General features: G+C 71.2%; 97 protein-coding genes, 3 tRNA genes and 1 pseudogene (1 of these 101 only partly in view). 42 read left to right on the forward strand and 59 right to left on the reverse strand.

Annotation, left to right across the window (positions count from 1 at the left end):
• Positions 1-193: pseudogene (locus ACFZB3_RS13290) on the forward strand (hypothetical protein); the annotation flags it as partial.
• Between the two features lie 155 nt (positions 194-348).
• Here ACFZB3_RS13290 and ACFZB3_RS13295 read toward each other — a convergent pair.
• The 3 genes from ACFZB3_RS13295 to ACFZB3_RS13305 form a co-directional block, all read right to left on the reverse strand.
• Positions 349-1,392: a major capsid protein gene (locus ACFZB3_RS13295; RefSeq protein WP_391374216.1), complete on the reverse strand. Its 1,044-nt coding sequence runs from the start codon at positions 1,390-1,392 to the stop codon at positions 349-351.
• 12 nt (positions 1,393-1,404) lie between these two features.
• The gene (locus ACFZB3_RS13300; RefSeq protein ID WP_391374219.1) at positions 1,405-1,818 is read right to left on the reverse strand and encodes a head decoration protein; all 414 of its coding nucleotides are present in this window, start codon (positions 1,816-1,818) and stop codon (positions 1,405-1,407) included.
• A 186-nt stretch (positions 1,819-2,004) separates the two neighbouring features.
• Positions 2,005-2,691: a hypothetical protein gene (locus ACFZB3_RS13305; RefSeq protein WP_391374221.1), complete on the reverse strand. Its 687-nt coding sequence runs from the start codon at positions 2,689-2,691 to the stop codon at positions 2,005-2,007.
• Between the two features lie 155 nt (positions 2,692-2,846).
• Here ACFZB3_RS13305 and ACFZB3_RS13310 point away from each other — a divergent pair, with 155 nt between their 5' ends.
• On the forward strand, positions 2,847-3,842 hold the full coding sequence (locus ACFZB3_RS13310) for a DUF4365 domain-containing protein (RefSeq protein WP_391374224.1): 996 nt from the start codon (positions 2,847-2,849) through the stop codon (positions 3,840-3,842).
• 17 nt (positions 3,843-3,859) lie between these two features.
• Here the strand turns inward: ACFZB3_RS13310 and ACFZB3_RS13315 are convergent, their stop codons facing one another.
• The 12 genes from ACFZB3_RS13315 to ACFZB3_RS13370 all read right to left on the reverse strand — a co-directional run bounded on the left by ACFZB3_RS13315 (position 3,860) and on the right by ACFZB3_RS13370 (position 16,014).
• The gene (locus tag ACFZB3_RS13315; protein WP_391374226.1) at positions 3,860-5,707 is read right to left on the reverse strand and encodes a hypothetical protein; all 1,848 of its coding nucleotides are present in this window, start codon (positions 5,705-5,707) and stop codon (positions 3,860-3,862) included.
• Positions 5,708-5,747: 40 nt separating this feature from the next.
• Positions 5,748-6,899, reverse strand: coding sequence for a TIGR02391 family protein (locus tag ACFZB3_RS13320; protein WP_391374229.1), 1,152 nt, complete (start codon positions 6,897-6,899; stop codon positions 5,748-5,750).
• Positions 6,900-7,015: 116 nt separating this feature from the next.
• Positions 7,016-8,554 (reverse strand): terminase large subunit domain-containing protein, encoded by a 1,539-nt coding sequence (locus tag ACFZB3_RS13325; protein ID WP_391374233.1) that lies wholly within the window; start codon positions 8,552-8,554, stop codon positions 7,016-7,018.
• Positions 8,551-9,087 (reverse strand): hypothetical protein, encoded by a 537-nt coding sequence (locus tag ACFZB3_RS13330; protein ID WP_391374236.1) that lies wholly within the window; start codon positions 9,085-9,087, stop codon positions 8,551-8,553. The genes ACFZB3_RS13325 and ACFZB3_RS13330 overlap by 4 nt, the downstream gene beginning before the upstream one ends.
• 616 nt (positions 9,088-9,703) lie before the next feature.
• Positions 9,704-10,150: a hypothetical protein gene (locus tag ACFZB3_RS13335; protein ID WP_391374239.1), complete on the reverse strand. Its 447-nt coding sequence runs from the start codon at positions 10,148-10,150 to the stop codon at positions 9,704-9,706.
• An 86-nt stretch (positions 10,151-10,236) separates the two neighbouring features.
• Positions 10,237-11,682, reverse strand: coding sequence for a ParB N-terminal domain-containing protein (locus ACFZB3_RS13340; RefSeq protein ID WP_391374241.1), 1,446 nt, complete (start codon positions 11,680-11,682; stop codon positions 10,237-10,239).
• Entirely contained in the window at positions 11,679-12,341 is a 663-nt protein-coding gene (locus ACFZB3_RS13345) for a ParB N-terminal domain-containing protein (RefSeq protein WP_220648937.1), read from the reverse strand. The genes ACFZB3_RS13340 and ACFZB3_RS13345 overlap by 4 nt, the downstream gene beginning before the upstream one ends.
• Before the next feature lie 49 nt (positions 12,342-12,390).
• Positions 12,391-12,702, reverse strand: coding sequence for a hypothetical protein (locus ACFZB3_RS13350; RefSeq protein WP_391374245.1), 312 nt, complete (start codon positions 12,700-12,702; stop codon positions 12,391-12,393).
• Positions 12,703-13,209: 507 nt separating this feature from the next.
• Entirely contained in the window at positions 13,210-14,127 is a 918-nt protein-coding gene (locus tag ACFZB3_RS13355; RefSeq protein ID WP_391374248.1) for a class I SAM-dependent methyltransferase, read from the reverse strand.
• 10 nt (positions 14,128-14,137) lie between these two features.
• Positions 14,138-14,455: a hypothetical protein gene (locus ACFZB3_RS13360; protein WP_391374251.1), complete on the reverse strand. Its 318-nt coding sequence runs from the start codon at positions 14,453-14,455 to the stop codon at positions 14,138-14,140.
• 59 nt (positions 14,456-14,514) lie between these two features.
• Complete coding sequence (locus ACFZB3_RS13365; protein WP_391374253.1) at positions 14,515-15,681, reverse strand: ParB/RepB/Spo0J family partition protein; 1,167 nt, start codon at positions 15,679-15,681, stop codon at positions 14,515-14,517.
• Positions 15,682-15,831: 150 nt separating this feature from the next.
• Complete coding sequence (locus ACFZB3_RS13370; RefSeq protein WP_391374256.1) at positions 15,832-16,014, reverse strand: hypothetical protein; 183 nt, start codon at positions 16,012-16,014, stop codon at positions 15,832-15,834.
• Positions 16,015-16,355: 341 nt separating this feature from the next.
• Between ACFZB3_RS13370 and ACFZB3_RS13375 the strand changes: the two genes are divergently transcribed.
• Positions 16,356-16,883, forward strand: coding sequence for a hypothetical protein (locus tag ACFZB3_RS13375; protein ID WP_391374257.1), 528 nt, complete (start codon positions 16,356-16,358; stop codon positions 16,881-16,883).
• A gap of 128 nt (positions 16,884-17,011) precedes the next feature.
• Positions 17,012-17,659 carry a hypothetical protein gene (locus ACFZB3_RS13380; RefSeq protein ID WP_391374260.1) on the forward strand — a complete coding sequence of 216 codons (648 nt, stop codon included), beginning with the start codon at positions 17,012-17,014 and terminating at the stop codon, positions 17,657-17,659.
• On the opposite strand, the gene ACFZB3_RS13385 is transcribed toward ACFZB3_RS13380, so the two are convergent.
• Both ACFZB3_RS13385 and ACFZB3_RS13390 read right to left on the reverse strand, forming a co-directional pair.
• Positions 17,648-18,607 (reverse strand): recombinase family protein, encoded by a 960-nt coding sequence (locus tag ACFZB3_RS13385; RefSeq protein ID WP_391374262.1) that lies wholly within the window; start codon positions 18,605-18,607, stop codon positions 17,648-17,650. The two genes, ACFZB3_RS13380 and ACFZB3_RS13385, sit on opposite strands and share 12 nt — an antisense overlap.
• Positions 18,608-18,712: 105 nt before the next feature.
• Complete coding sequence (locus ACFZB3_RS13390) at positions 18,713-18,916, reverse strand: DNA-binding protein (RefSeq protein ID WP_391374265.1); 204 nt, start codon at positions 18,914-18,916, stop codon at positions 18,713-18,715.
• A 184-nt stretch (positions 18,917-19,100) separates the two neighbouring features.
• Between ACFZB3_RS13390 and ACFZB3_RS13395 the strand changes: the two genes are divergently transcribed.
• The gene (locus tag ACFZB3_RS13395) at positions 19,101-20,984 is read left to right on the forward strand and encodes a tyrosine-type recombinase/integrase (protein ID WP_391374267.1); all 1,884 of its coding nucleotides are present in this window, start codon (positions 19,101-19,103) and stop codon (positions 20,982-20,984) included.
• A 123-nt stretch (positions 20,985-21,107) separates the two neighbouring features.
• Here the strand turns inward: ACFZB3_RS13395 and ACFZB3_RS13400 are convergent.
• The 3 genes from ACFZB3_RS13400 to ACFZB3_RS13410 form a co-directional block, all read right to left on the reverse strand.
• A tRNA-Ile gene (locus tag ACFZB3_RS13400) sits at positions 21,108-21,184 on the reverse strand.
• Between the two features lie 189 nt (positions 21,185-21,373).
• Positions 21,374-21,446 (reverse strand) — tRNA-Asn (locus ACFZB3_RS13405).
• Between the two features lie 5 nt (positions 21,447-21,451).
• A tRNA-Asn gene (locus ACFZB3_RS13410) sits at positions 21,452-21,524 on the reverse strand.
• A 134-nt stretch (positions 21,525-21,658) separates the two neighbouring features.
• On the opposite strand from ACFZB3_RS13410, the gene ACFZB3_RS13415 reads away from it, so the two are divergent.
• The 4 genes from ACFZB3_RS13415 (at position 21,659) to ACFZB3_RS13430 (ending at position 27,412) form a co-directional block, all read left to right on the forward strand.
• Positions 21,659-21,961 carry a YtxH domain-containing protein gene (locus ACFZB3_RS13415; protein WP_391374269.1) on the forward strand — a complete coding sequence of 101 codons (303 nt, stop codon included), beginning with the start codon at positions 21,659-21,661 and terminating at the stop codon, positions 21,959-21,961.
• A gap of 169 nt (positions 21,962-22,130) precedes the next feature.
• Positions 22,131-23,585, forward strand: coding sequence for an FGGY family carbohydrate kinase (locus ACFZB3_RS13420; RefSeq protein WP_391374272.1), 1,455 nt, complete (start codon positions 22,131-22,133; stop codon positions 23,583-23,585).
• Positions 23,586-23,750: 165 nt separating this feature from the next.
• The gene (locus ACFZB3_RS13425; protein ID WP_391374275.1) at positions 23,751-25,484 is read left to right on the forward strand and encodes an ABC transporter transmembrane domain-containing protein; all 1,734 of its coding nucleotides are present in this window, start codon (positions 23,751-23,753) and stop codon (positions 25,482-25,484) included.
• Positions 25,484-27,412 carry an ABC transporter transmembrane domain-containing protein gene (locus ACFZB3_RS13430; protein WP_391374277.1) on the forward strand — a complete coding sequence of 643 codons (1,929 nt, stop codon included), beginning with the start codon at positions 25,484-25,486 and terminating at the stop codon, positions 27,410-27,412. The genes ACFZB3_RS13425 and ACFZB3_RS13430 overlap by 1 nt, the downstream gene beginning before the upstream one ends.
• A gap of 153 nt (positions 27,413-27,565) precedes the next feature.
• Here the strand turns inward: ACFZB3_RS13430 and ACFZB3_RS13435 are convergent, their stop codons facing one another.
• From ACFZB3_RS13435 to ACFZB3_RS13455, 5 genes are all read right to left on the reverse strand, one after another.
• A complete protein-coding gene (locus ACFZB3_RS13435; RefSeq protein ID WP_391374280.1) occupies positions 27,566-28,867 on the reverse strand; it encodes a sigma-70 family RNA polymerase sigma factor in 1,302 nt (433 codons plus the stop codon).
• A gap of 103 nt (positions 28,868-28,970) precedes the next feature.
• Positions 28,971-30,887: a DNA primase gene (gene dnaG, locus ACFZB3_RS13440; protein ID WP_391374283.1), complete on the reverse strand. Its 1,917-nt coding sequence runs from the start codon at positions 30,885-30,887 to the stop codon at positions 28,971-28,973.
• A gap of 126 nt (positions 30,888-31,013) precedes the next feature.
• A complete protein-coding gene (locus ACFZB3_RS13445) occupies positions 31,014-32,276 on the reverse strand; it encodes an FAD-dependent oxidoreductase (protein WP_391374285.1) in 1,263 nt (420 codons plus the stop codon).
• 158 nt (positions 32,277-32,434) lie between these two features.
• Positions 32,435-33,715, reverse strand: a complete 1,281-nt coding sequence (locus ACFZB3_RS13450; protein ID WP_391374288.1) for a deoxyguanosinetriphosphate triphosphohydrolase — start codon at positions 33,713-33,715, stop codon at positions 32,435-32,437.
• A 211-nt stretch (positions 33,716-33,926) separates the two neighbouring features.
• Complete coding sequence (locus ACFZB3_RS13455) at positions 33,927-34,661, reverse strand: CbiX/SirB N-terminal domain-containing protein (protein ID WP_391374290.1); 735 nt, start codon at positions 34,659-34,661, stop codon at positions 33,927-33,929.
• A 154-nt stretch (positions 34,662-34,815) separates the two neighbouring features.
• On the opposite strand from ACFZB3_RS13455, the gene ACFZB3_RS13460 reads away from it, so the two are divergent.
• The gene (locus ACFZB3_RS13460; protein WP_391374292.1) at positions 34,816-35,496 is read left to right on the forward strand and encodes an ElyC/SanA/YdcF family protein; all 681 of its coding nucleotides are present in this window, start codon (positions 34,816-34,818) and stop codon (positions 35,494-35,496) included.
• A 110-nt stretch (positions 35,497-35,606) separates the two neighbouring features.
• On the opposite strand, the gene ACFZB3_RS13465 is transcribed toward ACFZB3_RS13460, so the two are convergent.
• On the reverse strand, positions 35,607-36,902 hold the full coding sequence (locus ACFZB3_RS13465; protein ID WP_391374295.1) for an AMP-binding protein: 1,296 nt from the start codon (positions 36,900-36,902) through the stop codon (positions 35,607-35,609).
• Between the two features lie 722 nt (positions 36,903-37,624).
• A complete protein-coding gene (locus ACFZB3_RS13470) occupies positions 37,625-38,059 on the reverse strand; it encodes a gamma-glutamylcyclotransferase (RefSeq protein ID WP_391374297.1) in 435 nt (144 codons plus the stop codon).
• 138 nt (positions 38,060-38,197) lie between these two features.
• Here ACFZB3_RS13470 and ACFZB3_RS13475 point away from each other — a divergent pair, with 138 nt between their 5' ends.
• Positions 38,198-39,841 carry a M4 family metallopeptidase gene (locus ACFZB3_RS13475; RefSeq protein ID WP_391374300.1) on the forward strand — a complete coding sequence of 548 codons (1,644 nt, stop codon included), beginning with the start codon at positions 38,198-38,200 and terminating at the stop codon, positions 39,839-39,841.
• A gap of 285 nt (positions 39,842-40,126) precedes the next feature.
• On the forward strand, positions 40,127-40,801 hold the full coding sequence (locus tag ACFZB3_RS13480; RefSeq protein ID WP_391374303.1) for a YceI family protein: 675 nt from the start codon (positions 40,127-40,129) through the stop codon (positions 40,799-40,801).
• 191 nt (positions 40,802-40,992) lie between these two features.
• On the opposite strand, the gene ACFZB3_RS13485 is transcribed toward ACFZB3_RS13480, so the two are convergent.
• Positions 40,993-41,979, reverse strand: a complete 987-nt coding sequence (locus ACFZB3_RS13485; protein WP_391374306.1) for an NAD-dependent epimerase/dehydratase family protein — start codon at positions 41,977-41,979, stop codon at positions 40,993-40,995.
• A 405-nt stretch (positions 41,980-42,384) separates the two neighbouring features.
• Here ACFZB3_RS13485 and ACFZB3_RS13490 point away from each other — a divergent pair, with 405 nt between their 5' ends.
• From ACFZB3_RS13490 to ACFZB3_RS13515, 6 genes are all read left to right on the forward strand, one after another.
• Positions 42,385-42,909, forward strand: coding sequence for a hypothetical protein (locus ACFZB3_RS13490; RefSeq protein ID WP_391374309.1), 525 nt, complete (start codon positions 42,385-42,387; stop codon positions 42,907-42,909).
• A 166-nt stretch (positions 42,910-43,075) separates the two neighbouring features.
• Positions 43,076-43,699 (forward strand): class F sortase, encoded by a 624-nt coding sequence (locus tag ACFZB3_RS13495; protein WP_391374312.1) that lies wholly within the window; start codon positions 43,076-43,078, stop codon positions 43,697-43,699.
• Positions 43,700-43,958: 259 nt separating this feature from the next.
• Positions 43,959-44,180: a hypothetical protein gene (locus ACFZB3_RS13500; protein WP_391374315.1), complete on the forward strand. Its 222-nt coding sequence runs from the start codon at positions 43,959-43,961 to the stop codon at positions 44,178-44,180.
• Positions 44,180-46,798 (forward strand): nitrite reductase large subunit NirB, encoded by a 2,619-nt coding sequence (gene nirB / locus ACFZB3_RS13505; RefSeq protein WP_391374318.1) that lies wholly within the window; start codon positions 44,180-44,182, stop codon positions 46,796-46,798. Before ACFZB3_RS13500 ends, nirB begins: the two co-directional genes overlap by 1 nt.
• Positions 46,795-47,145, forward strand: a complete 351-nt coding sequence (gene nirD / locus ACFZB3_RS13510) for a nitrite reductase small subunit NirD (RefSeq protein WP_391374321.1) — start codon at positions 46,795-46,797, stop codon at positions 47,143-47,145. The genes nirB and nirD overlap by 4 nt, the downstream gene beginning before the upstream one ends.
• 148 nt (positions 47,146-47,293) lie before the next feature.
• On the forward strand, positions 47,294-48,226 hold the full coding sequence (locus ACFZB3_RS13515) for an aminoglycoside phosphotransferase family protein (RefSeq protein ID WP_391374323.1): 933 nt from the start codon (positions 47,294-47,296) through the stop codon (positions 48,224-48,226).
• 1 nt (position 48,227) lies between these two features.
• Here the strand turns inward: ACFZB3_RS13515 and ACFZB3_RS13520 are convergent, their stop codons facing one another.
• Positions 48,228-48,839: a YciI family protein gene (locus ACFZB3_RS13520; RefSeq protein WP_391374326.1), complete on the reverse strand. Its 612-nt coding sequence runs from the start codon at positions 48,837-48,839 to the stop codon at positions 48,228-48,230.
• A gap of 86 nt (positions 48,840-48,925) precedes the next feature.
• Complete coding sequence (locus tag ACFZB3_RS13525) at positions 48,926-49,510, reverse strand: TetR family transcriptional regulator (protein WP_391374328.1); 585 nt, start codon at positions 49,508-49,510, stop codon at positions 48,926-48,928.
• Positions 49,511-49,696: 186 nt separating this feature from the next.
• Here ACFZB3_RS13525 and ACFZB3_RS13530 point away from each other — a divergent pair, with 186 nt between their 5' ends.
• Positions 49,697-50,695 carry an SDR family NAD(P)-dependent oxidoreductase gene (locus ACFZB3_RS13530; RefSeq protein WP_391374331.1) on the forward strand — a complete coding sequence of 333 codons (999 nt, stop codon included), beginning with the start codon at positions 49,697-49,699 and terminating at the stop codon, positions 50,693-50,695.
• A gap of 59 nt (positions 50,696-50,754) precedes the next feature.
• On the opposite strand, the gene ACFZB3_RS13535 is transcribed toward ACFZB3_RS13530, so the two are convergent.
• Positions 50,755-51,318: a TetR family transcriptional regulator gene (locus ACFZB3_RS13535; protein WP_391374334.1), complete on the reverse strand. Its 564-nt coding sequence runs from the start codon at positions 51,316-51,318 to the stop codon at positions 50,755-50,757.
• 119 nt (positions 51,319-51,437) lie between these two features.
• On the opposite strand from ACFZB3_RS13535, the gene ACFZB3_RS13540 reads away from it, so the two are divergent.
• Positions 51,438-52,247 carry an SDR family NAD(P)-dependent oxidoreductase gene (locus ACFZB3_RS13540; RefSeq protein ID WP_391374337.1) on the forward strand — a complete coding sequence of 270 codons (810 nt, stop codon included), beginning with the start codon at positions 51,438-51,440 and terminating at the stop codon, positions 52,245-52,247.
• Between the two features lie 17 nt (positions 52,248-52,264).
• Here the strand turns inward: ACFZB3_RS13540 and ACFZB3_RS13545 are convergent, their stop codons facing one another.
• The gene (locus ACFZB3_RS13545; protein WP_391374340.1) at positions 52,265-53,425 is read right to left on the reverse strand and encodes an alpha-hydroxy-acid oxidizing protein; all 1,161 of its coding nucleotides are present in this window, start codon (positions 53,423-53,425) and stop codon (positions 52,265-52,267) included.
• Between the two features lie 64 nt (positions 53,426-53,489).
• On the opposite strand from ACFZB3_RS13545, the gene ACFZB3_RS13550 reads away from it, so the two are divergent.
• From ACFZB3_RS13550 to ACFZB3_RS13560, 3 genes are all read left to right on the forward strand, one after another.
• Complete coding sequence (locus ACFZB3_RS13550) at positions 53,490-54,620, forward strand: AsnC family transcriptional regulator (RefSeq protein WP_391374343.1); 1,131 nt, start codon at positions 53,490-53,492, stop codon at positions 54,618-54,620.
• 80 nt (positions 54,621-54,700) lie between these two features.
• Entirely contained in the window at positions 54,701-55,462 is a 762-nt protein-coding gene (locus tag ACFZB3_RS13555) for a rhomboid family intramembrane serine protease (protein ID WP_391374345.1), read from the forward strand.
• Positions 55,463-55,490: 28 nt separating this feature from the next.
• Positions 55,491-55,934 (forward strand): nuclear transport factor 2 family protein, encoded by a 444-nt coding sequence (locus ACFZB3_RS13560; RefSeq protein WP_391374351.1) that lies wholly within the window; start codon positions 55,491-55,493, stop codon positions 55,932-55,934.
• Here the strand turns inward: ACFZB3_RS13560 and ACFZB3_RS13565 are convergent.
• The 3 genes from ACFZB3_RS13565 to ACFZB3_RS13575 form a co-directional block, all read right to left on the reverse strand.
• Positions 55,911-56,462, reverse strand: coding sequence for a GNAT family N-acetyltransferase (locus ACFZB3_RS13565; RefSeq protein ID WP_391374354.1), 552 nt, complete (start codon positions 56,460-56,462; stop codon positions 55,911-55,913). The genes ACFZB3_RS13560 and ACFZB3_RS13565 overlap by 24 nt on opposite strands.
• 167 nt (positions 56,463-56,629) lie before the next feature.
• Positions 56,630-59,350, reverse strand: a complete 2,721-nt coding sequence (ppdK, locus tag ACFZB3_RS13570; protein ID WP_391374357.1) for a pyruvate, phosphate dikinase — start codon at positions 59,348-59,350, stop codon at positions 56,630-56,632.
• A 450-nt stretch (positions 59,351-59,800) separates the two neighbouring features.
• Positions 59,801-61,021, reverse strand: coding sequence for an ROK family protein (locus tag ACFZB3_RS13575; protein ID WP_391374360.1), 1,221 nt, complete (start codon positions 61,019-61,021; stop codon positions 59,801-59,803).
• A 120-nt stretch (positions 61,022-61,141) separates the two neighbouring features.
• Between ACFZB3_RS13575 and ACFZB3_RS13580 the strand changes: the two genes are divergently transcribed.
• The 3 genes from ACFZB3_RS13580 (at position 61,142) to ACFZB3_RS13590 (ending at position 67,160) form a co-directional block, all read left to right on the forward strand.
• The gene (locus ACFZB3_RS13580; protein WP_391374363.1) at positions 61,142-62,650 is read left to right on the forward strand and encodes a hypothetical protein; all 1,509 of its coding nucleotides are present in this window, start codon (positions 61,142-61,144) and stop codon (positions 62,648-62,650) included.
• A 64-nt stretch (positions 62,651-62,714) separates the two neighbouring features.
• Positions 62,715-64,652, forward strand: coding sequence for a glycogen debranching N-terminal domain-containing protein (locus ACFZB3_RS13585; protein WP_391374366.1), 1,938 nt, complete (start codon positions 62,715-62,717; stop codon positions 64,650-64,652).
• 375 nt (positions 64,653-65,027) lie between these two features.
• Positions 65,028-67,160: a sulfatase-like hydrolase/transferase gene (locus ACFZB3_RS13590; protein WP_391374369.1), complete on the forward strand. Its 2,133-nt coding sequence runs from the start codon at positions 65,028-65,030 to the stop codon at positions 67,158-67,160.
• 42 nt (positions 67,161-67,202) lie between these two features.
• Here ACFZB3_RS13590 and dusB read toward each other — a convergent pair whose 3' ends face one another.
• Positions 67,203-68,345: a tRNA dihydrouridine synthase DusB gene (gene dusB / locus ACFZB3_RS13595; protein WP_391374372.1), complete on the reverse strand. Its 1,143-nt coding sequence runs from the start codon at positions 68,343-68,345 to the stop codon at positions 67,203-67,205.
• Between the two features lie 143 nt (positions 68,346-68,488).
• On the opposite strand from dusB, the gene ACFZB3_RS13600 reads away from it, so the two are divergent.
• Positions 68,489-69,940 (forward strand): DHA2 family efflux MFS transporter permease subunit, encoded by a 1,452-nt coding sequence (locus ACFZB3_RS13600; RefSeq protein ID WP_391374375.1) that lies wholly within the window; start codon positions 68,489-68,491, stop codon positions 69,938-69,940.
• Positions 69,941-69,956: 16 nt separating this feature from the next.
• Here the strand turns inward: ACFZB3_RS13600 and ACFZB3_RS13605 are convergent, their stop codons facing one another.
• A complete protein-coding gene (locus ACFZB3_RS13605) occupies positions 69,957-70,319 on the reverse strand; it encodes an SCO4225 family membrane protein (RefSeq protein WP_391374378.1) in 363 nt (120 codons plus the stop codon).
• Between the two features lie 118 nt (positions 70,320-70,437).
• Positions 70,438-71,352: a helix-turn-helix domain-containing protein gene (locus ACFZB3_RS13610; protein ID WP_391374381.1), complete on the reverse strand. Its 915-nt coding sequence runs from the start codon at positions 71,350-71,352 to the stop codon at positions 70,438-70,440.
• A gap of 101 nt (positions 71,353-71,453) precedes the next feature.
• Here ACFZB3_RS13610 and ACFZB3_RS13615 point away from each other — a divergent pair, with 101 nt between their 5' ends.
• Positions 71,454-72,881 carry an MFS transporter gene (locus tag ACFZB3_RS13615; RefSeq protein ID WP_391374384.1) on the forward strand — a complete coding sequence of 476 codons (1,428 nt, stop codon included), beginning with the start codon at positions 71,454-71,456 and terminating at the stop codon, positions 72,879-72,881.
• 93 nt (positions 72,882-72,974) lie between these two features.
• Here ACFZB3_RS13615 and ACFZB3_RS13620 read toward each other — a convergent pair whose 3' ends face one another.
• A complete protein-coding gene (locus ACFZB3_RS13620) occupies positions 72,975-75,230 on the reverse strand; it encodes a SpoIIE family protein phosphatase (protein WP_391374386.1) in 2,256 nt (751 codons plus the stop codon).
• A 331-nt stretch (positions 75,231-75,561) separates the two neighbouring features.
• On the opposite strand from ACFZB3_RS13620, the gene ACFZB3_RS13625 reads away from it, so the two are divergent.
• The 3 genes from ACFZB3_RS13625 (at position 75,562) to ACFZB3_RS13635 (ending at position 77,633) form a co-directional block, all read left to right on the forward strand.
• On the forward strand, positions 75,562-75,780 hold the full coding sequence (locus ACFZB3_RS13625) for a hypothetical protein (protein ID WP_351490475.1): 219 nt from the start codon (positions 75,562-75,564) through the stop codon (positions 75,778-75,780).
• A gap of 58 nt (positions 75,781-75,838) precedes the next feature.
• Positions 75,839-76,987 (forward strand): serine hydrolase, encoded by a 1,149-nt coding sequence (locus tag ACFZB3_RS13630; RefSeq protein WP_391374390.1) that lies wholly within the window; start codon positions 75,839-75,841, stop codon positions 76,985-76,987.
• A 187-nt stretch (positions 76,988-77,174) separates the two neighbouring features.
• The gene (locus ACFZB3_RS13635; protein ID WP_391374392.1) at positions 77,175-77,633 is read left to right on the forward strand and encodes a hypothetical protein; all 459 of its coding nucleotides are present in this window, start codon (positions 77,175-77,177) and stop codon (positions 77,631-77,633) included.
• Here the strand turns inward: ACFZB3_RS13635 and ACFZB3_RS13640 are convergent.
• A complete protein-coding gene (locus ACFZB3_RS13640; protein ID WP_391374395.1) occupies positions 77,620-78,222 on the reverse strand; it encodes a TetR family transcriptional regulator in 603 nt (200 codons plus the stop codon). The genes ACFZB3_RS13635 and ACFZB3_RS13640 overlap by 14 nt on opposite strands.
• A 26-nt stretch (positions 78,223-78,248) precedes the next feature.
• Positions 78,249-79,271 (reverse strand): aldo/keto reductase, encoded by a 1,023-nt coding sequence (locus ACFZB3_RS13645; protein WP_391374398.1) that lies wholly within the window; start codon positions 79,269-79,271, stop codon positions 78,249-78,251.
• Positions 79,272-79,438: 167 nt separating this feature from the next.
• Between ACFZB3_RS13645 and ACFZB3_RS13650 the strand changes: the two genes are divergently transcribed.
• Positions 79,439-80,485 carry a glycosyl hydrolase family 18 protein gene (locus tag ACFZB3_RS13650; protein WP_391374401.1) on the forward strand — a complete coding sequence of 349 codons (1,047 nt, stop codon included), beginning with the start codon at positions 79,439-79,441 and terminating at the stop codon, positions 80,483-80,485.
• 526 nt (positions 80,486-81,011) lie between these two features.
• On the opposite strand, the gene ACFZB3_RS13655 is transcribed toward ACFZB3_RS13650, so the two are convergent.
• Positions 81,012-82,394 carry a glycine--tRNA ligase gene (locus ACFZB3_RS13655; RefSeq protein ID WP_391374404.1) on the reverse strand — a complete coding sequence of 461 codons (1,383 nt, stop codon included), beginning with the start codon at positions 82,392-82,394 and terminating at the stop codon, positions 81,012-81,014.
• 163 nt (positions 82,395-82,557) lie between these two features.
• On the opposite strand from ACFZB3_RS13655, the gene ACFZB3_RS13660 reads away from it, so the two are divergent.
• The 4 genes from ACFZB3_RS13660 (at position 82,558) to ACFZB3_RS13675 (ending at position 85,706) form a co-directional block, all read left to right on the forward strand.
• Complete coding sequence (locus ACFZB3_RS13660) at positions 82,558-83,514, forward strand: metal ABC transporter solute-binding protein, Zn/Mn family (RefSeq protein WP_391374407.1); 957 nt, start codon at positions 82,558-82,560, stop codon at positions 83,512-83,514.
• 50 nt (positions 83,515-83,564) lie between these two features.
• Positions 83,565-84,329 carry an ATP-binding cassette domain-containing protein gene (locus tag ACFZB3_RS13665; RefSeq protein ID WP_391374409.1) on the forward strand — a complete coding sequence of 255 codons (765 nt, stop codon included), beginning with the start codon at positions 83,565-83,567 and terminating at the stop codon, positions 84,327-84,329.
• On the forward strand, positions 84,329-85,231 hold the full coding sequence (locus ACFZB3_RS13670; RefSeq protein WP_391374412.1) for an iron chelate uptake ABC transporter family permease subunit: 903 nt from the start codon (positions 84,329-84,331) through the stop codon (positions 85,229-85,231). The genes ACFZB3_RS13665 and ACFZB3_RS13670 overlap by 1 nt, the downstream gene beginning before the upstream one ends.
• 61 nt (positions 85,232-85,292) lie before the next feature.
• The gene (locus tag ACFZB3_RS13675) at positions 85,293-85,706 is read left to right on the forward strand and encodes a transcriptional repressor (protein ID WP_391374415.1); all 414 of its coding nucleotides are present in this window, start codon (positions 85,293-85,295) and stop codon (positions 85,704-85,706) included.
• A gap of 1 nt (position 85,707) precedes the next feature.
• Here ACFZB3_RS13675 and ACFZB3_RS13680 read toward each other — a convergent pair whose 3' ends face one another.
• The 11 genes from ACFZB3_RS13680 to ACFZB3_RS13730 form a co-directional block, all read right to left on the reverse strand.
• Entirely contained in the window at positions 85,708-86,247 is a 540-nt protein-coding gene (locus ACFZB3_RS13680; RefSeq protein WP_391374418.1) for a YcxB family protein, read from the reverse strand.
• Between the two features lie 23 nt (positions 86,248-86,270).
• Positions 86,271-87,623, reverse strand: coding sequence for a histidine-type phosphatase (locus ACFZB3_RS13685; protein ID WP_391374420.1), 1,353 nt, complete (start codon positions 87,621-87,623; stop codon positions 86,271-86,273).
• Positions 87,624-87,714: 91 nt separating this feature from the next.
• On the reverse strand, positions 87,715-88,566 hold the full coding sequence (locus tag ACFZB3_RS13690) for an isoprenyl transferase (RefSeq protein WP_391374422.1): 852 nt from the start codon (positions 88,564-88,566) through the stop codon (positions 87,715-87,717).
• A 42-nt stretch (positions 88,567-88,608) separates the two neighbouring features.
• Positions 88,609-89,358 carry a DNA repair protein RecO gene (recO, locus tag ACFZB3_RS13695; RefSeq protein ID WP_391374426.1) on the reverse strand — a complete coding sequence of 250 codons (750 nt, stop codon included), beginning with the start codon at positions 89,356-89,358 and terminating at the stop codon, positions 88,609-88,611.
• 164 nt (positions 89,359-89,522) lie between these two features.
• A complete protein-coding gene (locus ACFZB3_RS13700) occupies positions 89,523-89,738 on the reverse strand; it encodes a hypothetical protein (RefSeq protein ID WP_351954944.1) in 216 nt (71 codons plus the stop codon).
• A 113-nt stretch (positions 89,739-89,851) separates the two neighbouring features.
• Positions 89,852-90,778, reverse strand: a complete 927-nt coding sequence (locus tag ACFZB3_RS13705; RefSeq protein WP_391374430.1) for a dihydrodipicolinate synthase family protein — start codon at positions 90,776-90,778, stop codon at positions 89,852-89,854.
• Complete coding sequence (locus ACFZB3_RS13710) at positions 90,778-91,785, reverse strand: oligopeptide/dipeptide ABC transporter ATP-binding protein (protein ID WP_391374433.1); 1,008 nt, start codon at positions 91,783-91,785, stop codon at positions 90,778-90,780. The genes ACFZB3_RS13705 and ACFZB3_RS13710 overlap by 1 nt, the downstream gene beginning before the upstream one ends.
• Positions 91,782-93,797 carry an oligopeptide/dipeptide ABC transporter ATP-binding protein gene (locus ACFZB3_RS13715; RefSeq protein WP_391374436.1) on the reverse strand — a complete coding sequence of 672 codons (2,016 nt, stop codon included), beginning with the start codon at positions 93,795-93,797 and terminating at the stop codon, positions 91,782-91,784. The genes ACFZB3_RS13710 and ACFZB3_RS13715 overlap by 4 nt, the downstream gene beginning before the upstream one ends.
• Positions 93,794-94,753, reverse strand: a complete 960-nt coding sequence (locus tag ACFZB3_RS13720; RefSeq protein WP_391374438.1) for an ABC transporter permease subunit — start codon at positions 94,751-94,753, stop codon at positions 93,794-93,796. The genes ACFZB3_RS13715 and ACFZB3_RS13720 overlap by 4 nt, the downstream gene beginning before the upstream one ends.
• Before the next feature lie 4 nt (positions 94,754-94,757).
• Positions 94,758-96,365, reverse strand: a complete 1,608-nt coding sequence (locus ACFZB3_RS13725; protein WP_391374441.1) for an ABC transporter substrate-binding protein — start codon at positions 96,363-96,365, stop codon at positions 94,758-94,760.
• Between the two features lie 329 nt (positions 96,366-96,694).
• On the reverse strand, positions 96,695-97,111 hold the full coding sequence (locus ACFZB3_RS13730; RefSeq protein ID WP_391374444.1) for an ester cyclase: 417 nt from the start codon (positions 97,109-97,111) through the stop codon (positions 96,695-96,697).
• Positions 97,112-97,237: 126 nt separating this feature from the next.
• On the opposite strand from ACFZB3_RS13730, the gene ACFZB3_RS13735 reads away from it, so the two are divergent.
• Entirely contained in the window at positions 97,238-97,882 is a 645-nt protein-coding gene (locus tag ACFZB3_RS13735; protein ID WP_391374447.1) for a TetR family transcriptional regulator, read from the forward strand.
• A 216-nt stretch (positions 97,883-98,098) separates the two neighbouring features.
• Positions 98,099-98,707 carry a TetR/AcrR family transcriptional regulator C-terminal ligand-binding domain-containing protein gene (locus ACFZB3_RS13740; RefSeq protein ID WP_391374449.1) on the forward strand — a complete coding sequence of 203 codons (609 nt, stop codon included), beginning with the start codon at positions 98,099-98,101 and terminating at the stop codon, positions 98,705-98,707.
• A gap of 12 nt (positions 98,708-98,719) precedes the next feature.
• Here ACFZB3_RS13740 and ACFZB3_RS13745 read toward each other — a convergent pair whose 3' ends face one another.
• The 5 genes from ACFZB3_RS13745 to leuA all read right to left on the reverse strand — a co-directional run bounded on the left by ACFZB3_RS13745 (position 98,720) and on the right by leuA (position 104,371).
• Complete coding sequence (locus tag ACFZB3_RS13745; protein ID WP_391374452.1) at positions 98,720-99,727, reverse strand: hypothetical protein; 1,008 nt, start codon at positions 99,725-99,727, stop codon at positions 98,720-98,722.
• On the reverse strand, positions 99,724-100,257 hold the full coding sequence (locus tag ACFZB3_RS13750) for a SigE family RNA polymerase sigma factor (RefSeq protein WP_391374455.1): 534 nt from the start codon (positions 100,255-100,257) through the stop codon (positions 99,724-99,726). The genes ACFZB3_RS13745 and ACFZB3_RS13750 overlap by 4 nt, the downstream gene beginning before the upstream one ends.
• Positions 100,258-100,348: 91 nt before the next feature.
• Entirely contained in the window at positions 100,349-101,524 is a 1,176-nt protein-coding gene (locus tag ACFZB3_RS13755; RefSeq protein WP_391375756.1) for an exo-alpha-sialidase, read from the reverse strand.
• Positions 101,525-101,768: 244 nt separating this feature from the next.
• Positions 101,769-102,464, reverse strand: coding sequence for a TerB family tellurite resistance protein (locus ACFZB3_RS13760; protein ID WP_391374457.1), 696 nt, complete (start codon positions 102,462-102,464; stop codon positions 101,769-101,771).
• A gap of 185 nt (positions 102,465-102,649) precedes the next feature.
• Complete coding sequence (leuA, locus tag ACFZB3_RS13765; RefSeq protein WP_391374460.1) at positions 102,650-104,371, reverse strand: 2-isopropylmalate synthase; 1,722 nt, start codon at positions 104,369-104,371, stop codon at positions 102,650-102,652.
• A 320-nt stretch (positions 104,372-104,691) separates the two neighbouring features.
• On the opposite strand from leuA, the gene ACFZB3_RS13770 reads away from it, so the two are divergent.
• The 4 genes from ACFZB3_RS13770 (at position 104,692) to ACFZB3_RS13785 (ending at position 108,779) form a co-directional block, all read left to right on the forward strand.
• Entirely contained in the window at positions 104,692-105,780 is a 1,089-nt protein-coding gene (locus ACFZB3_RS13770; RefSeq protein ID WP_391374462.1) for a M4 family metallopeptidase, read from the forward strand.
• Between the two features lie 64 nt (positions 105,781-105,844).
• Positions 105,845-106,111 carry a protealysin inhibitor emfourin gene (locus ACFZB3_RS13775; RefSeq protein ID WP_391374465.1) on the forward strand — a complete coding sequence of 89 codons (267 nt, stop codon included), beginning with the start codon at positions 105,845-105,847 and terminating at the stop codon, positions 106,109-106,111.
• A 59-nt stretch (positions 106,112-106,170) separates the two neighbouring features.
• A complete protein-coding gene (locus ACFZB3_RS13780) occupies positions 106,171-107,517 on the forward strand; it encodes a GH1 family beta-glucosidase (RefSeq protein WP_391374468.1) in 1,347 nt (448 codons plus the stop codon).
• Positions 107,514-108,779: an MFS transporter gene (locus tag ACFZB3_RS13785; protein ID WP_391374471.1), complete on the forward strand. Its 1,266-nt coding sequence runs from the start codon at positions 107,514-107,516 to the stop codon at positions 108,777-108,779. The genes ACFZB3_RS13780 and ACFZB3_RS13785 overlap by 4 nt, the downstream gene beginning before the upstream one ends.
• Before the next feature lie 44 nt (positions 108,780-108,823).
• On the opposite strand, the gene ACFZB3_RS13790 is transcribed toward ACFZB3_RS13785, so the two are convergent.
• Positions 108,824-113,568, reverse strand: the 3' portion of a protein-coding gene (locus ACFZB3_RS13790; protein ID WP_391374474.1) for a hypothetical protein. 148 nt of this gene lie beyond the right edge of the window; 4,745 of the gene's 4,893 nt are visible here — the last part of the coding sequence; its start codon lies off the right edge, out of view; its stop codon occupies positions 108,824-108,826.

Here is a 113,568-nt window from a genome sequence, read left to right on the forward strand (position 1 = left end):
CGGCTCCGGCTCCGGCTCCGGCTCCGGCTCCGGCTCCGGCTCCGGCTCCGGCTCCGGCTCCGGCTCCGGCTCCGGCTCCGGCTCCGGCTCCGGCTCCGGCTCCGAGGCAGGATCCGGTCCCGCGGCCGCGTCCGCCACGGTCTGTATCTCTCCCGCATCGCCGTCCGCTCCGACCGGATTCGAGGTGGCCTGATCCGGAGCGGGAGCCTCCCCCGACCACGCGGCCGGATTCGGGATAAGTGGAACGAGCCTCTCGGGAACCTCCTCCTCCGCTTCCAGCCGGATCGGGCCTTGCTCGGGGTCTCGCAGGAATACCGTGCGCGCCAACTTCGCCATGACCAGCTCCCGTTAGAAGATCGTCGCGGCGATGTGGATGTCCGGCACGTACAACACGGGCATCGCAGCAGCGGCAGAGATCGTGGACAGCTGGACGGGGGTACGTGTCTGCACGTGGGTGGTGATCACGATGCCGGGGGCCTCCTCGACAGTGATCACACCCTTGCCGCGCAGCTCGATCGCCTCAGCCGTCAGACCGTACTGGGTCTCGCCCCACTGCTCGCGGCGCGGAGGGATCATCGCCCACAGCGACTCCGGAGTCGTGCGCACCAGGTTGTCGCCGCTGTCGTACGCCTGCACGTCGTAAGTGGTCACGGGCGGCAGGTTGTACTTGGCGCGGACCCGGTTGACCTCCTCCGGAGCGAGCATCCCGCTCGGGATCTGCTCGGTGGACGGCGAGTTGTGGAACGCGGCCCGGTACTCCGCCGTAGACCCGAGCAGCGACAGCGCCTTCTCCGAGCTGATGACCCTCTCGGGGCGCGGCGCGCCGATGCTCTTCAGGTACTGAATCCACGCCAGCTCGTCGGTGATCGGGGTAGCCGCATCCGACTGGGACCACGGCACCGCGACCGTCGGCCGGTTGGCGGCCGGCACCTTCCAGTCGACGTCGAGGGCGACCCCGGGCAGGGACACCACACCGGCGGACAGCATCTGTCCGGCGGCGATCTCCATGGCAGCCTTCGTGGCCTCCACGTGCTGTTCGAGGTCGTCGTAGAGCAGGTCGAGGAACTCGCTGGTGTCCTGGCCGCGGTCGACGGCGGCCAGGATGATCTGGAGTTCAGAGAAGGGCAGTTCCTGGCCGACCCAGGGCAGCATTCCTTCGTTGATGACCTGCTCGGCACGCCGCCTGGCGAGGGTCGGCGCGGCTTCCCACGCGCGGAACTTCGCCGCGTTGACGCGTCGCTTGCTGCTCTTGGTACGGAACTTGACGTTGTCGATGTTGCGTTCGGCGAAGACCTCGCGGGTGAGGAGGTAGTCCTCCGGCGTGGTGATCGCTCGGATGAACGCCTGGATGTCTTCGGGGACGATCGCTTCAAGAAGCTTCTCAAGTGCCATGGGGATGCCTCCTTACCGGTAGTGGATGAATGCGGTCGTGTTCGCGGCGGCGGGAGGCGCGAAGGTGACGGGCAGCTTGGACGCCTGCACCTCGCCCCGCCACAGCAGTGCGCCCGCGGACTTCGTCGAGCCGGGGGTGAAGGCGGTCTCGGCAACGAGGAATCCGGCGAGGACTTGAGTGCCGTCACTGGCTGCGGAGTTGTAGGGCGCGTACAAGCCGGACGCGCTGATCTTCCCCAGTGGGATGCCGGACTTGATGATGTGGCGGGGCTGGTTCTGCGTGCCCGGCGTGTAGTGGGTCCCTGCCGTCAGCTTGCTGGTGTCGACGGTGATCGTCTGGGCTTCATGGACGCCGTCCAGTGAAGCGAGCCATGTCCGGTCGTCGGTGACCGTCGTGGCAGTGGTGAGGACCTGGTAGTCGCTCACGATGTCTCCCTCGTGGGTGCGGATCGGATTTCTCCCGCACCCGGCGCTAACTGCGAGGGGCGGTGTCCACGAAGTGCCGACGGTCGAGCCGCGCCAGGGCGTGGTCCCTGATCAGCCCGACCGGGTTCCGGAAGGGCGTCCACGGTTGGAAGGGCGTGGTCCCACAGCCATGTCTCGTTGACGTGGTCAGTCGCTGATAAGCCCTCGCCGCCGAGCCATTTCGAGCCCCGCCGCTCCGCGCCGGGGTGGAATGCCTCCGTGCCTCGGCGGTCCGCCGGCGGGAGATCCGCCCGGAGCGGGCGGCACGGTCTCCCGGGCGGGTCCGAACAACTCGGGTCGTCGCTCCTTGAGTTGTTCAGCGGCAGCGGCGACAGCCGTCTCGTCGGCGTCGGGCTGGTCGTGGAGGGCACGGTCGATCAGGAGCACTGCGTCGTCAAGGTCGTCTCCGGCCGCGCCGAGTCCCCCGAGAGCGGCGCGCCGGATGGCGGCGCGCTCCCTGGTGAGGGCCTGCGCCTCGCGTGCCTCGGCTGCCTTCAGCTTCTCTTCGGCGGCCTGCTCGCGGCGCTCGACCTCGGTCATCGCAGCCTGGTCGGCGTCACGCTTCGTGGTGATGAACTCGGTCAGTGCCTCGGAAGTGTCGAAGCCGAGGTCGCCTAGCAGCTTCTTCACAGCAGCCCGGCCGCCCTGGGTCTTCTCTCGGGCCAGCAGCCGCGACAGGTCGTCCTGGGTGACGCCCCCGCTCTGGGGGCTGCCCTCGTCACCGGGCTTGTTGGAGTCGTCCTCCGGCGAGGCGCCGAGGATCGGATAGATCGGCCGCCCATCACGGCGGTACCCGACCGGTTCGAGCGGGTTGGGGAGCGAAGGGCGCGTCATGCGTGAACCATCCACAGGTCTCCAGCGCCCCCGCGCCATTGATCAGTGTAGCGAGCGCGAGCATCTGTCCAGCTCAGCCTTCACGTATCCCGCCGAGGCAAGATCACTGTCAGTGCCATCCCGTATTCTGACGGTCGTCGACCGAAGGGGGACCGGTGTCAACTGTGCGCTCTAGCCGCCGCATTGAGAGGGCAGGCGTCAACGCTCTTCGCGCACTCCTTGAGGAAAATGACCACATCGTTCAGGAGATCGACGGAGGTAACGATCACGGCGAGGACATGATCGTGAACTTCACGCGCGGCGGGAAGCGGACAGGCTGCTGGATCGCCATCCAGGTAAAGAGCGGCAAGACATACAAGCGCGCAAACGGGTACGCGATCCCTATCGAAGATCACTTCGATGATTGGCGCCAGAGTCGAATCCCGATCATCGGAGTCGTCTATGACATGAAGAAAAGGGAGCTCTTCTGGGTCAATCTGACCGAAAAGCTCAGGGCTACTGACCAACACCCCGGCTGGGTGCAAATACCGAATACGTCACTACTGTCAGAAGAAACAGTTCATCAGTTCCACACGGATGTCGCAACCTACGTCGGGGACACTAGGATGCAGATTCGCGCGGCGACTCAAGAAGATGCACTAACCGAAGCGGTTCGCGCCAGGCAGGGACTGGACCCCCTGACAGCACCCAACCCCCTGTTCGAAGGCTTGGCCAGCTTCACCCTCCGCCACGAGGAGCGCCTTGACGTCATCGCAAAAGACGTGCGCCGCGCTCTCCCACTACTGATCTTGATCACGATTATGACGTGGGAGTGGCCTCGCCAAATCCGCTTCGCCGAGGGATCTGCGGCCGCAAGTCCGGCCCTATGGGTACTCAATCTCTACGCCTTTATGTTTTTCATGGCACTAACCATGTACTTTGAATTCCGAGCCGGGCGCTTCCCCAAAGAGACATGGAGATGGCTTTCAGTCATCGCCAGCAATTTTCTTTGGATTCCGTTCGTGGATCCCGATGGGGATCACGGCTGGTGGGGCACGACCTGGATCATAGCCGGAAGCCTCACGCCCGTAATCGGAATGGGACTCTTGTTTATCGCCTTCATTCATTTCGCTCGCGACCGAATGAAACTTCGACACACACAAGGCAATTAAGGGGCGCCAAGCCCCTTTCAAATATCTTTCACCTCCGAGGATTCGGGGACAAAGCTATTCGACGAGATCCTCGGCAGCTCCGGTCCAGCTTTTGGAAGGCCGAGGTATTCACGCACCGCGGCGTTGTCTCCGGTTGCATCCGCGAGGCGGGCAGCAGCCTCAAAGGCTCTCGACTGGATGCGCTCGATCTCCTCTTGGGCGTCGTCGATGGGATATCCGGCGTCGATCAGCATCCGCACGCCGGTCTCGACGGACAGGACCCCGGCGCCGACGCCCTTGACCACCTCGTCGAGAACGGCGGCACGGTCGGTCGGGGTGTGCGGGCCCCACATCAGACGCGCGGGCAGCGACTCCCCCGTGGGCCAGCCCTCGGCCTGTCCTGCCTGGTGAAGTCGCTGCACCATGCGCAGCAGGACGACGTACTTGTGGGTTCGGGCCAGGCGCATGGCGGCGACAAGCGAGTCGAGCGGGCCGAGTGCGAGCTGTAGCGCGTACCCGGAGGGCAAGGCGGTCGGATCGAGGGTGCCGAGGCCGGCGGCGGTGAGGCGGCTGTTCGCTGCGATCCGGTCGAGGATGTGATCGACGCGAGCGCGGAGTTCGGCGAGTTGAGCCGACGTGTCGAGGACGTCCATGCGCCCGTTGTCGTTGAGCTGCCACACCGTCCCGGCCCGGACCTTCACCGGCAGCGGCTGCCCGGTGGCGCGGTCGATGGGTAGCCGGGCCCCGGCCAGGCCGATGATCGGAGAGCCTGTGGTGGCAGATGCGCCGGAGCCGTCGGTGTCGGTCGCGGACAGTTCATCGAGGGCCTGGAGGACGGTGGCTACGGTCGGCTTCCCCCAGTGCTCTCCGCTGGTGGGGATGCTGTTGGTGATGTGGACGACGGGTATGAAGTCGGCCATCAGGTCGAGCCGGTCGAGGACTTCGCCGTCCGAGCGGACTCGGTACCGGGCCTTGTGCATCGGCAGGTCGTACAGCAGGTCGGCGTACGTGAGGTCGTCCAGGTCCCATTCCGCGTCGGTGAGGAAGCACGTCCATGGGGAGGACCGGTTGGGTGCCCAAGGGTACGTGCGGGTGATGACGTCCGTGTCGGCGTTCCGCACGTCGCCGCTCACCAGGATCGGGTCGCCGCCGTCGGTGTACAGGTACTCGCGCGCCGGGCTGCCGTCCTTCGCTGCGCCGCGCCGACTGGCCGGACCAATCGGGCCGAGTTCGTAGGTGACCCGCCGAAGCCTGGCCTGGAGCCCACGCCGCCTGTCCTCGGGCAGCTCCCACGCGAGGTGGACACGCAACGGGAACTCGGCACCGTCCTGTTCGCCGTCCTCCGGCCACTCCGGGAAGTAGAGGCCCGGGTCCCAAGTCCGCAGCAGGACCCGGCCCTTGCCCGGGTCCCACGCCAGGGTGTACACGGCGTCGCCCAGCAGGATCGCGGTTCGCTCGGCCTGCTGAAGGCGCAGCGGCAGCATCTCCTTCTCCGCCCACGTCCTCAGCTTGTCCTGCGCGGCCAGCGCAGCAGCCGCACCGGCGGTCGGCTCGTCGTCAGTGTGCTCCGCGCCCGCGATGCTGATGACCTGCTGGGACCCGAGGAGGTAGCCGAGCGCGGTGTCGACCAGCTTGGAGGCGTCGCCGAGTTCCCTCCGCTCGATGCCCGCCTCGTCGTCGCCCGTCACGGCGGCGAGCTGGCCGGCCTGGTTGGAGTCGTACGCTGCCAGGAGCCGGTAGGCGGCCAACCGTCGGAGGTCCTCGTCCGGCACCCAGGAGCGGGTCAGTTCTGCCCAGGCGTTACGGCCCGGTCGGCGCGGGTCGGCCATGGCTGGCTTGTAGTCCAGCCAGCTCCAGACGTCGGTGATCAGCTCGCGCAGGCCCACAGTGCCCCTCCGGCAGTCGGCCCCGCGCCGTATCCCCAGTTTACGGAGCGTTCGCGCCCGGCTGCTCCGGAAGAGCTGCTGTAGCCACCGCGGCACTCCTCTTGTGCTCAGCTACGTCCAGTCGCCGTGACAGGAAACTGAGGAAGGCCAAAGCTTCGTAGGCCTCCTCTTCGCTGTAGTTCGGGGACTGACCATGGCCTCCCGGGTTTCGCAGCGCACCCATCATGCCCATGAAGAGGAACCTGAAGCCCTCCTGCTCACTCGCCTGCGTGAACTCGTCCTCCGCCAACGTGACGTCCAACAGTGCAGGAGAACCCTTCAATGCTTTTGCCATCAAGGTCTGTCCACTCTCACTCGGATCAGTGAGTTGCTGAACGCGATGCTCGATGGCCTTACACATCTCGAAGACCGCTTGCTTTACAAAACCCGCGCGAAACAGGGCTCCGGCGTGCTTTTCCACATCGGGATGCAAAGCTCCCAGCATTCCCGAAGCAGTTCCCACCAGCTCTGCGGCTAGAGACTGTTCCAGAATGACGGAAGCGTGCTGCGTAGGCAGCTCGGGAGCAAGGACGCTCGTCCTCACCTTCCAGTATTCACCCAAGCTGGTCACCGCCGCGAAGGGGCGAATACGGCGGTCGAAGGAAACGCGCCAGTACAAGTCCTCAGGCCGGTACCCAATGCCCGATCTGAAGGGTTCGAACTGGGTCAGTTGGGCAGCACGATAGAGAACTTCCGCCGGCGGGAAGACACTTGGGTCGAAGTTCGGGTGCGAACGGAGCACCTCGGGATCGATGAACGGGTGGCTGGGGGCAGACGAGTCATCGGCGTCAGGTTCCCATTCCCGCTCAATAACGGCTCCGAGGCGAACGAGACCAACGAAGGCTTTGATCTCGGCCGCGCTGTCGTCACAGTGCACCGCACCTGCGAGAGAGAGGTAGATCGTCTGATCAGACGAAGGCGGTCGGTGCTTCAGATCGGGATCGACTCCCATCAGCAGCCCCTTGGGAAGCTGCGCCATCGCGCCTTCGAACTGAACCTCGTCTCGATAGAGGATCCTGTCGATCTGCTCGAAGGTGGGCCACTTGCCCGTCTGTGCAAAGTAGCGCCAGACGGAATTGAGGAGCTTGTACCCCTCGTCGCCCGAGGGATGCGGCATCCCCTTGGGCGCAATGGCACGCAGATGCATATTCATGGACAACCCCGCACACTCTGTAACCGTACAGGTCAGAAAGGTTATCGGACTGCCCGGTTGTTCTGCGACTGCGTTTGGGCAGTTTCCTCATGGGGCCGTTTCTTCCAGGCGCGGGTTCAACGGCGGCCGTCGAAGCGATCATCGTCAGCGTCGGTCGGCAGGGTGTCGAGCTGGTCGGGGTCAGCCAGCTCAGTCAGCCCATGGACGGCGGCGTCCATACGGTCAGGACTGTCCATCCCCTCGACCCAGGTGACCATCTGGCCCTCCAAGTCGGGGTACTCCCCGACGTGGTGTACGAGCTGCTGTTCGTACAGCTGGGCCACGGGGGCGGCCCGCAGGCGTTTGCCGACCTTCGCGGTGACCTCCAGGATCATGGGCATCAGGAGGCCCCTGGTGACACCCTCGCGGCGCAGCTGCTCCCATGCCTGGGTGACGATCTGCCGCGCCATGTCTCCGCCGTAGTTCTTCTCGACCACGATCGCGTCGGCCTTTAGTTCGAGAGCGAGACGGCATGCGGCCAGGCCCCAGTCGTTGGCGCCCATCGATCCGGATCGGTCGGCCAGGACGTATAACTGTCGGTCGAAGTCGCGGCCGACGCCGATGACGCCCGTCTCGTCGCCGACCGTGGACTCTCCGCCGGCGGGGTCGACGGCGACGACGATGCGCGCCATATCGAGGCCGGAGAACTGGACGGCGTTGATACGGGCAGTCTCGACCCACTCCCGCCTCCAGACACCCCCCTCCGTCGGCCGGGGCTTCTGCAAGTAGAGGGCGGCCCACACGCGTTCACCGACTCGTTTGCGGGTCTTGGCGTGGTGGGTGACGTCGAAGCGTTCGGGCCAGAGCGCCTCGCCCGGAGCCCGGCCGAGCGGGTCGTCGGGACTGTCGGCAATGGCAGGCAAGTCGATCACCCGCCAGGCGTCCCGCTCGGTGGCGAGGATGCGCCCGGCGAGGTCGTCTTCGTGCCACCGGGTCTGGATGAGGCAGATGGCGCCGACCGGTTCGAGTCGGGTCTGCAGTACCGAAGTCCACCAGTCCCAGGCGCGCTTGCGCATGGTGGTGCTGTCGGCGTCGGCCATATCCTTGACCGGGTCGTCGACGATGGCGATGTGCGCGCCGCGTCCGGTGAGGCCGCCGCCGATGCCGGCCGCGAGGAGGCCGCCTTCGCCACCGACGATGTCGAAGCGGTTGGCGGCCTGGCTGCCTGCCTTGAGCTGGATACCGAGGTCGTCGCCCCAGGTGTTGATGGCGTCCCTGATCCACCGGCCGTGGTCGTCGGCCAGGTCGGCGGAGTAGCTGGCGATCATCATGCGGTGGCCGGGGTTGCGCCGCAGGTACCAGAGGGGTGCCCATCGGGAGGCACGTCGGCTCTTGCCGTGCCGCGGGGGCATGGTCAACATCACGCGGTCGCATCGGCCGGCGGCCATGTCGATGAACGCCTGGTCGATGAGATCCAGGTGCGGGGCCTGCATCTCACGTCCGCCGGTGAGGACGGCGGCGAGTGCACCTGGCGAACGGTCCATGGCGAGTTGGCGTTCGGCGCGCCCCAACTCGGCGCGCAACGTGGGCGATGCGGCCCGTGCGATGGCACGCCGCTGCGCCGGTGGAAGGGTCTTGTAGTGGGCTATGACGCCTTCGTGGTCCCGCGGGGTCATTCGCCGTCCGGATCGGTGAGCGCGATCAGGGCGTCGAGTTCGTCGACGGTCACGTTCTCGACCTGGACCGGTCCACCGTCCGGGCCCGACAGTTCCGTGCGGACGGGCATGTCGAGGCCGAGCAGCCGTGCGCGACGCTCCATGATCCGCAGGGTGCGGTCGATGGCGGCGAGGTCCTGGTCCCGAACGGCCTTCTTGTAGGCGACGAAGAACAGCCGGTCGAGTCGGTCAGCCTCCAGCGCGCGCAACTCGTCCACTTCGTCGCTGAGTTCGGCGCGGCGGTCGGCGAGAGCGGTACGGACATCCCGGCAAGCGGCGTGAATCAGGGCCTCGTTGGTGGGCGGGTCCTGGTTCTTGCGGTACCGCTCGACTCCGTAGCCCTGCGGGTAGGCGATCCCGTCAGAGTTGACGGTCGGGTCGGCAGCGAGCTTGCGGGCGATCGTCAACCAGTCCACGCCGGCGAGGCGTAGATCGATGGCATCCGAGCGGCGGCGCGCGATGGCCGCACGCGCGGCTTTGTCGGGGCGTCCCACGGCGGGGGTCCTTCACAGCTCGGGTGCGCCCCCGCGCCCGAGTCCATGATCGCACCGTCGGCGGGAGCCAGTGCTCCGCCTCTTCGCCTGATCCCCAGACAGCGACCCTGCGGCCTACTACTCTGTCGGCTGGAAGTCCGGGAAGCGCCCCCACAGTTGAAGGGCGTGCACTCCCGGGTGCTCCGAGAAGTCCGGGCGGATCCAGCGGCCTGCCTGACTCGTCACGGTGCACGGACGAGCGACCACTTTCGCGACGCCAAGAGAAGCCAGAAGAGTCTGAACGTCCTGAGTTTCTATCGCTGGTACGGAACTCAGTTCAGCCACGAGTTGTGGCCGAGCTGAGTATGCGTGCCCGCGTTCAGTTCGGCCCTGTACAGAAAGGGACCGAACGGTGGACTCGACCGTCATCCTGTGGGTCTTCGCCTGGGCCGGAGTGCTCTCCGTCGTCATCTTCGTGACCAAAGGGCTCCTCGACCAGCTACCGCCTCTCGTCGACTCATGGCGGGCACTGGTTCGTACCGTGCGCGGCGAGGAAACGACCAGGGCGGCAGATGAGGCCAGGCGGCTCCAGGAGACGGCGGTGGGGCCAGACGACGTTCGCCCGGCCCCACCAGCATCACATCAGTGACATCTGCTCGCCCTCACTGGGCCGCTTGGGCGGCACGTACTCGGGTGGCGCGTCGGGCGCGTTGCGCTCAGTGCGCAGCCACCAGGCGAACTGATAGTTGCGGCAGGTCCGGAAACGCACCGCCTTCCGGCGCGGCTCATCTACGGGGATGTTGTGCTCGCCCCATCCGATGATGGGGCGAGCGTTCTCCAGATGCACATACAGGCCCGGCACCAGGGCGGACCCTTCCCACTGCTCTCCGGGTGCGCCCTCGAAGGCGAGGTGCGCGTTGTCGCTCCACTTCCATGGGTTCGGCAGCGCGCACAGATACCAGGCCAGGGGCGGGTTGCTCTCGGGGAGTTCGATTGTCTGGTGCCGGCGGCGGACATCCAGCCGAGGGCGGTCGGGCTGCCCGAAGCTGCGCAGGCAGTGCTGGTCGAGGGCTACGTGCCGCACTCCCGCCAGCCACATGATGTGGTACCGAGTTCGTGATTCAATTCGCATCCTTATTCGCTGTGACATCCGCTCCCCATTTACCCGTTTCAATTGGCGAGAGATGTATTTCTCTCTACTACCAATTTTATCAAATTTCCCACCAATTCCAGATGCCTGTCATGCCGGAAGCCATTCGGGTAAGGCATGTTGAATTCCTCTTCGAATGCCCTCTCGTACTCCTCCTTCGGGAGCGCGATGGGGCGGCGGCACGTGGCCTTGATATTGGAGCCGCTGAGGTCGGTGACCTGCACGTCCTCGAAGTAGCGGGACAGCAGCGGCTCCAGGGTCGCGGGCGTATGGAAACGCAGCTTCTGCCACTTCCCCTTGACGAAGTTCATCTCGACGTTGTCCTCGTCGAGGAAGCTCATCTTGGTCGTGGCGGTCTGGGAGGTGACCCGCTTGGCCTGCTCGTCCCGGAGTTCGCGGGCGAGGTTCCGCGTTCCGAGGCACACAACCCCGTCCGCCGAGCAGAGGGCGTTGACGGTGGTCATCACCCAGTGCTGGTAGTCGAGGGTGGTGGTGGCGTTGATGACGGAGTCGAGGACCACCACGTCGTACAGGCCGTTGGTCTGGATGTCCTTGTCGATGTCGCGGATCATGCCGACGACGGCGCGGATGTCGACGGCGTACGAGCCGTCCCGGCAGCGGTAGGGCTCGTAGTCGTGGATGTTGAAGCCCTTGGCGCGCAGGTGCTTGGCGTAGTCGCCGTACCCGGCGCCGAAGTCCACGACCCGGTGGGTGGGCTTGAGCCAGGGCGTGACCAACTGGTCCCAGGTTTCGGAACCGTAGGCGAGCTTTCCGGCCTTGGCCTTGGAGGAGAACTTACGGAGCCTCTTGGGCTGCACGATGTGCTGGTTCCACACCGGGGCCTTGCTCTCGATGGCCGTCCAGTCGTAGACGCCGTACTCGCCCGTGAGGTCGGCGTGGAGTTGGGCGGCGTCGGCGGATGTGACGGTCCAGGCGAGGAGGTCGAAGCGGTTGATGGAGGCGACGACGGCGTATTCGGCGTTGAGGACGATGCGGCCCTGGTCGTCGATGACGACGCTTCCCCACGGGCCGTGGCCGGTGGTCATGTGTCCGATGGCGTTGATGAAGGAGAGGTTCCTTCGTTCCGCGACCCGGATGGACTGCCATGGAATCCACGACCATGCGCCGATGACGCCGGGCTCGGCGTAGACGACGCTGGCCTCCGTCTCGACTCGGTTGTGCAGCAGGTTGAACTGGATCTCGTCCTGCAACCTGACCTTCGTGCCCAGCATGACCGCGGGCGTGTGCGTCAGGCCGATGGCCTGGAGGCCCTTGGTTCTCTGGTGGCCTGCGACCAGTGTGCCGTCGGCGTTGAGGATGACGGGCTTCACGACCCCGTGGCGGCGCAGTGACGCCTGAAGCCGGACGAACGCCTCCTCGCTCAGGCGGCGCGGGTTGTAGTCGGCGGGGCGAAGTCGGTCGAGCGGGTACGCCTCGTAGAACGTCGTGGTGGGGGCGCTGCTCATGCCGCCTCGCCCTCCTCGTGGGCCTGCTGCAAGACATGCCAGCCGAAGCCGAGGTCGCTGTTGGTGTCGTCCACGAACTTCGTGTAGATGGCGTTGAGGGCTTCGACCTCTTCGGAGGTGATCCGGACCCGCTTGGACTCCCACTGGAGGTAGCCCCACTGGAGGTAGTCGACGGTGGCTGCCGCGCCGGTGCCCGCGCCGTCGGAGGTGAGTTCCAGCGTCTCGGGCAGGGAGGTGTCGTCGAGGAGCCGGTCTACGCTCTCGCGGTCGTAGCCGGTGCCGGCCAGGTCCGGGATGTCGGAGAGGATCTCGGCCAGGAGCACGCTGTCGTATCCGGCGAGGTCGTTGGTCCGGTTGTCGACGATGACGATGCGGGCCGCCGCGTCGTCGTCGACGTCGACCCAGGTGACAGCAATCTGGTCCCAGCCGAGTTGCTGGGCAGCCGCGTACGTGTGGTTGCCCGCCAGGATCTCGTTGTGGCGACCCGTGTGGGTGCCCTTGTTGACGACGATCGCGCGGTACTGGCCGTTGACGGTCAGCGATTCGGCGATCGAGGGGAGGTCACCGTTGCGGGGGTTCCGGTAGTACGGAACGAGGTCCTCGGTGGGGACGGCGAGCGGCAGGAGCAGTTCGGGGATGTTGGCGGGCGTCGGGGTCACAGGGCGTCCCTTGTGTAGGCCGTTCCCCGCGCCCTACATCTAGTTCAGACTAGACGATCACGCTGGGCCGCCGCGGTCGCTGGGGCGAGGGTTCAGTTGGCGCCTCAGCCGCGCCGCCCGCCCATCGCTGAACGCGGTGGATGGCGGCGGCTACCAGCCCGACGGCGGGGAAGGCCAGGAGGGTGGCAAGAAGGACACCGCCGCCGCCGAGTTGTACAACGACCCAGGCGACAACGGCGATAACCGCTATGAGCAGGATGGTCATCGCGTCGGCGACAAAGCGCAGAAGGGTGTACATCACCGGTTGTTGCAGCCGCAGATGCCGGTCGGCAGGCACCAGGAGTCGCAGGATCGGCACCACACCGCACCGGGCACGGGAGGTGTCCGGCGCTCCGACTCTTCGGGCGGTGTCTGTTTGGCGGTCATGCTTCAAGTCGCTTTCGTCGTCCGGTAGTTGTGGCTGCATCGAGTGCCGTGAGGTGCTGGGCCGCGCCTGGATCGGGGTCTGTCGGTACTTCGAGGCCGGGGTCCCGTTCCGCGAGGGCCCTGGTCGGGGTCCCGTCCCGCTCGACGAGGAGACGTTCGTACAGCTCGCGATCTTCTGGGTGCCCGGCGAAGTCCTCTGCGTTCATGGCTCTCCTGAGTGCACGGGGACCCGCCCCCGGCGTGAGGCGGGGACGGGTCCGGTCGTGATCGTGGATCTTGGTGGCGCTCCGGTGGCTCCGCTCAGGCGCGGGGCCGGTGCCTGGCGGGTAGGGCGCGGGGGATTGGCCACCCGCCAGGCACCGAAGGGGAGTGCCGCATGCCACGGCACGCTGGTGAGCCGGTTCCTCGGTTGAGGCCGCCCCCACCAACGAGGTAGAACGTATCACGCATCAATGTTGGGATCTATCTCTAGCCATGGTGCAGCCCCGTACTCGAACCCATCGAGGGGTGCTGTGCCGTGGGCTGTCGGCGCGTCCGTGAAGAACAGCCCCTGCTGGGCCGCCGCGGGCCTCGCGGTGAAGTCCTCGGGCCTGGGCGCCTGGGGGTTGAACCGAGAGGGCGGCGCGGGCTCTCGAACCGGGATGACAGCCACCACCGTGGACACGCCGACCGGAAACGCGTCGTCGGGCAGCTCCGTGATCGTCCCTCGCGCCTCCCGAACCCGCGCCCGGAAGTCCTTGGCCTTACGGTCACTCCGGTACGGGAGGCTGCCGTACATGACCGCCACGACCAGGCCGCCCGGCTGCACGAAACGCAACGCCCGCTGAACATGCCGGATGTCCTGCCGGTCAGCGAACGGCGGGTTCATGATGACCCGGTGGTAGCGGCGCTGCACCTTCACGCTGAAGAAGTCGGCAGCCGTGACCTCGCGGGCGTAGCCGCCGGCGCGGATGTGCTCGGCACGAGCGGTGTCGAGTTCGATGCAGTCGACAACGGCACCGCGGGCGGCTGCGGCCTCAGCAATGGCACCGCGTCCGGCCGACGGCTCCAACACCTCACAACCGGCTTCGAGTTCGGCCAGGTCCAGGAGCTGTTCGACAAGGGGCTCCGGCGTGGGGAAGTACCCACGGTCGATGTCGGTGATCACCTCGCCGGTGGCGAGCAGTCCCGCGATGGCGTCGGCAGCAGCGAAGGGGAAGATGTGGGCGCGCTGGTAGCGGTTCCAGGTGCCGCCGACCGCTTGAAGGGCCAGGTTGACCCGGTCGTACAGTTTGCGGTCCAGCGTGCCGTTGAGACGGAGCGTCAGGCCGTCGACCGTAGCGGAGCGGATGACCTTGAGAACGTCGGCATCTATCTTCACGGTCGGTTCCTCACTCACCGGCAGTCTTGGCCTCGGCGGCGAGCAGCGCCGCTTCGAGCTCGACCAGGCGGGTCGTGACCATGATGTGGGTCCGCACGTACACCGAACCACCGGCGCCCGTCATGAGGTCGGAGGCGGCAATCAGAGTGAGGTTGTATGCCTCATTCAGGGCGGCCCCGTCGTTGTCACGGCGCGCCGTGAACAGGTGCGCCGCAGCCTCACGGACGAGTTCGGCCACGTCGGAGTCGTACTCCTCAAGGGCGTTGGCCGAGGCCGGCACGTCGAACAAGTTGTGGTTGATGTTCCGCATGGCCTGGATGTCGTTCATCACTGTGTTGCTCCATAGAGAAGGGGGCGGCCCCCAGGGGCCGCCCCGGGACGGACGGGTCAGGCCGCGACGGCGACCGGCTCAGCCGCCGCCTCGACCTCGGCGCCGTCCTCCTCCGGCTCGGCCGGGCTCTCGGTCTCCGCGTCGGCGGCCGCGGTGGCCTCGGTCTCCGTGTCGGCATCGGCGGCCGGGGCAGCCGGCTCCGGGGCGGGCTCGGCCTGGGTCTCCGGCCCGGCGTCACCGGCAGCCGGGTCCGCCTGGGCGAGGACGGCCTCGGCCTCGCCCACCAGGTCGGGCGCAGCGGCGTCGGGGTTGACCATGATCTCGCTGGCGTCGGCATGCGCCTTCGCCTGACGGAGCTGGAACCGGGCCTTCTGCACGACGTCCGCGACCCGGTCCATCTGCTCAAGCCGCTTGCCGACCTCCCCAGCCAGGGTGCGGGCCAGCTCCATAGGGTCCGCCTTGCCGATGCTGTCCAGCAGCTCCCACATCCCCTCGATCGCGTCGAGGTCGCTCTTGGTCTTGGCCTGCGCGCGACTCCGCTCGGCCTTCTCCTCAGGGGTCATCTCTTCGACGTCGACCATGGAGTCCTGCTTGGCCGCCTTCTCCTGCTTGCGCATGGCGTAGGCGATGTGGACGAGCTGGTTGTCGCTCTTGTCGCCCTTCTTCCAATCCTGGAAGACCGCCTTCTGGTTGTCCGTCGAGAGCGCGGCGATCTGGACGGCGGCCTGGGTCCCGATGTGCCCGAGGTCGACGGCCGCCTGGATCTCCGGCCGCAGGGCGAGCAGGGCCAGGCGCTGGTTAACGAACTGGACCGACTTGGAGAACGTCTTCGCGACACTGGCGGGCGTGGCTCCCTCCTTCTCGTCCAAGACCTTCTTGAAGCCGCGCGCCTCCTCCAGCGGGAGCATGTCCTCGCGGTTCAGGTTCTCGGCCATGGCCTTCTCGAAGGAGTCCATGTCGCTGATCTCGGACTCACCGTCGGACAGCAGGATCTTCGCCTCGATGGTGATGTTGTCCGCGAGTTCGTTGGCGCGGAAGCGCCGCTCGCCGGCCACGAGCTCATAGCCCTCCACCACCTTCCGGACGACGATCGGCTGGAGCAGGCCGTGCTGCTTGATCGACTCGGCCAGCTCGTTCAGCGCGCCTTCGTCGAAGGCCTTGCGGGGCTGGTTCGGGTTGCGGTGGATCTGGCGCATCTTGAGGGTGGCGAACTTGTGCGACATTTCGATCTCCAAGAGGTCAGCGGGGGGTTTCTTCTTCCCCCCTCCTTCTGGTTCTATTCTATATGCATTCAGGATAGGGGTCCACAATTTTCGAGAAGTTTTTGCAGGTCAGAGACGCACTGGCGGACCCCTCGCGGGGCCCGCCAGTCACTACTCGCGTAGATCAACTTTGGACAGCGCCCCCACAGACTCCACGCCGTAGCCGACCCGCTTCGGGTCGACGATCGCAAGAGCCCCTAACGCGGCGAGCGCGACCTCGTCGTCCAGGACAACGTTTTCCGTGCCGCCCGACTCCTCCAGTCGGGCCAGCACCCGGTCCAACTCGATCCCCACCCGTACCCTCCCCGCATTACAGCGTTCCCCCTCCGCATCGAACTGCCGACCACTTAGATCCCCACACAGGCGAGTTAGCGGCACACATCGGGACCCGTTTGGATGCCCGTCGCGATCTTGCACCCAAGGAGGCGGTAGAGGGGTGGCGGCCCCGCATGCCGAGCATGCGCTTACTGCGCCCAAGGTTATAGATCTTGCTGTGGGCGTTACCTATTGTCAACCAACATAGACATTGCGCTGCCTCACCAGCCACTTGCGCCTCATGGCGATACTGAGTGCGCACCACATCCACCGTCCACCGCCAGGTCGGGCCTACCGCGTCACAAGGAGTAGCCAGCACCATGCCGCTCGGCCCGGACACCCCTCTCGCCAGCAAACTCGCCGTCTTGATCGGCAGGAAGCTCAGGGCAGATGGGAAAACCCTGAGCACGCGCGACATCGCTGCCGCCACAGCCAAGACTCCCGGCGACAAGCCCGCGATGACGCACCAGGTCGTGAACGACCTCGTGAACGGGGCCAAGGCGAACCCGACAGTCTCTCAACTGGCGGGCCTGGCAAGGGCGTTGGGCTCTCCGGTAGCTTATCTACTCCCCGGTTACAACGGATTGACGTCTCTGTCGGTCTACGAGGAGTACCAAGACGCGCGCGAGGCGCTTCGGCTCATCCATGACCTGGGCGAAGCCGGAGCTGCCGAACTTCTGGAGGCCGCACGTGAGATCCGTCAGCGACACGGACACAGTGATCTCGCCGTCCCGGAGGTGCCTGAGCCTCTTCCGCCCGCCCCGGAACCACCGCGGCCAGGCCGGCGGAGGCGTCTCAGCTTCACTGAAGCGGCTGAGCGTGCCGTCTCCGATCTGGAAGGAACCTGAACCAAATGGACGGCTTAGTCTTCGGCCTGTGCGCTCTGATCGGCCTGGCGGGCACCGTGCTCTCCGCTCGGGAAGCCTGGCGTCAGCGTGACCGAAGCGACTACCGCGTAGCCCGTTTCACCCGAGCCGTGGCCATCGGCATCTGCACAGTGGGCGTCACTCTCGCCGTGCCGGCCATAGAGGACGCGATCGAGGCTGCGACCGGCATGAACAACGCCGCCAAGATCGGGGCGCACATCTGCGCAGTCATATGGTGCGGCAGCCTTCAGCTGATGCTCGTGGACTGGTCCTACAACCACGAGGTGTTGAAGGCCAGCCTGTACGCACGGGTCGCCTTCGCTGTGTGCGTCCTAGCGGCGATGCTGCCACTGTTCGTCGCCACCACCGACGAGACAGTGGAGTTCACGACCGAGTTCGCCACGGTGCCAGGCGTCACCGTCTACCTCATGGTCTACCTGGCCTACGTGGCCGTCACCTGTGGCGAGATCGCGTTCCTGTGCACTGGGATGACTCTCGTTGCCCGACGCGCAGGACACGCCTGGACCGCTCGCGGCCTCGCGCTGTCATCGCTCTCCGCGCTCCTCGGAGTGGCGTACGCCGCCAGCAAGGGGTCGTACCTGGTGACCCACTACCTGGGCCACCCATGGCCGCTGCGGTACGAGGAGGTCGTCTCCCCACTCCTGGCCGGGCTCGCCGTGATCTCACTGATCACGGGGCTGACCATGGCGATGGTAGGTCGGCGGCTCGCATCGCGGGTGACGGCGTCAGCCGCCTGACACGTCGGACAGCTTGCGCCAGTGAAGGACGACTCGTCCCGGCTCGATTGTCCGGACCCCCCGGGCGCTCGCGGGGAACACCTCGATCTTCTCCAGGAGGAGCAGCGCGATGGCCCTTTTCGATGCGGTGGGCGCAGCGTTCCACCACTTCACGAGGTCCTTGGCATGGCCGAGCGAGACGTTAGCCATCTGCTCCGCGTAGCGAAGGCGCGGACGGATGTCCTTGAGGTTGGCCGCAATCTCGCGTTCTCCGGCTACCAGTGCCTCGCTGCTGATCTCGCGGTTGCCGTAGAGCCTCCCGAGCTCCGCCTGGCGGCCCTCCAGGTCCTTGATGTCCTGCTTGAGGTTCTCAACCTGTTGGCGCACCGCGGCCTGGGCCTTGGCGATCTGGGCTCGGATGCCGGGCTTGAGGAGTTCCGCCACGACGTACTCTCCGACGTGGTTTTCCAGCAGCTCGGCATCAATCCGGACCTCGCCGCAACCGCCGTTCCCGTGCTTGTCTTTCGGACGACAGCGGTAGCCGGGTGTACCCGAATTGGTACGGGCGCCCGTGAGAAATTGGGTGCACTTTCCGCAGGTGCAGCCTCCTCCGACCAGGAGATAGTCGTACGCAGGCTCTGCATCCTTCGTACTGCGAGCCTTCTCCCGCTCTAGGAGGGCCTCGAACTCCTCGCGCGTGATGGCTCCAGGATGACCCGCGTCAACGAGTTCACCGTCATCGTCGTAGCGCAGTCCAGCGATCGCGGGATTGCGGAACAGGCGTCCCACCGACGCGTCCTTCCACTCCCCTCCGAGCGTTCCCCGGTATCCCTCACCGTTCGCCCACACCGCAACGTCCTGGTTGGACTGATCGCTGAGCGCCCGGCTGACCATCAGGCGGGTCGCGTCCACTTCATCGTCACGTAGCCGACGACGTGAGGCGTCCTCGAAACCGTAGAGCCGTGGCATGCAGTGGTCCGTTCTCGTTTCGTGCGCCCGTAGCCGCCTGATCCTAGGCCACGGCACATGTCCCAGCTATGGCCGAGCGAGACAGACAGACTCAGGGCTACACGATCACTGCACCAGTGGCGTCACCCCGAGCACTTGCCACAGTGCAGCAGTAGGGACTCTCACCGTGCCGCCCAGAGGGAGCGTCTGCACGGGGAAAGACCCGTCCTTGATCAAGTTGTAAGCCTTGTGCGTGCCGATCCCGAGTGCTCGCGCAGCCGTCACGACGTTCACGGTCGGTGGCAGCGCGAGTAGTTCCTCCAGGGTCATCGAACCGACCCCGGCGTCCGTAGCTACAGATGCGTCCTTCGTTGTCATTCCCGTTGTCGCGTTCTCCCCCACGCCAACGTGCCATAAGGATACTCCAACACTGGAGTGTTGGGGCAAGATAGGGCATCGGTCGACATAGACCGGCACAGAAGTTCCACAAGTGAAGGCCACGAAGGGGATATTCGTGTTCGACCCCAGTTACACGCGGCGTTGCGCCTGCCAGGAGCCTGTCATAGGCGAGGACGGCAGACCGGAGACGGACGCCAAGGGCAAGCCAAAGATGCGCAAGATCGGCGCGAGCTGCCCGAAGCTCGCGGAGAAGGACCACGGCACCTGGCACCTGTATTTCGAGCTGGAGCCCGGCGAGGGCGGCGAGCGTCAGCGCGTCCGGCGCGGCGGGTTCGCCAAGAAGACGGACGCCCAGCGGAAGGCGAAGGAACTGTACGACGCCGCCACCGCCGGCACCGACGTACTGTCCGACGAGACGTGCGGCGACTTCTTCCTCCGCTGGATCAAGGCGAAGAAGTCCCTCGCACGCACCACTCGCCACGGTTATCAGGAGCACCTCGACAACTACCTCGTCCCCCACCTGGGGCACATCAAGCGACGCGATCTCAAGGTCCGCCACCTCGACCTCATGTACGACGCGATCGAGAGGGAGAACGCGGAGCGCATCCTCCACCGGCTCCGTGTGACGGAGCTCCAGGAGGCTCGGGATGAGGTCCACCGGGCCTGGGTGAAGACCGCTGGCTACGCCAAGAGGGAAGAACGCCGTCCGTACCGGCAAGCCTTCCTGGAGGCCACCAGGGCTCTACGCGAGGGCCGCAGAGGCCTGCGAAAGGTCACCTCTCCCGCAACCATGCACCGCATCAACGACACCCTCAGCTCGGCGCTCACCTGGGGGATCAAGCGCGAGCAGGCATTCGCCAAGAACTGGTCGCAGCTCGTCGAGCTCCCGTCGGTCACACGGCCGAAGCCGATCGTCTGGACCCCAGAGCGCGTCGGGCACTGGAAGCGCACCGGACAGAAGCCCGGCCCGGTCATGGTCTGGACACCCAAGCTGACCGGGCAGTTCCTCGACTTCGTCAAGGACGACTGGCTCTACGAGCTGTGGCACTCGTTCATCTTCCTCGGCCCCCGCCGCGGCGAGATGGCCGCGGTGCCGTGGACGGAGGTCAGCATCGACGCCCTCTGGCTCCGGATCTCCCAGCAGATCGTGGAAGTCGCCTACCAGCTGTACGGCGAGGCTCCGAAGGCCGAGAGCGTCCGTACCGTGTCGCTGAGCCTGGAGTCCGCCGACAACCTGGTGAGCTTCCGCACGAAGCAGGAACAGAAGCGCCAGGAGTGGGGAGCTGCCTACGTCGAGACCGGTCGCGTATGGACCCACGAGAACGGCGAGGCACTGCACCCTGACTGGATCTCCCGACGGTTCACCCGTCTCGTGGAGCTGTCCGGCCTGCCGCCGGTCCGTCTCCACGACCTACGCCACCTGGCGGCCACGCTCTCCCTGCTCGCCGGGAACGACATCAAGGTGGTCCAGGAGAAGCTGGGGCACTCCTCACGCCAGATCACCTCCGACACCTACACCAGCGTCCTGCCCGAGATGATGCGGGCCGAGGCCGAGTCGGTCATCTCCGTCGTCCCCCGTGAAGTCCCCTACAAGGTGCACACGCCGTTGGAGATCCCCGAGACAGCCTGGCAGGGCGACCTCGCCGTCTTCTTCGCCCACGGCGCGCGCCAGGCGGGTGAGGACTGGTCCGTGGGCGCACAGGCCCGGCCCGACTCCGATCTCCTCGGTCTGGTCACTCTCGCCGGCCGGGGCCAGGACGACGCCGCCAATGCCGCCGTGAAGTGGATGCGCGATCACTGCACGAGCAATGACCTAGAGCTGGTCCGGATCGAGAACTTCAACGACCAGTACCAGGGTGAGCAGCGCCAGGAGTTCGCTCTCCTCCGCTTCACGCTCGCCCGAACGGAGACGCCGAGCATCGCGGGGTGGGACGCCTCGCGCCCCTCGCCTCTCGGCCGCAACAACAGGCAGAAGAGGGCTCGTTCACGCGCCGCGTGACCTGCGTCCAGAATTTGTCCAGACGATCATGAAATCATGATCGCGCCAGGGTCGCCAGGACCCTCATACTCTCGCCCGGACCAGGAAAGTGCCTGGTCAGAACGGTTCTTCTCGCGTAGCGAGTGGTGGGGCGGGTGGGACTCGAACCCACGGCCGACGGATTATGAGTCCGCTGCTCTAACCGGCTGAGCTACCGCCCCATAGCGGCGTGTCGCGTACAAGTGTGCGCGCCGTCTGCCGCAGCATAGCCGCTCATACGATCTCCTGCTTCGGCTGGTCGGCTTCTGCGGACAGTCACGACCTTCAGGACATCGGTGCAGGCCCGGCGGTTCCCGCGGACGCGCAGCGCACATGAAAAAGGACCCCCACGGGGGTCCTCGTTCAGCATGCTCCCCCGACTGGACTCGAACCAGTAACCTGCCGGTTAACAGCCGGCTGCTCTGCCAATTGAGCTACGGAGGACCGAGCTCCCCCGACTGGACTCGAACCAGTAACCTGCCGGTTAACAGCCGGCTGCTCTGCCAATTGAGCTACGGAGGAATGCCTCGTTGCATCGAACGTACCTACCTGGGTATTCGCCAGGGGGCGCTCGCTCGCTGCGACACATACATTAGCGCAAGCAGGGGGGTGCTCCGCCAATCGGTACTCCCCCACGTCGGAAGGGTGGCACCGCCATGCGCTACAAGCTCACGTTCGTCGTCGGGCTGGCTCTCGGTTACGTGCTCGGCACGCGGGCCGGACGAGAGCGCTACGAGCAGCTGAAGAAGTCGGCCCGGCAGGTCGCCCAGAACCCGGCCGTCCGCAACACCGCGGAGACCGCCGCCCAGCAGGGCCGCGTCTACGCCGGCAAGGCATTCCACTCGGTCGGCGCAAAGGTCGGCGACCACATGCCCGACTCCGTCGCCGCCCGGGTCCGCTCCCTGCGCGAACGCAGCCAGGCCGACGGCAGCGACGACTGGGGCACCAGCAACACCTGACGTTTCCACGCCGGGCGAGCTGTCTCGCCCAGGGGCACGGGCCGTATCGATTTGCGGCTCCGCCGCGCGGGCGCGACCAGCCACGGCGCGCCCCGCACCCACAAGTCCACGCGAACCCCTACGGCGCCCTCGGCCGAACCACAGCGGAGCGTGCGGCAGAATTTCGGTCATGGGGATAGTCGCCGGGTTGGACAGCTCACCCGATTTCACTCGCATCGTGGTCTGCGACGCGGACACCGGTGCGGTGCTCCGCCAGGGATACGCACCGCACCCGGTCGACACGCCGGACGGCGCGGCGCGCCCCAGTGACGTCGACCCGCAGGCCTGGCTGCTCTCCCTCGGCGAGGCCGCCGGCGGCGGGCTCCTGGAGGGCGTGCAGGCCATCGGCGTGTCCGCGCAGCAGAACGCGCTGGTTCCGCTGGACGCCCAGGGCAACACCGTCCGCCCCGCGATGGTCGGCGGCGACAAACGCGCCCAGGTCGCGGCCGCCGATCTCATCGACGCGCTGGGCGGGCGGGAGGCCTGGGCACAGGCGGTGGGGTGCGTGCCGCAGGCCGCGCAGCCCGTCACCAAGCTGCGCTGGCTGGCGAAGACCGAGCCGGAGAACGCCCGGCGGACCGCCGTACTGCTGCAGGCCCACGACTGGCTGGTGTGGCAGCTGCTCGGGCGGCCGGTCAGGAGGACCACCGACCGGGGCGGGGCGTCCGGGACCGGGTACTGGTCCGCGGCCACCGGCGGCTACCGGCCCGACCTCGTCGAACTCGCCCTGGGCCATCAGGCGATGCTGCCCGACGTGATCGGCCCGTCCGACGCGGCCGGTACCACCCCGGAGGGGCTGCTGATCTCCGCGGGGACCGGCGAGACCATGGCCGCCGCCTTCGGTCTCGGGCTCGGGTTCGGGGACGCCGTGGTGTCGCTCGGCGCCTCGGGGTCGGTGATGGCCGTGCACACCGAGGCGCTCGCCGACACCTCCGGGATGATCACCTCGCTCGCCGACGCCACCGGCATGCACCTGCCGGTCGTCACCACGCTCAACGCGGTACGGGCCCTGCGCGGCACCGCCGAGCTGCTCGGGCTTGCCGATCTGGAGGCCCTCTCCGACCTGGCGATGAAGTCCACGCCCGGGTCGCACGGGCTGGTCATGCTGCCGTACCTGGAGGGCGAGCGGACGCCGAACCTGCCGCACACCGCCGGGACGCTGGCCGGGCTGCGCCGGGAGTCGATGAAGGCCGAGCATCTCGCGCGGGCCGCCTTCGAGGGCATGCTGTGCGGGCTCGCCGACGCGCTGGACGTGCTGCGCAACCGGGGTGTCGAGGTGCGGCGGATCTTCCTGCTGGGGCAGGCCGCCGAGCTGCCGGCCGTGCAGGCGGCGGCGCCGATGCTGTTCGGCGCGCAGGTCGTCGTACCGCAGCCGGCGGACTACGCGGCGATCGGGGCGGCCCGGCAGGCGGCCTGGGCGCTCGGGGTCTCGCAGGGGACGCTGGACCCGCGTACGCCGCCCGTGTGGCAGGGCGCGGCGGCACAGGTGCTGGAGCCCGGGGACGAGCTGGCCGTCGGGCAGGCGGTGCGGCAGCAGTTCGTCTCGGTGCGGGAGCAGACCCATCCGGGGGCGTTCCGGGTCTAAACCCCGCGAAGCGTACGGCCGCGCGCGTCCGGGGACGGCGGCTGTCGGGTTAATCGGTTGAGGTAACGCGGGTGGAGTGTCGGACGATAGGGGCCTAGGGCAAACACCCCGCCCTTCGGGCAGGCGACCTCGCCCACCCCCACCGCCGACTCCGAGAGACGTAGCGTGCTCATACGACTTCTGCGGACCTATCTCAGGCCCTACAGGAAACCCATCTCCATCCTGGTGCTGCTGCAGTTCCTGCAGACCTGCGCCACTCTCTACCTGCCCACGCTCAACGCGCACATCATCGACAACGGCGTCGTGAAGGGTGACACGGATTACATCCTGTCCTTCGGCGCCCTGATGATCGGCATCTCGCTCGCTCAGGTGGTGTGCAACGTCGGTGCCGTCTACTACGGCGCCAGGACCGCGTCCGCGCTCGGCCGGGACGTGCGTGCCGCCGTCTTCGACCGGGTGCAGTCCTTCTCCGCACGTGAGGTGGGTCACTTCGGGGCGCCCTCGCTCATCACCCGTACGACCAACGACGTACAGCAGGTCCAGATGCTGGTCCTGATGGCGTTCACCCTGATGGCGTCGGCGCCCATCATGTGTGTCGGCGGCATCGTGCTCGCCCTCGGCCTGGACGTTCCGCTGTCCGGGGTGCTGGTCGCCGTCGTACCCGTGCTGGGGATCAGCGTGACGCTGATCGTGCGGCGGCTGCGGCCGCTGTTCCGGGCCATGCAGGTGCGGCTCGACACCGTGAACCGGGTGCTGCGCGAGCAGATCACCGGCAACCGGGTGATCCGCGCGTTCGTCCGCGACGAGTACGAGCAGGGCCGGTTCGGGAAGTCCAACGCCGACCTGACCGAGATGCAGCTGGCCACCGGCAACATGCTGGCGCTGATGTTCCCGATCGTCATGACGACGGTGAACGTGTCGTCGATCGCGGTGGTGTGGTTCGGCGCCCACCGCATCGACAGCGGCCAGATGGCCATCGGCGACCTGACCGCCTTCCTCGCCTACCTCATGCAGATCGTGATGTCCGTGATGATGGCCACCTTCATGTTCATGATGGTGCCGCGCGCGGAGGTCTGCGCCGAGCGCATCGAGGAGGTCCTGGACACCGAGTCCAGCGTCGTCCCGCCGCTCGCGCCGGTCACCGAGCTGCGCCGGCACGGCCACCTGGAGATCAGGGCCGCCGGGTTCCGCTATCCGGGGGCCGAGGAGCCGGTGCTCAAGGCCGTCGACCTGGTCGCCCGGCCCGGCGAGGTGACCGCCGTGATCGGCTCCACCGGCAGCGGCAAGTCCACCCTGCTCGGGCTGGTCGCGCGGCTCTTCGACGCCACCGACGGCGAGGTCCTCGTGGACGGCGAGGACGTCTCGGGCCTCGACCCGAAGCTGCTCGCGCAGACGGTCGGCATGGTCCCGCAGAAGCCGTACCTGTTCGCGGGCACCGTGGCGACCAACCTCCGCTACGGCAACCCGGACGCCACCGACGAGGAGCTGTGGCACGCGCTGGGGGTGGCGCAGGCCAAGGGCTTCGTGGAGAAGCTGGAGGGCGGGCTGAACGCGCCCATCGCCCAGGGCGGTACGAACGTCTCCGGCGGCCAGCGGCAGCGCCTCGCCATCGCCCGCACGCTCGTGCAGCGCCCGGAGATCTACCTCTTCGACGACTCCTTCTCCGCCCTCGACTACGCGACCGACGCCGCCCTGCGCGCCGCGCTCGCCCGGGAGACGGCCGAGGCGACCGTCGTCATCGTCGCCCAGCGGGTGGCGACCATCAGGGACGCCGACCGGATCGTCGTCCTCGACGAGGGCCGTGTCGTCGGCACCGGCCGCCACCACGAGCTCATGGCCGGCAACGAGACCTACCGGGAGATCGTGCTCTCCCAGCTGACGGAAGCGGAGGCCGCCTGATGGCCGGGCCCATGGGACGCATGATGGCCGGGGGCGGCCCCGACCAGCGGTCGATGGACTTCAAGAACTCGGGCAAACGGCTCCTCGCCCGGTTCAAACCCGAACAGCTCACGATCTACCTGCTGCTGTTCTGCGTGGTCGCGAGCGTCACCCTCAACGTGATCGGCCCCAAGATCCTCGGCCGGGCCACCGACCTGGTCTTCGCCGGCGTCATCGGCAAGCAGATGCCCGCCGGCTCCACCAAGGAGCAGGTCCTGGCGGGCATGCACGAGCGCGGCCAGGACACGGTCGCCGACATGCTCAGGAGCACCGACTTCACCCCCGGCAAGGGCATCGACTTCGGCCAGGTCGGCGACGTCCTGCTGTTCGCGCTCTGCACGTACCTCGTCGCCGGCCTGCTGATGGCGGTGGCGACCCGGCTCGTCAACCGGTCCGTCAACCGCACGATGTACCGGCTCCGCGAGGACGTCCAGGCGAAGCTGTCCCGGCTGCCGCTCTCCTACTTCGACAAGCGGCAGCGCGGCGAGGTGCTCTCCCGCGCCACCAACGACATCGACAACATCGGCCAGACGCTCCAGCAGTCGATGGGCCAGCTCATCAACTCGCTGCTCACCATCATCGGCGTGCTCGCGGTGATGTTCTGGGTCTCCTGGCTCCTGGCCCTGGTGGCCCTGGTCACCGTGCCGCTGTCCTTCCTGGTCGCCACCCGCATCGGCAAGCGCTCGCAGCCGCACTTCGTGCAGCAGTGGCGCTCCACCGGCAAGCTGAACGCCCACGTCGAGGAGATGTACACCGGGCACACCCTGGTGAAGGTGTTCGGCCGGCAGGAGGAGTCGGCGCAGCAGTTCGCCGAGCAGAACGACGCGCTGTACGAGGCCGGGTTCAAGGCGCAGTTCAACAGCGGTGTGATGCAGCCGCTGATGATGTTCGTGTCGAACCTGAACTACGTGCTGGTCGCGGTGGTGGGCGGCCTGCGGGTCGCGTCCGGCGCCCTGTCCATCGGTGACGTGCAGGCCTTCATCCAGTACTCCCGGCAGTTCTCGATGCCGCTGACCCAGGTCGCCTCCATGGCCAACCTGGTGCAGTCCGGTGTCGCCTCCGCCGAGCGGATCTTCGAACTCCTCGACGCGGAGGAGCAGGAGGCGGACCCGGTCCCGGGCGAGCGGCCTGCCGAACTGCGCGGGCGGGTGGCCCTGGAGCACGTCTCCTTCCGGTACGACCCGGAGAAGCCGCTCATCGAGGACCTCTCCCTCACGGTGGAACCGGGCCACACGGTCGCGATCGTCGGCCCGACCGGCGCGGGCAAGACGACACTCGTGAACCTCCTCATGCGGTTCTACGACGTGTCCGGCGGCCGGATCACCCTCGACGGCGTCGACATCAGTCACATGTCCCGGGACGAACTCCGCTCCGGGATCGGCATGGTGCTCCAGGACACCTGGCTGTTCGGCGGCTCCATCGCGGACAACATCGCGTACGGCGCCTCGCGGGAGGTCACCCGCGGCGAGATCGAGGAGGCGGCGCGGGCGGCCCACGCGGACCGGTTCGTGCGCACCCTCCCCGACGGCTACGACACCGTCATCGACGACGAGGGCACGGGCGTCAGCGCCGGTGAGAAGCAGCTCATCACCATCGCGCGCGCCTTCCTGTCCGACCCGACGATCCTCGTCCTCGACGAGGCGACGTCGTCGGTCGACACCCGTACGGAAGTCCTGATCCAGAAGGCGATGGCCAAACTGGCGGACGGCCGGACGTCGTTCGTGATCGCCCACCGGCTGTCGACGATCCGGGACGCGGACACCATCCTGGTGATGGAGAACGGCTCGATCGTCGAACAGGGCGCGCACGCCGAGCTGCTGGCGGCGGACGGGGCGTACGCCCGGCTGTACAAGGCGCAGTTCGCGCAGGCGGTGGCGGAGGTGGACTGAGCGGGTGCGGCACGGGTGGGGACGCTTACCGGCGCTTGCACCCGTGCCGCCCTGCGGCACGACTGCCCGCAGCTATGTAGGACACGGTGGGGCAGCGCCCCGTAAGGGGCGCGGGGAACTGCGCGGCCAGCCCCCGCGCGCCCGCACCCGGCGTCAGTCCAGATAGCCCCTCAGCTGGTCCGCGAAGGCGTGATCCCGCAGCTTGTTCAGAGTCTTCGACTCGATCTGCCGGATCCGCTCCCGCGTCACACCGAAAATCCGCCCTATCTCCTCCAGTGTCCGAGGGCGGCCGTCGGCCAGGCCGTACCGGAGTTGGACGACCTTGCGCTCCCGCTCCCCGAGCGTCGACAGGACCGCCTCCAGGTGCTCCCGCAGCAGCAGGAACGCCGCCGACTCCACCGGGCTCGCCGCGTCGCCGTCCTCGATGAGGTCGCCGAGGGCGACGTCGTCCTCCTCGCCCACCGGGGCGTGCAGGGACACCGGTTCCTGCGCCAGCCGCAGCACCTCGCCCACCCGCTCCGGCGCCAGGTCCAGGTGCGCGGCGACCTCGTCCGGCGTCGGCTCGTAGCCCCGCTCCTGGAGCATCCGGCGCTGGACGCGGACGACGCGGTTGATCAGCTCCACCACGTGCACCGGGACGCGGATGGTGCGGGCCTGGTCGGCCAGGGCGCGGGACATGGCCTGGCGGATCCACCAGGTCGCGTACGTCGAGAACTTGTAGCCGCGGGCGTAGTCGAACTTCTCGACGGCCCGGATCAGGCCGAGGTTGCCCTCCTGCACCAGGTCGAGCATGGTCAGGCCGCGGCCGACGTACCGCTTCGCGACCGACACCACCAGCCGCAGGTTCGCCTCGATGAGACGGCGCTTGGCCATGCGGCCCATGACGACGAGCCGGTCGAGGTCCAGTGCCAGTTCGCTGTCCAGGTCGGGGGTGCTGCCCAGCTTCTCCTCGGCGAACAGGCCGGCCTCGACGCGGCGGGCGAGTTCGACCTCCTCGGCGGCGGTGAGCAGCGGGATGCGGCCGATCTCGCGCAGGTACTGGCGGAACAGGTCCGAGGAGGGACCGCCGGTGTCGGCGCGGGCGGCGGCCCGGGGCTCGGCGGGCTCGGGCTCGGGCTCCGTGTCGGGGGCTTCGGCCGCGAGCTCCTCCGGAGGCGGGCCGTCCGGCTCGGTCTCGGGGTGCAGCGCGGCCCGGCTCTGCGGCGGCACGCCGGCATGGCCGCCGGTATCGGCGTCCGGCTCGTCCGTCAGCGTGCTGCTGCTGTCCGTCTGGGTCAGGGTCTGGGTCTGCACGGGGGCGACCTCCAGGATGATCGCTGCCAGGGGGTGCGGCAGCGGTACTTCGGGGGCGGAGACGACGGCCTCGCCGCTGTCCGTCCCGTACGCGATGAGTGGAACGGCGGGGGTGTGGGACCCGTCCGGGACGGGCCGGCCGCGCTCCGAGGACTCAGGCACCGCCCCCAGTGTGGGGGAAGACACATCGCCGCCACGAGGGGCGTGCGGTGACTTTTTGCGTCCGGCCCGTGACCGCGCGGTTATCCCGACGGCCGGCCGGGGCTCAGAGGGCGGCCGGGCCCTGCTCGCGCAGCGCCTGCCCGTACTGCTGGAGGACCCACAACTCGTTCTGCACGGAGGTGAGTTGGGCGGGGTCGCCGCCGCTGCCGAGGCGGGTGAGGGTGATCTGGATCTCGTGGATACGGCGGTCGACGGCCCGGCGGCGGACGGTCACGAGTTGCTCGCCCGCGTAGTTCTCGTCGACCGTGCGGCGCATGATCGCCTCCACGGCGAGCTCCGTGACCATCGCGCGGACCGTGTCGTCGGCGGCGGCCTCGCGGACCCGGACCAGGTACTCCTGCGGATCCTGCACGCCGTACTCGGCGCCGCCCGCCTCCATGATGGTCTGGCGTACGGCCGCGTAGGGCTCGGCGGTGAACTCGTCGATGCCGTACGCGTCGAAGGCCGGGGAGACCAGCTCGGGGCGCTGGAGGGCGAGCTTCAGCAGCTCGCGCTCGGTGGCGAAGACGGCGTTGCGGAGGTTGAGGGCGGGTCCGGAGACGGCGGGGCGGGCGCCGGCCGTGTCGTACGACGGCTGCTGCGGTCCGCGGGCCGGACCGGCCCCCCTGCCACTCCCGCCGCCCTTCTCGCGGGCCCAGCGGGCCAGCTGGGCCACCCGCTTGACCACGAACTGGGTGTCGAGGATGCCGAGCATGCCGGCCAGCTGGACGGCGACCTCGTGCTGCGCGCCGCTGTTCTTGATCCGGGCGACGATCGGCGCCGCCTCGTCGAGGGCGGCCGCGCGGCCTGCCGGGGTGTCCAGGTCGTAGCGGGCGACGATCTGGCGGAGCGCGAACTCGAAGAGCGGGGTGCGGGGTTCGGTCAGGTCGGCGACCGCCTCGTCGCCCTTGGCCAGGCGCAGCTCGCAGGGGTCCATGCCGTCGGGGGCGATGGCGATGTACGTCTCGGCGGCGAACTTCTGGTCGTCCTCGAAGGCGCGCAGGGCCGCCTTCTGGCCGGCCGCGTCGCCGTCGAAGGTGAAGATCACCCGGGCCGAGCCGTTGTCCATCAGCAGGCGCCGCAGGATCTTGATGTGCTCGCCGCCGAAGGCCGTGCCGCAGGTGGCGATGGCCGTCGTCACGCCGGCCAGGTGGCAGGCCATGACGTCGGTGTAGCCCTCGACGACGACCGCGCGGCTGGCCTTCGCGATGTGCTGCTTGGCGAGGTCGATGCCGTACAGGACCTGGGACTTCTTGTAGATCGCGGTCTCGGGCGTGTTGAGGTACTTGGGCCCGTTGTCTGCCTCGTAGAGCTTGCGGGCGCCGAAGCCGACGACCTCGCCGCCGATGTCCCGGATGGGCCACATCAGGCGGCCGCGGAAGCGGTCGATGGGCCCGCGCCGCCCCTCCTGCGACAGTCCGGACGTCAGCAGCTCCTTGTCGGTGAAGCCCTGGCCGCGCAGGTAGCGGGTGAGGTGGTCCCAGCCCTGCGGGCTGTAGCCGACGCCGAAGTGGACGGCGGCGGCCTGGTCGAAGCCGCGCTCGGCGAGGAAGACCCGGCCGGTCTCGGCCTCGGGGCTGGTGGCGAGCTGCTCCGCGTACCAGACCGCGGCGATCTTGTGCGCCTCCACCAGCCGGATCCGCTCACCGCGCTGGTGGGACGGGTTGTACCCGCCCTCCTCGTAGCGCAGGGTGATGCCGGCCCGGGCGGCCAGCCGCTCGACCGCCTCCGAGAAGGAGAGGTGGTCGACCTTCATCACGAAGGTGAGGGTGTCGCCGCCCTCCTGGCAGCCGAAGCAGTGGAAGAGTCCCTTGCTCGGGCTGACCTGGAAGGACGGCGACTTCTCGTCGTGGAACGGGCACAGGCCCTTCAGGTTCCCGCCGCCCGCGTTGCGCAGCTGGAGGTACTCGGACACGACGGCGTCGATCGGGACCGCGTCCCGTACCGCCTTCACATCCTCGTCATTGATCCGTCCAGCCACGGGTGAATTCTACGGGGGTGCGGTGACAACTCCGGCGAGCCGGAGCGCCCCTTCAGGGGCGCGGGGAACCGGCGCGACCAGCCCCCGCGCACCCGCGCCCGCGAGACGGCAGAACCCGGCGGCCTCCTAGGCGAGCGATTCCAACGGCACATGGGGGTCGGCCAGAGCGTCGAGATCCACCGGCACCGCGGAGCGGATCAGCCGCTGGATCGGCTCTGTGACATCCCACACGTTCACGTTCATCCCGGCCAGCACCCGCCCCTCCTTCACCCAGAACGCGATGAACTCCCGCTTCCCGGCGTCACCCCGGATCACGACCTGGTCGTACGACCCCGCAGGCGCCCACCCGCTGTACTCCATGCCCAGGTCGTACTGGTCGGTGAAGAAGTACGGCACCCGGTCGTACACGGCGTCCTGCCCGAGCATCGACCGCGCCGCCGCCGGGCCGCCGTTCAGCGCGTTGGCCCAGTGCTCCACGCGCAGCCTCGTGCCGAACAGGGCGTGCGGGAAGGCGGCCACGTCGCCGGCCGCGTAGATGTCCGGGTCGGAGGTCCGCAGCCGCTCGTCGACGACGATGCCCCCGCCGTGCGCCCGGTCGGCCAGATCGAGGCCGGCCGCCTCGGCCAGCCCGACCCGCGGCGCCGCGCCGATCGCCGCGAGGACGTCGTGCGCCGGGTGCTCCTCGCCGTCGTCGGTGCGCGCGGCGAGCACCATGCCGTCCTGGCCGACGATCTCGGTGAGCCGCACCCCGAAGCGGAACCGGACCCCGTGCTCCTCGTGCAGCCGGGCGAAGACGCTGCCCAGTTCGGGTCCGAGGACGCTGTGCAGCGGGGTCTGTCCGTGCTCGATGACGGTGACCTCGGCGCCGTAGGTCCGGGCCGCCGCCGCGACCTCCAGGCCGATCCAGCCGGCGCCCGCGATGACGAGGTGCCCGTTGTCCCGGCCGAGGGCGGCGAGGACGCCCTTGAGGCGCTCGGCGTGCGCGAGGCGGCGCAGGTGGTGGACGCCGGCCAGGTCGGTGCCGGGGATGTCGAGGCGGCGGGGCTCCGCTCCGGTGGCGAGCAGCAGCTTGTCGTAGCGGACCAGCGTGCCGTCGTCGCCGAACCGGACGGTCTTCGCGGCGCGGTCGATGCGGTCCACGGTCTGGCCGAGGTGCAGTTCGATGTCGTGCTGGGCGTACCAGGCGGGCTCGTGCACGAAGACGCTGTCGCGTTCGGCCTTGCCGAGCAGGTATCCCTTGGAGAGCGGCGGCCGCTCGTACGGGTGGTCGCGTTCGTCGCAGATCAGTATCACCCGGCCGCTGAAGCCCTCGGCTCGGAGCGTCTCGGCCGCCTTCGCACCGGCGAGTCCGCCTCCGACGATGACGAAAGTCTGGTCCGCGTCGACCACTTGATGCCTCCTCGTAAGGGTGCCGCCACATATGCCGCCCACATGCGCCGCACTGTGAGCCTCCCGCACGCAGCGTGATGCGGGAAGAGGGAGTGACCCCCGCTGACGCGATCTTGCCCCGATCAGTCCACAGGGAGTCGCAGGGAGTCACGAAGTGTTCACATACGTCCCGTCAGTCGCGCGTGCAGCGACCGCGCGGAGGCGTCGGTGAGCGACGCGATCTGATCGACGATCACCCGCTTGCGGGCGTGGTCGTCGCCGGCCGCCTCGAACAGCGCCCGGAACTGCGGGTCGAGTCCGTCGGGCGCGCGGGCGGTGAGCGCCTCGGCGAGTTCGGCGACGACGACCCGCTGGTCGGCGCGGAGCCGCTCCTGCTCGGCACGCTGCATGACGTACCGGTGGGCGATGGCCTTGAGCACCGCGCACTCCATCCGGGCCTCGCGCGGTACGACGAGTTCCGCGCCGTACCGGGTGAGCCGGCCGCCGCCGTACGCCTCGCGGGTGGCGCCCTCCGCGGCCAGGCAGAACCGGCCGATGAGCTGGCTGGTGGCGTCCTTGAGGCGGGCCTGGGCGACCGCGGTGCCGTCGTAGCCGTGCGGCCACCACTCCTCGTCCTGGAGCCGGTCGAGGGCGGCGGCGAGTTCGGCGGGGTCGGTGCCTGCGGGCACGTACAGGCCGACGGCGACGGCGAACACCGCCTGCCGTTCCGGCTCCGCGTGCAGGCAGTTGGGGTCGATGTGACCGGCGTGCAGGCCGTCCTCGACGTCGTGCACGGAGTACGCGACGTCGTCCGACCAGTCCATGACCTGGGCCTCGAAGCAGGTGCGGGTGCCGGGGGCCTCCTTGCGGACCCAGTCGAAGACCGGCCGGTCGTCCTCGTACACCCCGAACTTGGGCGAGTCCGGGGCGGTGGGGTGCGCGCCGCGCGGCCACGGGTACTTGGTGGCCGCGTCCAGGGCGGCGCGGGTGAGGTTGAGGCCGACGGAGCCCTCGGGGGTGAACCGCTTGGGCTCGATGCGGGTGAGGAGCCGCAGGGACTGGGCGTTGCCCTCGAAGCCGCCGCAGTCGTCCGCGAACTCGTTCAGCGCGTGTTCGCCGTTGTGGCCGAAGGGCGGGTGGCCGAGGTCGTGGGAGAGGCAGGCGGCCTCGACGAGGTCGGGGTCGCAGCCGAGGGCGGCGCCCAGCTCGCGGCCGACCTGTGCGCATTCGAGGGAGTGGGTGAGGCGGGTGCGGGGGCTGGCGTCCCACGCCTGGGCGGAGGTGCCGGGGGTGACGACCTGGGTCTTGCCGGCGAGCCTTCTCAGGGCGGCGGAGTGCAGGATGCGGGCGCGGTCACGCTGGAAGGCGGTGCGGCCGGGGCGCTTGTCGGGTTCGGGGGCCCAGCGGTCGGCTGACGCCGGGTCGTAGGCCGAAGTGGCTGCGGGTGCGGGGACTGCCATGGTTCGACAGTACGGGTTGGTGGTGACAAAACGGGGGTTGTGGGGTGCCTACTCGGCTGCCGGGTCGGGGTGCGTCTGCGGCTGCGGGTGCGTGGGAGCTTGTCGCGCAGTTCCCCGCGCCCCTTTCAGGCCGGCCCAGTGGACCCGCCTTCTTGGGGGCGCGGGGAACTGCGCGATCAACCACAACCCGCCCGCAGCCGCAAACGCACCCCTAGGCGGCCACGGTCACCGGCGTTCCCAGTGCCTGCTCGTACCGGTGGAGGACCAGCTCGGCCATCGCGTCGTGGGCTCCGAGCGGGGCCGACGCGAGCCACGGGGCGTGGGCCGCGCACTCGGTGGCGAAGCGGCCGGGGGCCGTGAAGTAGGAGGCGAGGGCGATGTGACGTCGGCCCCGCGCCCGCAGGGCGGTGATCGCCTCCGGGACCGTCGGGGTCGCCGCCGACGCGTAGGCGGGGACGACCGGGACGCCCAGGCGGGCGGCGAGGAGGGCGGCCATGCGGCTGGTGTCGACCCTGGCGTCGGGGTCGCGGGAGCCGGCCGCCGCCAGGACCACGGCGCTCGCGGGGCGGGGCCGCCAGCCCGCCTCCAGCAGGCGGGCGTGCAGGACGTCGGCCAGGAGGGGGTGCGGGCCCAGCGGGGCGGCGACGCGCGTCCGGGCGTCGGCGGCGGCCGCCGTCTCCGGGATGTCCCGCTTGACGTGGTGGCCGCGGCCGAGGAGGAGCGGGACGAGGACGGCCTCGGCGTCCCCGAGGGTGGCGAGGGTGTCGGGGAGCAGCGGCGCGTTCAGTTCGATGTGACCGAGGTGCACGGGCACGCCGGGGCGGAGTGCGCGTACCCGGTCCACGAGTGCCCGCACGGTGCTGAGCGCGCGCGGGTCGCGGCTGCCGTGGGCCACCAGGACCAGGGCGGGCGGGCCGGGGCGCGGGGAGAGGTCGGTCACCGTCATGCGAGGATCCTCGCCGGGCGAGGTTGCCTGCCCGTTGCCTGACCGTCACGGGTCTTTTCGGGCACTTCACGGTGGGGACCCGCACGCTGTGAGCGAACCGGAGCGTCCCGTGCTGCGTCCTCCAAGGTCGAAGCCCACAGGGGGGAACAAGCGTATGAAGATCCGCCGACCGCGACTGCCGCGGACCCGCACCGGCCGGCGGCGCCTGGTGCAGGGCGTGATGGCCGCGTGCGTGCTGGCGCTGCTGCCCGCCACCTGGCTGTACGTCTCGACGGCCGGCCGGCTGCGCACCGTGGCGGACGTGCCGCGCGCCGACGTCGCGGTCGTCTTCGGCGCGGGCCTGTGGGACGGCGAGCCCTCGCCGTACCTCGCCAACCGCCTGAACGCGGCGGCCACGCTGTACAAGGAGGGGCGCATCAAGGTCGTCCTCGTCACCGGCGACAACAGCCGCAAGGACTACGACGAGCCGGACGCCATGCGCACGTACCTGACCGCGCACGGCGTCCCCGGAAAACGCATCGTCAGCGACTACGCCGGCTTCGACACCTGGGACTCCTGCGTCCGCGCGAAGAAGATCTTCGGCGTGGACCGGGCCGTGCTGATCAGCCAGGGCTTCCACATCCGGCGGGCGGTGGCGCTGTGCGAGGCGGCGGGCGTGACGTCGTACGGGGTCGGGGTGGACGCCAAGCACGACGTGACCTGGTACTACGGCGGGACCCGGGAGGTCTTCGCGGCGGGGAAGGCGGCCCTGGACGCGGTCTTCGAGCCGAACCCCCGGTTCCTGGGCAAGAAGGAACCAGGGGTGACCAGGGCCTTGGCAGACAGCGCCCCGTAAGGGGCGCGGGGAACTGCGCGACCGGCCAAGACGGCGCCGCAGACGGCAGACGGCAGACGGCAGATCGCGGCACTTCCGGCGGAACGCTCAGAAGCGCCGCGCCGTCGTCCTCACCGGGTGACCGTCAACGGGCCCGCCGTGCGTTCCCCGGCGAGCCGCAGCACCGGCCGTTCCCGGGACGGGACGGCCCGGCCGAGGTGTTCGAGGCCGCCGTCGGGGGTCCAGCGGCCGAGGTCGCGGGTACGGAACATGGCGCGGCCCTCGCCGAGGAACGGGTCGAGGGCGTACCGCTCGGCGTTCAGGGCGTCGTCGCCGAGGTAGCCGGCCGAGACGCAGTCGCCGCCCGCCCACACCTCGCCGGCCTCGCCCATGGGCAGCGGGCGGCGGTCGGCGCCGAGGACGTACACCGTGCTGTTGGGGGTGGGGCGGCCGGTGGCCGGCCGCCCGGCGACCGGCGCGTGGCGGCCCATGGTGGTGACGACGGTCGCCTCGGCCGACCCCCGGCAGTGGAAGAGGGCGGCCCGGCTCGACCAGCGGTCGGCGAGCGGGCGCGGGCAGGGTCCCCCGGCGACGGCGACCGTGCGGACGCGCGGGCAGCCGTCGGGGTCGATGCCGGACAGCAGGGCCGGGGTGGTGATCAGGACGGTCGCGGTGCGGGCCGCGGCGTCGGTGTCCTTGCCGCCGATGGCCAGGGTGGCGCCGTGGGTGAGGCAGCCGAGGATCTCCCAGGCGGCCAGGTCGGAGGCGATGCCGAGGAGTTGGGCGACCCGGTCGCCGGGGCGGATGCCGAGCCCGCCGGGTTCGGTGAGCAGCAGGTTGGCGATGTTGCGGTGGGTGAGCTTCACGCCGTGGCGGCGGCCGGTGGTGCCGGGGACGAAGAGGACGCAGCAGCCGTCGTCGGGGTGCGGCGGCAGCAGCGGCACGGGGCCGGGATCGTGGGGCGCGGGGTCGTCGAGGGCGATCAGCCGGTGGCCGCCGGGGAGGGGGACGCGCGGGGCGTGCTCCTTCTGGGTGAGGATCACCCGGGTGCCGGCGGTGCGGATGACGTGGGCGAGCTGGGCCGGGGGTGTGCGGCCGATGTCCTGGGGGACGTAGGCGGCGCCCGCCTTGAGGACGGCGAACAGGCCGACCAGCATCGGGATGGAGCGGCGGGCGAACAGGCCGACGTGGTCGCCGGGCCGGACGCCCTCGCGGACCAGGCGGGCGGCGAGGGCACCGGCGTAGCGGTCGAGTTCGCCGTAGGTGAGGGTCGCGCCGTGGTGTTCGGCGGCGACGGCGTGGGGGTGGACGATCGCATGCCGCTCGATGGCACGGTGGACGAGCGGTTCGTGGACGGGTACGTCGGCGCCGCGGCCGTACTGCCAGAAGAGGTGCTGGTCGCGGGGGGTGAGGTGGCGCAGAGGCATGGCTCGGGGACCTCCTGGCTGGCTCTTTCGAGTGGGGGGAGGCCGAGTCCGGGAGCGGCGGGGGCCCGGTCAGGGCGGTGTGTCGGGCGGGGTGGCGATCGGCGTACGGGGTCCGGCGGGGTTCTACGGGGTCCTGCGGTCCTCCGGGGCGGCGGTGGCAGACGACCGACTGTAGTCGTGCCCCGTGACGTCTCAAACGGGGCGGGACCGGCCAACGGGGGTGGGGAACGAGCCACCCGCGGGGCCCCGTGCCACCGCGGCCGCGGCGGACCGGCCGTCGGGGGCGAAGACGGGCCGACGTGGGCGGACGTGGGCCGACATGGGCGAACGCGGGCCGGCACGGGCCGGGACGGGGTCCTGGCCCGGCCCGGCGTGGGGCTCGTACCGGTCCGGTTCCGGCGCGAAGCGGCCCCGTACGGGCCCGTCGCCGGGGGCGCCGGTCCGGTATCGGTTCTCACGATGGCTGGGATGCGGCTGGGAGTTGGCCGTTTCGGCCGCGCAACAGGGTTCCGTCACGGGACGTAACACACCGGCAGCACGCTGGGCGACGTGGAGAACGCCTCGACGCCCACCCGCGCCCGTACCGCGCCCCGCGGTGCGGGACGGTCCTGTCGCCCCTGCCCACCGGGGGGCGTCGAGGCCTCCGGCCCGTACGGCGGGCCGTGAGCCGGCGAGACCCCGCACCGCACCGCCCCCGAGCCCGAGCCGCCCGCCTCTGTCCGTCAGCGGTGGGCCAGCCAGTCGCCGCCGTCGATGCGCCGGCCGTCGGCGCGCAGTTTCCCGGCCACGACGGGCCCGGCGACGTACACCCAGGCCCGGACCGCCGCCCCGTCCCGCAGCCGTACGACCTCCCGCGCGACGCGTACGTACAGGCTCGCCGGGTCCTGGGGCACGCACTCCTCCAACTCGTCGAGTTCCAGCAGGAGTCGGTCGTACGACTCGGGGCGCGCGGTGACGAGTTCGCCGCGCACCGTGGCCGGGCCGGGCTCCTCGACGGCGTAGGGATAGCCGGGCCCGTCGTAGAGCAGCGCGCCGTCGAGGCGGCCGGGCTCCTCGGTCTCCGTCCGCCCCCGCAGGAACGCGTCGTGGTTGACCTCGCCGGGGCGGAGCGTGCCGTAGACGAAGAACGGGAGGTGGCGGGGGTTCCGGGTGGTCACAGGAAGGATTCTGCACCCCCTCCGTCTCCACACACATCTCCATGGAGGCGCTATGGACATGACTTGTCATGCCCTCTTAAATCTCTGTCGTCATCAGCGCCACCCCCACGCCTTCGAGGCGCATCCCCAAGGAGACCGATGAGCCGGACACGGAACACCCGAGCCTCCCGTCTCGCCACGGCCGGCGTCGCCGCCACCACCGCGGCCCTGCTGGCCGCCGCGCTCTCCCCCGCCGCCCACGCCGACGCCAGACCGACCCGGGCCACCGCGATCGCGAACGCGGCGCAGGCGCTCGTGCGGCACGCCGCCGCCCTGGGCCTCACGGCCACCGAGGGCACCTCGGTCCGTGACGTGATCGTGGACAAGAACGGTACCCAGCACGTCCGTTACGACCGCACCTATCGCGAACTCCCCGTCCTCGGCGGCGACTTCGTCGTCCACCTCAAGGCGGACGGCACGTACCGCAGCGCCGACCGGGCGACCCGGAGCCGGATATCCCTGGCGTCGATCGCCCCGGACGTCTCCGCCCCGAAGGCCGCCGACCTCGCGGTCAACGCGCTGCGGGCGGCGAACCTCGGCCACGCGCTGAAGCAGGTGCAGGCCAGGCCGCAGCTGGTCGTCGACGCCCTGCACGGCACCCCGAAGCTGGCCTGGCGCACCAACGCCGTCGGCAAGGACTCGCTCGGCAACCCGGTCGCCCGCACCGTGCTGACGGACGCCCGCACCGGCGCCCAGATCGACGCCTGGGACAGCATCGAGACGGCGACCGGCGACGGCAAGTCGCTGTACGGCGGCACGGTCCCGCTGGAGACGACGCAGTCCGGATCGACGTACAACCTCACGGACCCGACACGCGGCAACACGTACACGGGTGACGCGGCGAACAAGACCGACCTGTGCATCTTCGGCATCTGCATCAGCCGGGCGCCGTCGACGGTGTTCACGGACGCCGACAACCACTGGGGCACGGGCGCCACTTCCGACCGCTCCTCGGCGGCGGTCGACGCCCAGTACGGCACCAACGAGACCTGGGACTACTACAAGAACGTCCACGGCCGCAACGGCATCGCGGGCGACGGCAAGGGCTCGTACAACCGCGTCCACTACGGCAACAGCTACAACAACGCCTTCTGGGACGACAGTTGCTTCTGCATGACGTACGGCGACGGTGACGGGACGACCTTCGGCCCGCTGGTGGCCCTCGACGTGGCCGGCCACGAGATGACGCACGGGGTCACCTCCAAGACGGCAGCGCTGACCTACTCCGGCGAGTCCGGCGGCCTGAACGAGGCGACCTCCGACATCCTCGGCACGCTGGTGGAGTGGTACGCGAACAACCCCTCGGACCCCGGCGACTACCTGATCGGCGAGAAGATCGTCCGCTCCGGCTTCGGCAAGGCGGCGCTGCGGTTCATGGACCAGCCGTCGAAGGACGGGAGTTCGGCGGACTACTGGAGTTCGTCGGTGGGGAACCTGGACGTCCACTACTCCTCCGGCGTCGCCAACCACTTCGCGTACCTGCTGGCGGAGGGCAGCGGCGCGAAGACCATCAACGGCGTGAGCTACAACTCCCCGACATACAACGGCTCGACGGTCACCGGCATCGGCCGCGACAAGCTGGGCGCGATCTGGTACCGCGCGCTGACGGTCTACATGACGTCCTCGACGAACTACGCGGGCGCCCGCACGGCGACCCTCAACGCGGCGAAGGACCTGTACGGCAACGGCAGCACGGAGTACAACGCGGTGGCCGCGGCCTGGAGCGCCGTGAACGTGAACTGACCGGCGAGACGGCCGCATGAGGACGGCCGCCCCGGCGAACGAACCGGGGCGGCCGTCGCATACACCCCAGACAAAGGAGAACGGCGCAATTCAAGGGAACCCGGAAACCCGGAGACCTGGAAAACCCGTAAACCCGGAAACCGGAAATCCGGGAATGCCGAGCACTTCCTGAGTGGATCCCATGGCGATGATGTGCAGTTTCGGTGACGGTATACGGAATTCCCGAACTCCTTTGTCCGGACGGCCACTTGCGGCAATTCCCGGAGTGGACTAACTAGATAAATCATGAACTTGTTCAGCCGCCCCCACACGTCCCGGCGCACCCCCACGGTCCCCCCACGCCCGACGGCGGCGCCGGCCTCCCCCACCTCGGCCCCCGTCCTGCTCGACCCCGCCCTCGCCGCCCTCACCGGCGAGTGGGTCATCGACCCGGCCCACAGCAGAATCGGTTTCTCGGTCCGGCACGCGATGGTGACGACGGTCCGCGGGGCCTTCACCGAATACAAGAGCCGCCTCTACTTCGACGGCCGCGACCCGTCCCGCTCCCAGGCGGAGATCATCCTGTCCACGGCGAGCGTCGACACGGGCGTGGAACAGCGTGACGCCCATCTGGCGGGACGCGACTTCCTCGACTCCGCGACCTATCCGCGGATACGTTTCCAGAGCACGGCGGTACGCCTGAAAGCGCCGGACGTCTACGTCATGACCGGCGACCTGGCCATCAGGGAAACGACGCGCCCGGTGGACCTGGAACTCACCTACATAGGCAACGTCACGGACCCCTTCGGCTACCAGCGCGTGGGCTTCGACGGCACCACCACCATCAACCGCATGGACTGGGGGCTGGCGTACAACTCCCGCCTGGCGGAGGGCGGGGCGATGGTGAGCGAGACGGTGCGGCTGCAGTTCGACATCGCGGCGATCCGGACGGCACCGGAGGGCCTGCGGGCTGTGCCATAGCCGGGGCTGTGCCATAGCCGGGGCTATGGCATAGCCGGGGGGATGCCGTAGCGGTGGGTACGCCGTAGCGGCAGGTACGCCGTAACTGCGGGTACGCCGTAACTGCGGGGAGACGGCCGGGGTGTCCGGCTCACGGGCCTCCGGCGGCCGCGGGCTGTCCGGGTCATGGCCCGGCCGCGCAGCGCCCGCCGTCAGCCGAGGGCGTCGAGCAGCTCGCGCTCGCGCCGTGCGCTGAGGCCTGCGCGCCTCTCCCGGTCCAGCCCCTGCTCGCGTTCCCAGCGCAGGGTGTCGGCCAGCATCCGGGCCGGGGGCCGGTGCCGCAGCCCCGCGGCGCGCGCCGCGGACCCGTCCCGGGCCGACCACCCTTCCCAGCCCGGCTCGACCAGCCACATCGCCAGCGATTCGGGGCCCATGTACTGGGCCACGCCGTTGGCGAGCAGCCACGCCGGGTCGGCGGCGACCACCGGACCGGTGTGCCCGCCGGCGGCGCGCGACAGCTCGATCCACTCCCCGAACGGAACGACCGGGCCGACGGCGTCGTACGTGCCGGTGGTTCCCGTCTCCGCGGAGTCGAGCAGCCAGGCGGCGAGGTCCCGCACGTCGACCACCTGGGTGGGCACGGCCGGCGTGTCGGGGACCAGCATCGGCCCTCGCGGATCGCGCGCGGCGCGGGCGACCCAGTAGCCGGAGCGCCCGCTGTGGTCGCCGGGCCCGCCGATGAGCCCGGCCCGTGCGGTCAGGAGGCGGTCGCCCACCGCGGCCGCCGACGCCTGCTCGCAGGCGGCCTTCGCCTCGCCGTACGACTCGGAGTCGACCTCGCTGCGGTCGGTCGGGGCGAGCAGGGCCGCGGACTCGTCCGCCCCCGGCGTGGCGTGGGAGGCGTAGGCGCTGCCGGACGAGACGTACACCCAGTGCCCGGCCTTGCCGCCCAGCGCGTCGAGCGCGCCGCGGACGAGGCCCGGCTGCCAGGAGACCTCGACGACCGCGTCCCACGCGCGGTCGAGCAGGGGTTCGTACGCCGACGGGTCGCGCCGGTCGGCGGCGACCAGCGTCGCCCCGTCCGCGACCCCGCCGCTCTCGCCACGCGCGAGGCAGGTCACCCGATGGCCGCGTTCGACCGCCTGCCGCGACAGCTCCCGACCCACCCATGCCGTTCCGCCCAGAACCAGGATCTCCATACCGACACACAAGCACCGGGATCACCGCCCGGCCAGGCGGATTCGCTGACAGCAGAGGGCCGGCCGCCGGTTCGGCCCCACCCCTCGGGCGATGGCGCCGACCCGCGGAGGCGTCCGGCCACCCGGTCACGAAGTCGCCCTGGAGTACCGGACCGCCGCGTTCCCGACCGCCCCGTGCGGGGGTCACCCGTTCACTCCCCCCGGCACCCACCATTCGTGTGCTCTTCATACTGATGCCTGTGCAACCCCTTTGACCTGCCGGAATCCGCCCTCACCTGCCTCCTCTTCCCTCCGCCGTGACACCCGTTCATCCCAAAACTGACGGCGCCTCAGGGGGCGCGGCCGGGCGCTTGGCTTTTACCTCGGTAGAGCAAGGGAGTGGACGACCTCGACCGAGGGAGCACCATGCGACGCACCGCCCGTCTGGTGACCGGGACCGCGCTGGCCGTGGCCACGGCCGGACTCGCCGTCGCGCCGGCGTACGGCGGCGTCACCGGCAGCCTCGACGTGTACCCGTCGACCGCGGCGGCCGGCGGTCAGGTCACGGTGAACACGGCGGCCTGCGGCGCGAAGGGAACGGCGCTCGGGGACGCCAGTTCGGTCGGCGCCGGCACGTTCACCCTTGCGCCGAGCACGCACGAGGGCGAGGCGATCGGGCAGTTCCAGGTGCCGCCGAGCGCGCAACCGGGGACGTACGAGATCGTCGCGAAGTGCGCCGAGGGGAACCGGCAGGTGACCGGGGACCTGGTGGTGGCACTGGCGCCGGCCGCGGGGCAGCAGGTGCAGCCCCACGGCAGTGTGAAGACGGGGGTCGGTGGCGCCTTCGGCTCCGACCCCGTGCAGACCGCGGCGGGCGTGACGGCTCTGGCCGTCGCCGCCGCGGGCGGTACCTGGCTCCTGCATCGCCGGGCGAGAGGCGATGTGATCTGACGGACACCCTCCGCTGTCCGTCGCCGGTACCGCACATCCCACCCCCTCCGGGTCCGACGCCCCTCGCGGCCCGGAGGGGGAGGGGGTCACGTTCGTCAGAGGCTCTCACCGCCGCGGGCGTCCCACCCCCTCGTCAGAAGTTCTCACCCGAGGGAGAGGGGTTCGCATGCGCAGGATCGGGGACACCGCGATAGCCGCCGTGACCGTCGTCGCCCTCGGCTCCGGCGTGTGGCTGCTCGGCCCCGGCAGCGGACCGCACGACGCGCCGCCCCAGCCGTCCGCCGCCGAGGGCCGCCCCGATCCCGGCGAGGAACGCCTCGAAGCCCCCGCGCTGCCGCCCTCCCCGCCCACCCGCATCCGCATCCCCGCCATCCACGTGAACGCCCCCCTCATGGGCCTCGCCCTCACCGCCTCGGGCAGCCTCGACGTCCCGCCCGCCGGGCAGAAGAACCTCGCCGGCTGGTACGAGGCCGGCACCACCCCCGGCGAGACCGGCACCGCGATCGTCGCCGGACATGTCGACAACACCGAGGGCCCCGCCGTCTTCTACGACCTCGGCGCCCTCAGGCGCGGCACGGCCATCGAGGTGGACCGGCAGGACAGGAGCGTCGCCGTGTTCAGCGTCGACGCGGTGGAGGTCTACCAGGCCCGCGACTTCCCCGACGAGAAGGTGTACGGCGCGGCGAAGCGCCCCGAACTCCGGGTCATCACCTGCGGCGGCGGCTACTCGCGCACGACCGGCTACCAGGGGAACGTCGTCGTCTTCGCCCATCTGACCGGCAGCCGCTGACCGGTCGCGGTCCGGCAGCCGCTGACCGGTCGCGGGCCGGTGGCCGCGCTCCAAGCGCGATGTACACAACCGCTCCGCCGCGTAACCGGCCCCGGCGCGGGGCACGGCGGGGCGTTCCCGTGTTCCCCCACCTCACAGTGCCCGCCACGCCTCCCCGTGGACCCCTCACACCCACCCCCCGCCTCCGAAGAGGGCAGCGTTCCTCCCGGGAAACAGCGGTGATGCGGCCGGGTAACGTCGGCCCCGCAGGCTCCTGGACATGACCTCGAATACGTGTGTGGCGGTGCTCGGCGCAGGCCACGCGGGCGGCCCGGCCGGCCGCGGCGGCGCCCCCGAGGTCACCCCCCGCGCCGCGTCCGCCGCCCGGCCCGGCGCCCGGGTGCTGCCGCAGGGCATGCCCTCCGAGTGCGGTCGCCGCCTGCTCCCCCTGCTCCCCCTGTGCCACGTGCTCCACCCGCTCACCGACGACGGAGGCTCCTGATGACCACCGCCCCCGAGGCCACCCCCACGATCGTGCTCGTCGGCCACGGCATGGTCGGTCAGCGCTTCCTGGAGGCGCTCGCCGAGCGCGGCCTGACCGCCACGCACCGCGTGATCGTGCTGTGCGAGGAGCCGCGCCCCGCCTACGACCGCGTCGCCCTCACCTCGTACTTCTCGGGCCGGACCGCCGACGAACTCTCCATGACGGACATGGAGTTCATCGCCGCGCACGGCATCGAGCTGCACGTCGGCGACCCGGCGGAGACGATCGACCGCGCGGCGCGGACCGTGACGGCGCGGTCCGGCACGGCATTCGGGTACGACACGCTCGTACTCGCCACCGGCTCCTACCCGTTCGTGCCTCCGGTCCCCCACAAGGACGCCACCGGCTGCTTCGTCTACCGCACGATCGAGGACCTGCTCGCGATCGAGGAGTACGCGAAGTCGGGCGCGACCGTGGGCGCGGTGGTCGGCGGCGGGCTGCTGGGACTTGAGGCGGCCGGTGCGCTGAAGGGGCTCGGACTCACCTCCCACATCGTGGAGTTCGCACCGAGGCTGATGCCGGTGCAGGTGGACGAGGGGGGCGGCGCGGCCCTGCTGCGCACCATCGAGGAGATGGGCCTGACGGTGCACACGGGCGTCGGCACGCAGGAGATCGTGGTCGACTCCGCGGGCGCCGTGACGGGCATGAAGCTGTCCGACGGTTCCGAACTGGCCACCGACATGGTGGTGTTCAGCGCCGGGGTCCGGCCGCGGGACCAGCTCGCCCGCGACTGCGGTCTGGCGGTCGGCGAGCGCGGCGGCATCACGGTCGACGAGCAGTGCCGTACCGTCTCGGACCCGCACGTGTTCGCGATCGGCGAGTGCGCGCTGGCGGCGGACGGCAGGGTGTACGGGCTGGTGGCGCCGGGTTACGAGCAGGCCGAGACGGCCGCGGCGACGATCGCCTCCGACGAGGCCGCCTTCACCGGCGCGGACCTGTCCACCAAGCTGAAGCTGCTCGGCGTGGACGTGGCCTCCTTCGGGGACGCGCACGGCACCACCGAGGACTGCCTGAATGTCGTCTACTCCGACGCCCGTTCGGGCCTGTACAAGAAGCTGGTCATCGGCCGGGACGGCACGCTGCTCGGCGGCATCCTGGTCGGCGACGCGGACGCGTACGGCACGCTGAAGGCCTTCACCGGTTCGGTCCCGCCGGTCGCCCCGGAGTCGCTGGTGCTGCCGGCCGACGCGAGCGGCGGCGCCCAGCTCGGCCCGTCCGCGCTCCCCGACGAGGCGGTGATCTGCTCCTGCCACAACGTCAGCAAGGGCACGATCCGCGGCGCGGTGACCGAGCACTCCTGCACCACCGTGCCGGAGGTGAAGAAGTGCACCAGGGCCGGTACCGGCTGCGGCAGTTGCGTGAAGGTGCTCGGGCAACTGGTCACGGCGGAGCTGGAGGCGTCCGGGGTCGAGGTCGACAAGGGCCTGTGCGGCTGCTTCGCGCAGACCCGCGAGGAGCTGTACGAGATCGTCCTCGCGCTGCGCGTCACCACGTACCGGGACCTGCTCGACCGGTACGGCCGGGAGGACGCCCGGGGCGGCGACGGCTGCGAGGTCTGCAAGCCGGCGGTGGCGTCGGTCATCGCGTCCCTCGCCCCGACGATCGGCGCGAGCGGTTACGTCCTGGACGGCGAACAGGCGGCGCTCCAGGACAGCAACGACCACTTCCTCGCCAACCTCCAGAAGAACGGCTCGTACTCGGTCGTGCCGCGCATCCCCGGCGGCGAGATCACCCCGGAGGGCCTGATCACGATCGGCGAGATCGCCCGCGACTTCGGCCTCTACACGAAGATCACCGGGGGTCAGCGGATCGACATGTTCGGTGCCCGGGTCGAGCAGCTCCCGCTGATCTGGACGCGGTTGGTGGACGCCGGCTTCGAGTCGGGCCACGCCTACGGAAAGGCCCTGCGGACCGTCAAGTCCTGCGTGGGGTCGACCTGGTGCCGGTACGGCGTCCAGGACTCGGTCCGGATGGCGATCGACCTGGAGCTGCGCTACCGGGGGCTCAGGTCGCCGCACAAGCTGAAGTCGGCGGTGTCGGGCTGCGCCCGCGAGTGCGCGGAGGCCCAGTCGAAGGACTTCGGCGTCATCGCCACCGCGGCCGGCTGGAACCTCTACGTCGGCGGTAACGGCGGCGCCACCCCGCGCCACGCGGACCTGCTCGCCCAGGACCTCACCGACGCCGGGCTGGTCCGCCTGATCGACCGTTTCCTGATGTTCTACATCCGCACGGCCGACCGCCTGGAGCGCACGTCGACCTGGCTGGAGCGGATCCCGGGCGGCCTGGACCACGTGCGTGACGTGGTGGTCGAGGACTCGCTGGGCATCTGCGCGGAGCTGGAGTCCCTGATGGCGGCGCACGTCGCCAACTACGCCGACGAGTGGGCGACCACCATCGACAACCCGGAGAAGCTCGCCCGGTTCGTCTCGTTCGTCAACGCCCCCGACACCCCCGACCCGGTCGTCGGCTTCGTGCCCGAACGCGGCCAGGTGAAGCCCGACCTGCCGCTGCTGTCCATCGGCCTGCGCCGCGCGGACGGCACGGCCACCGTTCTGGAAGGAAGCCCGCAGCGATGACCCTGGCCCCCGAGACCACCGACCTCAAGGTCCAACTCCGGCTGGACGACGGCTGGTTCACGGTCTGCGACCTGAGCCTGCTCACCCCCGGCCGGGGCGTGGCCGTACTCCTCCCGGACGGCCGGCAGGCCGCCGTCTTCCGCGACCGCGCCGGCCGTCTGCACGCCATCGACAACCGCGACCCGTTCGGCGGCGCGGCGGTCCTCTCCCGCGGCCTGACCGGCACCCACCGGGGCCGCCCGTTCGTGGCCTCCCCGCTCCTCAAGCAGCGCTTCGACCTGGAGACCGGCGCGTGCCTGGACGACGAGACGGTACGGGTGACGGCGTACCGGGTGCGGACCGCGTAGGTCCGTCCACACCCGCTCACGGCCCCGCGGCCCCGTCCTGCGGACCCGGGACACGGGACGACACCGGACGCGGCCGTGCGCCGTACACCGTGCTCCACGCGCCACGTGCCGTGCGCCACGCGCCGTGCGCCACGCGTAGGGTGCCGGAATGATCGGCATTCCGGAGGCACTGGTACGGGGCACGATCGACCGCGAGGGGGACAGCGGGGCGGCGTGGATCGCCGGACTCCCGGCGACGGTCGAGGACTTGCTGCGGCGCTGGGACTGCGTACCCGACGGCGAGGTGACGCACGGCGGGGTGGGCGTGATCGTCCCGGTCCGCCTGCGGTCCTCCGCGCGCCCCTGCGTGGTCAAGGTGTCCTTCCCCCACCCCGGCAACGTCCACGAGCCGGACGCGTTCGAGGCGTGGGCCGGCCGTGGCGCGGTCCGCCTGCACCGCCGCGACGACGCCCGCTTCGCCCTCCTCCTGGAACGGGCCCACGTGTCGACGCTGGCGGCGCTGGAGTCCGACGACGAGACGGTGATGACGGTCGCGGGCCGCCTCAGCCACCGCCTGGCCGTCCCGGCGCCGCCGAAGCTGCCGCGGCTCCGGGACCGCGCGGACACATGGGCGGCGGAGCTGCGCGAGAACGCCGCAAGCCTGCCGCACGCCCTGCCGGCCCGCGCGCTGGACGCGGCCGTCGCCACCACCCGCGAACTGGGCCGGACCCAGCCGGACACCCTCGTCCACGGCGACCTGCACGCACGCAACATCCTGCGGGCGGACCGGGAACCGTGGCTGGCGGTCGACCCGAAGGGCTACGCGGGAGACCCGGCGTACGACGGCGGCACCCTCCTCAAGTCCCGCGCCCTGAGCCTCATGCGGTCCGACGACCTCCCGAAGACCGCCCACCGCCTCCTCGACGTGTTCGCCGACGCCGCCGAACTCGACCGCGAACGGGTCCGCCGCTGGGCCCAGTTGCACGCCGTCCAGGCGGCGTTCTGGGGCCGGCTGCACGGCTTCCGCATCGCCCGCAGCGGGCCCCGTCTCGACCTCGTCACCCGGTTCGCGGACCGGCTGGCGGAGTCCCTGGTGGTCTAGGTCACCGCCGCCCGCCGAACTCCCAGTCCCGCACCTCGACGTCCGCGTACCGCACCGGTGCCAGCACCGCCAGGGCCTCGTCCGGGTCCGGGGCCCGGACCAGTGCCGCCGTGCCGATCCAGGTGGTGCCGTCGTCGGACAGCAGCGGGCCGAAGGCGATCAGGTCGTCGTGACCGGTGCCGGGCGGCAGGCCGCCGGGCCCGCTGACGGCGCGGTCGCCGCCGTCACCGCCGCCGGTGTCGGTGTCGGCGTCGGCGTCGGCGTGCAGCGGGCCAAGGCCGAGCACCAGGTAGCGGTTGCCGCCGGTGCGGCCGCCGGGGAACTCCCACATGGTGCGCCCCAGCAGGTTGCGCCACCGCCGCAGCAGCACGTCCCGGTACACGCCGGCCTGGTAGTTGGGCTCGTCGAAGGCGAAGGCCCGGGCGGCGGCGGGGCCGGGCAGGTCCACGACGTGCACACTGCCGGTCGGCACCTCACCACCGGCCTCGAACGTCGGCCCCCGGGCGATCAGTTCGGCCGCGTAGCGGTCCATGTAGCCCCAGTGGTCCTCCACCAGCTCCGCCCGCAACGCCACGGAGCCGGCCCGGTCACGGTGGTAACAGAAGAACTCCATGCCGCGGAGCCTTCCGCAGGACGGCCCGGCCCCTCAACACGGTTTCCCCGGCCACGGTCCGCGGCGGCCGCAGGGAGGCGGACGCGTCAGCCCCCCACGACCCCGCGCAGGAGCAAGTCGATGAGCCGGGCGGCCAGTTCGCGCTGCCCCTCGTTCGCCGCCATCAGGCTGATCCCGCCGAGCGCCATCAGCACGTCGCGCGCGTCGACCCCCGGCCGCACCGCCGACGCGCTCTCCCCCGCATCCAGCAGGTGGGCGATCGCATCGACCAGCAGGGTGCGGGTGTGCAGCTTCTCGCTCTCGTCGGTGAGGATCACCCGCAGCGCGTCGGCCATCCCCTGCTTCGCCGCCATGAAGTCGATGAAGCGCTCCATCCACGCCTGCAGCGCCGCCACCGCCGGCAGCTCGGCCGCCAGTTCCTCCGCCGCCTCGCACAGCCGCTGCACCTCGTGCCGGTAGACCGCCTCGATGAGCAACTCCTTCGACGGGAACCGGCGATAGAGCGTGCCGACGCCGACGCCCGCCTGGCGGGCGATGTCCTTGACCGAGGCGCCCGCCCCCGCACGGGCGAACGCCGCTGCCGCCGCCTCCAGCAGCCGGTCCTCGTTGCGCCGCGCATCCGCGCGCAACGGCCTGCGGGACGTCGCCGCACCCTCGTCGATGCCGGTCAACCCAGCCCCCTCCTCGTCGCCACCACTTGCAACCGGAACCGGTTCCGCTTACCGTCGGGAAGCGAGCGAAGCGGAACCAGTTCCGGATACGAGCCTACGACGGCCCCTGCCGCCACGCCACCGCCCGCGCCCACCCCCACACCCACCCCCACATCCACATCCACACCGTCTTCCAGGAGAGCCCCCATGTCCCGCCCTCTCATCACCACCCCCTTCGGAGCCCGGAGCACCGCCGCCGAGGTGCTCGCCGGCCTCGACCTCGGCGGCAGGCGTGCCGTGGTCACCGGCGGAGCCTCCGGCATCGGGCGCGAGACCGCCCGCGCCCTCGCTGCGGCGGGCGCCGAGGTCACCATCGGCGTCCGCGACCTGGCGGCAGGCGTCCGGGCCGCCGGGGAGATCGCCCCGGCGAGCGGGCCGGGCAGCGTGCGCGCCGCCTTCCTCGACCTCGCCAACCAGCGCTCCGTCCGCGCCTTCACCGACGCCTGGCAGGGCCCGCTGCACGTCCTCGTCCTCAACGCCGGCGTCATGGCCACGCCGCTGCAGCGGACACGGGAGGGCTGGGAGACGCAGTTCGCCACCAACCACCTCGGCCACTTCGCCCTCGCCACCGGCCTGCACGGCGCCCTCGCCGCGGCCCGCGGCGCACGCGTCGTCGCGGTCAGCTCGGTCGGCCACGTCAACGGCGGCGTCCTCTTCGACGACGTCAGCTTCGAGCGGCACCCCTACGACCCGTGGGCGGCCTACAGCCAGTCCAAGACCGCCAACGTCCTGTTCGCCGTCGAGGCGGCCCGCCGCTGGGCCCCCGACCTGATCGCCGTCAACGCCCTCAACCCCGGCCGCATCACCAGCACCCGGCTCGGCCGCCACATCGGGGACATCGCCAACAGCCCGGCCTCGTTCGACGCCACCAGCACCGACGTGTCCTGGAAGGACATCGAGCAGGGCGCCGCCACCTCGGCGCTGCTCGCCGCCTCCCCGCTGGTCGAGGGCGTGACCGGGCGGTACTTCGAGGACTGCGCCGAGGCCGGCCCGCACCGGCCCGGCGTCCGCCGCGGAGTGGCCGCCCACGCCCTGGACCCCGGCCACGCGGCCCGCCTCTGGCAGCTCTCCACCGACCTGCTGACGGCGACGGCGACGGGGGCGGGGACGGACACGGGGACGGGGGCCGGGGCGGCCGCCGTCTGACGGTCCGGGGTCACGGCGAGGCGTCCGCCCGCGCCGGAAAGCCCTACGGCCGGAAAGCCCTACGGCCGCAAGGCCACCGCGACCGCCACGCCCAGCTTGCGCACGAACTCCCCCCGGTCCGCGACGCGGTGCTTCCAGCCCTCGCCGGCCGCCTGCAGGACCTCGGAGATCTGGTGGGGCGTGGCGCCGGCCGCCGGCCGGCCGGAGTCGGCGATCGCCTTCGCGAGGGTGTCGAGGAAGGCGTCCCGGTAGTCGTCGTACATGTCATGGAGCTGCGCGGTCCCGTGCTCCAGCAGTTCGTCGACGCCCTCGTTGAGGTGGGTGCCGACGTACCGGCCGAGGTTCGCGTCGAGCGCGGCCACCAGGCGGGCGTCGAGGTCCGCGCCGGGTGCGGCCAGCGCCGTGCGGACGTCCGCCAGCGCCCGGTCCAGTTCCTGCCGCATGGTCTCGCGGAACAGCTCCTCCTTGCCCGAGAAGAGGAAGTACAGGCCGGGGCGGGAGATGTCGGCGGCCCGGGCCACCGCGTCCATCGACGTCTTGCGGTAGCCGAACGTCGCGAAGACGGTCAGCGCCGCCGCGAGCACCTGCTCGCGGCGTTGGGTGTCCCCTCGGGTCGCGGTCATATGCACACCATACCGACTGGGCGTGCTATACATGTTTTGTCGATCCTGTTTAGTAGCGTTCAGCAGGCAGCTGGCGGCAGGCGCGACCGGGGGGCACGGCACACGCGAGAGAGAGCATCATGAGCAAGACCGTTCTGATCACCGGCGCCTCCACCGGCATGGGAGAGGCGCTGACCTTCGAGTACGCGGCGCGCGGCTGGAACGTGGCCGCCACCATGCGGGACACCGCCAGGGCCAACCCGGCCTTCGCCGGTCTCGGCAACGTCCTGGTCACCCGCCTCGACGTCACCGACCCGGCCGGCATCGAGCAGGCCGTGCAGGCCACCGTCGGCCGTTTCGGCGCCGTCGATGCCCTGGTCAACGCGGCCGGCTACGGCCAGGTCGGCGCGGTCGAGGAGATCAGCCCCGAGCAGCTGCGCGACCAGCTGGAGACCAACGTGGTGGGCCTGGTCCAGGTGATCCAGGCCGTCCTCCCGCACATGCGGGAGCGCCGCTCGGGCCACATCCTAAACATCGGCTCCATGGGCGGCCACGTCAGCCTGCCCACGATGGCCGTGTACTGCGCCTCCAAGAGCGCCGTGCAGAACCTGACGGAGGGCCTGGCCAAGGAGCTGGCCCCGCTGGGCATCCACGTCACCCTGGTCGAGCCGGCGGGCTTCGACACCGGCTTCGAGGGCAACGCGAAGCTCCCCGCCGCCTCCATCCCGGACTACGCGCCCGCCTACGCCGGCATGGCCGAGTTCGCCGAGCAGGCGGTGCGCGGCAACCTGGTGCGGTCGATGGCGGCCGTCGCCGACGTGACCGGCACCGACGCGCCCCCGCTGCACCTCGCGGTGGCCACCGCCGGTCTGGAGATGGTGCGCGGCCGCTTCGCCGAGCTGATGAGCGAGTACGACCGCTGGGAGCGGGTCACGGCCGGCACCGACTGACAGCACGCCTGCGCAGGTCACAGGACCCGTCGGAGCGCCTCCGGGGTGAGGTCGGCGAGGGCCGGGTAGCCGTCGACGGCCATGATCAGGTCGACTTCGGCGAGCAGCGCCCGGAGGATGTGCACGAGGCCGGGTTCACCGCCGTAGGCGAGGCCGTAGGCGTAGGGACGGCCGACGCCGACGGCGGTGGCGCCCAGCGCGACCGCCTTGACGACGTCGGCGCCCGTCCGCACCCCGGAGTCGAACAGGACCGGCAGGCCGTCGGCGGCCTCGACCACCTCCGGCAGCATGTCGAGGGCGGGCAGGCCGCCGTTGGCCTGTCGGCCGCCGTGGTTGGAGCAGTAGACGCCGTCCACGCCCGCGTCCCTGGCGCGGCGGACGTCCTCGGGGTGGCAGAGGCCCTTGAGGATCAGCGGCAGCTCGGTGATCGACCGCAGCCAGGGCAGGTCGTCCCAGGTGAGCGGGTTGCCGAAGATGCCCGCCCAGAGCGCGACGGCAGCCTGCGGGTCGTCCTGCGGGTCCTTGCCGAGGCGGGCCCTGAAGACGGGGTCGCTGGTGTAGTTGGCCAGGCAGTTCCCGCGCAGCTGCGGGAAGTTGCTGGTGCTCAGGTCGCGCGGTCGCCAGCCGGTGATCCAGGTGTCCAGGGTGACCACGATCCCCTTGAACCCGGCCTTCTCGGCCCGGTGCACCAGGCTCTCGGCCAGTTCGCGGTCGGTGGGCGTGTAGAGCTGGAAGAAGCCGGGGGTGTCGCCGAACTCGCCGGCCACCTGCTCCAGCGGGTCGACGGTCAGCGTCGAGGCGACCATGGGCACGCCGGTATGGGCGGCGGCGCGGGCGACGGCGAGGTCGCCGTGACCGTCCTGCGCGCACAGCCCGATCACCCCGACCGGGGCCATGAACAGCGGTGCGGGCAGCCGCATCCCGAACAGGTCGACGGACAGGTCCCGCTCCGTGGCCCCGACCAGCATGCGCGGCACCAGCCCCCAGCGCCCGAACGCGCCGACGTTGGCCCGCTGCGTCCGCTCGTCACCGGCGCCGCCCGCGACGTACGAGCGCACCGCGGGGGGCAGCGCGGCCAGGGCCAGCGGCTCCAGATCGTCGTACGACATCGGGAACCGCGGCACCACTCCGCGCAGCCCGTCGAGGTAGATCTCGTTCTGGTAGTCGGCGAACGCCATGTCCCGGCCCTTCTTCACGACTGCGCCCGCGGGGTGCGGGCCCCTGGAAGTCCACAATGGGAGAGTGGCGCACAACGGCTCCGAAACGCAGGATTCCGGCTCGCACGGCGAGTGGGCGCAGGATGCTGCCGCCCGTGCGGCGGCACCGGCGCTGCTCAGCGAGGACGAGCTGGCGCTGATCAACGCGCTGCAGCTGAGCCCGCGCGCCTCCTGGACCGAGCTCGGGCGCGCCCTGGGCGTCGACCCGGTCACGGTGGCCCGCCGCTTCCACCGCCTCTCCGTGCAGGGCTCGGCCTGGGTCGGCTTCTCGCCCGGCCCGCGCCTGCTGGAGCAGATCTGCGTGGCGTACGTCGTGATCGACTGCGCCCCGGGCAGCACGGCCCGCGTCGCCGGGGCCCTGAGCGCCCACCCCCACATGGTGACCATCGAGCGGACGGCCTCGGGCCACGACATCCTCGCCACGGTCGCCACCCGCGACCTGCCGGCCCTGTCCCGCTACACCCTCGACCTGCTCCCCCACCTGCCGGGCATCACCGCCGTACGGTCCCGGATCGTCACCCACATGTTCACCGAGGGCGGCCGCTGGCGGATCGCCGCCCTGGCCCCGGACCAGCGCGCCCGGCTGACGGCCCGGGTATCCGCCCCCGCGTCCGCCCCCGCATCCTCCTCCGCCGGGCGACGGACCGCCCACCGGCAGCTCACCTCCTTCGACCGGGCCCTCGCCACCCGCCTCGCCCACGACGGCCGCGCGTCCTACCAGAGCCTGGCGCGGGACCTCGGCGTCAGTCTCTCCACCGCCAAACGCCGCGTCGAGGCCCTCGTCCGGGGCGGTCTGCTCCGCTTCCGCTGCGACTTCGCCCGCCCCCTCGGCGGCTGGCCGGTCGCCGTCACCTTCTGGGCCAGGGTGCCGCCCGCCGACCTCCCCGGGATCGGCCAGTCCCTGATCCGCCTCCCGGAAACCCGCAACTGCGCCGCGATCAGCGGCCCCCAGAACCTCGTCCTCCAGGCAAGCCTGCACTCGCTCGGCGACATCCTCCGCCTGGAGACCCAGCTGGCGACGGCCCACCCGGCCCTCGACATCGCGGACCGGGTCGTCACCCTGCGCCAGGACAAACTCCTCGGCCGTCTCCTGGACGCGCACGGCCGTTCCGTCGGCGTCGTACCGGCGGACCTGTGGGCGGAACCGGCCCTGTAGCCGGGCCCCGGCGCCTGTCACCGGGCTGCCGTAGAGTGCGCCATGGTGGGGACGGGACAGTCGTTCGAGGGGGGCCTGCCATGGGTGTGCCGGAGAAGGAACCGAAGAAGCGACCGAAGAAGGACCGGCCCGTACCGGTACCGATGAGCCCCGAGCAGATGATCGCGGAGGCGCGGAAGGCGTTCTTCGTGATGTTCGGCCTGCTCGCCGTCGTCTGGCTGGTGCAACTGGCCAACTACTCCGACCACTACGCCCTCTCCCGGGACTACGCGGTGGTCTCCGGCGACATCGGCACCCTGCCCGACGTCCTGGTCGCGCCGCTGCTGCACTGGAGCTGGGCGCACATCGAGAGCAACTCCGGCCCGCTGTTCGTCTTCGGCTTCCTCGCCGCCTACCGGGGAGTGGCGCGGTTCCTCGGCCTCACCCTGCTGATCGCGCTGAGCAGCGGCCTGGTGGTCTGGTTCTTCGAGAAGGGCGACGTGGCGACGGTCGGCGCCAGCGGCCTGATCTTCGGGTACTTCGGCTACGTCGTGGTACGGGGCCTCTTCGACCGGCACCTGATCGACACGCTGATCGGGATCGTCATGGGCGCGTCCTTCGCCTACCTCCTCACCGTGGCCGTTCCCGGCACCCCGGGCGTGAGCTGGCTCGGCCACCTCGGCGGGCTGCTCGGGGGCCTGGCCGGCGCCTGGATCTTCCGCGACCGCCGGGCAGCACGCCCCACCACCGGCGACATCGCCCCCCGGACGCCGGCCGGCGGCAACACCCCGCAGCCGCAGCCCGGTTCCGATTCCACACGCGCCGACCTGTACAAGGAACTCGGCGACCTCGGGCTGCTCTGACCGCCCGCGGCCACCTGACGGAGGTCCTGTGACACCGAGTCCGCGCGACGTCTTCCTCCGCCTCGTCCAGGGAGTCGCCGACGGGAACTTCGAGGAACTGCCCGACCTGTACGGCGAGGTCACCGATGTCCGGCATCCGATGGCGACGCCGGAGCCGGAGCCGCTGACGACCCGGCGTGCGCTCCGGGAGCACTTCACGGTGCCGCCGGAGGGCCGGGCGTCCCTGCCGAAGAGACGGGTCGTCGACGTCGTCGTCCACGAGACCGCGGATCCCGAAGTGATCGTCGCGGAGTTCGGCTACGAGTTCACACGGCCGGACGGCTCCACGAGCAAGGTGCCCTGCGTCTTCGTCATGCGGGTCCGGGACGGCCGGATCGTCGAGTCGCGCGACTACATCGACCCGATCCGCACGTACACGGCCCGCGGCGACCTGGACCTCCTCATCGCGTCACTGCGGAGCGGCGCCTCCTGAGGCGGCCGGGGACCGCAGGCCGAGCCACTGCTCGGCGCCCCAGGCCTCGAACCGCTCCACCTCGGTGAATCCCAGCTTCGCGGCGAGCCGCATCGAGGCGGCGTTGGCGGTCTGGGTGTGGAGCACCACCGGCTCGCCGGGAAGCTCGCCGGCGAGCCAGCCGAGCGCCGCCGCGCACGCCTCGGCTGCGTACCCGAACCCCCACGCCCGCGGCAGGAACAGGTAGCCGAGATCGACCTTCCCGCCGGCGGCCGGGCGGCCCTGCCCCGGCACTCTCCTGAGCAGGACCTGGCCGATCATCGCCCCGTCGAGTTCGACGACGAAACTCCCGGGCCGCCGCTCGGGCACCCCGGGCAGCTCGCGTTCGAGCTCGTCACGCGGCCGGGAGCCACCGAGGTAGGTGTGCACCTCCGGCGAGGCGAGCAGTTCGACGAAGACCGCACGGTCCCGGCTCTCGGGCTCCCGGAGCACCAGCCGCTCGGTCCTGACCGGCCGGGGCGGCCACGTCACGGAACTCAGATCATCCATCCGCGCACGCTAACAAACCGTCAAACCCCTTGGGCCACAAGCACGGAGGGGCGGCACCCCCGCACAGGGTGCCGCCCCTCTTCTTGCGTGCCGGGGCCGCCGTCCATCGGTCTTGAGGGTCGGGGACGGACGGCGGACCCGGGGTTCGCGGGAGGCCTGCGGCGGCCTCAGCGGTGGTCGCTGCCCGTCGACTCGGTCGCCGCGCGGCCCGCCTCCAGGCGGGCCACCGGGATGCGGAACGGGCTGCAGGAGACGTAGTCCAGGCCCACCTCGTGGAAGAAGTGGACGGACTCCGGGTCGCCGCCGTGTTCGCCGCAGACGCCGAGCTTCAGGTCCGGGCGGGTGGCGCGGCCGGCCTTCGCCGCCGCCGCGACCAGGGAGCCGACGCCGTCCCGGTCGATCGTCTCGAAGGGGGAGACGCCGAAGATGCCCTTCTCCAGGTAGGCGGTGAAGAAGGAGGCCTCGACGTCGTCGCGGCTGAAGCCCCAGACCGTCTGGGTCAGGTCGTTCGTGCCGAAGGAGAAGAACTCCGCCGCCTCGGCGATCTGGCCGGCCGTCAGGGCGGCACGCGGGAGTTCGATCATCGTGCCGATGGAGAGCTTGAGGCTGGTGCCCGTCGCCGCCTCCACCTCCGCGATGACCTGGTCGGCCTCCTCGCGGACGATCTCCAGCTCCTGGACCGTGCCGACCAGCGGGATCATGATCTCGGCCCGCGGGTCGCCCTTGGCGTTCTTGCGTTCGGCCGCGGCCTCGGCGATCGCGCGGACCTGCATCGTGAACAGGCCGGGGATGACCAGGCCGAGGCGTACGCCGCGCAGGCCCAGCATCGGGTTCTGCTCGTGCAGGCGGTGGACCGCCTGGAGGAGGCGCAGTTCGTTCTCGTGGGGTTCCTGGCGGGACTCGGCGAGGGCCACGCGGACCGAGAGTTCCGTGATGTCCGGGAGGAACTCGTGCAGCGGCGGGTCGAGGAGGCGGACCGTGACCGGAAGGCCGTCCATCGCCGAGAAGAGTTCGACGAAGTCCTTCTTCTGGAGCGGGAGGAGGGCCTTCAGGGACTCCTCGCGGTCCTCCTGCGTGTCGGCCAGGATCAGGCGTTCCACCAGTTCGCGGCGGTCGCCGAGGAACATGTGCTCGGTGCGGCACAGGCCGATGCCCTGGGCGCCGAAGCGGCGGGCGCGCAGCGCGTCCTCGGCGTTGTCGGCGTTGGCCCGGACCCGGAGCCGGCGCTTGCGGTCGGCGAACGCCATGATGCGGTGCACCGCCTCGACCAACTCGTCGGCGTCCTGGGCGCCCGCGTGCATCCGGCCCTCGAAGTACTCGACGACCGGGGAGGGTACGACGGGTACCTCGCCCAGGTAGACCTTGCCGGACGAGCCGTCGATGGAGATGACGTCGCCCTCCTCGACGACGTGACCGCCGGGGACCGTCATGCGGCGGCGCTTGGTGTCGACCTCGAGCTCCTCCGCGCCGCAGACGCAGGTCTTGCCCATGCCGCGGGCGACGACGGCCGCGTGGGAGGTCTTACCGCCCCGGGAGGTCAGGATGCCTTCGGCGGCGATCATGCCGTCGAGGTCGTCGGGGTTGGTCTCGCGGCGGACCAGGATGACCTTCTCGCCGGAGCGGGACCACTTGACCGCGGTGTACGAGTCGAAGACCGCCTTGCCCACCGCCGCGCCCGGCGAGGCCGCGATGCCGCGGCCGACCTGCTGGGTCTTCGCCTGCTCGTCGAAGCGGGGGAACATCAGCTGGGCGAGCTGGGCGCCGGTGACGCGCTGGAGGGCCTCGGTCTCGTCGATCAGGCCCTGGTCCACCAGCTGGGTCGCGATCCGGAAGGCGGCGCCCGCCGTGCGCTTGCCGACGCGGGTCTGGAGCATCCACAGCTGACCGCGCTCGATGGTGAACTCGATGTCGCAGAGGTCCTTGTAGTGGTTCTCCAGCGTCTCCATGATCTGCATCAGCTGGTCGTACGACTTCTTGTCGATGTTCTCCAGCTCGGCCAGCGGGACCGTGTTGCGGATGCCCGCGACCACGTCCTCGCCCTGGGCGTTCTGCAGGTAGTCGCCGTAGACGCCCTGGTGGCCGGAGGCGGGGTCGCGGGTGAAGGCGACGCCGGTGCCGGAGTCCGGGCCGAGGTTGCCGAAGACCATCGAGCAGACGTTGACCGCGGTGCCGAGGTCGCCGGGGATGCGCTCCTGGCGGCGGTAGAGCTTGGCGCGGTCGGTGTTCCAGGAGTCGAAGACCGCGCGGATCGCGAGGTCCATCTGCTCGCGCGGGTCCTGCGGGAAGTCCCGGCCGGCCTCCGTCTTGACGATCTTCTTGAACCTGGTGACCAGCTTCTTGAGGTCCGCCGCCTCCAGCTCGGTGTCGACGGTGACCTTCTTGGCCGCCTTCGCGTCGTCCAGGGCCTCCTCGAAGAGCTCGCCGTCGACGCCGAGGACGGTCTTGCCGAACATCTGGATGAGGCGACGGTAGGAGTCCCACGCGAAGCGGTCGTCGCCGGCCTGCTTGGCGAGGCCCTGTACGGACTTGTCGGAGAGGCCGATGTTCAGGACCGTGTCCATCATGCCGGGCATGGAGAACTTGGCGCCGGAACGGACCGAGACCAGGAGGGGGTTGTCGGCCTGGCCGAGCTTCTTGCCCATGCGCTGCTCCAGCGCGTCGAGGTGCGCACTCACCTCGTCACGCAGTGCCGCCGGCTCCTCGCCGCTGGCGAGGTAGACCTTGCAGGCCTCGGTCGTGATGGTGAAGCCCGGGGGAACGGGGAGCCCCAGGTTGGTCATCTCGGCGAGGTTCGCGCCCTTGCCACCCAGGAGGTCCTTGAGGTCCTTGTTTCCCTCGGTGAAGTCGTAAACGAACTTCACACCGTGGGGTTCTTTGTTTTCCGACACGGGTCTCGACTCCCTGGAAGACTCGGTGGCTGCCCTGACGGCCAGGAACATACCCAGATCGAAGGCGCCTGGGTACGTCTACTTGCGTGTCATGCGCCTGTAACCAGTCGTCCGCCACCGGATCGAAAGTCAAAGCTTGGCAAGCGGAGACCGGGCCGTGTTTTCACTTCTTGAACACAAGACCGCTCAGCACCGCACCTTTCCGCTCACTTGAGCGACCATACCGCACACTTGATTTCGATCGATGAACGATCAAGGGGTGGCACCCAGTGCCACCCCTTGGAGAAGTGCAGTCGCCCATGATCCGCTCATCTGAGCGCAACCCTTATCAAGGGTGGCGAGAATCACGCTGCCACAGACCGCCGGAGTTCACCATGCGGACGCGGGGACGGACACCACAACCCGCAGGAAACGCGCCGGTCACACGCCCGGGGCCGGAATCCGCGCCGGTCACACGCCGAGCGCCAGCAACCGCTCCTCGACCCGCTCGGGCGCGTACAGGTGCTCCACGACCAGGGCGCCGGCCCCGACCAGGCCGGCCCGCTCCCCCAGCCGCGACGTCACGACGTCCAGATGAGCGGTGGAGCGGGGCAGCGCCCGCTGGTAGAGCAGTTCGCGGACGCCGGTGAGGAACGAGGTGCCCGCGAGGTCGCCCGCGATCATCAGGACGCCCGGGTTGAGCAGGGTCACGACGGTCGCCAGCACGTCCCCGACCCGGCGGCCGGCCTCCCGGGCCAGCGCCGCCGCCTCCGGGTGCCCCGAGGCGAGCAGGTCGCGCACGTCCGAGCCGGAGGAGGCCGGGATCCCCGCCTCCGCCAGCCGCCGGGCCACGGCGCCGCCGCTCGCGACGGCGGCGAGGCAGCCGTACGACCCGCACCGGCACCGCGCCTCCGCGCCCACCCGGATGTGGCCGATGTCCCCGGCGCCGCCGTCGACGCCCCGGTAGATCGAACCGTCCACCACGACCCCGGCGCCGATACCCGTCGAGACCTTGACGAGGACGAACGCCGAGCAGTCCGGGTATCCGGTGCGCTGCTCCCCGTACGCCATCAGGTTCGCGTCGTTGTCGACCAGGACCGGGACAACCGGCGCGCCCGTGTGCTCCGTGAACGCCCTGGCGAGGCGGCCCCTTATGTCGTAGCCGTCCCAGCCCGGCATGATCGGCGGCTGGACGACCCGGCCGGTCTCCGTGTCGACCGGGCCGGGCACCGCGAGGCCGATCCCGCACACCTCCGTCGCGCGATGGCCGGCCTTCTCCAGCAACTCGGCGAACCAGCCGCCGAGTTCGGCCAGAACGGCTTCCGGACCGTCCTGGATGACCGGGGTGCCGGAGTGCTCGGCGAGGATCTCGCCGGTGAGCGTGAGCACGGCGGCGCGGGCGTGGCGGGTCTCCAGGTCGGCGGCGAGGACGACCGCGTGGGAGTCGTCGAACTCAAGGGTGATGGAGGGGCGTCCGCCCAGCGGGGAGTCGACCGGGCCGCCGGCGCCCTCGCGCAGCCAGCCGGCCCGGAACAGGCGGTCCAGGCGGTGGCCGACGGTCGCGCGGGAGAGCCCGGTGGCCTGCTGGAGCGCTCCGCGTGTCACGGCCCGCCCGTTGCGCACCAGTTCGAGCAGATCTCCGGCGCTCGCCTGTCCGCCGCCCTTGCCGGTCCTGCCGGGACGTCCGGTCATGCGCACCCCCTTGTGTTTCTCAAGCTTGCATTACATATTGAGTTTTGCGTGTTAAATAGACGTAACCCTACGGTAGCCACTGCCAAACCCGGCCGGCCGGACGTCTTCGGGGAGCCCCGAGTGGATCGCACTGCCCAGCTCACCAGCCATGCGCTCGATCGCGGTATTGCATACGATCCGCCGTCCGCGCGCGCCGTCACCGGCACCGGCGCACGACGGTCGCTGCACGTCAGGGCCGCACAGGTGCTCGACGAGAACTGGACCGGCAGTTCGACCGTGCCCTCCCGGAGCCTGTATCCGCACCAGTGGTCGTGGGACTCGGCGTTCATCGCGATCGGCCTCAGGCACCTCTCGCCGCTGCGCGCGCAGACGGAGCTGGAGACGCTGCTGGCCGCCCAGTGGGGCGACGGGCGGATCCCGCACATCGTGTTCAACCCCTCCGTGCCCCTCGACGCGTACTTCCCGAGCCCCGACTTCTGGCGCTCCTCGACCGCGGGGCGCGCTGCGGGCGCCCCGCGCACCGTACAGACCTCCGGGATCGTGCAGCCACCGGTGCACGCGCTGGCGGCCTGGCTGGTGCACCTCGCCGACCCGGGCCTGTCCCGGGCCCGGGGCTTCCTGGCCGGTGTCTACCCACGGCTCGCCGCCTGGCACCGCTATCTGCTGCACCGGCGCGACCTGGGCGGGGGCGGGCTGGCCTCCGTCGTGCACCCCTGGGAACAGGGCATGGACAACAGCCCCGCCTGGGACGCCCCGCTCGCCCGGGTCGCGCCCGCCCCGGCCCGCTCCTTCCGGCGCGCCGACCTGGACCACGGCGCCGCCGAGGACCGGCCGACGGACCTGGACTACGGGCGGTACGTGCGGCTGGCGGCCGACTACCGCGACGCCGGATACGCCGACCGGACCCGGGACTTCGCCGTCGAGGACCCCGCGTTCAACGCGCTGCTCATCGCCTCCGAGCACGCCCTCGCCCGCATCGCACGGGAGCTGGGCGCGCCCGGCACGGCCCGGCACGCGCGGGCGGAGCGGCTGACGGCGGCGCTGGTGGACCGGCTGTGGGACCCGGAGAAGGAGATCTTCCTGTGCCGAGACCTGCGGGGCGGCACGGACGGCGAGGTCGGCACGGACGGCGCGGACGGTGCGAGTGGCACGGACGGTGCGGGCGGCGCGCTGATCCCCGAGCGCGGGGTCTCCGGGCTGGTCCCGCTGCTCCTGCCCGGTCTGCCCCGGGAGATCGCCGCCGCGCTCGTGCGCACGCTGGACGGCCCGCACTTCGGCACCGGCACCCGCCTGGTGCCCAGTTACGACCTGCTCGGCGAGGCCTTCGACCCGCACCGCTACTGGCGCGGGCCCGCCTGGTTCAACACCGGCTGGCTGCTGGAGCGCGGGCTGCGCGAGCACGGCGAACGGGAGCGGGCGGACGCCCTCGCCGAGGCGGTCGTACGGACCGCCGACGCGAGCGGGTTCGCCGAGTACGTCGACCCGTACACCGGCGAGGCGTGCGGCGCGACCGGGTTCGGCTGGACCGCGGCGCTCGCGCTGGACCTGCACCACCAGCGGCACGCGGCACCGCACAGCACATCGCACGAAGAGCCACACAGCGAACGTCAAAACCTGCACAAGAGCTGACAAAACGGGGTGTCTTCGGCGGACACCGCACGTTCGACCAGAGGAACGAAGGAGGGGACCGGGGATGACGGACCGGCATCATCTGCTCGTGCACGGCACGACGTTCGCGGCCGTGGACGACCGCGGCGACATCAGCGGCGTGCGGGGCGGCGGCTCCCCGGACGGGTTATTCGTACGGGACGCCCGGCACCTCAGCCGCTGGCAGCTGACGGTCGACGGGGCGCTGCCGGAGGTGCTCACCCCGGTCGCCGACGGGGACGGCACGCGGTGCGTCCTGGTCCCGCGCGGCGGCCGCCAGGAACCGCCCGCGCACACGCTCTTCCGCGAACAGGCCGTCGGCGACGGCTCGTTCGTGGAGTCCCTGCGGGTCACCAGCAACCGCCCGGTGCCGACCACGATCCGGCTCGCGATCACCGCCGACGCCGACTTCACCGACCAGTTCGAACTCCGCGCCGACCACCGCACCTACACCAAGGCCGGCGCCGTCCGCTCCCGCCATGTCCTCGACGACGGGCTGGAGTTCGGCTACCGCCGGGGCGAGTGGCGGTCCTGTACGACGATCACCGCCGAGCCCGCGCCCGACGGCGTGGAGGAGACCGGCACCGGTGCCCGGCGGATGGTGTGGACGCTGGAGCTCGGCCCGCACGGCACCACCGAGCTGCTGGTCCGGGTGATGGCCCGCCCGCACGGCGACCGGCGGGCGCTGCGGGTGCCCCGCGACCCGGCTGCGCTGAACGAACAACTCCTCTCCCTGGAGGGCGAGTTCGTGGAGGGCGTGGCCTTCCCGACCGGCTGGCCGGAGCTGGCGGCGGCCTGCGCCCGCGGTCTCTCCGACCTCGCCACCCTCCAGGTACCGGCCACCGGACCGGACGGCGAGGAGCTCAGGGTCCCGGCGGCCGGGGCCCCCTGGTTCCTCACCCTGCTCGGCCGCGACGCCCTCCTCACCTCCCTCTTCGCCCTCCCCTACCGCCCCCGCCTGGCCGCCGCCACGCTGCCGGCCCTCGCCGCCACCCAGGCCACCGAGACCGGCGCGCACTCGGTGGCCCAGCCCGGGAAGATCGTCCACGAGGTACGCCACGGCGAACTGGCGCACTTCGGGCAGGTGCCGTACGGGCGCTACTACGGATCGGTCGACGCGACCCCGCTGTTCCTGATCCTGCTCGGCGCGTACGTGGAGCAGACCGGGGACGCGGAGATGGCCCGGCGGCTCGAACGCCACGCCCGCGCGGCCGTCGGGTGGATGCTCGACCACGGCGGGCTGACCTCGCGCGGCTACCTCGTCTACCGCGCCGACAAGGGCGGCCTCGCCAACCAGAACTGGAAGGACTCCCCCGGCGCGATCTGCTCCGCCGACGGCAGCCGGCCGATGGGGACCGTGATGGCGGCGGGGGCGCAGGGGTACGCGTACGACGCGCTGCGCCGGACGGCGTGGGTGGCGCGGACGGTGTGGGCCGACGAGACGTACGCGGCGCTGCTCGAACAGGCCGCCGGTGATCTGCGGGACCGGTTCCAGCAGGACTTCTGGATGCGGGAGGCGTCCTTCCCGGCGCTGGCCCTCGACGGGGAGGGCCGGCAGGTCGACGCGCTCGCCTCGGACGCCGGGCACCTGCTGTGGTCCGGGCTGCTGGACAAGGAGTACGGGGAGGTGGTCGGGCGGCGGCTGCTGGAACCGGACTTCTTCTCCGGGTGGGGGGTGCGGACGCTGGCCGCGGGGCAGGCGGCGTACCACCCGCTGTCGTACCACCGCGGGTCGGTGTGGCCGCACGACAACGCGCTGATCGCGCTGGGGCTGGCGCGGTACGGGCTGCACGACGAGGCGCGGGCCGTGGCGCACGGGCTGGTGGACGCGGCGACGGCGGGCGGGCACCGGTTGCCGGAGGTGCTGGCCGGGTACGGGAGGGACTCGCATCCGGAGCCGGTGCCGTATCCGCATGCGTGCGTGCGGGAGTCCCGGTCGGCGGCGGCTCCGTTGGCGCTGCTCACTGCCGTGGGCGGGGCGTAGGGGTCGTTGGTCGGGTGCGGGTGCGTGGGGGCTGGTCGCGCAGTTCCTCCCCCAGCCTTCGGCCGGGGGCACCCCCAGCGCCCCTTACGGGGCGCTGCCCGCAGCCGGATACTGAGACGGCCCGCGTCCCTTGCGGGGCGCGCCCGCAGCCGGATGCTGTGTTTGCCCGGTGTTTGCCGAATGGCCTGAACACGGACCTAAAGAGGGCCGTACGGAAATGTGGCGGGTTCGGCCTCCGAGCGTTGGCCCGCTTCCGTTTCACGGGTCTCGCACGGAAGGACCTCCGGGTTGTCTCAGCACACGAGCATTCGCCAGCCAGCGGACACGCCGTCCGGGCCGTCCGAAGGCGAAGCCCCGCCGGAGGAGTCCGAGGTAGTGAAGTCCGAGCGGGAAGCGGCTTCCGAGGAGCCGGAGCCCACGTCCGAACCACCCGTGTCCGCCGACGAGTCGAACGACGCCGCAGCCGAAGCCGAAGCCGCGTCAGAGGCCGAGGCCACCACCGAGGCCGAACCCGAGTCCATAGCCGCCTCCGGGGACGGCTCCGGAGCCGAACCCGAAGCCGCCGTCGCCGAGACCGAAGCCGCCGTCGACACCGAACCGGAATCCGAGACCGACGCCGGATCCGAGCCCAAAGCCACCGCCGAGACCGACGCCGCCGCCGAGACCAAAGCCGCCGCCGACACCGGCCCCGGCACCGAAGTCGGCCCGAAGTCCGAATCCGCTGACGCCCCCGCCCTCGCCCTCGCCCCCGGAAGCACCCCCAAACCCGCTCCCGCGCCGGACGCCCCCCGTCCCCGTCGTCGCGGCTGGGCCGCCTGGAGTGGGCGGGTTCGGGAGCGGCGGGCGGTGTGGCGGGAGGCGCATCCCGCGGCTGCCTCCGGGCTGTCGATCGGTGTCAGCGTGCTCTGTGCCGCGCTCGTGATCGCGGCGCTGGTGATGCCGAACACCGTCGTCGAGCTGGGGCCCGCGAAGTTCGTGCGGCTGCCGTCCGAGGGGATCATCGCGGCGGCCGTCGCGCTGGCGCTGCCCCGGCGGCCCCGGATCGTGCTGGCCGCGGTGTTCGGCGTCGTGCTGGGCGCGCTGACCCTGGTCAACGCCCTCGACATGGGGTTCAAGCAGTACCTGGGCCGGAGCTTCAACGCCATCCTGGACTGGAGCCTGCTCGGCGACGCGGAGTCGTACCTGGAGGACACGCTGGGCCGGACGGCCACCCTCGCGGTCAGCGTCGGTGCCGTCGTCCTCGTGCTGCTGCTGTTCGTGCTGCTCGCGCTGGCGACGGTCCGGCTGAGCAATCTGCTCGCCCGGCATCCGGGGCGGGCCACCCGCGGCACGCTGATCGCCGGTGTCGTCTGGATCACCTGTTCCTCCTTCGGCGTCCAGCTGGCCGGCGGTGTGCCGCTCGCCGCCGACTCCACCGCGACCACGCTGGAGATCAAGGCCCGTCAGGTGAAGGACACCCTGCACGACGAGGCGGAGTTCCGGAAGGTCGCCAAGGTGGACGCCTTCGGCAACACCCCGCCCGACCAGCTGCTGACCAGCCTGCGCGGCAAGGACGTGGTCTTCACGTTCATCGAGAGCTACGGCCGCAGCGCCGTCGAGGACCCGATCGAGGCACCCGGCGTCGACAGCACCCTCGCGGTCCGCACCCAGGCGCTCGCGAAGGCCGGCTTCCACGCGAAGAGCGGCTGGCTGACGTCGGCGACCTACGGCGGCAGCAGCTGGCTCGGGCACTCCACGACCATGTCGGGGCTGTGGGTCAGCAACCAGCAGCGCTACCGGACCGTGATGGCGAGCGACCACCTGAGCATCACCAAGGCGTTCAAGAAGACCGGTGCCTTCGACACGGTCGGCGTGATGCCCGGTATCCAGAAGGGCTGGCCGGAGCAGAGCTACTACGGCCTCGACAAGGTCTACAACGCCTTCCAGCTCGGCTACAAGGGACCGAAGTTCAGCTGGTCGACGATGCCCGACCAGTACGCGCTGCAGCAGTTCCAGGACCGGGTGCACAGCAAGAAGCCGGCCGACGGCAAGTCCCGGATGTCGTTCCTGATCCTGACCTCCAGCCACCAGCCGTGGGCGCCGATCCCGAAGATGGTGCCGTGGGACCAGCTGGGCGACGGCTCGGTCTTCGACGCCATCCAGAAGGCCGGCAACAAGGCCTCCGACGTCATCGCCGACACCACCAAGTCCCGCCAGGAGTACGGCAAGTCGATCCAGTACTCGGTGACCGCGCTCACCGAGTGGCTGGAGCGCTACGGCAACGACAACACGGTGCTGGTCTTCCTCGGCGACCACCAGCCGATCGCCCGGGTCAGCGGCAACCACGCCAGCCGTGACGTGCCGATCTCCATCGTCGCCAAGGACCCGAAGGTCCTTGACGCGATCGACTCCTGGAACTGGACCGACGGTCTGCGCCCGGCGCACGACGCCCCGGTGTGGAAGATGAGCGCGTTCCGCGACAAGTTCCTGACGGCGTACGGCTCGACCCCGCACCCGAAGACCAACTGAGCGTTCCGCCGGACGTGCCGCGCTCCCTGCGGGGCGCGGCGCTCAGCCCCCCGAAGTCTCCAGTTCCGCGTCCTCGCCGATGCCCGCGCAGTCGTACGGGTCCTTCAGCCAGCCGTCCGGCAGCACCACCCGGTTGTTGCCGGACGTACGGCCGCGGGGCCCGTCGGCGCCGGTGGGCCAGGGCTGGTCGAGGTCCAGCTCGTCCAGCCCCGCGCGCAGTTCCGCCAGGGACGACGTGATGGCGAGGCGCTTGCGCATCTCGCTGCCGACCGCGAAGCCCTTGAGGTACCAGGCGACGTGCTTGCGGAAGTCGACGACGCCCTTGGACTCGTCGCCGAGCCACTCGCCGAGCAGGGTCGCGTGCCGGACCATGATGTCGGCGACCTCGCGGAGCGAGGGCTTCAGGACGTCTTCCGGACGGCCCTCGAAGGCGGCGACCAGGTCGGCGAAGAGCCACGGCCGGCCCAGGCAGCCGCGGCCGACGACCACTCCGTCGCAGCCCGTCTCCCGGACCATCCGCAGCGCGTCCTGGGCCGACCAGATGTCGCCGTTGCCGAGCACCGGGATCTCCGGGACGTGCTCCTTCAGGCGGGCGATGGCCTCCCAGTCGGCGGTGCCGCCGTAGTGCTGGGCGGCGGTGCGGCCGTGCAGGGCGATCGAGGTGACGCCCTCCTCGACGGCGATCCGGCCGGCGTCGAGGTAGGTGATGTGGTCGTCGTCGATGCCCTTGCGCATCTTCATGGTGACGGGCAGGTCGCCGGCGCCGGAGACGGCCTCGCGGAGGATGGCGCGGAGCAGGTGCCGCTTGTAGGGGAGGGCGGACCCGCCGCCCTTCCTGGTGACCTTCGGGACCGGGCAGCCGAAGTTCAGGTCGATGTGGTCGGCCAGGCCCTCCTCCGCGATCATGCGGACGGCCTTGCCGACGGTGGCCGGGTCGACGCCGTACAGCTGGATGGACCGGGGCTTCTCGCTCTCGTCGAAGCGGATCAGCTGCATGGTCTTCTCGTTGCGCTCGACCAGCGCCCGGGTCGTGATCATCTCGCTGACGAACAGCCCCTTGCCGCCGCTGAACTCCCTGCACAGGGTGCGGAAGGGCGCGTTGGTGATCCCCGCCATGGGGGCGAGGACGACCGGCGGCCGGACGGTGTGCGGGCCGATCTGGAGGGGCGACGTGGGCTCGGGCATTCCCCCATTGTCCCGTACGCCGCGCGGTGCTCGTCCGGTGCTCCGCCGCACCTGTGGACAACCGCCTGTCCCGCACCGCCCGTCACGATCATGTATCACTCATTAGTTAGACGCACTATCGAAACGGGCGTACGATGGGACGCATGCCCGAGCTCAGCCCCCGCCGCCGCATGCTCGTTCTCGCGATCTGCTGTATGAGCCTGCTGATCGTCAGCCTCGACACCACCGCGCTCAACGTCGGCCTGCCGTCCATGCAGCGCGAACTGCACGCCTCGACGGCGGGCCTGCAGTGGACGATCGACGCGTACACCCTGGTCCTGGCCTCGCTGCTGATGCTCGCCGGTTCCACGGGCGACCGGGTCGGCCGCAAGAAGGTCTTCATGACGGGCCTGGTCGTCTTCTCGATCGGCTCGCTGCTCTGCTCCCTCGCGCCGAACCTGGACTCGCTGATCGCGTTCCGGATGGTCCAGGCGGTGGGCGGCTCGATGCTCAACCCGGTCGCCATGTCGATCATCACCAACACCTTCACCGACCCCCGCGAGCGGGCCCGGGCGATCGGCGTGTGGGGTGCGGTGGTCGGCATATCCATGGCCGCCGGACCGCTGGTCGGCGGCCTGCTCGTGGAGTCGGTCGGCTGGCGGGCGATCTTCTGGGTCAACATCCCGGTGGGCCTGGCGGCCGTCCTGCTGACGCTGCGCTTCGTGCCGGAGTCCCGGGCACCGAAGCCCCGCCGCCCCGACCCGGTCGGCCAGGTCCTGGTCATCGCCCTGTTCGGATCCCTCACCTACGCGATCATCGAGGCGCCGACGGCGAGCACCGGCACGGTCCTGCCCTTCGCCGCGGTGGCCCTCGCCGCCCTGCTGGGCCTCCTCCGGTACGAGCCGAGGCGCGACGAACCCCTGATCGACCTGCGTTTCTTCCGCTCGGCGCCGTTCAGCGGCGCGACCGTGACCGCGATCAGCGCGTTCGCCTCGCTCGGCGGCTTCCTGTTCCTGTCCACGCTCTACCTGCAGAACGTGCGCGGCCTGGACGCCCTGCACGCGGGCCTGTGGATGCTGCCGATGGCGGTCCCGATGTTCCTGTGCGCCCCGCTGGCCGGCCGCCTGGTCGGCAGCCGGGGCCCGCGGCTGCCGCTGGTGATCGCCGGGGTCGCGATGACCGCGAGCGCGGTCCTGTTCGCCGCGTTCGAGGCGGAGACCTCGGACACCACCCTCTTCCTCGGCTACGTCCTGTTCGGCATCGGCTTCGGCTTCGTGAACGCCCCGATCACCAACACGGCGGTGTCGGGCATGCCCAGGACCCAGGCGGGCGTGGCCGCCGCGGTCGCCTCCACCAGCCGCCAGCTGGGCCAGACCCTGGGCGTCGCGGTGATCGGCGCGGTGCTGGCCTCCGGGATCGGTTCGTCGTCGTACGCCGACAGCTTCGTGGGCGCCGCCCGCCCCGGCTGGTGGATCCTGGCCGGCTGCGGCCTCGCGGTCCTGCTCCTGGGCGCCGTGACGAACGGCAGCTGGGCCCGCGCCACGGCGGAGCGGGCCGCGGAACGGCTCGCGGCACCGGAGATCCGCGCGGCCGTGGGGACGGCGGAACGGGTCTGACGGGCCGCCCGCCCCGTCACCGGCAGGGTGCGCCGAGGTCGGCGGAGCGGACCGAGCGGCGGTGCCGGGCCAGGACGGCCTGCCTGAGGGCGCCCAGGACCAGGGACTGGAGCAGTGCCGAGACGACGACCGTGGCGACGAAGAACCAGTTCGGGGTGTCGGTGCGCCAGGCCGTCCGGCCGAGCGCCGCGACCACCGGGAACACCGGGAAGGTGACCAGGGGCGGCCAGAGCCAGGCGTAGTCGGAGCCGTGGTCGTCGGTGCCGGCGGCGTCGACGGCGGCCTTGGCGATGACGACGGCGACCAGGACGAGGTAGGCCGCCGAGAGGCGGTTGGTGAGCATCAGCCGGACAACGGTGCGGGCCGGGCCGGTTTCCATCGTCGTCTCCCCCGTGGCCGGTCGTCGTTTCCTCGCGCTCACTGCATCGTCGGGGCCGGACCGCGTCCCGGTCCTGAGTACGCGTACTCAGTTGTGCGAACGAATTCCCGTGACCCGGTCAGGAGTTCGGCGTCGCCGACCCCGCCCGTGCCAGGTCGTGCAGCCGCTCCAGGCGCTCCCGCGTGACCTCGTCCACCGGGACGTAGGTGACCATCCGCGCCCCGGACCCCGGGTGCAGGAACAGGTCCGTGTGCTCCAGGGTGAGGAAGCCGACGTACGGGTTGAGGAACTGCTTGACCCTGGCGCGCGGGTCCACCACCTCGTAGCGCTCCCAGTTCTCCCGGAACTCCGCGGACTCCGCCGCCAGCCGCTTGACCAGCATCTTCCAGGCCGGCTCGGCGAGATGGCCGGCCATGGACGCGCGGAGCTTCGCGGCCATCAGGCGGCGGCTCTCCTCCAGGTGCACGATGGAGCGGCGCCAGTCGGGGTTGGTGTAGACGAGGATCATGCAGTTGCGGTCCTCGGGCGGGACCGCGTCCAGGTCGCCCATCAGGCGGGCGTAGGTGCGGTTGTAGGCGAGGATGTCGTAGCGGCTGTTCTGGACGGAGGCCGGCAGGGGTTCCAGGGCGCGGAGCATCTCGTGCAGGGCCGGGGTGACGCCCGTGCAGCTCGCGGCCGGGGTCGGGTCGACGGCTTCGGCCAGCTGGAAGAGGTGGGCGCGCTCGGTGCCGTCGAGCCGCAGCGTGCGGGCGAGGGCGTCCAGTACCTGGACGGAGACCTGGATGTCCCGGGCCTGTTCGAGCCAGGTGTACCAGGTGACGCCGACCGCGGAGAGCTGGGCGACCTCCTCGCGGCGCAGGCCGGGCGTGCGGCGGCGGGTGCCGCGCGGCAGGCCCACCTCCTCCGGGGTGATCCGCTCCCGGCGGCTGCGCAGGAACGCGGCGAGCTCGTGCCGGCGGATGTCGGCGGCCCGGCCGGGGGCGGGGGCCGATGTGTGCCGAAGGCTCGTCGTCTCCTGCGCCGTGGTCGTCATGGATCCAGCCTGCCGTGTCGCCGATCCTGTTGCCAGGTACTTCTACTACCAGGACAAGGAGACTCTGGTACCCGTCTCGGGGAGACCGCAGGCTCGGGTGCATGACCGAAACCGTCACCACCGCCCACGTACGGTCCCCGTCCGCGCCACCGGCGCTCGGCGGCCCCGGACTGTTCACCGTCCTGCTGGCCGCCGCGCTTCCCCTCATCGACTTCTTCATCGTCAACGTCGCCCTGCCCACCATCGGCGCCGACCTGCACGCGGGCGAGGCGGTCCTGGAACTCGTCGTCGCCGGGTACGGCGTCGCCTACGCCGTGCTGCTGGTGCTCGGCGGCCGGCTCGGCGACCTGTTCGGGCGCCGCCGGCTCTTCCTCGGCGGCATGGCCGCGTTCGGCCTGACCTCGCTGGCCTGCGGACTCGCGCCCAGCGCCTGGACGCTGGTGGCCGCCCGGGTCGCCCAGGGCGCCGCGTCCGCCGCGATGCTCCCGCAGGTCCTCGCCACCATCCAGGCCGCCACCGCCGGCGGCCGCCGCGCCCGCGCCATGAGCCTGTACGGCGCCACCGCCGGCCTCTCCATGGTGGCCGGGCAGATACTCGGCGGGGTGCTGGTCGCCGCCGACATCTGGGGCACCGGCTGGCGCTCGGTGTTCCTCGTCAACGTGCCGGTCGTGGTCGTCGGGCTGGTGCTCGGCGCCCGCTTCGTGCCGGAGACGAGGTCGCAGAAGCCCGAACCCGTCGACGGACCCGGCACCGTGCTCCTCGCCGCCTCCCTCCTCGCCCTGCTCGCCCCGCTCACCGAGGGCCGGGCGGCGGGCTGGCCGCTGTGGACCTGGCTGTCGCTGGCCGCGTTCCCGGGCGTGGCCGTCGCCTTCTACGCCGTGGAGCGCCGCGCCGACCGCGCGGGCCGTACGCCACTCGTGCCGCCGAGCCTGTTCGAACTCGCCTCGCTGCGCCGGGGGCTGGTGCTGATGGTGCCGTTCTCGATCGGCTTCAGCGGGTTCATGTTCGTGATCGCGGTGGCCCTGCAGAGCGGGGAGCACCTGGGGCCGGTCGCGGCCGGGATGGCGCTCGCCCCGATGGCGGTCGCCTTCCTGTTCGTCTCGCTCGCCGGGCCGCGGCTGATCGCCCGGTACGGCAGCCGGGTGGTGACCGCCGGGTCCGTGATCCAGGCGGTCGGCATCGTCCTCATCGTGCTCGCCGCCCGCCGGGACTGGCCGCACCTGGACTTCGCCGGTCTGCTGCCCGGGGTCGCGGTCGCCGGCGCCGGCCAGGCCCTGCAACTCCCCAACGTGCTGCGCCTGGTGATGTCCGAGGTGCCGCCCGCGCGGGCCGGGGTGGGCAGCGGCGTGATGGTCACCACCCAGCAGTCCGCCCTCGCCCTCGGCGTGGCCACCCTGGGCACCCTGTTCCTCTCCCTGATCCCGCACCAGGGCGTACGGGACGCCCTGGTCGTCACGCTGCTGGTCCAGCTGGGCCTGGTGGTGATCACCGGCCTGCTCAGCCTGCGCCTGCCGCGCACCGTGAACTGACCAGCGCCCCGTAGGGGCGCGGGGAACTGCGCGACCAGCCACAACGGCGCCGCAGCCGCCAGACGGCACACCGCGGCACCCCCAGCGGCGCACTCACCCGCCGCTGCCGCCCAGCTCGAACCACACGATCTTGCCGGTGCCCAGCCGAGTCGTCCCCCACCGCCGAGCCAACCGGTGCACCAGATAGAGCCCACGGCCATGCTCGTCGGTCGCCTTCGCCTGCCGCAGCCGCGGCAACTGCGGCACGTCGTCGCCGACCTCGCACCGCAGCACGTCCGTACGCAGCAGCCGCAGGCTGATCGGGCGGGAGGCGTGCCGTACGGCGTTGGTGACGATCTCGCTGACCAGCAGCTCGGCGGTGTCGGTGAGGTCTTCCAGGCCCCAGCCGGCCAGGGCCTGCCGGGTGAGCCGGCGGGCCCGGCCGGGGGCCCCGACCTCCGGCTCCAGGCTCCAGTACGCGACGTCGCTCGGTGCGATGCCGTCGAAGCGGGCGGCGAGCAGCGCGATGTCGTCGTCGCGGTCGCCCGGGCCGAGCATGTCGAGCACCTCGTCGCACAGCGCCTCAAGCGGCGGCGGCCGGTCGGGGCCGGTCAGCTGGGCGGTCGCGGCGATCCGTTCGCGCAGCTGCTCGATGCCGGTCCACACGTCGCGCAGCCGGGACTCGACCAGGCCGTCGGTGTACAGGAGCAGGGTGGCCCCGGTGGGGGCGTCCAGCTCGACCGCCTCGAAGTCGATGCCGCCGACGCCGATGGGGGCGCCCGGCGGCACCGTGAGGACCTCCGTCTTGCCGCCCGGGTGCAGCAGGATGGGCGGCGGATGACCGGCGTTGGCGATGGTCATGCGGTGCGAGACGGGGTCGTAGACGACGTACAGGCAGGTGGCCATGCGGTCGGTGCCGAGCCGCTGGGCCTGTTCGTCAAGGTGGTGCAGGACCTCCTGCGGGGGCAGGTCGAGCCCGGCCAGGGTCAGCGCGGTGGTGCGCAGCTGGCCCATGACGGCGGCCGAGGTCATGGAGTGGCCCATGACGTCGCCGACGACCAGTGCCACCCGGCTGCCGGGCAGCGGGATCGCGTCGTACCAGTCGCCGCCGACCCGCGCGGTCTCGGCGGCGGGGAGGTAACGCACCGCCAGCCGGACGCCGGTGGGCCGGGGCAGGGAGTGCGGCAGCATGGCGCGCTGCAGCCGGTCGGCGATGAACGCCTCCCTGCTGTACAGCACGGCCTTGTCGACGCCGAGCGCGGTGTGGGTGGCGAGCTGGGCGGCGACCAGCAGGTCGGCGGGCTCGAACGCCGGGCGCTCGGGCCGGCGCAGGAAGACGACGGCGCCGGTGACCCGGCGGCGGCCGCGCAGCGGGGCGAGGATCGCGTGCGAGCCGACCCAGTCGTTCAGCGCGCTGTCCGCGCCGACGAGTTCGCCCAGCGCGTCGCGGGTCGGCGGGGTGTCGGCGAACACCGGCCGGACCCCGCGCAGCACCTCGGCGAGGGCGCCGCCGGGCACCACCTCGCTCCAGTCGGAGGCGTCCAGGTCGTCCTGCTCGTCGTCCACCGTCTCCGCGGGCCAGACCAGGCCCTCGGCGCCCGGGCCCTTGAGCCGGTCGGTGCGGCGCAGCCGCAGCACGGCCGGGCCGTTGGGGCGTTCGTCGCCGACCGGGAGCGGGTCGCGCAGGTAGACGAGGGCCGCGTCGGAGTACGTCGGTACGGCGGCCCGGCACAGGCCGAGCACGATCTCGTCGGTGTCGAAGCCGCGGGCGATCCGCCGGGTGGCGGCGCCGACGTAGCGGAGGCGGTCCTCGTCCGGGGCCTTCGGCGCGGCGGGCGGCCCGGCGGCCAGGGCGTCCTCGCGCACGGCGAGCGCGGTCTGCGCCGACAGCGCGTCGGCCAGGGCGATGTCGTCGTCCACGAAGTCCTCCCGGTCCGGGCGCCGCAGGAACACCGCCACGCCCACGACGGCGTCGGGGGCGCGCAGCGGAGCGAGCAGGACCCGGTTGCCCTGCGGGAGCCGCGGTGCGGTCCCGAGGAGTTCACGGAGTGCCTCGTCCACGTCGTCCGGGCCGCGGCCGCGTGCCCTGCCGCAGCGCAGCAGTGCGGCGAGCGCGCCGTCGGGCGCCACCGGTCTCGACTGCGGGGGCGTCCCGCCCATGGCGCCGCCGAGTTCGGCGGGCAGCCCGTCCAACTCCAGGCGCTCCGGCTCCGAACGGTCCGGCGAGCGGTCGCCGAGGTAGACGAACATCCCGTCCGCCAGGTCCGGGACCGTCACCCGGTACAGCTCGCGGACGGCCTGGGCCGCGCCCTCGGCGCGCGCGATCCGGCGGCCGGCAACGGCCAGGAAACGTTGAGGATCCGGCAGCATCGCCTCTCCGTGCCGGTGGCCGCTTCACAAGGTCGCTTTCATCTTGAGCCTTGGTCAATTCCCTGTCCAGGGTTTCCGCCGGTACACCAAGTCCGGTTCATGATCCGGCGGTTGGGACCGGGAGGTTTCGGAACGTACCCCCCGGCCCGCCCTGACCTCGCTCTCGTCCCGCGCGGCGGGGCCTCGTCCGCCGTGTGAACTCCGGGGACATCCTCGACAAAACCCGGTGAAGAAATCCCCGTTGATGTTGGTCTTGCTGCACACTCCTTGCCGTCGGCCCGCCGTCGACACGTGCCGGACAGCAGACCGGGCACAGACTCCGGAGGCGTCAATGTCGCAGATCGACGAGAGCAAGGTCAGCCGCTGGGACCAGCACGGCCGGGAACACGTGGTCCGGGTGCAGCGCACGGGGGTGCAGCGCACGATCAAATGCGACACCTGCGGCTGGCAGAAGGGCGCCCAGTTCCTGCCCTGGCTGAAGGCGGAGGAGCACCTGGCCGAGGCCCACCAGGCCACCGTGGACCCGGCGGGCACCCAGCCCTCGCGATGACTTTCCGCGGGCGCGCGGGTCGTACCACCCGACACCGCGCCCACCGGAAGGACGACCGATGACCGTCTCCCCGCTGCACGCCACCCTCAGCCGCCACGTCGAGGCCGGCACCGTCCCCGGAGCCGTGGGCCTCGTGGCCCGTGGCGACGACGTCGAGGTGGTGGCCGTTGGGCACACCGACGTCGAGGGATCCGCGCCGATGGCCCGGGACTCGGTCTTCCGCATCGCGTCGGTCACCAAGCCGGTCACCGCCGCCGCGGTGCTGATGCTGGTGGACGAGGGCCGGATCGGGCTCGGCGACCCGGTGGCCGACTGGCTCCCCGAGCTGGCGAAGCCGATGGTGGTCCGGACGCCCGCGGGCCCCGTCGACGACGTGGTGCCGGCCGTCCGCCCGGTCACCGTCGAGGACCTGCTCAGCTTCCGGGCCGGCTGGGGTCTGCCCGACGACTTCTCGCTGCCGGCCGCGCAGGCCCTGTTCGCGGTGCAGGACCACGGCATCCCCTTCCGGGACTGGCCGGACCCGGACACCTGGCTGGGCCTGCTCGCCCAGGTGCCGATGCTGCACCAGCCGGGCGAGGCGTGGCTGTACGGCACCGCGTCCGCGCTCCAGGGCATCCTGGTCGCCCGGGTTTCGGGCCGTTCCCTCCCCGGCTTCCTGGCGGAGCGGATCTTCGAGCCGCTGGGCATGCGGGACACGGCGTTCGAGGTGCCCGCGTCGAAACGGCACCGCTTCACCTCCGCCTACGCCCCCGCCGCGGACGGCACGCTGCGGCTGACGGACACCCCGGACGGCGCGTACAGCGGCCTGCCGCGCTTCCCCTCGGGCGGCGGCGGTCTCGTCTCCACGGCCGACGACTGGCTGGCGTTCGGCCGGCTGCTGCTGAACGCGGGCGCCGCCCCCGACGGCCGCCGGCTCCTCTCCGCCACGTCGGTGAGCCGCATGACCACCAACCACCTGACGGCGGCCCAGCGCGAGCGCGCCGCGCTCTTCCTGGAGGGCCAGGGCTGGGGGTACGGCGGCTCGGTCGACGTCGCCCCGGCCGACCCCTGGTCGGTACCGGGCCGCTACGGCTGGGTCGGCGGCACCGGCACCACCGCGCACCTCGTCCCGGCCACCGGCACGGTCACGGTCCTGTTGACACAGACGGCCATGACGGGTCCGACGCCGACCCCGCTGATGCGGGACTTCTGGCGGGTCACCGCCTAGCCCGCGCGTTACGCCGTTCGGGTGAGCTTCCGGGTAAGGATCGCGAGGTCAGGGCACCCGCCGCCACCTGCGGTCTTTACCGAACCGGAGGACGGTCCAGACCACTTCGGGGACCGCCCGGGTCGCCGCCCGGCGCGACCCGGCCAAGCCTTGAGAGGTCCCCCCGTCCCTCGACAGGAGTACTTCCATGCACACCATCCAGCGCCAGATCCCCCGCGCCCTCGCCGCCGGTGCGCTCTCCGTCGCCCTGCTGTCGGCCGGTTCCGCCGGGGCCTTCGCCGCAGGGGCCAAGCCGACCCCGTCGCCCACCATGACCGCCAAGCCGCACATGAGCTCCAAGCCGGAGCCGAAGCCGAGCCCGACCACCGCGGCCTCGATCTCGGTCCGGGCGAACACGACCTCGGTCAAGCCCGGTGAGTCGGTGACCTTCACCGGCCGCACCTCGGGCCTGAAGGTCGGCTGGCCGCTGGTGCTCCAGCACCAGAAGGACGGCAAGTGGATCCCGCTGAAGGCGACCGCGAAGGTCAAGAACGGCAGCTCCTACGCGCTGACCGCGAAGCTCAACAGCCCGGGCCCCGAGCACCTGCGGGTCGCGGCGGTCGGCAAGAAGGTCTACTCCCCGACCGTGACGGTCAACGTGGGCTGAGGCCCCGCAGCAGCAGCTCCACCAGCGACCCGAAGTCCGCCTCGGCCTCCGGCCGCACCCACTCCCGCGCGTAGCCCGGGTCGTGGAAGCGGCCGGTGGCCTGGAAGACGGTCCGGGCCGCGGCGGCGGGGTCGGGCACGGTGAAGACACCGGTCCCGGCCCCGTCCGCGATGATCGCGGTCAGCTGGCCGGTCAGGTCGGCGATGTGCCCGGTGACCGCGGGGCCGTTCTCGTCGGCCAGCACCATGTAGGTGGCGAACAGCTCCGGGTCGGCGCCCGCCTTGCGGCGCTTCGCGTCGAACAGGGCCCGCAGCCAGTCGCGCAGCCGGTCCCGCGGGTCCCGGTCCCCGGCCGCGATGCCGGACAGCTGCTCCGAGGTGCGGTCCAGCCACCTCTTCGTCACCGCCTCGCGCAGCGCCGCCTTGGTCCGGAAGTGCCGGTAGACGCTCCCGTGGCTGACGCCGAGCGCACGGGCCACGTCCACCACGGTGGCCTTGGCCGGGCCGTGCCGGCGCAGCACCTCCTCGGTCGCCTCAAGGATGCGCTCGGCGGTCAGGGCCGGGGTCGGGGTCGGGGACGTCGCTGCCATGGCCTAGACGGTACCCGGCACCGCGGTCAGTGCTCGGTGCCGAGATGGCTCATCTGCGCGGCCGGGTAGCGGGTGCCCGCCGCCGCGTCCGCCGGTACGGCCTCCTCGATCGCCGCCAGGTCGGCCGCGTCCAGGGTGACGTCCAGCGCGCCCAGCGACTCGGCGAGCCGCTCGCGGGTGCGGGCGCCGACGAGCGGCACGATGTCGTTGCCGTGCTGCGCGCCCCGGGACAGCACCCAGGCGATGGCGATCTGGGCGACGGTCACGCCCTTCTCGTCGGCGATCTTGCGCAGCGCCTCGACGAGGTCGAGGTTGTGCTGGAGGTTGTCGCCCTGGAACCGCGGCGAGAAGGCCCGGAAGTCGCCCGCGCCGAGCTGCCGGTCGCGGGTGAAGTGGCCGGAGATCAGGCCGCGGGAGAGCACGCCGTACGCGGTGATGCCGATGCCCAGCTCACGGGTGGTCGGCAGGATCTCCCGCTCGATGTCGCGGGTGATGATCGCGTACTCGATCTGGAGGTCGGCGATGGGCGCGGTGGCGGCGGCCCGCCGGATGTTCGCCACGCTCGCCTCGCTGAGGCCGATGTGCCGGACGTGCCCCTTCTCCACCAGTTCGGCGATGGCGCCGACGGTCTCCTCGATCGGCACGTCCGGGTCGACGCGGGCGATCCGGTAGACGTCGATGTGGTCGACGCCGAGGCGCTGCAGGGAGTAGGCGGCGAAGTTCTTCACGGCGGCCGGGCGGCCGTCGTAGGCGTTCCAGCCGCCGTCCGGGTCGCGCAGGGCGCCGAACTTGACGCTGGTCAGCGCCTTTTCCCGGAGGGCGGCGGGGGCGGTGCGCAGGGCCTCGCCGATCAGCATCTCGTTGTGGCCCATGGCGTAGAAGTCGCCGGTGTCGAGCAGGGTCACGCCGGCGTCGAGGGCGGCGTGGATCGTGGCGATCGACTCGGCGCGGTCGGCCTCGCCGTACAGCGCGGACATGCCCATGCAGCCGAGGCCGAGGGCGGAGACCTGGGGGCCGGTGGATCCGAGGGTGCGGGTGTGCGTCGTCATGGCTCCACCTTCGCATGACAGATGACAGATTTCAATATCTGTCATCTGTCATGCGTCGCGGCCCCCTCGGGGGTGGTCCAGACCTATTGACGAAAGGTCTGGACCAAGAGCACTGTCATGTCTACGACATCCGCGCGCCCCGACCCGACCCCACCGGGAGGCCTCGCATGATCCGCCGTACCCTCGCCCTGCTCGCCGCCGCGCTCACGGCCGCGGCACTCACCCAGCTCCCCGCCGCCGGCTCCGCCTCGGCCGCCGACACCTGCGCGGTCAAGTCCCGCCCCGCAGGCAAGGTGCTGCAGGGCTACTGGGAGAACTGGGACGGCTCCGCCAACGGCGTCCACCCGCCCTTCGGCTGGACCCCGATCACCAACTCCGCGATCGCCGCCCACGGTTACAACGTCGTCAACGCGGCCTTCCCCGTGATCCGTTCCGACGGGACGGCCCTCTGGGAGGACGGCATGGACGCGGGCGTGAAGGTGGCCACGCCCGCGGAGATGTGCGCGGCGAAGGCCTCCGGCCAGACCATCCTGCTGTCGATCGGCGGCGCGGCCGCGGGCATCGATCTCAGTTCGGCCACCGTGGCCGACAAGTTCGTCTCGACGATCGTCCCGATCCTGAAGAAGTACAACTTCGACGGCATCGACATCGACATCGAGACGGGCCTGGTGGGCAGCGGCTCGATCACCCAGCTCTCCACGTCCCAGGCCAACCTGGTCCGCATCATCGACGGCATCCTCGCCCAGATGCCGTCCAACTTCGGCCTCACGATGGCCCCGGAGACGGCGTACGTCACCGGAGGCAGCATCACCTACGGCTCGATCTGGGGCGCCTACCTGCCGATCGTCAAGAAGTACGCCGACAACGGCCGTCTGTGGTGGCTCAACATGCAGTACTACAACGGCAGCATGTACGGCTGCTCGGGCGACTCGTACTCGGCCGGCACGGTCGCCGGCTTCACCGCGCAGACCGACTGCCTCAACAAGGGCCTGGTCGTACAGGGCACCACGATCAAGGTGCCCTACGACAAGCAGGTCCCGGGCCTGCCCGCCCAGTCCGGCGCGGGCGGCGGCTACATGTCCCCGTCCCTGGTCTCCCAGGCCTGGAACCACTACGGCACGTCCCTCAAGGGCCTGATGACCTGGTCGATCAACTGGGACGGCTCAAAGAACTGGACCTTCGGCGACAACGTAAAGGCCCTACAACACCGCTGACCACACCACCCCGGCCGACCCACCCCACCCCGCCACCCGCTACATCCCGCCAGTCCACCCAATCCGGCCGACCCACCCCACCCCGCCGCAACGACGATCAGCCACAGCGGCAGACTCCGGCGGTGCCGACCCAGGCCGTGGAACCCCGCGACCCGACGGGGGCCGATCGCGCAGTTCTCCGCGTCCCTGAGGTCGGGCAGCTCCCCGGCACTCACCACACACCGCCACCCGCCCAACCCCGCCACCCGCTACATCCCGCCAATCCACCCGCTCCGGCCGACCCACCCCACCCCACCCCGCCGCAACGACGATCAACCACAGCGGCGGACTCCGGCGGTGCCAGGCCAGGCCGTGGAACCCCGCGACCCGACGGGGGCCGATCGCGCAGTTCCCCGCGTCCCTGAGGTCGGGGGGCTTCCCGGCGCTCGCGGGGTGTTGGCGGGGTGCTTCGAGCTGAAACGCCCACCCTCCCAGCCGACCGGGTCGGGTGGGAGGGTGGGCGGAAAACTGCGGGAGGGGTGTGGAGCTAGCAGCCCAGGAGGCGGCTCGCGAGGTAGCCCTCGATCTGGTCCAGGGACACCCGCTCCTGCTTCATCGAGTCGCGCTCGCGGACCGTGACGGCGTTGTCCTCAAGGGTGTCGAAGTCGACGGTCACGCAGTACGGCGTGCCGATCTCGTCCTGGCGGCGGTAGCGGCGCCCGATCGCACCGGCGTCGTCGAACTCGATGTTCCAGTGCCCGCGCAGCGCCTGGGCGAGGCCCTTGGCCTTCGGGGACAGCTCGGGGTTGCGGGAGAGCGGCAGGACCGCGACCTTGACGGGAGCGAGGCGGTGGTCCAGGCGGAGCACCGTCCGCTTCTCCAGCTTGCCCTTGGCGTTCGGCGCCTCGTCCTCGACGTAGGCGTCCAGGAGGAAGGCCAGCATGGCGCGGCCGACACCCGCCGCCGGCTCGATGACGTACGGCGTCCAGCGCTCCCCGGCCTCCTGGTCGAAGTAGGAGAGGTCCTGGCCGGAGGCCTTGCCGTGGGCGTTCAGGTCGTAGTCGGTGCGGTTGGCGACACCCTCCAGCTCGCCCCACTCGCTGCCGCCGAACTGGAAGCGGTACTCGATGTCAGCGGTGCGCTTGGAGTAGTGGGAGAGCTTCTCCTTCGGGTGCTCGTACCACCGCATGTTCTCCTCGCGCAGGCCCAGGCCGGTGTACCAGTTCCAGCGCTGCTCCATCCAGTACTCCTGCCACTTCTCGTCCTCGCCCGGCTTGACGAAGAACTCCATCTCCATCTGCTCGAACTCGCGGGTGCGGAAGATGAAGTTGCCGGGCGTGATCTCGTTGCGGAAGGACTTGCCCATCTGCGCGATGCCGAAGGGCGGCTTGCGGCGCGAGGTGGTCTGCACCTGGGCGAAGTTGGTGAAAATACCCTGCGCGGTCTCCGGCCGCAGGTAGGCGACGGAGCCGCTGTCCTGGGTCGGGCCGAGGTGGGTGGAGAGCAGACCCGAGAACTGCTTGGGCTCGGTGAACTGGCCCTTGTTGCCGCAGTTGGGGCAGTTGACGTCCGCGAGGCCGTTCTCCGGCAGGCGGCCGTGCTTGGCCTCGTACGCCTCCTCCAGGTGGTCCGCGCGGAACCGCTTGTGACAGGCGGTGCACTCGGTCAGCGGGTCCGTGAAGGTGGCGACGTGACCGGAGGCCACCCAGACCTCGGGGGCCAGGATGACGGACGAGTCGAGACCGACCACGTCCTCGCGCGACGTCACCATGTAGCGCCACCACTGGCGCTTCAGGTTCTCCTTGAGCTCGACACCCAGCGGCCCGTAGTCCCAGGCGGCACGCTGGCCGCCGTAGATCTCACTGCACGGGAATACGAAGCCACGGCGCTTGCTCAGGCTGACGATGGTGTCGATCTTGTCGGCGGCCACGGTGCTCTCTTCATTACGACGACGGGCGACGAAGCAAAGACGCTTCAGAGCGAATGCTTCAGGGTACCGGCGGGGGCTCCCCCTCAACCAAATCGGTTCCCCTCACCGACCTCTCACCACGGCTTGTTGACAACGGTTTCCATGTTTGTTGAAAATGACTCTCATGAACGTACGACGAGGCCTCATACCCACGGCCGCCGCGACCACCGTCACCGCACTCGGCATAGCGACCCTCACGGCCTGCGGCGGCGACGCCACGGCGGCCCAGACCGGCAAGTTCGACGTCGTCGCGTCCTTCTACCCGATGGCCTACCTCGCCGACCGGATCGGCGGCAGCCACGTCCACGTCACCAGTCTCACCCAGCCCGGCCAGGAGCCGCACGACCTGGAGATCAGCCCCAAGCAGATCATCGGGATCGAGAAGTCCGACGCGGTCCTCTACCTGAAGAACCTCCAGCCCTCCGTCGACGACGCGGTCGCCCAGTCGTCCGTGCAGACGAAGATCGACGCGGCTTCCCTGACCACGCTGGAGAAGCACGGCAACGAGGTCGGCGGGCACGCGGCCTCCCACGACACCTCGAAGAACGAGGAGCTGTCCGGCCTCGACCCGCACATCTGGCTCGACCCGGTGCGCTACGCCCAGGTCGCCGAGGGCGTCGGCAAGGCCTTCGAGAAGGCCGACCCGGACCACGCGGCCGACTACAGGAAGAACACCGCGGCCCTGGTGAAGAAGCTGGACGACCTGAACACCCAGTTCAAGACCGGCCTCGCGAACACGAAGTCCAAGGTCTTCATCACCACCCACGCGGCCTTCGGCTACCTCGCCGAGCGCTACGGCCTGACAGAGGAGGCCATCAACGGCCTCGACCCGGAGTCGGAGCCGAGCGCGGCCCGCGTCAAGGACCTGGAGACCATGGCCAAGGCCGACGGCGTCACCACCGTCTTCTACGAGACGCTCGTCAGCGACAAGACCGCCAAGACCATCGCCGCCGACGCCGGCCTGAAGACGGACGTCCTCGACCCGATCGAGGGCATCACCGCCAAGTCCCGCGGCAGGGACTACTTCGCGGTCCAGGAGGCCAACCTCAAGGCGCTCCAGCAGGCACTGGGCGCCAAGTGACCGGCCGAGCGACACCCCGCCCGACACCCCAGGGGACAGGAGACGACGAGATGAGCGGCGAGCCCGTCATATCCCTGCGCGGCGTCACCGCCGAGCTGGGCTCGCGCCCCGTCCTGCGCGGCATCGACCTCACCGTGCACCGCGGTGAGGTCGTCGCGCTGCTCGGCGCGAACGGCTCCGGCAAGTCGACCGCGATCCGCACGATCATCGGCCAGGTGCCGGTGAGCGGCGGCGGGATATCCCTGTTCGGCACCCCGCGCCGCGCCTTCCGGGACTGGTCGCGGGTCGGCTACGTCCCGCAGCGCACCACCGCGGCGGGCGGGGTCCCGGCGACGGTCACCGAGGTCGTCTCCGCGGGCCGCCTCTCCCGCACCCGCTTCGGCCTCTTCCGCAAGGCCGACCACGCGGCCGTCCGGCACGCGCTCGGCCTGGTCGGCATGGCGGACCGGGCCAGGGACAGCGTGGAGGCGCTCTCCGGCGGCCAGCACCAGCGGGTGCTGATCGCCCGCGCGCTGGTCGCCGAACCCGAACTGCTGATCATGGACGAGCCGATGGCGGGCGTCGACCTGGCCAGCCAGGAGATCCTCGCGCAGACCCTGCGCGAACAGGTCGAGCGGGGCATCACGGTCCTCCTCGTCCTGCACGAACTGGGCCCGCTGGAGCCGCTGATCGACCGCGCGGTCGTCCTCCGCGACGGCTGCGTCCTGCACGACGGCCCCCCGCCGCGCGCCGTCGGCCAGCACGCCCTCCCCGGCCACGACCACGTCCACCCCCACGACGAGCACACACCACTGCGCACGGGACTGCTGAGCTGATGGACTTCCTGAACTACGCCTTCATGCAGCGGGCCCTGCTCGCCGCCGTCCTGGTCGGCATCACCGCCCCCGCCGTCGGCATCTACCTCGTCCAGCGCCGCCAGGCCCTGATGGGCGACGGCATCGGCCACGTCGCGATGACCGGCGTCGGCCTCGGCTTCCTGCTCTCGACGTCGCCGGTCTGGATGGCGACGGCGGTGTCGGTGCTGGGCGCGATCGTGATGGAACTGATCCGCTGGTACGGCCGCACCCGCGGCGACATCGCCCTCGCGATGCTCTTCTACGGCGGCATGGCCGGCGGCGTGATGCTGATCAACCTCGCGCCGGGCGGCTCCAACGCCAACCTGATGTCGTACCTCTTCGGCTCGCTGTCGACGGTGTCCGAGTCGGACGTGACCGCGATCTGCCTGCTGGCGGCCTTCGTCCTGCTGGTCACCCTCGGCCTGCGCCGGCAGCTGTTCGCGGTCAGCCAGGACGAGGAGTTCGCGCGGGTGACCGGCCTGCCGGTGCGGGCGCTGAACCTCCTGACGGCGATCACGGCGGCGGTGACCGTGACGGTCGCGATGCGGGTGGTGGGCCTGCTGCTGGTCTCCGCGCTCATGGTCGTCCCGGTGGCCGCGGCCCAGCAGCTGAGCCGCAGCTTCGCGGCCACGTTCGCGATCGCCGTCGCGATCGGTGTGACGGTGACGATCGGGGGCACGATCACGTCGTACTACCAGTACGTCCCGCCGGGCGCGACGATCGTCCTGCTGACCATCGCCGCGTTCATCGCGCTGAGCGTGCTGGCCACCCCGCTGGCCCGCCGACGCGCCCGCGCCGCCGCCGTGCGACGGCCCGCCGGGGATCCGGCGGAGTGCGCGATTCCGGCCACCAGAGGGGCTGCCGACGAGGTCGGCGTCTGAACGCCCCCGGCCCGGGCTGGCACAATGGCCCGGCAGAGGCAGTGACGTGAGGAGGCAACCGGTGACGACCGCTGGACAGCCCGTGAAGGGCCGCTCGACCCGTCAGCGGGCAGCCGTGGCGGCGGCCCTGGACGAGGTCGAGGAGTTCCGCAGCGCGCAGGAACTGCACGACATGCTCAAGCACAAGGGCGACTCGGTCGGCCTCACCACGGTCTACCGCACCCTCCAGAACCTCGCCGACGCCGGCGAGGTGGACGTCCTGCGCACGTCCGAGGGCGAGTCGGTGTACCGCCGTTGCTCCACCGGCGAGCACCACCACCACCTGGTCTGCAGAGCCTGCGGCAAGGCCGTGGAGGTGGAGGGCCCGGCGGTGGAGAAGTGGGCCGAGGCCATCGCCGCCGAGCACGGGTACGTCAACGTCGCCCACACCGTGGAGATCTTCGGTACCTGCGCGGACTGCGCGGCGGGCTGCTGAGCTACGCGCGCGTGAGGTGCCGGTCGAGGATCGCGCGCAGCCGGGCGGCGTCGGCGGGGTCCCGGAGACCGCGTTTGGGCAGCACGGTGAAGCAGGAGACGTTCTTGTCGTCGCTGTAGGTGAAGAAGGCGTCCTTGGTCTCCCGGTACCGGGGCTGCGCCGACCAGTTGAGCGACGTCGTGCTGTTGTCGTTGACCAGCGTCAGCCCGGCGTCCGTGACGGTCGCGTGAAACGTGCCGTTGCGGGCGCCGAGCTTCTGGAACGCGCGGGCCTGGAGCCGGGGTGTGAAGAACACCAGGACCGCGGCCAGGGGCATCAGGACCAGCAGGAACCAGTTGGGCTTGTCGCGCCCCGCCAGGGAGAGCGAGGCGTTCAGCACGAAGGCGAGCGCCACGACGACGAAGGCCCAGCGCCGCGGCCGCACCCACCGCCGCCGCAGCCGCTCGCGTTCCCGCAGCGCCCCCGTGAAGTCCTCCATCGCCGGCTGGTAGACCAGCTCGACCACGCCCCGTTCGGCGTCCCGCCCCATGTCCATGACCATGGGGCGGATAGTACCGGCGCCCTTCAGCTCCGGTCGAAGCACCTCTCCAGCTCGTTCAGGTCGTAGAACGTGCTGTGCTTCGAGACCGGCTTGCAGCCCGCCTTGAAGGCGATCTCCTTCTCGTTGTAGAGCATCCGCACCAGGTAGTCGTCGCCCTTCCTGAAAACGTCCCACTGGATGTTGGAGGCGAGCGAGGCCACCTCGGCGCCGCGCCACGGGTTGTCGGCGTAGGTGTAGTCGGCGCCCGGAGCGGCCGCCTGCTCGCTGCCCGGCAGCCGCATCAGCGCGGCCAGCGGGATGATCTCCTCGGCGTGCGTGAAGCGGAGTTCGGCACCGAGGGTGCTGGTGCCGTCCCGCTTGGCCTCGACCTGCTTGAAGAGGTCGTCGAGCAGGGGCTGGGCCATCTTGTAGGTGATGTCGCTGTCCGAGAAGCTCGGGCCCTTCTCGTAGAAGTCCTCGGCGTCGCCGAGGTAGCCGAACCAGGCCGCGTCGCGCGGGGCGATGTAGCGGTCGAAGTCCCAGCCCCTGCCGTCCGGGCTCTCCTCGCTCATGGCGGGCGCGATGGCGTAGAGGTTGTAGACGGCGGTGGCGGCGGTGATGTCGTCGGCGGTCGAGGCGAACTCGCCGTCCACGATGCGCTGCACGAAGGCCGGCTTGAAGATCCTGCCGAGGACCCGGGCGGCCGCCTTGTGCGAGGCCGGCTGGTCGGTGACCGCCTTCAGGGTCGAGGCGAGGCGCTCGTCGCCCGCCAGCCACTTCTGGTAGTCGGCGCCGCCGGCGGACTTGTGGAAGTAGAGGAGGTTCTTGTCGACGCGGGCGGTGCCGAGCGAGGCCTTCAGCGCCGGGTCGGCGTCGGTGAGGGCGGTGGTGAAGACCGTGCCGCTGTCGACCGCGCGGCCCTGGCCGGAGCTGACGACGTCGATCTTCTCGCCGGTCGCGGCGATCGAGGAGAACAGGCCCGGCAGGCGCTTCTCCAGGCGGACGGCGGTGGCGCGGAGCTCGTCCTTGCCGCGGCCGCTGAGGTTGCCGTACCCGGTCGCGCTCATGGCCGCTTCGAGGGCCTGCACGTCCGGGCCGAACTTGTTGCCGCGCGCGGTGAGTTGGCCGTCGGCCTGGGCCTGGTTCCAGAGCGCGAGGACCGTGTCGCCGTCCTCGCCGTCGGTGGCGGAGCGGGAGCCGTGCCGGGAGACGTTCTCGGTGAAGACGGCGGTGTAACCGGCGGGCGGCTGCTGGTAGGTGCGCGGGTTCTGGCCGGGGGCGTAGACGGCCTTGGTGCCGTAGCTGTCGCGGTGGGTGAGCCCGGAGTCCGTGGCGTGCGCGGGCAGCGCGGCCAGGAGCAGGGCGCCGAGCGAGAGGACGGGGATGACGCGCTTCATGAGGACCGTTCCAGAGGCGGGAGACGACCGGGGGGTGGCCAGCGATGGATCTTCCGCATCCTCGACGGCCCTCATGAACGGCGCGTGGCCGTCAGGTGCCGGAGGGGTTCTCCTCGGTGCGGCCCTCCATGGCCAGCAGTTCCTCGTTGGGGATGGCCCCGCCGAACCGCCGGTCACGGGAGGCGTATTCGACGCACGCCCGCCACAGGTCGCGGCGGTCGAAGTCGGGCCACAGCACGTCCTGGAAGACCAGCTCGGCGTAAGCGCTCTGCCAGAGCAGGTAGTTGGAGGTGCGCTGCTCACCGCTGGGCCGCAGGAACATGTCCACGTCGGGCATGTCGCCGTAGTAGAGGTGCTTCTGGATGGTCTTCTCGGAGACCTTCGACGGGTCGAGGCGGCCCGCCTTCACCTCCTCGGCGATCGCCTGCACCGCGTCGGAGATCTCCGCCCGGCCGCCGTAGTTCATGCAGAAGTACAGGGTGAGCAGGTCGTTGTCCTTGGTCTGCTCCTGGGCGACCAGCAGCTCCTTGGCCACCGACTTCCACATCCTGGGCATCCGGCCCGCCCAGCGCACCCGGATGCCGAGCTCGTCGAGCTGGTCGCGGGTCTTGCGGATGAAGTCGCGGTTGAAGTTCATCAGGAAGCGGACCTCGTCCGGCGAGCGCTTCCAGTTCTCGGTGGAGAAGGCGTAGAGCGAGATGTTCCGGACGCCGATCTCGATGGAGCCCTGGAGCACGTCGAGGACGCGCTCGGCGCCGACCTTGTGGCCCTCGGTTCGGGGCAGCCCGCGGTCCTTCGCCCAGCGGCCGTTCCCGTCCATGACGATCGCCACGTGGTTCGGGACCAGCTCGCCCGGGAGCTTCGGCGGGCGGGCGCCGGACGGGTGCGGCTCCGGCGCCCTGTACTCGCGGCGCTGACGCCCCAGGATCCCGCGTACGACCATGTGCTTCTCGTCTCCCTCTGGCTTTCCCGCTAGCTCTTCCCGCTAGCTCTTCTCCACGTACCTGAGCGAGCGCAGCCCGCGCTCCAGATGCCAGTGCAGATAGGCCGACACCAGCCCGCTGCCCTCCCGGACGTGCCGGGCCTCGGCCGCGTCCGCGGTCTCCCAGTCTCCCGTAAGCAGCGCGCCGAGCAGAACCAGGGTCTGCGGCGAGGGTACGACGCTGCCGGCCACCCGGCAGTCGACGCAGACGCTGCCGCCGGAGGCGACCGAGAAGAAGCGGTTCGGTCCGGGCATGCCGCACTTGGCGCAGGCCTCGAAGCTGGGCGCGTAGCCGTTGACGGCGAGGGAGCGCAGCAGGAAGGCGTCGAGGACGAGGTGCGGGGCGTGCTCCCCGCGGGCGAGGGTCCGCAGGCCCCCCACGAGCAGCAGGTACTGCTGCACGGCCGGCTCGCCCTCGTGGTCGGTGAACCGCTCGGCGGTCTCCAGCATCGCCGTCCCGGCGGTGTACCGCGCGTAGTCGGTGACGATCCCGCCGCCGTACGGCGCGATGGTCTCGCTCTGCGTGCACAGCGGCAGCCCGCGCCCGACCAGCTCGCTCCCCCGGGCGAAGAACTGCACGTCGACGTGGGAGAAGGGCTCCAGGCGGGCCCCGAACTTCGACTTGGTCCGCCGCACCCCACGGGCCACCGCCCGCACCCTGCCGTGCCCACGGGTGAGCAGCGTGATGATCCGGTCCGCCTCGCCGAGCTTCTGGGTGCGCAGGACGACGCCGTCGTCCCGGAAGAGACTCATGGCGCACCGCCCCCCGGCCGGACGCCGTGCCCGCCGCACGGCCGCAGCACGATCCGGTCCGCCTCACCCGGCTTCCGGGTGCGCAGCACGTTGCCGTCGTCGCGGAACAGGCTCATGGGCCCATTCTGCCCTGCCGCCGGAAGGGGGTGGCGGGCAAGGCCGCTTCAGGAGGCCTCGCCGCGGCTGCGGGCGTTGGCGTGGGCGGTGGCCGCGCCGAGCCGTTCGGCCTGGGTGGCGACGCGTACGGCGTCCGGGGGCGCGTCCCACTCCCGGCCTCCCCCGTACGGCCGCAGCTGCACGTAGGGGCCCTCGTGGCCCATGACGATGCCCAGCCGTCCGGTACGGGTGTCGACGGCACAGGAGCCGATGGGGAGGTTCATCGCGTTCACCTCACCTGGCTCCCCCGCCCCTGGGAATTTCACGCTTCGCATCACCGGTGTGGCGCTGCGTGCCTAGACTCGGCCGGAGTCTGTCCCGGGCTCCGGGACGGCGTTCACATCAGACCAGCGCCCGCGAGGTACTTCGCCACGCACTCGGTCTCCTCCTGCGACAGCGGCACCTGGGGCTCCGCGGTGGCGGGGCAGTCGATCACGCCGCGCAGGTGCAGCGCCGCCTTGAACGCCCCCAGCCCCGCCGAGCTGCCGCCCATCCGGGCCGGGTCCCCGGCGCCGGTCATCCGGAAGAGGCCGCACAGCCGCTCCTGCTCGGCCCGCGCCCGGTCCCAGTCGCCGGCGCGGCAGAGGCGGTGGAGGCGGACGTAGCCCTCCGGGTCGACGTTGGCGAGTCCCGGGACCGCCCCGTCGGCGCCCAGCGCGAGGGCCGAGTCGACGGTCAGCTCGGACCCGGTCAGCGCACTGAAGCCGGTCAGGCCCCTGCTGCCCGTGACGACCTCGCGGAAGCCCGCCAGGTCGCCGCTGGAGTCCTTCAGCCCGGCCAGCACCCCGGCGGCGGCCAGTTCGAGAACGAGGTCGGCGGGGAGCTTGGTGTGGACGGCGGCCGGGATGTCGTACGCGATCACCGGGACCGGGGACCGCTCGGCGACCAGGCGGAAGTGGCGGGCGATCTCGGCGGGGTGGGTGCGGGTGTAGAAGGGTGCGGTGACGACGACCGCGTCCGCGCCGGCCGCGGTGACGGACGCGACGTGGTCCAGGACCCGGGGGGTCGTCATGTCGATCACGCCCGCGAGCACCGGGAGCCGGCCGGCCGTGTGGGCGGCCACCGTCTCGGTGACCAGCCTGCGCTGCCGGTCCGTCAGGTAGGCCGCCTCCGACGTCGAGCCCAGCACGAACAGGCCGTCCACCCCGGCCGCCGTCAGATGGTCGACGAGCCTGCGCAGGGAGGTGACGTCCACCTCGCGGTCCGGTGTCAGGGGCGTGCAGACGGGCGGTACGACACCGGTGAGCGGGGTGGGCAGCGTCATCAGGGCTCCCTGGGCAGGCTGTGGCTCGGCTGGTCCTCCTCCACAGGATCCACGGGGTGGTGGCAGCGGTAGCGGTGACCGGGCCGTGACGCGGCCGTGAAGTCAGGCATGCGGACGGCACACGCGTCGTCCGCGCGCCAGCAGCGGGTGCGGAACGGGCACCCGGACGGCGGCCGGGTCGCCGAGGGCACCGGGCCGGTGAGCGGGATGGGGTCGATCGGGTTCAGCAGGCCCGGGGTGGCGGAGAACAGGGCCCGGGTGTACGGGTGCCGGGCGTGGCCGGTGACGTCGGCGGCCGGGGTGTCCTCGACGATCCGGCCCAGGTACATGGTGATCACCCGGTCGCTCATCCGCCGTACCGTCTGGATGTCGTGGGAGACGAAGACCATGGCGAGGCCGAGGCGTTCGCGCAGGTCGAGGAGGAGGTTGAGGATCTGGGCGCGGACCGAGACGTCCAGGGCGCTGGTCGGTTCGTCCGCCACCACCAGGCCGGGGTCCAGGGCGAGCGCGCGGGCGATCGCGACGCGCTGGCGCTGGCCGCCGGAGAGCTGGCCGGGCAGCGCCTCGGCGAGGGCCCGCGGCAGGCCGACCAGGCTCATCAACTCCCTCACCCTGTCCTCCCGTTCGGCCTTCGTGCCGCGCTCGTGGACGTCCAGCGGGTCGCGGACGATACGGCGTACCGGCAGCCGGCGGTTGAGGGCCGTCGAGGGGTCCTGGAAGACCATGCCGGTGCTCGCGCCCACGGTCGTCCGGCGTTCGGCCTGCGGCATCTCCCACAGGTCGCGGCCGTGGAAGGTGACCGTGCCGGCCGTCGGCCGCTGGATGCCGACCAGCACCTTCGCCAGCGTCGACTTCCCGCACCCCGACTCGCCGACCACGCCGACCGTCTCGCCGGGCGCCACGGTGAGGTCGGCGCCGGTCAGCGCGTACACCTTGTCGCGGCCGAACAGGCCCCCGCCGCGGGCCCGGTGGACCACGTCGACGCCGGTCAGCCGCACCGCGCTCATGTGACCGCCTCCGTGCTCGCCGCCGGGTCGACGGCCGGGTGGTGGCAGGCCGCGGTGTGGGCGGGGGTGCCGACGAGGCCGGGTGGTGTCGTACGGCAGATGTCGCTCGCCGCCGGGCAGCGGCCGCTGAAGCGGCAGCCGGCCGGGAAGTCGGCGGGCGACGGCACCACGCCCCTGATCTGGGTGAGCCGCTCGGCCCCGGACTCCAGCGACAGCACGCTGCCGAGCAGGCCGCGCGTGTAGTGGTGGGCGGGGGCGCCGACCAGTTCCGCGGTGACGCCGGTCTCGACGATCTGGCCGCCGTACATCACCACCACCCGGTCGGTGACGTCGGCGACCAGGGCGAGGTCGTGGGAGACGAGGACCAGCGCGAAGCCGAGTTCCTCGCGGAGGCGGAGCAGGAGGGCCATCACCTGGGCCTGGACGGTGACGTCGAGGGCGGTGGTCGGTTCGTCGGCGATGATCAGGCGGGGGTCGCGGGAGAGGGCCATCGCGATCAGGACGCGCTGGCGCTGGCCGCCGGAGAGTTCGTGGGGGTAGCTCCGCAGGGTGCGGGTGGGGTCGAGGCCGACGAGGGTGAGGAGTTCGGCGGGGGTGCGGTGGCCGCCGCGTCTTGTCAGCTGCCTGAGCTGGGCGTTGATGGTCATGGAGGGGTTCAGGGAGGAGAGGGCGTCCTGGTGGACCATCGCGATCTCGTGGCCGAGGAGGCGGCGGTGGGGGGTGGTGAGGTCCACGGGTGGCTGCGGGCCGGTGGGGGCTGGTCGCGCAGTTCCCCGCGCCCCTTTGGGGCGCGTCCCCTCACCGGCGTGGAAATCGATTCGGCCCGCTACCCGTGCCGACTTCGGTTGCAGGCCCATGATCGTGAGGGCCGTGAGGGACTTTCCGCAGCCCGACTCCCCCACCAGGCCCAGGACTTCGCCCGGGTGGATGTCGAAGCTGATGCCGTTGACGATGTTCGTGCCCCGGTGGCGGTCCGGGAAGGCGATCGTGAGGTTCTGCACGGAGAGGACCGGGGGGCCGTCGCGGGAGGGGAGGGGACGGGCACGCCGTCGGAGCCGGTCGGCCGCCTCGGTCAGGGACGGGAGCTCCAGGGCCTCCCCCGGCTCAAGTACCTCCGCGGGCTCCGTCGGCTCCACCTCCCTCGCCGCCGGTGACGCCCACGCGTCCGAGACGCCCTCGGAGAGGATGTTCAGGCAGAGGACGGTGAGGAGGATCAGCAGGCCGGGGAAGAGGGTGGCCCACCAGCCGCCGGTCAGGACCATGTTCCGGCCGTCGGCGATGACGCTGCCCCAGGACGGGTCGGGGGGCCGTACGCCGGCGCCGACGAAGGACAGGGAGGCCTCGAAGACGATGGCCTCGGCGACCTGGACGGTGCAGAAGACGAGGACGGGGGCGAGGCAGTTGACCGCCACGTGGCGGACGACGATGTGCGGGGTGCGGGCGCCGATCACGCGTTCCGCGGTGACGTAGTCCTCGCCGTACTGGTCGAGGACGTTGGCGCGGACGACCCGGGCCACCGGTGGGGTGAACAGGAAGGCGATCGCGCAGATCAGGACCGTGATGCCGCCGCCGAAGACGGCGACCAGGACGGCGGCGAGCGCGATGCCGGGGAACGCCATCACCACGTCCAGGCAGCGCATCAGGGTCTCGTCGACGGCCTTGCGGGAGGTGGCCGCGAGGGCCCCGAGCAGGGCGCCGGCGACCAGGGCGAGGGCGGTGGCGCCGAGGCCGATGGCGAGGGACCAGCGGGCGCCGTACATCAGCCGGCTGAGGATGTCCCGGCCGAGGCTGTCCTGGCCCGTCCAGTGGGCGCCGGAGGGGTGCCCGGTGCCGTCGACGGGGGCCTGCTGCGCCAGGGGGTCGTCGGGGGCCAGGAGGGGCGCGAACACCGCGACCAGGACGATCACGGTCAGGAAGGCGAGGGCCGCCTTCGACAGCGGTGACAGCCTGCGCAGCCGTACGCCGGGGCGGGCGAGCGCGGCGGTGAGGGCGGCGCGGGTGAAGGTCGTCATGTGGCCTCCCTCAGGCGCGGGTTGACCAGCAGGTAGAGGATGTCGATGACGAGGTTGACGACGACGAAGCCGGTCGCGGTGGTGAGGACGACGCCCTGGACGACGGCCGGGTCGCCGTTCTGGACGGCGTCGATCATCAGCTTGCCCATGCCGGGCAGGGCGAAGATGGTCTCGATGACGACGGCGCCGCCGAGCAGGTAGCCGACCCGCAGGCCGAGCACGGTCAGGGGGTTGACCAGGGCGTTGCGCAGGACGTTGCGGCCGACCACGACGTGCGGCGGCAGGCCGCTGCCGATCGCGGTGCGGACGTAGTCCCTGTCGAGTTCCTCGACCACCGAGGTGCGCACGATCCGGGTCAGCTGGGCGGCCACCGGGAGGGAGAGCGCGAGGGCGGGCAGGGCCATGGTCCTGAGCCAGCCGGTGACGGAGTCCTCCGGGTTGATGTAGCCGCCGGACGGGAACCAGCCGCGGTCGACCGCGAGGTACTGGATCATCAGCAGCGCCAGCCAGAAGGCGGGGGCGGCCACCCCGACCAGGGAGAGGACGCGGATGATCTGGTCCGGCCAGCGGTCCCGGTGGATGGCGGCGGTGACGCCTCCTGCCAGCGCCAGGACGACGGCGATGCCGAGGCCCAGGAAGGTCAGCTGGAGGGTGAGCGGCAGGGCGGTGAGGACCTGGTCGAGGACCGGGGTGCGGGTGAGGGCGCTGGTGCCGAGGTCGCCGTGGAGCAGGCCGCCGACGAAGTGGACGTAGCGCAGCGGGAGGGGGTCGAGGAGGCCGTTGCGGGCGCGGAAGTCGTGGAGTTGCTGCGGGGTGGGGTTGGCGCCCTGGAAGAACGCGGACGCCGGGTCGACGTCGGAGAACCGCATCACCAGGAACACGAACAGGGCGATGCCGAGCAGCAGGGGCACCAGCAGGGCGGTGCGGCGCAGCAGGATGCGCAGGACGGCGGCCACGGGGTCAGGACCACCTGGCGGTGAGGACGTTGATGCCCGGGTAGGGCTGGGCCCTTATGCCGGTGAGTCTGCGGGGGTCCCAGGCGGTGATCAGCTCGTTGTGGACGACCGGGTAGAGGACGGCCTGTTCGGCGACGACGTCGATGTAGTCCTGGATCATCGTCTTCTTCTTGTCCGGGTCCGGTTCGCGGGTGGCCGCGTCCATGTCCTTGAAGAGCTGCCTGGCGACAGCGTTGTCGGCCCAGCGGGCGTAGCCCATCCACAGGTTCCGGGGGCCGTAGTTGTAGTGCATGATCAGGTCGGCGTCGAGGCCGAACTGGTTGGGGTTCGAGACGGCGGCGACGACCTGGTAGTCCTGTTTCTGGTCCATCTTGGTGAACACGGCCGTGGTCTCCTGCGGGGACAGGGTGGTGGCGACGCCGATCGCGTCCCAGGACGACTTGATGGTGGGCAGGCAGTCGACGAGCCAGCTCACGTTGGACGCGAGGATGTCCACGCGCAGGCCGCTGACCCCGGCGGCCTTCAGGAGCGCCTTCGCCCGGTCGGGGTCGTGGCCGTAGACCGTTTTGGCCCGGCGGTAGGCGGGGTTGGCCTCGTTCAGGAACGAACTCGCGGGTTTTCCATGGCCCTTGAGGGCGACCTCGACGATCTTCGCCTTGTCGATCGCGTAGTGCAGGGCCTGCCGGACGCGGACGTCGTCGAAGGGCTTGTGCCGCGTGTTGAACATCAGGAACGCGTTGTTCATCCCGGCCCCGCCGCCGACCGAGAGGCCGCCCTGTTCGAGGCGGGGGATGTTGGCGTAGGGGATGTTGTCGGAGATCTGGGCGCCGGCACCGGCCCCGGAGATCCGTGCGACGCGGGAGGCGGCGTCGACGATCGTCAGCCAGTTCATCTTCCGGAAGGCGGGTCTGCGGGGGCCGTTGTAGCGGTCGTACGCGGCGAAGGTGGTGTTCGACTTCGGGTGGTGCCCGGTCTGCCGGTACGGTCCCGAGCCGACCGCCAGTCCCCTGATCGCGTCGTCCCAGGCGCCGGGCCGGGAGAAGACGTGCTCCGGCATGATCTTGGCGAGGGTGAGGCGGGCGACGCCGTCCGGGAAGGGGAACCGCAGCACCAGGTCGACGGTCCGGGTGTCGACCTTGCGGACCTCCTTCAGCCAGCTCGCGAAGAAGCCCTGGGCGAGGGTCTGGGTGCCGGGGTCGAGGATCCGGTCGAAGACGAAGACCACGTCGTCGGCGGTGACCGGGCTCCCGTCGTGGAAGGTGGCCCCGGAGCGCAGGGTGAACCGCCAGGTGGTGGCGTTCGCGTCGGCGGGCAGCCGGGTCGCCAGCGCCGGGTAGGGGGCGCGGGTGATGGGGTCGGTGTCGGCGAGGCCCTCGTAGAGGTGGTTGTTGGCGGCCATCGCGAACGCGGACGCGGTCTGGGTGGGGTCCCAGCTGCCGTCGTTGCCGTAGCCGATCACCGCGGTGAGGGTGCGGTCGGAGCCGCTGCCGCCGAGGTCGATCGTGGACCTGGGGCCGCACGCCGTCAGCGCCGGCGACAGGGCGGCCGCCGCGCCCAGCGCGCCGGTGTGTGCCAGGAACGTCCTGCGGCCGTGGGTCGCCTCGTCGCGCACGGTGCCTCCAGCGTGGGGGAAAGGAGACGTCGGACGTCCGGTGTTAGCGCGACCATAAGAAAGGGTTCGGGGACGGTCAAGGCAAGGCGCGCGAATGGCGTAAACCGTCAGAGGTGGGACCAATGGCGCCGGGTGGGCGGGGCCCATGCGGCCACGGGCGCGCGGGAGTTGGCGCCGGCCGCACGGGCGGCGGCCGGCGCCGGGGTGCCGGGTCCTGTCGTCACCCGTCGTCGCCCGGAGGGCGGCCACGCGGCGTCAGGTGCGTGCTCCCGGTGCGGCGGGAGTGCGTGCATGGCGTCGCACGGCAGACGGGAACGTGACGACAGGGCCTAGGCGGGAGCCGTCAGCTGGGCGGCCACCGCGGCGCCGTCCAGCCACACGTTCTCCCGGGAGATCCGGCCGTCGCGGAACTCGAAGACGTGCAGGATCCGGAAGGTGACCCGGCGTCCGCCGCCCGGGATGCCCAGCATGGAGCCGGGCACGGTCCCCGTCATCACGTGCTCCATGGTGACGGCGTCGTCGGAGTAGTAGGTGTGGGTCCGCTCCTCGCTCTCGGCGTGGAAGTCCTTGCACAGCTGCCGGTAGAAGTCGAGCGCCGCCGGGATGCCGCGCTTCGGGCCGTTCGGGTCGCCGACGACGTCGTGCTCGATGTCGTCGGTGTAGACGGCGACCGAACCCTCCGGATCACCGCGTTCCTCGGCGCTCATGTGCGCCTCGATCAGCGCTTCCATCTCGGCGGTCGTCATGGAGCCCATGGTCGGGAGCCCCCTCTCTCGTCACGCCGCGCACCCCTCGCGGAGCCCGCGGCCCCCGTAATGAGACAGTGCTACCGTAATGAGAGAAGTTTCTCACGACAAGAGGGGATTCTCATCATGGAGGGGCGTGCAGGGGCCGGGGAGAGCGCGGGGGGCGCGCAGGACGGCCGGCGCAACCAGAAGCTGCGCACCCGCCGGGCGCTCGTGGACGCGGCCGCCGAGCTGCTGCGCGCGGGGCACCCGGTCACCATCGCGGACGTGGCCGAGGCCGCCCGGGTCTCGCCCGCCACCGCCTACCGCTACTTCTCCAGCCCCCAGGAGCTGATCCGGGAGACCCGCACCCTGCTGCGCAGCCCGGACGTCACCGCGGACCTGCCCGCCGACGCCGCCGGGCGGGTGGACACGGTGGTCTCCCGGGTCGCCGACATGCAGCTGGCGAACGAGCCGGCCTGGCGGGCCATGCTGAGCGCGAGCCTGCAACGGTACTTCGAGCGGGCCGACGACGACCCGGCGGAGCACTTCCCCGTCCGCAGCCGCAACCGCCTCGACCTCTCCCGCACCGCCCTCGACCCCCTCACCACCACCCTCCCGCCCGCCGCCCTGCGCCGCCTGACCATGGCGCTCACCCTGGTCTACGGCGTGGAGGCCCTGGTCTCGACCCGCGACGTCTGCGAACTGGACCCCGAGGAGGCGAAGAACGTCATGCGCTGGGCGGCCCAGGCCCTGCTGGACACGGCCCTCCGCGAGGAGACCGAGGACTAGGCACGCACCCCGAAAGCAACACCCCGAAAACAGCGCCCCCGAAAACAGCACTCCCGAAGGGGCGCGGGGAACTGCGCGACCAGCCACGACGGCGCCGCAGACGACAACCGGCAGACGACTAACGGCAGACGGCAAACGGCAGCCCCGACAACCCGCCCACCAGTTAATGTACGCTGAGTCCATATAACTGGCGGCGACCCGGCCGGGAGGCAGCACGTGGAACAGGGCACGGAAGGGCCCCCGGCACGGCGGGGGCGCGGGCGGCGGCCCGCGGACGAGGTGCGGGCCGACGTGCTCGCCGCCGCCGGGGCCCTGCTCCTGCGCGACGGCATGGCCGCCTTCACCTTCGAACGGGTCGCCCAGGAGGCCGGGGTCAGCAAGACGACCCTCCACAAGTGGTGGCCCTCACGCGGCACGCTCGCGCTCGACGGCTACTTCCACGCCGTCGAGCCGGTCCTCGCCTTCCCCGACACCGGCGACATCGGGGCCGATCTGACGGCCCAGGTCCGCGCGTTCGTGCGGCTGCTCACCGAGACCCCGGCCGGGCGGGTCATCGGCGGGCTCATCGGCCAGGCGCAGACCGACCCCGACCTGTCCGCCGCCCTGCTCCAGCGCTACACGGGGCCGCGCCGCGAACTGGCCGTGACGGCGATGCGGCGCGCCCAGGACCGCGGCCAGCTGCGCGCCGACGCCGACCCCCAGGTCCTGGTCGACCAGCTCTGGGGGGCCTGCTACCACCGCCTGCTGCTGCCCGACGAACCCCTCACCGAGGACTTCGCGGACCGGCTGGTCGCCAACCTGCTGCACGGGGTCGGCACCGGCTGAGCCGGCGGGCGGCTACGGCAGCGTCTTCTCGTACGACGCGTCGTGGTCGGAGTCGTAGACGAGCTTGCCCGCCGCGTCGTAGCCCTTCAGGTGCGGGGCCGCGGTGACCTGCTTGTGCAGGGTGCCGGTGGCGACGAACCAGCCGTGGTCGAGGACCACCTCGCCCGCGCTGCCGCCGTAGGAGACCGTCATCGTGGCCACCGAGGCCCGGTACCCGCCGATGATCCCCCAGCGGAACGGCAGCTTCCAGTTGCCCTTGTCGATGACCGACTCCTGGTACAGCTTGCCGCTGTTGATGTCCGGCACCACGGGCGTCCGCGCGTCGCCGAAGGGGTCCCCGATGCTGGTGTTCAGGCCGGAGGCCGCGCCGTCCTTGACGGTGCAGATGAGCCGGGCGGGCACCGGCTTCTCCCGCACCGCGACCACGAAGTAGCCGTCGCCGGGGGCGTTGGAGTCCCCGGTGCTGCGCATCGCCAGGATGATCCGGTAGTCGGCCGGGCTGCCGAGGTCCGTGTAGGTCGGGTCCTTGGGGAGGCGGTGCGCCTTGTTGTAGTCGAGGCACTTGCCGAGTCCGGCGGCGGCCTGGCCGAAGGTGATCCCGTCCAGCAGCTGGTGGGCCGCGGAGGCCGGGCGCGCCGGGGCCGTCGGGGTACCCGACGGGGCCGAGGCCGACGAGGCGGCCGGGGCCGACGGGGTCCCGGACGGTGCCGGGGCCGACGCGGTGGCCGGACCGGTCGGTGCCGGGCGCGCGCTGGTCAGCACGGTGGGGCTGGGCCCGGCCGGGCTGGTCGTGGTGGTGCCGCCGCCGAACGCGTACGCCCCGACCGGCACCGCCGCCAGCGCCGCCAGCGCCGCCCCGCCCACGGCCAGGCGCCGCCGCCGCTCCAGCACGCCCCGCCGGCGGATCTCCGGGTACGGCACCGGTGACGGCCGGACCAGGGACGCGTCCCCGGCCAGCAGCGCCCGCACCCGGGCCTCGAACTCCGGCTCGGCCGCCCCGCCCTGCTTCTCGCCGCTCACCTGCTGCCTCCCTGTGCGGGCGCCGCGTGGCTCATGGCCTGCGCGAGTCCCGGAACCGTACGCAACTTCGCCAGGCCTTTGGACGCCTGGCTCTTGACCGTGCCCTGGGAGCAGCCGAGCACCTCGGCGACCTCCCCCTCGGACAGGTCCTCCCAGTACCGCAGCACCACCACCGCGCGCTGCCTCGGCGGCAGTCCGGCCAGGGCCGCGAGCAGCGTGCCGCGCTCGTCGGCCCGGGACACGGCGTCGTCGTACCCCGCGCGCTCCGGCGGTGCGTCGGTCAGCGACTCGGTGACCCGGCGCTTGCGGAACCGGTCGCTGTTGCAGCTGACCAGCATGCGGCGGACGTACGCCTCCGGATGGTCGGTCCGGGACACGCGCCGCCAGGACCGGTAGGCCTTCGCCAGCGCGGTCTGCGTCAGGTCCTCCGCGTGGTGCGGGTCGCCGGTGAGCAGATAGGCGGTCCGTACGAGGTGCGACCACCGTGCTCTGACGAATTCCTGGAACTGGGCCTCTAGTTCGGCCTGCATCAGCCACCCCCTCGCCCTCCAGACCACCGGACCCGTGGATTCGGTTGCCCGGCCGGGAGAAGGGGCCCGGGCCGGGCGGCCGGGGCACCGCTCAGGGCGCCGCGACCCGCCGGAACTCGATCGTGTCGTACGCCGTCCTCGTGCCCGTCTCGTACAGCACCCCCACCGTGCCCCTGTCCACCTGGACCAGGTCCGAGTAGGCGGCCTTCCGGTCGGACAGGGTGAGGTACCTGTCGAAGGTGATGCCCTGGTCCGTGCTGGTCCACAGGGCCATGGACCGGCGGGCCGTCGGGACCGAGGGGGCGGAGAAGAGCAACGGGCCCTCGCGGCCCGGGAGCTGGAGGACGGAGCCCTCGACCACCGGGACCCTGGAGAGGGTCGGCTGGACGGTGTAGGGGGCGTCCAGGGTCTTGCCGCCGTCGCTCGACCAGGCCTCCAGGCGGTTGCCGGGGCTGGAGCCGTTCTGGTCGCGGGCGTTGAAGTAGAGGCGGCCGTCGGGGAGTTGGGCGGCGGTGGTCTCGTTGGCGTTGTCGTGGCCGGTGTAGGAGTCGTCGACGAAGCCGAGGTGCCAGCTGAGGCCGTTGTCGTCGCTGTAGATCGCGTGGCCGCCGTAGTACCTGGCCTCCCGGCCGGTGTCGGCGGAGCCGGCGCGCGGGGCGGCGGAGTGGTCGGCGGCGACGACCAGGCGGCCGCGGTGCGGTCCCCGGGTGAGCGCGACGGCGTGCCCGGGGCCGGTGGCGTACCAGCGCCAGCCGGAAGGTTTCACCTGGGCGGTGATCTCGTGCGGGCGGGTGAAGTGGCGGCCGTCGTCGCGGCTGCGCTGCACGTACACCCGGCGGCTCTGCGCCTCGGTCACCTGGCCGCGCATGATCTGGTCCTCGTTCACCGAGCCGTCGTTGTACGAGGTCACCAGGACGACCTGGCCGGTCCGCGGGTCCACCACCGGCGCCGGGTTGCCGCGGGTGTCCCCGTCCCCGGCGGCCACCACCCGGAGCGGGTCCCAGGTGCAGCCGCCGTCGGCGGAGCGTCTGAGCACGACGTCGATGTCGCCGCTGTCCCCGGTGGTGGTGTGCCGGCCCTCGGCGAAGGCGAGCAGGGTGCCGCGCGTGGAGCGGACGACGGCCGGGATGCGGAACTGGGCGTAGCCGCCCTCGCCGGAGACGTACGGCACGGAGGACTCGCAGCCGGCCGCCCAGGCCCTGGGCGCGGCCGTGAACGCCCCGACCAGCAGGGCGGCGGCGAGGGAGATCCGGCTCGCACAGGACACAGGAGACACATGGTTCACTCTCCCCATGGTGCTCCCGGCCGCCTTCGGCGCACCTCCACAACGGCCGAACGGGTAGGCGGATCTGGCGCCCCGTCAGGCGGCGGCGCGGGTCGTGCCGGACTGCCGCGCACCGGGCTGACGTGGTGAATCGCCCCGGCAGCCGGCACCACGGCCGCCAACGGCGGTCGGCCGCGGACCTGGTGACGATCCGCCAGGCCTCCTTCGGCCACGCGGGTGAACGTGCTCAGGACGGCATGCGCGCCGCCGCCAGCAGCCGGCTCACGTCGGCGGCGCAGATGGTCAGGGCCGCGCCGACGGTGCCGAGGACCTCGCGTTCGGCGTTGGTGTAGGGGCCGTCGGCGAGCGCGATCCGGGCGCCCTGCAGGAGCAGCGCCTCCCGCCCGGCGGGGGCGAGATGCGGGGCCAGCGGGTCGAGGGCCTCGTGCAGCTCTATCGCGAGGCTCGCGCGGTACGGCTGCTCGAAGACCCGCCCGGTGTCCGCGACGAGGGCCTCGACCAGCGCGCTCAGCTGGTCCTCCGTGGCCTCCTCGAAGCCGGCCGCGCGGACCGCGCCCGCGGCCGCCTCCAGGGCCGTGCGGGCGCAGGTGCCGCCGGCCGCCAGGACGGCCAGGGCGACGGTGTGCACGGCGTCGCGGAGCATCGCCGAGAAGCGGGAGGTGGTGGGGTGGTCGAGGACGTCGGTGCCGTAGTGGTGGCGGCAGGCGGCGCACTCCACGACCGGCCCGGTGGTGCCGCGCGGCAGCACGGGCACGCCGAGCAGGGTGAAGCGGCGCCGGCCGGTGAGCCGCTGGTAGTTGCGGTCGCCGCCGCAGCCGGGGCAGAAGAACTCCCCGTCGCCGACGGGTGTCCAGGCGGTGCGGGTGCCCACAATGCGGGCAGGCCTGGCGGTTCGGCAGTCTCGTCCCCGTACTGGCAGCACGTCGCACCTCCGTAACGCCGTGGCAACATCGCCACCGCTGGCGTGATGTTAGCCACATGGAGGAGCCGGAGTCAGTACCCCGTACGAGACCAGTCCGTGACCTGCCCGGCGAGATGGCCGGGAAACGACGGGGCCCTGATCGCCACGAGAGCTGATCAGGGCCCCGAAACCGCCGGTCAGAGGGATTATCGCGTCGCGCGGTTGACGGCGGAGACGACCGCCTTCAGCGACGCACGCGTCGTGTTCGCGTCGATGCCGATACCCCACAGGATCTTGCCGTCGATCGCGCATTCGATGTAGGAGGCGGCCTGCGCGGAGGCGCCCTCGCTCATCGTGTGCTCCTGGTAGTCCAGCAGCCGTACGTCGATGCCCAGGCCCTGCAGCGCGTCGAAGAACGCGGAGATCGGGCCGTTGCCGGAGCCGGTCAGGACGGTGTCCTCGCCGTCGACGGTGGCCTCGACGGTGAGGGTGTCGGTGCCGTCGGTGTCGGTGGTCGACTGACCGGTGCGAACCTGGACGCGGCCCCAGGGGTTCTCCGGGTTCGGCAGGTACTCGTCCTGGAAGACCGACCAGATGGCGGCGCCGGTGACCTCGCCGCCCTCGGCGTCCGTCTTGGCCTGGATGATCTTCGAGAACTCGATCTGCATCCGGCGCGGCAGGTCCAGCTTGTGGTCGTTCTTCAGGACGTACGCGATACCGCCCTTGCCGGACTGCGAGTTGACCCGGATGACCGCCTCGTAGGAGCGGCCGACGTCCTTCGGGTCGATCGGCAGGTACGGCACGGCCCACTCGATGTCGTCGACGGTGACGCCCTTGGCGGCGGCGTCGGCCTCCATGGCGTCGAAGCCCTTCTTGATGGCGTCCTGGTGGGAGCCGGAGAAGGACGTGTAGACCAGGTCGCCCACGTACGGGTGGCGCGGGTGGACCTCCATCTGGTTGCAGTACTCCCACGTACGACGGATCTCGTCGATGTCGGAGAAGTCGATCTGCGGGTCGACGCCCTGCGAGAACAGGTTCATGCCCAGGGTGACCAGGTCGACGTTGCCGGTGCGCTCGCCCTGCCCGAACAGGCAGCCCTCGACGCGGTCGGCGCCGGCCATCACGGCCAGTTCGGCGGCGGCGACGGCGGTGCCGCGGTCGTTGTGCGGGTGGACGGAGATGCAGACGTGCTCGCGGCGGGAGAGGTTGCGGTGCATCCACTCGAAGCGGTCCGCGTGCGTGGACGGGGTCGAACGCTCCACCGTGGCGGGCAGGTTGAGGATGATCTCGCGGCCCGGACCCGGCTGGTAGACGTCCATGACCGCCTCGCAGACCTCCAGCGCGAAGTCCAGCTCGGTGTCCGTGAAGATCTCGGGGCTGTACTGGTAGCCGAACTCGGTCTCGGGACCCAGCAGTTTCTCCGCGTACTCCATCACCAGGCGGGTGCCGTCGACGGCGATCTGCTTGATGTCGTCCTTGGAGCCGCGGAAGACGACCCGGCGGAAGACCGGGGCGGTGGCGTTGTACAGGTGGACGGTGGCCCGGCGGGCGCCCTTCAGCGACTCGACCGTCCGCTCGATCAGGTCCTCGCGGGCCTGGGTCAGTACGGAGATGGTCACGTCGTCCGGGATCGCGCCCTCTTCCTCGATGATCGAGCGCACGAAGTCGAAGTCGGTCTGGCCGGAGGCGGGGAAGCCGACCTCGATCTCCTTGTAGCCCATCTTGACCAGCTGGTCGAACATCCGGCGCTTGCGCTCGGGCGACATCGGGTCGATCAGGGACTGGTTGCCGTCGCGCAGGTCGGTGGAGAGCCAGCGGGGAGCGACGGTGATCCGGTTGTCCGGCCAGGTGCGGTCCGGGATGTCGACCTGCTCGTAGCGGCCGTACTTGTGGATCGGCATGGTGCTGGGCTGCTGGCGGTTCGCCATGATTGCGGGGCTCCTAGTGGGTGTCCGGAAGGACGGCCGACGACGCAACGCGAAGCTCCGCGGGGAGGGAGTCGACCTGGACTACAGGCCCTCGCCGCGGCAGCTAAGAAGAAGCAGCCCGAAACGCATGATGCTCCGCATGCTAGCCGAGCCCCTTCGGAGGCGGGGCGCCGTATCAGTATGCGGGACCACGGGGAGGAAAGGGACAAAACGTGCGCCATACCACTCCCCGTCACGGAGGGTGGTCAATTGTCACGGTATTTCACCAATCATGGTTGCGGGTAGTGACACCGGCGTGACGCGATGCGATGGTGCGGTGCATGACGACCAACGGGGGCTCTGAGCCCGTCATCAACCGCACGCCCGTCTTCTGCGGGATCGTGCCACCGCACATCCTCGACCGCCTCGCCACCCACGAGGACCAGGCACTCGCCGACTCCGCGCTGCGCACCCTCCAGCACGACTCGGCCCAGCGCACCCGCCGCCGCGTGACCGCGGTCCGCACCGCGGCCGCCGCCGTCGCCACCCCGGCACCCGCGACCGCGCAGCCCCACCGCACGATCTACGACGCCGAGCACCGCACCGGCCTGCCCGGCACCGAGGTCCGCGCGGAGGGCACCGAGCCCGGCCAGGACGCCACCGTCAACCGCGCCTACGCCGGCCTCGGCGCCACCTTCGACCTGTACCTGAAGGCGTACGAGCGCGACTCCATCGACGGCAGCGGGCTGCCGCTGAACGCGAGCGTCCACTACGACGTCAACTACGACAACGCCTTCTGGAACGGCGACCAGATGGTGTTCGGCGACGGCGACGGCGAGATCTTCGTCGACTTCACCACCTCCGTCGACGTCATCGGCCACGAACTCACCCACGGCGTCACCCAGTACACCGCCAACCTGGAGTACTACGGCCAGTCCGGCGCCCTCAACGAGTCGGTCTCCGACGTCTTCGGCTCGCTCATCAAGCAGTACTCCCTCGGCCAGACCGCCGACCAGGCCGACTGGCTGATCGGCGAGGGCCTGCTCGCCCCGGGCGTGAACGGGGTGGCGCTGCGCTCGATGAAGGCCCCGGGCACGGCGTACGACGACACCCGCCTCGGCAAGGACCCGCAGCCGGCCACCATGCAGCACTACGTGAAGACCAGCCGGGACAACGGCGGCGTGCACATCAACTCCGGCATCCCCAACCACGCCTTCTACCTGCTCGCCACCGCCCTCGGCGGCAACGCCTGGGAGCGGGCCGGGCAGATCTGGTACGACGTCCTCACCGGCGGCGAACTGCAGTCGGACGCCACGTTCGTCGACTTCGCGAAGCTCACGGTGGCCGCGGCCAAGGCCCGCTACCAGGCGGGCGAGGAGAGCGAGGCGGCCCTCAAGGCCTGGTCCCAGGTGGGCGTGCAGGCCTCCTGACCGTGCGCGGGCGAGGACGGGGGCGGGGATGCGCAGCGCCCCGTTCCGTACTACACAGGGACCCATGCGTATTCAGGTGAGGCGCACGGGCGGGTTCGCGGGCATCGAGCGCCGGGCCGAGGTGGACACCTCGGGCCGGTCCGACGCCCCCGAGTGGCAGGCCCTGGCCGAGCGCGCGCTCGCGGCCGGCCGGGGCTCCCCGCCGCCCGGCGTACCGGACGGGTTCGCGTACGAGATCACGGTGGACGGACGGACGGTGTACGCGGCCGACCCGCGGCTGTCCGAGGACCAACGCGAACTGATCTCGCGGGTGTTGAAGGAAGGGGCGTGACCGGGCTCCGTAACGGGTAGTTCACGCCCGGGCGTTGACTTACGTTACCGGTGGTAAGGATGATCCCGGCCATGGCGACAGACTCGGTCCATCCGATCCCCGGCTTCCCCCGCTTCCCGGACGGCTTCCTCTGGGGCGTCTCGACCTCGGCGCATCAGATCGAGGGCGCGGCCGACCTGCGCGAGCCGTCCGTGTGGGACGTGTTCGAGGCGGAGCCGGGCCGGATCAAGGACGGCTCGACGGCGGCGGTGGCCTGCGACCACTACCACCGCCACACCGAGGACGTGGCCCTGCTCGCCGGCCTGGGCGTGGACGCGTACCGCTTCTCGATCTCCTGGCCGCGGGTGCGCTCGGCGGGCGGCCTGGACTTCTACGACCGCCTGGTGGACGAGCTGTGCGCGGCCGGCATCCGCCCGGTCCCGACCCTCTTCCACTGGGACCTGCCGGCGGCTCTGCAAGAGAAGGGCGGCTGGCTGGACCGCGACACGGCGTCGCACTTCGCCGACTACGTCGCGACGGTCGCCGACCGGCTCGGCGACCGCGTGAAGAAGTGGATCACCCTCAACGAGCCCGCCGAACAGACCCTGTTCGGCTACGCCCTGGGCGCCCACGCCCCCGGCGAGCAGCTGATGTTCGACGCCCTCCCGGTCGCCCACCACCAGCTCCTCGCGCACGGCCTGGCGGTACGGGCGCTGCGCGCGGCCGGCGCCGCCGACATCGGCATCGCCAACTCCCACGGCCCGACCTGGCCGGCCTCGCAGGAGCAGCCGGACCTGGAGGCGGCCGCCTTCTACGACCTCCTCCTCAACCGCCTGTTCGCCGAACCGCTCCTGCTCGGCGAGTACCCGGACGGCATGGGCGACCTGATGCCCGGCGACGTCGCCGCCGACCTGAAGGTGATCGCCGAACCGCTCGACTGGTACGGGATCAACTACTACGCCCCCACCAAGGTCGGCGCCCCGCAGGGCACCGAGATCGAGTTCGGCGGACTCACCCTCCCCGCCGAACTCCCCTTCTCCGTCCAGGACATCGAGGACGTCCCGGTGACGGACTTCGGCTGGCCGGTCGTCCCCGAGGGACTCACGGAGCTTCTCACCACCTTCCGCGACCGCTACGGCGACCGCCTCCCGCCGGTCGTCATCACCGAGAACGGCTGCTCCTACCAGGGCGTCGACGACCAGGACCGGATCGCCTACCTGGACGGCCACATCCGGGCCCTGCACAGGGCGGTCGAGGCCGGCGTGGACGTGCGCGGCTACTTCGTCTGGTCGCTCCTCGACAACTTCGAGTGGGCCGAGGGGTACGAGCGCCGCTTCGGCCTGGTCCACGTCGACTACGCGACACAGGCGCGGACGCCGAAGTCGTCGTACGCCTGGTACCGGGACGTCCTGCGGGCGCAGAGATGACGACGACCCGCGAGCCGGCCGACCCGGCCGCCGCCCTGGCGGAGCCCGTCGAGCGGGTCGGCCGCGGCTGGACGTCCGCCCTCTCCCTCGCCAACGGGGCGATCTGGGTGGGCTGGTACGGCCCCCTGCAGATCCTGCTCGCCTCCCAGGCCAAGGACTTCGCGCCCGGCTCCGGGATGTCGAAGGAGACGATGCTGGCCTGGGTGACCGGCGTCGGCGCGGTGGTCTCGCTGGCCGCGAACCCGGTCTTCGGCGCGCTGTCGGACCGCACCACGTCCCGCTGGGGCCGCCGTACGCCGTGGATCGTCGCCGGTACGGCGGGCGGGGCGCTGTCCCTGCTGCTGCTCGCGGGTGCGGGCGGCATGTGGACGATGATGCTGGGCTGGGGCCTGGTCCAGCTCACCCTCAACGCGGCCTTCGCGGCGGTCACGGCGGCGGTACCGGACCGGGTGCCGAGGCTGCAGCGGGGCTCGGTGGGCGGCTGGCTGGGGGCCGCGCAGATCCTCGGCGTGGTCGGCGGCACCGGCCTGGCGACGGCCGCCGGGGGCATCGGGGCGGGCTATGTCGCGTGCGCGGTGTTCACGGCGCTGGGCGTCCTGCCGTACGTGCTCCGCCACCCGGACCTGCGGCTGGCGCCGGCCGACCGGCCGCCCTGGTCCTGGCGCGCCTTCCTGGCCGGCTTCTGGCTGAGCCCGCGCCGCTACCCCGACCTGGGCTGGGCCTGGCTGACCCGCTTCCTGATCAACCTCAGCAACGCGCTGGTCCTCCTGTACCTGCTCTACTACCTCCGCGACCGCCTGCACTACTCCGACCCCGACCAGGGCGTGCTGATCCTGACCGCCGTCAACGGGCTGACGCTGATGGCGACCGTCGTGGTCGGCGGGGTCTGGTCGGACCGGGTGGGCCGCCGCAAGCCGTTCGTGATCTGGTCCGGGATGCTGATGGCGGTGGCCACGGCCCTGCTGTCGGTCTGGCAGACCTGGCCGGGAGCGCTCGTGGCCTCGGCGGTGCTGGGCATCGGCTTCGGGGTCTTCACCTCCGTGGACTTCGCGCTGATGACCGACGTCCTGCCGAAGGCGGTCGACCGCGGCAAGGATCTCGGCGTCATCAACGTCGCCAACGCCCTCCCCCAGGTCGCGGCCCCCGCCCTCGCCGCCCCGATCGTCACCTACCTCGGCGGCTACCGCGTGCTGTACCTGGTGGCAGCGGTGATCGGGCTGGCGGGGGCGTGGCTGGTGGGGCGGATCAGAGGGGTGGACTAGAGGGCCGGACAGGTGGGCGAGGAGGGTGGGCCGGAAGCGGGCCGCTAGACGGGGAACCAGCGCTGCCGGCTGCCCTCCGCGTGCAGGAGGGTGCCGACGCGTACCGTCTCCCGGATCATGTCCGGCCAGGCGCTGCGGTCCGCGATCGCGAGCAGATGGGCCGACGGATCGTCGGTGCGCTTGCGGATACCGGCCCGGATCAGCACCCGCAGGATCTCCGGGGGGCCTTCCCAGGAGCCTTCGACGAGTTCCTTCCACTGGTCCGGCGTAGCCCGTTCGGCGAGGCGGGAGAGCGGGCGGTACCAGCGCTGGGCCAGGGACATCACCTGCCCCCGCCCCAGCGCGCGCAGCGTCCCGGAGACCGTGTTGACCACGGCGACGGCGTCCTGGGGCGACGCCTCGGCGAGCCGCTCGACGAACCACCCCAGCACCGTAACGTCGTCCACCTCGGTGGCCCTCGCCAGGTGGCCGCGCGCATGCGCACACGCGCGGGCGATCTGCCGGGGCGTCTGCAGCGGGTGGTGGCGGCACACCAGCCCGGTCAGGCAGCGGCGGGCCACCGCCTCGACGTCCTCGTGCCGGCCCCGGCCCGCCCCGGTCGGCCCCGGTGTCCGGGCGGTCGACGTGAAACCGCGCAGGGTCTCCTCCAGGTGCCGCCACTCCAGGGTGTCGAGCGAGCCGTTCGGGCTGTGGTCGATGATCGTCTCGACGAGCATGAGCGCGGCCCGGATCTGGTGCGGGTGGCCGCCCCCGGCGAGGATCTCGTCGAGGCGCCGGGCGCTCGGGGGGTCGAGGACCTTCCGGGCTAGAAGTTTGCCGCGCAGCAGGAAGGACCGCTTGGCGTTCGTCGCACCGAACGTGCCGGTCCAGGTGGCGTCGCAGAGCGCTTCGAGGGTGACGGCGTGACGCCGCAGCGCGGCGGTCAGCCGCCGGTCGACACCGGCTCCGGGCCGCCCCAGCGCCTCGTTCAGCCAGCCCGGGTCCAGACGCGGGTCGATGGTGCCGCGGGCGAACAGCTCGTCCAGCAGTTCCGGGTGTTCGGGCACCAGCCGCTGCAAGGTGAGCGAGATCTTCTGGTCCTCCTGCGACACCCCCTGTTTGCGACCGGCTCCCTCGACCCGGCCCTTCCCCGCCCGGTCGGTGCGCCACAGCCGCAGGGCACTGCGCGCCTGCAGGTGCCCGGCCGCCGCCGCGGCCACCAACAGCTGGACAGCAGCTTGGTCGGAGAGCCAGATCCGGCGCAGCCTCGCCTCCGCCTCCGCCTCCGTCCGCCCGGGGGCGGGGTCCGCCCGGTCGCCGTCCCGCGGCCATGCCTCCGCCACCAGCCGGGCCGTGGTGGACACGTCGAGGTCGCGGCTCCAGGTGTGCTCCGCCAGCCGGTGGGCGAAGGAGACGGGGGTGGCGGGGCTGTCGAGGGCCCGCAGTTCCTCGGCCAGCCAGGCACGGACCGCGGCCGTGGCCTCAGGTTCCCCTCCGGCTGTGCGGCTCGACGGGCTGTCGCCGCCGATCGTCGCGGGGTCGCCCTCCGCTGCGGTCAGCAGCGGCAGCAGCAGATGGTCGGTGAGCAACGGCATGGCCGGGGGTCCCGCGTTCCGTGCCGCGACCTCCACCAGCCACCGCACCTCGTGGGCGGACGACAGCAGCGCGATCTCGCCCACCGCGCGCACCTGGGGATACGACATCGCGTCCTCGGGCCACCGGACGGCCGCGGCCAGGACGGCCTCCTGCGACGGCAGCCGATCGGCGGTCAGCCACGAAGTCGCCGTCAACCGGCCCAGCGCCGTCTGGAGTTCGAAGCCCTCCTTGTTGCGCGGGCGCTCCCGGCCCCAGCGGTGCCGGACCACGGGCCGGACCGCCGGGTAGGGACGCTCCGGCCAGTCCACCCGCCGCGCCGCGAGCCGCAGGCAGCGGGCCATCGGTGCCAGGTCGCTGGACGGATCCGTCAGCAGGGTGCGCAGCCGGGGCCACACCCACTCGGGCCGCTTGGGCGCCAGTGCCTCCAACACGGCCAGGAACTTGAAGACCTCCGACCTGTGCCGGGTCAGCAGCCAGGCCCACAGGCACTCCTGCGGGGCACACCGGACGCCTCGGCAGCCGCCGCCCTGGGCCGCGGCCGGGCAGGCGGCGTCGATGACCGAGATCACGCTCGCGGGCAGGCTCTCCGCGAGCCAGCCCAGGGTGACGAGCAGGGGCTGTCTGAGCTCCTCGTGGCCACGGCGCCAGATGCCGAGCAGCTCGTCGACGATCCGGTCGTGGTCCCGGTGCCAGGTCGTGGGCAGCGCCTCCAGGTAGATCCGGCCCAGCACGGGGGGCAGTTCGGCGACGGCGGGCCCGAAGTGCCGCCGCAGTTCGGGATCCGGGGCGGGCAGCCTGGCGTAGACGCGGATCAGCAGAGCGCGCAGACCGTGCAGTTCGTGCCCGCCGTCCCGGATCTCGGTGAGCAGCCCGGCCAGCAGCGCGGTGCCGGCCTCGGCCACCCGGCCGCCGGCCCGGCAGGCCTGGACGAGGGCCTGTTCGGCGACGGCCGCCCGGAACTGGTCCTCGGGGTGCTCCTTCAGCCAGTCGAGCAGCTGGGCGAGGTGGGACGGCCCGCCGGCCGACGCGGCGGTGCGGGAGAGCCCGCGGCCCGCGGCGTACTCGAACAGACTCTGGTGGGTGTAGGAGTACCGCTCCGTGTCGTCCGTGTCCTGCCGCTCGACCACCCCGCGTGTCACGAGTCCTTGGAGGTCGTCCAGCAGGCCGGGAGCCGGGGAGCCGGGGGCCGCACCCATACCGACCTCCGCGGTGGTGACTTCCAGCCGGCCTTCCTGGAGCATCAGGCGGGCCGCCTCCTCACCGGCCGCGGAGAGATCGCGTGCCGGTACCGTGCCGGCGGACGGGATGTCCCCGGCCCGCCGGTCCCGGCTGACGCGGTGCTCCCAGTACAGGTCGTACAGGGTGGTGGCGTCGATCTCCTCCACCAGGGGCGCCCTGGGCGCGAAGGTCTCGAACAGCATGCGCAGGGTGAGGGGAGCCTGGCAGACCTTGCGCATCGGCAGGCCCCGCACCGCGGCCTTCGCGACCGTACGGCAGACCTCGGCCACGGAGACCTCGGCCTGGCCCTCGTAGAAGTACCGGGCGTGCGACCGGATGGCCGCCTCCTGCTCACGCGGGCTGTAGGGGCCGAGCGTCTCCCGTCGGGTGATGAAGTCGGCCACGTACGGCCACAGGTCGCGTGCCGCCTCCTTCCGGCAGGTCATCAGCACGCGCACGGAGTGCTCGGCGGCGACGGTGAGCAGTTCCCGCGCCAGGAGGAGGCCGGAGGTGCCGGAGACCAGCAGGTCGGCGGTGTCGAGGAGGAAGACCGTCGGTCCGGGCAGCGCGCGACAGGCGGCGCGCACGGTCTCCAGGGTGAGTGCGGCACCGGCCGCCTCGCTCCCCAGGTCGCCGGCGCGCAGGAAGTAGGGCCGTGTCCCTTGGCGGTCCGCGGCGAGCTCCCGGTACAGCCGCCACAGCAGCGTGGTCTTCCCGGTGCCGGGCTCGCCGATCACGCATGCCGAGCCGCCCTCGGCCAGGAGGCCCAGCAACGACCACTCCAGGTCCCTGGGGACGGCGAGCGTGGCCAGGTCCAGAGGGTGCGCGTCGGCCCCGGAAGCGCCCTGATGGCCGGCGGCGATCACGGCGGTACGGCTGTAGATCTCCAGCCGGCGGAGTTCCTCAAGCGGGTCCGGGGCGGGCGGAACGGCCACGGTGCGGGCTGGTGCTGCCGGGCGGTGCGCGGCCGGTGCGGGCGCGTCGACCGGCCGTCCCGGCGGTAACGGGCCGTCGTCGTAGCGCCGCAGGAGCTCGCCGCCCGCGTGCGCCGCGAGCCGGAAGTACCACCAGCGGCCCGCGTCCCCCATGTTCTCGTAGGTGCTGAACCGCAGTCCCGTGGCGACGAGGGAGACCAGGAACTGGGTGCTCCACAGGTCGTGGAGGCCGCCCTTCGCGGCCTCGGCGCAGGTGTCCCGTACCGATTGCACCAGGCGGCCGGTCGCGGGCGGGATCTCGTCCAGGAGCGGCCGGCGCGGGCGCACCAGATATCTGAGCAGGGCGTCGCCGCCCCCGGCCGCCTCCGCCGGGACGCGCCGGGCCAGGGCGGACAGCAGCAGCATCGCCACGTCCCGGGAGAGCGGTGCGTCCTCGGAGTAGGTGGCCAGGTCGATGAGCTGGAAGTCCTGGTGCCGGGGGGTGCCCTCGCGGTGCGGCACCATGATGTTGTCCAGATGGAGGTCGCCGTGTGCCCGCCCGCGTGCGACATAGAGCTCCGGGTCGGGCAGTGCGGCATGACCGACGGCCATCGCCAGGGGATTCGGCAGGTCCCGGCCGTCGACGCGGATCCATGGAGTGTCCGCCTCCAGGCCCGGGATCCGCGAGCCGTACGCGAGCGCCGAGCCGCCGTGCGTGACGAGCGCGCCGAGTTCGGCACGCAGCAGCTCCGTGACGCCCGTGGGCCGGGGATCCCCGCCGCCGGGGCCGTCGTTCCACTCGGTGAGCAGCCACTTCGTCACAAAGGCGCAGGCCTCGGGGAGTTCGCCGTTCCCCAGGGCCGCCATCGTGTCCACTTCGTGCAGGCTGCCCCCGGCCGGGGACTGGAACGTCAGCATGCGGCCGTCCCCCACCGGCCACGTCCACAGCAGTTCGGCCACGCGCTCCGGCGCCGTCCGCCGGGCCCGGGCATGGGTGTGCCCTTCACCGGACCGGTCGGCGGTGGACACCTTGACCACCACGGCACCCGGGCGGGGCGTGACCAGTACCGCGGCCAGCAGGG

The organism is Streptomyces sp. NPDC008092 (assembly GCF_042957285.1).
GTDB lineage: Bacteria > Actinomycetota > Actinomycetes > Streptomycetales > Streptomycetaceae > Streptomyces.

Bases quoted from the DNA above. Each gene is read 5' to 3' on its own strand.
- ACFZB3_RS13295 (WP_391374216.1), bottom strand. From the start codon at position 1,392: ATGGCACTTGAGAAGCTTCTTGAAGCGATCGTCCCCGAAGACATCCAG.
- ACFZB3_RS13305 (WP_391374221.1), bottom strand. From the start codon at position 2,691: ATGACGCGCCCTTCGCTCCCCAACCCGCTCGAACCGGTCGGGTACCGC.
- ACFZB3_RS13320 (WP_391374229.1), bottom strand. From the start codon at position 6,899: ATGAATATGCATCTGCGTGCCATTGCGCCCAAGGGGATGCCGCATCCC.
- ACFZB3_RS13325 (WP_391374233.1), bottom strand. From the start codon at position 8,554: ATGACCCCGCGGGACCACGAAGGCGTCATAGCCCACTACAAGACCCTT.
- ACFZB3_RS13340 (WP_391374241.1), bottom strand. From the start codon at position 11,682: ATGAGCAGCGCCCCCACCACGACGTTCTACGAGGCGTACCCGCTCGAC.
- ACFZB3_RS13360 (WP_391374251.1), bottom strand. From the start codon at position 14,455: ATGAACGACATCCAGGCCATGCGGAACATCAACCACAACTTGTTCGAC.
- ACFZB3_RS13365 (WP_391374253.1), bottom strand. From the start codon at position 15,681: ATGTCGCACAAGTTCGCCACCCTCAAGATGCGCCAGATCCACCGCAAC.
- ACFZB3_RS13375 (WP_391374257.1), top strand. From the start codon at position 16,356: ATGCCGCTCGGCCCGGACACCCCTCTCGCCAGCAAACTCGCCGTCTTG.
- ACFZB3_RS13385 (WP_391374262.1), bottom strand. From the start codon at position 18,607: ATGCCACGGCTCTACGGTTTCGAGGACGCCTCACGTCGTCGGCTACGT.
- ACFZB3_RS13390 (WP_391374265.1), bottom strand. From the start codon at position 18,916: ATGACCCTGGAGGAACTACTCGCGCTGCCACCGACCGTGAACGTCGTG.
- ACFZB3_RS13415 (WP_391374269.1), top strand. From the start codon at position 21,659: ATGCGCTACAAGCTCACGTTCGTCGTCGGGCTGGCTCTCGGTTACGTG.
- ACFZB3_RS13420 (WP_391374272.1), top strand. From the start codon at position 22,131: ATGGGGATAGTCGCCGGGTTGGACAGCTCACCCGATTTCACTCGCATC.
- ACFZB3_RS13430 (WP_391374277.1), top strand. From the start codon at position 25,484: ATGGCCGGGCCCATGGGACGCATGATGGCCGGGGGCGGCCCCGACCAG.
- ACFZB3_RS13450 (WP_391374288.1), bottom strand. From the start codon at position 33,715: ATGGCAGTCCCCGCACCCGCAGCCACTTCGGCCTACGACCCGGCGTCA.
- ACFZB3_RS13455 (WP_391374290.1), bottom strand. From the start codon at position 34,661: ATGACGGTGACCGACCTCTCCCCGCGCCCCGGCCCGCCCGCCCTGGTC.
- ACFZB3_RS13460 (WP_391374292.1), top strand. From the start codon at position 34,816: ATGAAGATCCGCCGACCGCGACTGCCGCGGACCCGCACCGGCCGGCGG.
- ACFZB3_RS13465 (WP_391374295.1), bottom strand. From the start codon at position 36,902: ATGCCTCTGCGCCACCTCACCCCCCGCGACCAGCACCTCTTCTGGCAG.
- ACFZB3_RS13475 (WP_391374300.1), top strand. From the start codon at position 38,198: ATGAGCCGGACACGGAACACCCGAGCCTCCCGTCTCGCCACGGCCGGC.
- ACFZB3_RS13480 (WP_391374303.1), top strand. From the start codon at position 40,127: ATGAACTTGTTCAGCCGCCCCCACACGTCCCGGCGCACCCCCACGGTC.
- ACFZB3_RS13485 (WP_391374306.1), bottom strand. From the start codon at position 41,979: ATGGAGATCCTGGTTCTGGGCGGAACGGCATGGGTGGGTCGGGAGCTG.
- ACFZB3_RS13490 (WP_391374309.1), top strand. From the start codon at position 42,385: ATGCGACGCACCGCCCGTCTGGTGACCGGGACCGCGCTGGCCGTGGCC.
- ACFZB3_RS13495 (WP_391374312.1), top strand. From the start codon at position 43,076: ATGCGCAGGATCGGGGACACCGCGATAGCCGCCGTGACCGTCGTCGCC.
- ACFZB3_RS13500 (WP_391374315.1), top strand. From the start codon at position 43,959: ATGACCTCGAATACGTGTGTGGCGGTGCTCGGCGCAGGCCACGCGGGC.
- nirB (WP_391374318.1), top strand. From the start codon at position 44,180: ATGACCACCGCCCCCGAGGCCACCCCCACGATCGTGCTCGTCGGCCAC.
- nirD (WP_391374321.1), top strand. From the start codon at position 46,795: ATGACCCTGGCCCCCGAGACCACCGACCTCAAGGTCCAACTCCGGCTG.
- ACFZB3_RS13515 (WP_391374323.1), top strand. From the start codon at position 47,294: ATGATCGGCATTCCGGAGGCACTGGTACGGGGCACGATCGACCGCGAG.
- ACFZB3_RS13520 (WP_391374326.1), bottom strand. From the start codon at position 48,839: ATGGAGTTCTTCTGTTACCACCGTGACCGGGCCGGCTCCGTGGCGTTG.
- ACFZB3_RS13530 (WP_391374331.1), top strand. From the start codon at position 49,697: ATGTCCCGCCCTCTCATCACCACCCCCTTCGGAGCCCGGAGCACCGCC.
- ACFZB3_RS13535 (WP_391374334.1), bottom strand. From the start codon at position 51,318: ATGACCGCGACCCGAGGGGACACCCAACGCCGCGAGCAGGTGCTCGCG.
- ACFZB3_RS13540 (WP_391374337.1), top strand. From the start codon at position 51,438: ATGAGCAAGACCGTTCTGATCACCGGCGCCTCCACCGGCATGGGAGAG.
- ACFZB3_RS13545 (WP_391374340.1), bottom strand. From the start codon at position 53,425: ATGGCGTTCGCCGACTACCAGAACGAGATCTACCTCGACGGGCTGCGC.
- ACFZB3_RS13555 (WP_391374345.1), top strand. From the start codon at position 54,701: ATGGGTGTGCCGGAGAAGGAACCGAAGAAGCGACCGAAGAAGGACCGG.
- ACFZB3_RS13565 (WP_391374354.1), bottom strand. From the start codon at position 56,462: ATGGATGATCTGAGTTCCGTGACGTGGCCGCCCCGGCCGGTCAGGACC.
- ACFZB3_RS13575 (WP_391374360.1), bottom strand. From the start codon at position 61,021: ATGACCGGACGTCCCGGCAGGACCGGCAAGGGCGGCGGACAGGCGAGC.
- ACFZB3_RS13585 (WP_391374366.1), top strand. From the start codon at position 62,715: ATGACGGACCGGCATCATCTGCTCGTGCACGGCACGACGTTCGCGGCC.
- dusB (WP_391374372.1), bottom strand. From the start codon at position 68,345: ATGCCCGAGCCCACGTCGCCCCTCCAGATCGGCCCGCACACCGTCCGG.
- ACFZB3_RS13600 (WP_391374375.1), top strand. From the start codon at position 68,489: ATGCCCGAGCTCAGCCCCCGCCGCCGCATGCTCGTTCTCGCGATCTGC.
- ACFZB3_RS13605 (WP_391374378.1), bottom strand. From the start codon at position 70,319: ATGGAAACCGGCCCGGCCCGCACCGTTGTCCGGCTGATGCTCACCAAC.
- ACFZB3_RS13610 (WP_391374381.1), bottom strand. From the start codon at position 71,352: ATGACGACCACGGCGCAGGAGACGACGAGCCTTCGGCACACATCGGCC.
- ACFZB3_RS13615 (WP_391374384.1), top strand. From the start codon at position 71,454: ATGACCGAAACCGTCACCACCGCCCACGTACGGTCCCCGTCCGCGCCA.
- ACFZB3_RS13620 (WP_391374386.1), bottom strand. From the start codon at position 75,230: ATGCTGCCGGATCCTCAACGTTTCCTGGCCGTTGCCGGCCGCCGGATC.
- ACFZB3_RS13625 (WP_351490475.1), top strand. From the start codon at position 75,562: ATGTCGCAGATCGACGAGAGCAAGGTCAGCCGCTGGGACCAGCACGGC.
- ACFZB3_RS13630 (WP_391374390.1), top strand. From the start codon at position 75,839: ATGACCGTCTCCCCGCTGCACGCCACCCTCAGCCGCCACGTCGAGGCC.
- ACFZB3_RS13635 (WP_391374392.1), top strand. From the start codon at position 77,175: ATGCACACCATCCAGCGCCAGATCCCCCGCGCCCTCGCCGCCGGTGCG.
- ACFZB3_RS13640 (WP_391374395.1), bottom strand. From the start codon at position 78,222: ATGGCAGCGACGTCCCCGACCCCGACCCCGGCCCTGACCGCCGAGCGC.
- ACFZB3_RS13645 (WP_391374398.1), bottom strand. From the start codon at position 79,271: ATGACGACGCACACCCGCACCCTCGGATCCACCGGCCCCCAGGTCTCC.
- ACFZB3_RS13650 (WP_391374401.1), top strand. From the start codon at position 79,439: ATGATCCGCCGTACCCTCGCCCTGCTCGCCGCCGCGCTCACGGCCGCG.
- ACFZB3_RS13660 (WP_391374407.1), top strand. From the start codon at position 82,558: ATGAACGTACGACGAGGCCTCATACCCACGGCCGCCGCGACCACCGTC.
- ACFZB3_RS13665 (WP_391374409.1), top strand. From the start codon at position 83,565: ATGAGCGGCGAGCCCGTCATATCCCTGCGCGGCGTCACCGCCGAGCTG.
- ACFZB3_RS13670 (WP_391374412.1), top strand. From the start codon at position 84,329: ATGGACTTCCTGAACTACGCCTTCATGCAGCGGGCCCTGCTCGCCGCC.
- ACFZB3_RS13680 (WP_391374418.1), bottom strand. From the start codon at position 86,247: ATGGTCATGGACATGGGGCGGGACGCCGAACGGGGCGTGGTCGAGCTG.
- ACFZB3_RS13685 (WP_391374420.1), bottom strand. From the start codon at position 87,623: ATGAAGCGCGTCATCCCCGTCCTCTCGCTCGGCGCCCTGCTCCTGGCC.
- ACFZB3_RS13690 (WP_391374422.1), bottom strand. From the start codon at position 88,566: ATGGTCGTACGCGGGATCCTGGGGCGTCAGCGCCGCGAGTACAGGGCG.
- recO (WP_391374426.1), bottom strand. From the start codon at position 89,358: ATGAGTCTCTTCCGGGACGACGGCGTCGTCCTGCGCACCCAGAAGCTC.
- ACFZB3_RS13700 (WP_351954944.1), bottom strand. From the start codon at position 89,738: ATGAACCTCCCCATCGGCTCCTGTGCCGTCGACACCCGTACCGGACGG.
- ACFZB3_RS13705 (WP_391374430.1), bottom strand. From the start codon at position 90,778: ATGACGCTGCCCACCCCGCTCACCGGTGTCGTACCGCCCGTCTGCACG.
- ACFZB3_RS13710 (WP_391374433.1), bottom strand. From the start codon at position 91,785: ATGAGCGCGGTGCGGCTGACCGGCGTCGACGTGGTCCACCGGGCCCGC.
- ACFZB3_RS13715 (WP_391374436.1), bottom strand. From the start codon at position 93,797: ATGACGACCTTCACCCGCGCCGCCCTCACCGCCGCGCTCGCCCGCCCC.
- ACFZB3_RS13730 (WP_391374444.1), bottom strand. From the start codon at position 97,111: ATGACGACCGCCGAGATGGAAGCGCTGATCGAGGCGCACATGAGCGCC.
- ACFZB3_RS13735 (WP_391374447.1), top strand. From the start codon at position 97,238: ATGGAGGGGCGTGCAGGGGCCGGGGAGAGCGCGGGGGGCGCGCAGGAC.
- ACFZB3_RS13750 (WP_391374455.1), bottom strand. From the start codon at position 100,257: ATGCAGGCCGAACTAGAGGCCCAGTTCCAGGAATTCGTCAGAGCACGG.
- leuA (WP_391374460.1), bottom strand. From the start codon at position 104,371: ATGGCGAACCGCCAGCAGCCCAGCACCATGCCGATCCACAAGTACGGC.
- ACFZB3_RS13770 (WP_391374462.1), top strand. From the start codon at position 104,692: ATGACGACCAACGGGGGCTCTGAGCCCGTCATCAACCGCACGCCCGTC.
- ACFZB3_RS13775 (WP_391374465.1), top strand. From the start codon at position 105,845: ATGCGTATTCAGGTGAGGCGCACGGGCGGGTTCGCGGGCATCGAGCGC.
- ACFZB3_RS13780 (WP_391374468.1), top strand. From the start codon at position 106,171: ATGATCCCGGCCATGGCGACAGACTCGGTCCATCCGATCCCCGGCTTC.
- ACFZB3_RS13785 (WP_391374471.1), top strand. From the start codon at position 107,514: ATGACGACGACCCGCGAGCCGGCCGACCCGGCCGCCGCCCTGGCGGAG.